Origin of the sequence: Niastella soli, assembly GCF_017742245.1 — a bacterium.
GTDB lineage: Bacteria > Bacteroidota > Bacteroidia > Chitinophagales > Chitinophagaceae > Niastella > Niastella soli.
This window is the reverse complement of the sequence record NZ_JAGHKO010000001.1, coordinates 924,432-1,039,774: the sequence shown is the minus strand read 5'-3', so window position 1 is coordinate 1,039,774 and position 115,343 is coordinate 924,432. Positions and strand designations below refer to the sequence as shown.

General features: G+C 43.1%; 104 protein-coding genes and 1 tRNA gene (2 of these 105 cut by a window edge). 70 read left to right on the top strand and 35 right to left on the bottom strand.

The window, feature by feature from the left end; translation table 11 throughout:
- Positions 1-2,709 carry the 5' portion of an ATP-dependent helicase gene (locus tag J7I42_RS04085; protein ID WP_209137497.1) on the bottom strand. 483 nt of this gene lie to the left of the window's left edge, so 2,709 of the gene's 3,192 nt are visible here — the first part of the coding sequence; it begins with the start codon at positions 2,707-2,709; its stop codon lies off the left edge, out of view.
- A gap of 309 nt (positions 2,710-3,018) precedes the next feature.
- On the opposite strand from J7I42_RS04085, the gene J7I42_RS04080 reads away from it, so the two are divergent.
- Positions 3,019-4,380 (top strand): sigma-54-dependent transcriptional regulator, encoded by a 1,362-nt coding sequence (locus tag J7I42_RS04080; protein WP_209137496.1) that lies wholly within the window; start codon positions 3,019-3,021, stop codon positions 4,378-4,380.
- A gap of 151 nt (positions 4,381-4,531) precedes the next feature.
- Positions 4,532-5,338 carry a response regulator gene (locus J7I42_RS04075; RefSeq protein ID WP_209137495.1) on the top strand — a complete coding sequence of 269 codons (807 nt, stop codon included), beginning with the start codon at positions 4,532-4,534 and terminating at the stop codon, positions 5,336-5,338.
- 245 nt (positions 5,339-5,583) lie between these two features.
- Here the strand turns inward: J7I42_RS04075 and J7I42_RS04070 are convergent, their stop codons facing one another.
- From J7I42_RS04070 to J7I42_RS04060, 3 genes are all read right to left on the bottom strand, one after another.
- Positions 5,584-6,234 (bottom strand): tetratricopeptide repeat protein, encoded by a 651-nt coding sequence (locus J7I42_RS04070; protein ID WP_209137494.1) that lies wholly within the window; start codon positions 6,232-6,234, stop codon positions 5,584-5,586.
- Positions 6,235-6,546: 312 nt separating this feature from the next.
- Positions 6,547-7,002 (bottom strand): VOC family protein, encoded by a 456-nt coding sequence (locus tag J7I42_RS04065; RefSeq protein ID WP_209137493.1) that lies wholly within the window; start codon positions 7,000-7,002, stop codon positions 6,547-6,549.
- 84 nt (positions 7,003-7,086) lie between these two features.
- A complete protein-coding gene (locus tag J7I42_RS04060; protein WP_209137492.1) occupies positions 7,087-7,575 on the bottom strand; it encodes a DinB family protein in 489 nt (162 codons plus the stop codon).
- A gap of 200 nt (positions 7,576-7,775) precedes the next feature.
- Here J7I42_RS04060 and J7I42_RS04055 point away from each other — a divergent pair.
- The 3 genes from J7I42_RS04055 to J7I42_RS04045 all read left to right on the top strand — a co-directional run bounded on the left by J7I42_RS04055 (position 7,776) and on the right by J7I42_RS04045 (position 11,353).
- Positions 7,776-7,847 (top strand) — tRNA-Arg (locus J7I42_RS04055).
- Positions 7,848-8,318: 471 nt separating this feature from the next.
- A complete protein-coding gene (locus tag J7I42_RS04050) occupies positions 8,319-9,194 on the top strand; it encodes a site-specific integrase (RefSeq protein WP_317196237.1) in 876 nt (291 codons plus the stop codon).
- A gap of 227 nt (positions 9,195-9,421) precedes the next feature.
- The gene (locus J7I42_RS04045; RefSeq protein WP_209137490.1) at positions 9,422-11,353 is read left to right on the top strand and encodes a hypothetical protein; all 1,932 of its coding nucleotides are present in this window, start codon (positions 9,422-9,424) and stop codon (positions 11,351-11,353) included.
- Positions 11,354-12,076: 723 nt separating this feature from the next.
- On the opposite strand, the gene J7I42_RS04040 is transcribed toward J7I42_RS04045, so the two are convergent.
- The 3 genes from J7I42_RS04040 to J7I42_RS04030 form a co-directional block, all read right to left on the bottom strand.
- Positions 12,077-12,535 (bottom strand): hypothetical protein, encoded by a 459-nt coding sequence (locus J7I42_RS04040; protein WP_209137489.1) that lies wholly within the window; start codon positions 12,533-12,535, stop codon positions 12,077-12,079.
- Between the two features lie 490 nt (positions 12,536-13,025).
- On the bottom strand, positions 13,026-14,342 hold the full coding sequence (locus J7I42_RS04035) for an amidohydrolase family protein (protein ID WP_209137488.1): 1,317 nt from the start codon (positions 14,340-14,342) through the stop codon (positions 13,026-13,028).
- Positions 14,343-14,396: 54 nt separating this feature from the next.
- On the bottom strand, positions 14,397-15,188 hold the full coding sequence (locus J7I42_RS04030) for a hypothetical protein (RefSeq protein WP_209137487.1): 792 nt from the start codon (positions 15,186-15,188) through the stop codon (positions 14,397-14,399).
- A 159-nt stretch (positions 15,189-15,347) separates the two neighbouring features.
- On the opposite strand from J7I42_RS04030, the gene J7I42_RS04025 reads away from it, so the two are divergent.
- The 7 genes from J7I42_RS04025 (at position 15,348) to J7I42_RS03995 (ending at position 22,674) form a co-directional block, all read left to right on the top strand.
- Complete coding sequence (locus J7I42_RS04025; RefSeq protein ID WP_209137486.1) at positions 15,348-16,622, top strand: hypothetical protein; 1,275 nt, start codon at positions 15,348-15,350, stop codon at positions 16,620-16,622.
- Between the two features lie 213 nt (positions 16,623-16,835).
- On the top strand, positions 16,836-17,231 hold the full coding sequence (locus J7I42_RS04020; RefSeq protein WP_209137485.1) for a hypothetical protein: 396 nt from the start codon (positions 16,836-16,838) through the stop codon (positions 17,229-17,231).
- A gap of 637 nt (positions 17,232-17,868) precedes the next feature.
- Positions 17,869-19,143, top strand: coding sequence for a hypothetical protein (locus J7I42_RS04015; RefSeq protein WP_209137484.1), 1,275 nt, complete (start codon positions 17,869-17,871; stop codon positions 19,141-19,143).
- A 264-nt stretch (positions 19,144-19,407) separates the two neighbouring features.
- Positions 19,408-20,235 (top strand): AraC family transcriptional regulator, encoded by an 828-nt coding sequence (locus J7I42_RS04010; protein WP_209137483.1) that lies wholly within the window; start codon positions 19,408-19,410, stop codon positions 20,233-20,235.
- Between the two features lie 148 nt (positions 20,236-20,383).
- Complete coding sequence (locus J7I42_RS04005) at positions 20,384-20,893, top strand: hypothetical protein (protein WP_209137482.1); 510 nt, start codon at positions 20,384-20,386, stop codon at positions 20,891-20,893.
- 49 nt (positions 20,894-20,942) lie between these two features.
- The gene (locus tag J7I42_RS04000; protein WP_209137481.1) at positions 20,943-21,653 is read left to right on the top strand and encodes a dihydrofolate reductase family protein; all 711 of its coding nucleotides are present in this window, start codon (positions 20,943-20,945) and stop codon (positions 21,651-21,653) included.
- 214 nt (positions 21,654-21,867) lie between these two features.
- Positions 21,868-22,674, top strand: coding sequence for a hypothetical protein (locus tag J7I42_RS03995; RefSeq protein ID WP_209137480.1), 807 nt, complete (start codon positions 21,868-21,870; stop codon positions 22,672-22,674).
- Between the two features lie 47 nt (positions 22,675-22,721).
- Here J7I42_RS03995 and J7I42_RS03990 read toward each other — a convergent pair whose 3' ends face one another.
- The gene (locus J7I42_RS03990; RefSeq protein WP_209137479.1) at positions 22,722-23,681 is read right to left on the bottom strand and encodes a sensor histidine kinase; all 960 of its coding nucleotides are present in this window, start codon (positions 23,679-23,681) and stop codon (positions 22,722-22,724) included.
- A gap of 588 nt (positions 23,682-24,269) precedes the next feature.
- On the opposite strand from J7I42_RS03990, the gene J7I42_RS35670 reads away from it, so the two are divergent.
- Complete coding sequence (locus tag J7I42_RS35670; RefSeq protein ID WP_378571164.1) at positions 24,270-24,536, top strand: AAA family ATPase; 267 nt, start codon at positions 24,270-24,272, stop codon at positions 24,534-24,536.
- A complete protein-coding gene (locus J7I42_RS03980; protein WP_209137477.1) occupies positions 24,457-24,942 on the top strand; it encodes a hypothetical protein in 486 nt (161 codons plus the stop codon). Before J7I42_RS35670 ends, J7I42_RS03980 begins: the two co-directional genes overlap by 80 nt.
- A 26-nt stretch (positions 24,943-24,968) precedes the next feature.
- Here the strand turns inward: J7I42_RS03980 and J7I42_RS03975 are convergent, their stop codons facing one another.
- The 4 genes from J7I42_RS03975 to J7I42_RS03960 all read right to left on the bottom strand — a co-directional run bounded on the left by J7I42_RS03975 (position 24,969) and on the right by J7I42_RS03960 (position 33,678).
- Positions 24,969-25,406, bottom strand: a complete 438-nt coding sequence (locus J7I42_RS03975; protein WP_209137476.1) for a hypothetical protein — start codon at positions 25,404-25,406, stop codon at positions 24,969-24,971.
- Between the two features lie 117 nt (positions 25,407-25,523).
- On the bottom strand, positions 25,524-27,809 hold the full coding sequence (gene tamL, locus J7I42_RS03970; protein WP_209137475.1) for a translocation and assembly module lipoprotein TamL: 2,286 nt from the start codon (positions 27,807-27,809) through the stop codon (positions 25,524-25,526).
- Complete coding sequence (locus J7I42_RS03965) at positions 27,806-32,776, bottom strand: translocation/assembly module TamB domain-containing protein (RefSeq protein WP_209137474.1); 4,971 nt, start codon at positions 32,774-32,776, stop codon at positions 27,806-27,808. Before J7I42_RS03965 ends, tamL begins: the two co-directional genes overlap by 4 nt.
- Before the next feature lie 308 nt (positions 32,777-33,084).
- Positions 33,085-33,678, bottom strand: a complete 594-nt coding sequence (locus J7I42_RS03960) for a YceI family protein (RefSeq protein WP_209137473.1) — start codon at positions 33,676-33,678, stop codon at positions 33,085-33,087.
- Between the two features lie 152 nt (positions 33,679-33,830).
- On the opposite strand from J7I42_RS03960, the gene J7I42_RS03955 reads away from it, so the two are divergent.
- The gene (locus J7I42_RS03955) at positions 33,831-34,406 is read left to right on the top strand and encodes a Crp/Fnr family transcriptional regulator (protein ID WP_209137472.1); all 576 of its coding nucleotides are present in this window, start codon (positions 33,831-33,833) and stop codon (positions 34,404-34,406) included.
- Between the two features lie 74 nt (positions 34,407-34,480).
- Positions 34,481-35,128 carry an FMN-dependent NADH-azoreductase gene (locus J7I42_RS03950; protein ID WP_209137471.1) on the top strand — a complete coding sequence of 216 codons (648 nt, stop codon included), beginning with the start codon at positions 34,481-34,483 and terminating at the stop codon, positions 35,126-35,128.
- Here the strand turns inward: J7I42_RS03950 and J7I42_RS03945 are convergent.
- The gene (locus tag J7I42_RS03945) at positions 35,125-35,829 is read right to left on the bottom strand and encodes a hypothetical protein (protein WP_209137470.1); all 705 of its coding nucleotides are present in this window, start codon (positions 35,827-35,829) and stop codon (positions 35,125-35,127) included. The genes J7I42_RS03950 and J7I42_RS03945 overlap by 4 nt on opposite strands.
- Positions 35,830-36,348: 519 nt before the next feature.
- On the bottom strand, positions 36,349-37,614 hold the full coding sequence (locus tag J7I42_RS03940) for an erythromycin esterase family protein (protein WP_209137469.1): 1,266 nt from the start codon (positions 37,612-37,614) through the stop codon (positions 36,349-36,351).
- Between the two features lie 161 nt (positions 37,615-37,775).
- On the opposite strand from J7I42_RS03940, the gene J7I42_RS03935 reads away from it, so the two are divergent.
- The 4 genes from J7I42_RS03935 (at position 37,776) to J7I42_RS03920 (ending at position 40,417) form a co-directional block, all read left to right on the top strand.
- The gene (locus J7I42_RS03935) at positions 37,776-38,189 is read left to right on the top strand and encodes an SRPBCC domain-containing protein (RefSeq protein WP_209137468.1); all 414 of its coding nucleotides are present in this window, start codon (positions 37,776-37,778) and stop codon (positions 38,187-38,189) included.
- Between the two features lie 204 nt (positions 38,190-38,393).
- The gene (locus tag J7I42_RS03930) at positions 38,394-38,996 is read left to right on the top strand and encodes an outer membrane beta-barrel protein (RefSeq protein ID WP_209137467.1); all 603 of its coding nucleotides are present in this window, start codon (positions 38,394-38,396) and stop codon (positions 38,994-38,996) included.
- Between the two features lie 100 nt (positions 38,997-39,096).
- A complete protein-coding gene (locus J7I42_RS03925; RefSeq protein WP_209137466.1) occupies positions 39,097-39,681 on the top strand; it encodes a hypothetical protein in 585 nt (194 codons plus the stop codon).
- Between the two features lie 181 nt (positions 39,682-39,862).
- Positions 39,863-40,417, top strand: a complete 555-nt coding sequence (locus J7I42_RS03920) for a hypothetical protein (protein ID WP_209137465.1) — start codon at positions 39,863-39,865, stop codon at positions 40,415-40,417.
- A 62-nt stretch (positions 40,418-40,479) separates the two neighbouring features.
- Here the strand turns inward: J7I42_RS03920 and J7I42_RS03915 are convergent, their stop codons facing one another.
- Positions 40,480-40,962, bottom strand: coding sequence for a hypothetical protein (locus J7I42_RS03915; protein WP_209137464.1), 483 nt, complete (start codon positions 40,960-40,962; stop codon positions 40,480-40,482).
- Positions 40,963-41,279: 317 nt separating this feature from the next.
- Between J7I42_RS03915 and J7I42_RS03910 the strand changes: the two genes are divergently transcribed.
- Both J7I42_RS03910 and J7I42_RS03905 read left to right on the top strand, forming a co-directional pair.
- Complete coding sequence (locus J7I42_RS03910; RefSeq protein ID WP_209137463.1) at positions 41,280-41,933, top strand: VIT1/CCC1 transporter family protein; 654 nt, start codon at positions 41,280-41,282, stop codon at positions 41,931-41,933.
- 22 nt (positions 41,934-41,955) lie between these two features.
- Entirely contained in the window at positions 41,956-42,555 is a 600-nt protein-coding gene (locus J7I42_RS03905) for a hypothetical protein (protein ID WP_209137462.1), read from the top strand.
- A 134-nt stretch (positions 42,556-42,689) separates the two neighbouring features.
- Here J7I42_RS03905 and J7I42_RS03900 read toward each other — a convergent pair whose 3' ends face one another.
- Positions 42,690-42,971 (bottom strand): response regulator, encoded by a 282-nt coding sequence (locus tag J7I42_RS03900; RefSeq protein ID WP_209137461.1) that lies wholly within the window; start codon positions 42,969-42,971, stop codon positions 42,690-42,692.
- Between the two features lie 247 nt (positions 42,972-43,218).
- Between J7I42_RS03900 and J7I42_RS03895 the strand changes: the two genes are divergently transcribed.
- The 3 genes from J7I42_RS03895 (at position 43,219) to J7I42_RS03885 (ending at position 46,622) form a co-directional block, all read left to right on the top strand.
- A complete protein-coding gene (locus tag J7I42_RS03895; RefSeq protein ID WP_209137460.1) occupies positions 43,219-44,100 on the top strand; it encodes a hypothetical protein in 882 nt (293 codons plus the stop codon).
- Between the two features lie 334 nt (positions 44,101-44,434).
- Positions 44,435-44,812, top strand: coding sequence for a nuclear transport factor 2 family protein (locus tag J7I42_RS03890; RefSeq protein WP_209137459.1), 378 nt, complete (start codon positions 44,435-44,437; stop codon positions 44,810-44,812).
- 109 nt (positions 44,813-44,921) lie between these two features.
- Positions 44,922-46,622, top strand: coding sequence for a glycoside hydrolase family 28 protein (locus tag J7I42_RS03885; protein ID WP_209137458.1), 1,701 nt, complete (start codon positions 44,922-44,924; stop codon positions 46,620-46,622).
- 90 nt (positions 46,623-46,712) lie between these two features.
- Here the strand turns inward: J7I42_RS03885 and J7I42_RS03880 are convergent, their stop codons facing one another.
- Together J7I42_RS03880 and J7I42_RS03875 are read right to left on the bottom strand one after the other, a co-directional pair.
- Complete coding sequence (locus tag J7I42_RS03880; protein ID WP_209137457.1) at positions 46,713-48,614, bottom strand: chloride channel protein; 1,902 nt, start codon at positions 48,612-48,614, stop codon at positions 46,713-46,715.
- The gene (locus J7I42_RS03875; protein WP_209137456.1) at positions 48,615-49,307 is read right to left on the bottom strand and encodes a Crp/Fnr family transcriptional regulator; all 693 of its coding nucleotides are present in this window, start codon (positions 49,305-49,307) and stop codon (positions 48,615-48,617) included.
- A 184-nt stretch (positions 49,308-49,491) separates the two neighbouring features.
- Here J7I42_RS03875 and J7I42_RS03870 point away from each other — a divergent pair, with 184 nt between their 5' ends.
- The 6 genes from J7I42_RS03870 to J7I42_RS03845 all read left to right on the top strand — a co-directional run bounded on the left by J7I42_RS03870 (position 49,492) and on the right by J7I42_RS03845 (position 55,064).
- On the top strand, positions 49,492-49,923 hold the full coding sequence (locus tag J7I42_RS03870) for a hypothetical protein (RefSeq protein WP_209137455.1): 432 nt from the start codon (positions 49,492-49,494) through the stop codon (positions 49,921-49,923).
- 84 nt (positions 49,924-50,007) lie between these two features.
- Positions 50,008-50,592: a Crp/Fnr family transcriptional regulator gene (locus J7I42_RS03865; RefSeq protein WP_209137454.1), complete on the top strand. Its 585-nt coding sequence runs from the start codon at positions 50,008-50,010 to the stop codon at positions 50,590-50,592.
- 115 nt (positions 50,593-50,707) lie between these two features.
- Complete coding sequence (locus J7I42_RS03860) at positions 50,708-51,562, top strand: SDR family oxidoreductase (RefSeq protein ID WP_209137453.1); 855 nt, start codon at positions 50,708-50,710, stop codon at positions 51,560-51,562.
- 355 nt (positions 51,563-51,917) lie between these two features.
- On the top strand, positions 51,918-52,706 hold the full coding sequence (locus tag J7I42_RS03855; protein WP_209137452.1) for a hypothetical protein: 789 nt from the start codon (positions 51,918-51,920) through the stop codon (positions 52,704-52,706).
- Between the two features lie 98 nt (positions 52,707-52,804).
- The gene (locus J7I42_RS03850) at positions 52,805-53,740 is read left to right on the top strand and encodes a helix-turn-helix domain-containing protein (RefSeq protein ID WP_209137451.1); all 936 of its coding nucleotides are present in this window, start codon (positions 52,805-52,807) and stop codon (positions 53,738-53,740) included.
- A gap of 127 nt (positions 53,741-53,867) precedes the next feature.
- Positions 53,868-55,064 carry an MFS transporter gene (locus J7I42_RS03845; RefSeq protein ID WP_209137450.1) on the top strand — a complete coding sequence of 399 codons (1,197 nt, stop codon included), beginning with the start codon at positions 53,868-53,870 and terminating at the stop codon, positions 55,062-55,064.
- A 99-nt stretch (positions 55,065-55,163) separates the two neighbouring features.
- Here the strand turns inward: J7I42_RS03845 and J7I42_RS03840 are convergent, their stop codons facing one another.
- Positions 55,164-56,108 (bottom strand): hypothetical protein, encoded by a 945-nt coding sequence (locus tag J7I42_RS03840; protein WP_209137449.1) that lies wholly within the window; start codon positions 56,106-56,108, stop codon positions 55,164-55,166.
- A 161-nt stretch (positions 56,109-56,269) separates the two neighbouring features.
- On the opposite strand from J7I42_RS03840, the gene J7I42_RS03835 reads away from it, so the two are divergent.
- From J7I42_RS03835 to J7I42_RS03795, 9 genes are all read left to right on the top strand, one after another.
- A complete protein-coding gene (locus J7I42_RS03835) occupies positions 56,270-56,809 on the top strand; it encodes a CAP domain-containing protein (RefSeq protein WP_209137448.1) in 540 nt (179 codons plus the stop codon).
- A gap of 214 nt (positions 56,810-57,023) precedes the next feature.
- Positions 57,024-57,599 (top strand): RNA polymerase sigma factor, encoded by a 576-nt coding sequence (locus J7I42_RS03830; RefSeq protein ID WP_209137447.1) that lies wholly within the window; start codon positions 57,024-57,026, stop codon positions 57,597-57,599.
- Between the two features lie 119 nt (positions 57,600-57,718).
- Positions 57,719-58,966, top strand: a complete 1,248-nt coding sequence (locus tag J7I42_RS03825; protein WP_209137446.1) for a FecR family protein — start codon at positions 57,719-57,721, stop codon at positions 58,964-58,966.
- A 120-nt stretch (positions 58,967-59,086) separates the two neighbouring features.
- Entirely contained in the window at positions 59,087-62,599 is a 3,513-nt protein-coding gene (locus J7I42_RS03820; protein ID WP_209137445.1) for a TonB-dependent receptor, read from the top strand.
- Positions 62,600-62,623: 24 nt separating this feature from the next.
- A complete protein-coding gene (locus J7I42_RS03815) occupies positions 62,624-64,372 on the top strand; it encodes a RagB/SusD family nutrient uptake outer membrane protein (RefSeq protein WP_209137444.1) in 1,749 nt (582 codons plus the stop codon).
- Positions 64,373-64,408: 36 nt separating this feature from the next.
- The gene (locus J7I42_RS03810) at positions 64,409-66,427 is read left to right on the top strand and encodes a phosphodiester glycosidase family protein (protein ID WP_209137443.1); all 2,019 of its coding nucleotides are present in this window, start codon (positions 64,409-64,411) and stop codon (positions 66,425-66,427) included.
- Positions 66,428-66,431: 4 nt separating this feature from the next.
- Positions 66,432-67,301 (top strand): exodeoxyribonuclease III, encoded by an 870-nt coding sequence (locus J7I42_RS03805; protein ID WP_209137442.1) that lies wholly within the window; start codon positions 66,432-66,434, stop codon positions 67,299-67,301.
- A 5-nt stretch (positions 67,302-67,306) separates the two neighbouring features.
- Positions 67,307-68,659, top strand: coding sequence for a YdcF family protein (locus J7I42_RS03800; RefSeq protein WP_209137441.1), 1,353 nt, complete (start codon positions 67,307-67,309; stop codon positions 68,657-68,659).
- A gap of 21 nt (positions 68,660-68,680) precedes the next feature.
- Entirely contained in the window at positions 68,681-69,757 is a 1,077-nt protein-coding gene (locus tag J7I42_RS03795) for an SGNH/GDSL hydrolase family protein (RefSeq protein ID WP_209137440.1), read from the top strand.
- Between the two features lie 5 nt (positions 69,758-69,762).
- Here J7I42_RS03795 and J7I42_RS03790 read toward each other — a convergent pair whose 3' ends face one another.
- The 4 genes from J7I42_RS03790 to J7I42_RS03775 form a co-directional block, all read right to left on the bottom strand.
- Complete coding sequence (locus tag J7I42_RS03790; protein ID WP_209137439.1) at positions 69,763-70,440, bottom strand: TIGR02117 family protein; 678 nt, start codon at positions 70,438-70,440, stop codon at positions 69,763-69,765.
- A 144-nt stretch (positions 70,441-70,584) separates the two neighbouring features.
- Positions 70,585-71,643, bottom strand: coding sequence for a DNA polymerase beta superfamily protein (locus tag J7I42_RS03785; RefSeq protein WP_209137438.1), 1,059 nt, complete (start codon positions 71,641-71,643; stop codon positions 70,585-70,587).
- Complete coding sequence (locus tag J7I42_RS03780; protein WP_209137437.1) at positions 71,630-72,394, bottom strand: nucleotidyltransferase domain-containing protein; 765 nt, start codon at positions 72,392-72,394, stop codon at positions 71,630-71,632. Before J7I42_RS03780 ends, J7I42_RS03785 begins: the two co-directional genes overlap by 14 nt.
- A 1-nt stretch (position 72,395) precedes the next feature.
- On the bottom strand, positions 72,396-72,719 hold the full coding sequence (locus J7I42_RS03775; RefSeq protein ID WP_209137436.1) for a S24 family peptidase: 324 nt from the start codon (positions 72,717-72,719) through the stop codon (positions 72,396-72,398).
- 434 nt (positions 72,720-73,153) lie between these two features.
- Between J7I42_RS03775 and J7I42_RS03770 the strand changes: the two genes are divergently transcribed.
- From J7I42_RS03770 to J7I42_RS03750, 5 genes are all read left to right on the top strand, one after another.
- Complete coding sequence (locus J7I42_RS03770) at positions 73,154-74,191, top strand: helix-turn-helix transcriptional regulator (protein WP_209137435.1); 1,038 nt, start codon at positions 73,154-73,156, stop codon at positions 74,189-74,191.
- 229 nt (positions 74,192-74,420) lie between these two features.
- Complete coding sequence (locus J7I42_RS03765) at positions 74,421-74,813, top strand: hypothetical protein (protein WP_209137434.1); 393 nt, start codon at positions 74,421-74,423, stop codon at positions 74,811-74,813.
- 13 nt (positions 74,814-74,826) lie between these two features.
- Positions 74,827-76,011, top strand: a complete 1,185-nt coding sequence (locus tag J7I42_RS03760; RefSeq protein WP_209137433.1) for a hypothetical protein — start codon at positions 74,827-74,829, stop codon at positions 76,009-76,011.
- Between the two features lie 93 nt (positions 76,012-76,104).
- Positions 76,105-78,666, top strand: coding sequence for a BamA/TamA family outer membrane protein (locus tag J7I42_RS03755; RefSeq protein ID WP_209137432.1), 2,562 nt, complete (start codon positions 76,105-76,107; stop codon positions 78,664-78,666).
- 79 nt (positions 78,667-78,745) lie between these two features.
- Complete coding sequence (locus tag J7I42_RS03750) at positions 78,746-79,609, top strand: ester cyclase (RefSeq protein ID WP_209137431.1); 864 nt, start codon at positions 78,746-78,748, stop codon at positions 79,607-79,609.
- A gap of 579 nt (positions 79,610-80,188) precedes the next feature.
- On the opposite strand, the gene J7I42_RS03745 is transcribed toward J7I42_RS03750, so the two are convergent.
- The 3 genes from J7I42_RS03745 to J7I42_RS03735 all read right to left on the bottom strand — a co-directional run bounded on the left by J7I42_RS03745 (position 80,189) and on the right by J7I42_RS03735 (position 83,797).
- Entirely contained in the window at positions 80,189-81,736 is a 1,548-nt protein-coding gene (locus tag J7I42_RS03745; RefSeq protein ID WP_209137430.1) for an acyl-CoA carboxylase subunit beta, read from the bottom strand.
- Positions 81,737-81,814: 78 nt separating this feature from the next.
- Positions 81,815-83,284 (bottom strand): acetyl-CoA carboxylase biotin carboxylase subunit, encoded by a 1,470-nt coding sequence (gene accC, locus J7I42_RS03740; protein WP_209137429.1) that lies wholly within the window; start codon positions 83,282-83,284, stop codon positions 81,815-81,817.
- Between the two features lie 24 nt (positions 83,285-83,308).
- Complete coding sequence (locus tag J7I42_RS03735) at positions 83,309-83,797, bottom strand: acetyl-CoA carboxylase biotin carboxyl carrier protein subunit (protein ID WP_209137428.1); 489 nt, start codon at positions 83,795-83,797, stop codon at positions 83,309-83,311.
- A 102-nt stretch (positions 83,798-83,899) separates the two neighbouring features.
- Here J7I42_RS03735 and J7I42_RS03730 point away from each other — a divergent pair, with 102 nt between their 5' ends.
- A complete protein-coding gene (locus J7I42_RS03730) occupies positions 83,900-84,409 on the top strand; it encodes a GNAT family N-acetyltransferase (RefSeq protein ID WP_209137427.1) in 510 nt (169 codons plus the stop codon).
- A gap of 172 nt (positions 84,410-84,581) precedes the next feature.
- Here the strand turns inward: J7I42_RS03730 and J7I42_RS03725 are convergent, their stop codons facing one another.
- Complete coding sequence (locus J7I42_RS03725) at positions 84,582-84,971, bottom strand: response regulator (RefSeq protein WP_209137426.1); 390 nt, start codon at positions 84,969-84,971, stop codon at positions 84,582-84,584.
- A 121-nt stretch (positions 84,972-85,092) separates the two neighbouring features.
- On the bottom strand, positions 85,093-85,275 hold the full coding sequence (locus J7I42_RS03720) for a hypothetical protein (RefSeq protein WP_209137425.1): 183 nt from the start codon (positions 85,273-85,275) through the stop codon (positions 85,093-85,095).
- Positions 85,276-85,584: 309 nt separating this feature from the next.
- Between J7I42_RS03720 and tsaA the strand changes: the two genes are divergently transcribed.
- The 4 genes from tsaA (at position 85,585) to J7I42_RS03700 (ending at position 88,805) form a co-directional block, all read left to right on the top strand.
- Positions 85,585-86,001: a tRNA (N6-threonylcarbamoyladenosine(37)-N6)-methyltransferase TrmO gene (gene tsaA / locus J7I42_RS03715; RefSeq protein WP_209137424.1), complete on the top strand. Its 417-nt coding sequence runs from the start codon at positions 85,585-85,587 to the stop codon at positions 85,999-86,001.
- A gap of 105 nt (positions 86,002-86,106) precedes the next feature.
- Positions 86,107-86,928, top strand: a complete 822-nt coding sequence (locus J7I42_RS03710) for a hypothetical protein (RefSeq protein WP_209137423.1) — start codon at positions 86,107-86,109, stop codon at positions 86,926-86,928.
- A 14-nt stretch (positions 86,929-86,942) separates the two neighbouring features.
- Positions 86,943-88,013, top strand: a complete 1,071-nt coding sequence (locus J7I42_RS03705; RefSeq protein WP_209137422.1) for a sensor histidine kinase — start codon at positions 86,943-86,945, stop codon at positions 88,011-88,013.
- Positions 88,014-88,046: 33 nt separating this feature from the next.
- Positions 88,047-88,805 carry a LytR/AlgR family response regulator transcription factor gene (locus J7I42_RS03700; protein ID WP_209137421.1) on the top strand — a complete coding sequence of 253 codons (759 nt, stop codon included), beginning with the start codon at positions 88,047-88,049 and terminating at the stop codon, positions 88,803-88,805.
- Between the two features lie 26 nt (positions 88,806-88,831).
- Here J7I42_RS03700 and J7I42_RS03695 read toward each other — a convergent pair whose 3' ends face one another.
- Together J7I42_RS03695 and J7I42_RS03690 are read right to left on the bottom strand one after the other, a co-directional pair.
- Positions 88,832-89,851 carry a pectinesterase family protein gene (locus J7I42_RS03695; protein ID WP_236065389.1) on the bottom strand — a complete coding sequence of 340 codons (1,020 nt, stop codon included), beginning with the start codon at positions 89,849-89,851 and terminating at the stop codon, positions 88,832-88,834.
- Between the two features lies 1 nt (position 89,852).
- A complete protein-coding gene (locus J7I42_RS03690) occupies positions 89,853-90,869 on the bottom strand; it encodes an alpha/beta hydrolase (RefSeq protein ID WP_209137420.1) in 1,017 nt (338 codons plus the stop codon).
- 172 nt (positions 90,870-91,041) lie between these two features.
- Between J7I42_RS03690 and J7I42_RS03685 the strand changes: the two genes are divergently transcribed.
- The 4 genes from J7I42_RS03685 (at position 91,042) to J7I42_RS03670 (ending at position 94,257) form a co-directional block, all read left to right on the top strand.
- Positions 91,042-91,506 (top strand): hypothetical protein, encoded by a 465-nt coding sequence (locus J7I42_RS03685; protein ID WP_209137419.1) that lies wholly within the window; start codon positions 91,042-91,044, stop codon positions 91,504-91,506.
- 190 nt (positions 91,507-91,696) lie between these two features.
- On the top strand, positions 91,697-92,758 hold the full coding sequence (locus tag J7I42_RS03680; RefSeq protein ID WP_209137418.1) for a WG repeat-containing protein: 1,062 nt from the start codon (positions 91,697-91,699) through the stop codon (positions 92,756-92,758).
- A gap of 62 nt (positions 92,759-92,820) precedes the next feature.
- Entirely contained in the window at positions 92,821-93,789 is a 969-nt protein-coding gene (locus J7I42_RS03675; RefSeq protein WP_209137417.1) for a ligand-gated ion channel, read from the top strand.
- A 6-nt stretch (positions 93,790-93,795) separates the two neighbouring features.
- Entirely contained in the window at positions 93,796-94,257 is a 462-nt protein-coding gene (locus J7I42_RS03670; RefSeq protein ID WP_209137416.1) for an SRPBCC family protein, read from the top strand.
- A gap of 55 nt (positions 94,258-94,312) precedes the next feature.
- On the opposite strand, the gene J7I42_RS03665 is transcribed toward J7I42_RS03670, so the two are convergent.
- Positions 94,313-95,920, bottom strand: coding sequence for a L,D-transpeptidase family protein (locus J7I42_RS03665; RefSeq protein WP_209137415.1), 1,608 nt, complete (start codon positions 95,918-95,920; stop codon positions 94,313-94,315).
- Positions 95,921-96,331: 411 nt separating this feature from the next.
- The gene (locus J7I42_RS03660; protein WP_209137414.1) at positions 96,332-96,724 is read right to left on the bottom strand and encodes an SWIB/MDM2 domain-containing protein; all 393 of its coding nucleotides are present in this window, start codon (positions 96,722-96,724) and stop codon (positions 96,332-96,334) included.
- A gap of 301 nt (positions 96,725-97,025) precedes the next feature.
- Here J7I42_RS03660 and J7I42_RS03655 point away from each other — a divergent pair, with 301 nt between their 5' ends.
- Complete coding sequence (locus J7I42_RS03655; RefSeq protein WP_209137413.1) at positions 97,026-97,364, top strand: ArsR/SmtB family transcription factor; 339 nt, start codon at positions 97,026-97,028, stop codon at positions 97,362-97,364.
- Positions 97,365-98,109: 745 nt separating this feature from the next.
- Here the strand turns inward: J7I42_RS03655 and J7I42_RS03650 are convergent.
- Positions 98,110-99,096 carry a GlxA family transcriptional regulator gene (locus J7I42_RS03650; RefSeq protein ID WP_209137412.1) on the bottom strand — a complete coding sequence of 329 codons (987 nt, stop codon included), beginning with the start codon at positions 99,094-99,096 and terminating at the stop codon, positions 98,110-98,112.
- 255 nt (positions 99,097-99,351) lie between these two features.
- On the opposite strand from J7I42_RS03650, the gene J7I42_RS03645 reads away from it, so the two are divergent.
- The 5 genes from J7I42_RS03645 to J7I42_RS03625 all read left to right on the top strand — a co-directional run bounded on the left by J7I42_RS03645 (position 99,352) and on the right by J7I42_RS03625 (position 102,210).
- Complete coding sequence (locus J7I42_RS03645; RefSeq protein ID WP_209137411.1) at positions 99,352-99,561, top strand: hypothetical protein; 210 nt, start codon at positions 99,352-99,354, stop codon at positions 99,559-99,561.
- Positions 99,562-99,658: 97 nt separating this feature from the next.
- Complete coding sequence (locus tag J7I42_RS03640; RefSeq protein ID WP_209137410.1) at positions 99,659-100,084, top strand: VOC family protein; 426 nt, start codon at positions 99,659-99,661, stop codon at positions 100,082-100,084.
- A 33-nt stretch (positions 100,085-100,117) separates the two neighbouring features.
- A complete protein-coding gene (locus tag J7I42_RS03635) occupies positions 100,118-100,624 on the top strand; it encodes a DinB family protein (protein WP_209137409.1) in 507 nt (168 codons plus the stop codon).
- Positions 100,625-100,664: 40 nt separating this feature from the next.
- Positions 100,665-101,774 carry an aminotransferase class I/II-fold pyridoxal phosphate-dependent enzyme gene (locus J7I42_RS03630; protein WP_209137408.1) on the top strand — a complete coding sequence of 370 codons (1,110 nt, stop codon included), beginning with the start codon at positions 100,665-100,667 and terminating at the stop codon, positions 101,772-101,774.
- Positions 101,775-101,904: 130 nt separating this feature from the next.
- Positions 101,905-102,210, top strand: a complete 306-nt coding sequence (locus tag J7I42_RS03625) for a hypothetical protein (protein WP_209137407.1) — start codon at positions 101,905-101,907, stop codon at positions 102,208-102,210.
- Between the two features lie 4 nt (positions 102,211-102,214).
- On the opposite strand, the gene J7I42_RS03620 is transcribed toward J7I42_RS03625, so the two are convergent.
- The gene (locus J7I42_RS03620; RefSeq protein WP_209137406.1) at positions 102,215-102,913 is read right to left on the bottom strand and encodes a carbohydrate-binding family 9-like protein; all 699 of its coding nucleotides are present in this window, start codon (positions 102,911-102,913) and stop codon (positions 102,215-102,217) included.
- A 520-nt stretch (positions 102,914-103,433) separates the two neighbouring features.
- On the opposite strand from J7I42_RS03620, the gene J7I42_RS03615 reads away from it, so the two are divergent.
- From J7I42_RS03615 to J7I42_RS03600, 4 genes are all read left to right on the top strand, one after another.
- A complete protein-coding gene (locus J7I42_RS03615) occupies positions 103,434-104,135 on the top strand; it encodes an acyl carrier protein (RefSeq protein WP_209137405.1) in 702 nt (233 codons plus the stop codon).
- A 95-nt stretch (positions 104,136-104,230) separates the two neighbouring features.
- Positions 104,231-104,743: a DinB family protein gene (locus J7I42_RS03610; protein WP_209137404.1), complete on the top strand. Its 513-nt coding sequence runs from the start codon at positions 104,231-104,233 to the stop codon at positions 104,741-104,743.
- A 72-nt stretch (positions 104,744-104,815) separates the two neighbouring features.
- The gene (locus J7I42_RS03605; protein ID WP_209137403.1) at positions 104,816-105,670 is read left to right on the top strand and encodes a pirin family protein; all 855 of its coding nucleotides are present in this window, start codon (positions 104,816-104,818) and stop codon (positions 105,668-105,670) included.
- Positions 105,671-105,682: 12 nt separating this feature from the next.
- Positions 105,683-106,156 (top strand): Dps family protein, encoded by a 474-nt coding sequence (locus J7I42_RS03600; protein ID WP_209137402.1) that lies wholly within the window; start codon positions 105,683-105,685, stop codon positions 106,154-106,156.
- Positions 106,157-106,220: 64 nt separating this feature from the next.
- Here the strand turns inward: J7I42_RS03600 and J7I42_RS03595 are convergent, their stop codons facing one another.
- Positions 106,221-107,495 carry a hypothetical protein gene (locus J7I42_RS03595; protein ID WP_209137401.1) on the bottom strand — a complete coding sequence of 425 codons (1,275 nt, stop codon included), beginning with the start codon at positions 107,493-107,495 and terminating at the stop codon, positions 106,221-106,223.
- Positions 107,496-107,746: 251 nt separating this feature from the next.
- On the opposite strand from J7I42_RS03595, the gene J7I42_RS03590 reads away from it, so the two are divergent.
- The 6 genes from J7I42_RS03590 to J7I42_RS03565 form a co-directional block, all read left to right on the top strand.
- On the top strand, positions 107,747-108,562 hold the full coding sequence (locus tag J7I42_RS03590; RefSeq protein ID WP_317196225.1) for a PLDc N-terminal domain-containing protein: 816 nt from the start codon (positions 107,747-107,749) through the stop codon (positions 108,560-108,562).
- 150 nt (positions 108,563-108,712) lie between these two features.
- Positions 108,713-108,931 carry a hypothetical protein gene (locus J7I42_RS03585; RefSeq protein WP_209137399.1) on the top strand — a complete coding sequence of 73 codons (219 nt, stop codon included), beginning with the start codon at positions 108,713-108,715 and terminating at the stop codon, positions 108,929-108,931.
- A gap of 15 nt (positions 108,932-108,946) precedes the next feature.
- A complete protein-coding gene (locus J7I42_RS03580; RefSeq protein WP_209137398.1) occupies positions 108,947-112,408 on the top strand; it encodes a hypothetical protein in 3,462 nt (1,153 codons plus the stop codon).
- A gap of 48 nt (positions 112,409-112,456) precedes the next feature.
- Positions 112,457-113,758, top strand: coding sequence for an SWIM zinc finger family protein (locus J7I42_RS03575; protein WP_209137397.1), 1,302 nt, complete (start codon positions 112,457-112,459; stop codon positions 113,756-113,758).
- 24 nt (positions 113,759-113,782) lie between these two features.
- Complete coding sequence (locus tag J7I42_RS03570) at positions 113,783-115,237, top strand: DUF5691 domain-containing protein (RefSeq protein ID WP_209137396.1); 1,455 nt, start codon at positions 113,783-113,785, stop codon at positions 115,235-115,237.
- 19 nt (positions 115,238-115,256) lie between these two features.
- A protein-coding gene (locus J7I42_RS03565; RefSeq protein WP_209137395.1) for an ATP-binding protein crosses the window boundary here: on the top strand, positions 115,257-115,343 show its 5' portion. Its footprint extends 993 nt past the window's final position; the window shows 87 of its 1,080 coding nt (coding positions 1-87); it begins with the start codon at positions 115,257-115,259; the stop codon falls past the right edge of the window.

Genomic DNA, 115,343 nt, shown 5'->3' with positions numbered 1-115,343 from the left:
TTCCACCGTAACGATCCGGTTCCAGGTAAAGATGTATTTATCGTAATAGTTGCTAAGTACTTCCTGGCCATATTCAAGCCGGCGTTCAAACTGTTCGCGGGTAAAGTTTTCGCGATGGCGGTGCATATACCAGTTAAAATCAGCTACAAATTCAGCCTTGCCCGGGAAAACATTGTGGTTTTCTTTCATTTTTTCAAAGAACCGTTGCAGCGCGTGGTGAATGGCCGAACCAAATTCGGTTGCTTCATTCTTGGGTGATGGTATGCGCAACAGGTTCTTGAAATAAAACTCAAGCGGGCATTTCAAATAATTGTTCAGAGCCGTTACATTCATCACAAATCTGTCGAGCAGGGCAGTGATGAAATCTTCTTCTATGCGGCCAATTTCGGGCGCTTCGGTTTCCCCCAATTGAACTATCTGAAATTCTGTTAACTCTTCATCACTAATAAATACCTTTTCAACCGGCAGTTGGTGCTGTTCCTGTATTTCTGCCAGGAACATGGACGGTTCCAGTTCCTTACCATCATTTTTATAGCGGCAGTAGGAAATGAACAGGTGTTGTTCGGCACGGGTAAGCGCTACGTAAAACAGCCGGCGCAATTCCTCAATATCTTTATCGCTTTTGCCTGCTTCGTTTACCGCAGGGTCATTGGCCTGACTTAAAAATACGTTCTCGGGAATTTTGTAGCCGCCACCAGGTTTACGTTTCTTTTCCCAGAAGGAAGCATTACATCCTGCAATGAACACATATTCAAACTCCAGTCCTTTTGAGCCGTGGGCGGTCAACAGGTTTACCCCTTTATCGTTCCCGCTTACCTGCACCAGCGGCAGAGACAATCCTTCTTTCTCCATGAGGTCGAAGATCTCAACCAGATCGGTCAGTTGCAGTAAAGGATTGCGATGGGTCTCATCTTTTATAAAATCGAACAGGGCGGTCAACACCTGCATCATCCACCCTTTTTCGGGACTTTGCATAATGATGTTCAGTAATCCTGTTCGGCGAATGATATTTTCAAGCAGTACCAGCAGGGTAACATTGGGTACAGATGAAATAAGCCGTTCCATTGCTTTGGTGGCCTGTAACAAGCCAGGGTGCAGACCTCTGCTGAACAGATCGGCAGGCGGTGTATTTCCCTTGTCGTATAACAGGCGGCGCAACGAGGTTTTGTTATTTCCAAATGCCCGGTCGGCCACTTCAATACTTAGCTTGGCAATTTCAACCGGTGGAATATTAAACCAGTCGAAATGTAATATTTCGAATAACATTTCATCACCGCCATAGGGAATATCATGTTCGGCGGCAATGTATTTTATGAGAAGAATGATCTTTTTAGCGAATGGTTCCGTCAATAAATTTAAATGACGCTTGCTGTAAACCGGTATGTTCAGGGTTTTGAAATACTGGCTTAATTCTTCGCCATATTTATTTTCTCGGTAAATGATGCTGATCTTGCCTGGTGGTATGCCTTCGTTCAGTAATTCCTGTACCTGCAGGGTTATATCCACCATTTCATGCCGCTGCGTTTCGTACTCTTTTATTTGCGGAATGGCATCAGTGGGCTCCAGGGCAAAGAAGCGCGGATGCGACGATTTAAGGTTTTTGCTAAGGCCTTCTATCTGTTTCACAAGCCGCTCCTGGTTGTTGTTGATGAGCGTCATAGAAATATCAAGAATAGGCTGTGCCGACCGGTAGTTATTGGTCAGCACAACGGTGAGCAGGCTTTCGCGGTAAGAGTTGGCAAACTGCAACATGTTCTCCACGTTGGCTCCCTGAAAGCGGTAGATACTTTGGTCATCGTCGCCCACCACAAAAACGTTGGGTGTTTCCCAAAAGCTGATCAACAGTTTTACCAGTTGGTTTTGGGTACCGCTGGTATCCTGAAATTCATCAACCAGAATATACAGGAACTGTTCCTGGTAGCGGTTCAACAGGGCCGGGTTTTCTTCAAAAGCTTTGATCACCCAGTTGATCATGTCATCAAAATCGTACCGGTTGCGGTTCCGCATTAGTTGTTGAAAACGGTCGAACTCGTTTACCGCAGCCCGCAACTTTTCCATTTTCTCTTTCTCTTCCTCAAACTTATCTTTCTTCAGATCACCGGCTTTAAAGCCTTTGTATGCCCGTTTGTACACGAATTCATCGCGGGTGGGCAGGTCGGCCAGCCAGGCGTCGATGCGTTCATTGATAAAAGCGGGCGTCCAGCCTTCGCGTTTCATGGTACTGAAAAGCGATTGCAGGTTATGTATTTCGTAGTACACATCGCCCCGGTAGCGTTTGAGCGCATGGTTCTTGGGAAAACTATCTATCAGGTTTTTGAACAATTCAATCCTTTCCAGGTCAGAAATGGGGTCCAGCGCTGTTTTTTCAAAAAGCGACAGATTTTCCTGGATGATATCGTTGCAAAAAGCGTGAAAAGTGTAGATGTTAACGCGGTAGGCGTCGGGACCAATAAATTGTGACAAACGCTTGCGCATAGCCACCACGCCTGCATCGGTATACGTTAAACACAGAATGTTCTGGGGTTGAGAGTCAGTATCCAGGAGTATTTTGCCAATTCGGCTGGCAAGGATCTGGGTTTTACCGGTACCAGGCCCGGCAATAACCATAACGGGGCCTTCAATAGTATCGACGGCAAGCCTTTGCTGAGGGTTCAGCTTTTGGTATTCTTCAACAAATCTCTGATTAAGGCGCTCCCGGTTCACGCTCATTAAACAAAGATAACGAACGGTCAACAGATACTACAGCGGCCTAATATGTAAACGCCCTTATGTTCAAAAACAGCTGCTAAATGTGCACAAAAATTTAGCGTTAGCGTGACAAAATGAGCTGTATTTCCCCGATTTTATCTCACTTTCGTGTATCAAATACGTCTTATTCCACTAAGGAGAAACAATTAGACCTTGATAATAAATAGCTTATGCGAAAAAAAGATATAGGGGTATCTTAGGGGGAATTGTTCTTTTTTTGGGAATAAAATCAACTTTCCTGCGTTTCTAACATTACAGATTTTCACTATAATGAAAAACCAGCACCCATTAAAAATATTTATCCTCGAGGATGATGTGTGGTATGGCTCTATGCTACAGCACTACCTCGCGCTTAATCCTGACTATGAGGTAAAACGATACCATAACTGTAAAGACTTCTTTAACCACCTGCACGAACGGCCGGAAGTAGTTACACTCGACTATTCCATGCCCGATATGGATGGCAGTGAAGTGTTAAAGAAGATCAAGGAAGTTGACCCCGGGATTCAGGTGATCATTATTTCAGGGCAGGAGGATATTAAGACTGCCATTAATCTTATTAAAAATGGTGCTTTCGACTACATTGTAAAAGACGATGATGCCAAGGACAGGTTGTGGAACAGCCTGTTGCATTTGAAGGAAATTGATGGACTGCGAAAAGAAGTGGAGCATTTAAAAGAACAGGTCGGAAAAAAGTACGACTACTCCAAATACCTGATAGGTAAAAGCCCGGTATTTGAGAAAGTGTTCAGTTTAATAGAAAAGTCCTGCAAGACCAATATAACAGTTTCCATTACAGGTGAAACCGGTACTGGTAAGGAGATGGTGGCTCGCGCCATTCATTATAATTCCGACAAAAGCAAAAAGCCATTTGTTGCAGTGAATGTGGCGGCTATTCCCCGTGAGCTGATAGAAAGCGAATTATTTGGACATGAAAAGGGGGCATTTACCGGCGCCATTACACGCCGTATAGGCAAGTTTGAAGAGGCGCATAATGGTACGCTTTTTTTAGATGAAATTGGTGAATTGGATATTAATCTGCAGGCTAAATTGTTGCGTGTTTTGCAGGAGCGGGAAATAACCCGGGTTGGGGGAAATGAAGTAGTGCCAATAAATGTACGCATCATAGTTGCTACCCATAAAAATCTGTTGGAAGAAGTGCAGGCCCGACGATTCAGAGAAGATCTGTATTATCGTTTAATTGGTTTGCCCATACAAATACCACCATTGCGGGAACGTGGAAACGATATTGTTATACTGGCCAAACATTTTATGGACCAGTTCTGCAAAGAGAACAATACCGATAAAAAATTGCTGTCTCCCGAAGCGCAACAAAGATTATTGCACCATGCATTCCCCGGTAACGTGCGCGAATTGCGGTCGGTAATTGAGTTGTCGGTAGTAATGGCCGATGGCGATACTATATTACCCGAGCACATCACGCTTAATTCCAATTCTTCTGTTAATGACCTGATGAATAAAGACAGAACGCTAAAAGAATTTGAATTACAGATCATACAACACTACCTGGACAAATACGACAAAGACGTATTGCTGGTAGCAAAAAAGCTTGACATAGGTAAATCAACCATTTACCGGATGATACAGGCTGGTGAGCTAAACGCCCGGTAAAATGGGTGTGTACTTGAAATAGTTTAAGACCATACCCGAACAAGAAAAAGTTGCACTGTCTTCATTTTTATGAAGGAGTGCTGAAAAGGTTCCTGCTTTTAGCTTTGAATTACCCTTAGCAATTAGTTCATCTAAACTCAATCAATCAACCGTGGCACAAGCCCTGAATTATAAAAGCCTGGGCAACAGGTATGTTTTGGTGGCCGAGGATGTGGAATTGAATCAATACCTGGTCAGGCATATTCTGGAGTCGTGGGGATTTACCGTAGATGTTGTAACCGACGGCCGTATGGCTGTTGACATGGTACAAAAGCACAATTATGACCTGGTGCTGATGGATATACAAATGCCTGAAATGGATGGCATAGAAGCTACAAAAGCCATCAGACAAATGAGCGATCCTGTTAAAGCAAACATTCCCATTGTAGCACTTACTGCCAATGCATTAAAGGGAGATTGTGAAAAATACCAGGCGGCAGGTATGAACGATTTTCTACCAAAGCCATTCAATGAGCAAAAACTGTTCATTGTGATATCCAATAATTTAAACACCGGTGCAAGTGCATCCGCAACAACGCCTATGAACGAATCAAACATGCCTGTTATAGGGACCGAAGAAAAATTGTACGATTTGAATATGGTACAAACTATTTCGGGCGGCGATGAGGGGTTTGTTAAACGGATGGTGCAATTGTTTATAGAAACGGTTCCGCCATCGATGGCAGATCTGCAAAAAGAAACAGCGGAACAGAATTGGGTGAATGCAAGCAAACTGGCGCATAAGTTAAAAGCAACTATTGACAGCATGGGCATTATCCGCATAAAAGAGGTGGTGCGAACAATTGAAGCGAACGGAAAGAAAGGAGAAGAACTGGAAAAATTACCCGGTCACGTGCAGGAAGTTATTACTGTGCTGGAGGCCTGTATGATGCAGTTAAAACGAGATTTTGAATTATAAATGCGTTGGGGCTTGGGTGAAAGATATTGAGAGGAAGAAGTAAGCCATAGGAAGTAGGAAGTTGACCCGTTGACAGCCTGCCCCGACATATCGGGGAGTTGACAAGTTGACGAGAGAAAAATACAGGAAGCAGGAAATAAGAAGTAGGAATTACGAAAAACGATATTTAATAAAGAAGTCGGAGGTTTGAAGCTTTTTGAGCTTCTTTCCTCCGACTTCTTATTTCATCCCGACCGAGGTCAGGATTATCCCGGCAGGCGGGGAATATGTTTTTCCAGTTCTTTTATCTGTTTAACAATTTCTGCGGTAGTAGGTTTCAGGGCCTTGGCTTTGCGGAAGAACTCTTTGGCTGCGCGAAACTCCCGTTTGTTCATCATAATATTACACATTTGCAGGTAGGCGGCTGCTTCATTTTCTTTATCGGGCAACCCTTCGCGAATAGCCTGGCGAATGTATTTTTCCGCTTGTTTGAAATCGTTCTTTTGTAAGGAGATCATTCCCATTTGCAGCATGCTGGCTCCTTTAACCTCTTTCATGGGCGTACCCAGATCGAGCCCCTTTTTCATATTCCTTTCAGCAGTATCAAAATCCTGTTCCATCATAGCCAGCTGACCTTTAAAGGTAAAGAAGGCAGAACGGATGGGTTTATACAGCAGGTTGGGATATTTAATAGAATTGAGCACCCTTTTGGCGCCTTCCAGATCGCCGGCTTCCATATGTTCCTGAATAAGGCGCATGGGGCCAATAAAGAAGTGACCGGCAATAAGGATAGCACCGATCAAATAGGCCGGAAATGCGGGCCAGAAACCACTGTAGACATTGGCCAGTACGCCCACAGCTATCAGCGCCAGACCCAGGTATAGGCGGTAACGTATGAGCCATGAATAAAACTTCATAAACCTTTATTTTTTAAGGATGGCAAAGATAGGTTAAATCGCTTTGTGGTTCATGGTTTGTTGTGCGTGGCTTCCATTGCTCTCCAGGGATAGTACCATAGTACTGTAATGGTAACTGAATAGCCTTGGTATTGCACCGGACTGCTCTGGCGGTTGCCTTAGAGTGCTCTAAGGGTGCTCTGGGGACTCTAGTCCGTATGACCATTGCCTGACCACTGCCTGAACACTACCCTAGAGTTCGGGTAGCATTCGCACTGTGTCTTAGCGGTTTAGGGAGGCGCCTGGGGCTTGCGGTTTGACGCGGTTTTCCGTCTATTTATTATCATCATTGATCTCGATCCAGTAGCCATCGGGGTCGCGGAAATAGAGCTGCTGAACGCCATCGACCCGTTTGGTGACGGTGTTCTTTTCGCCGGCCCAGTTTTCATAGGCTACCCCATATTTTTTTAGGTTGGTTATGAAATCGTTAATCGAGGGAACGCTAAAGCAGAGATGGGCGTTTTTATCGTGCGCGGTTTTGGAAGTGGCGCCAGAAATAATATGGAGGTGGCCATGGGTGCCAATGCTGAACCAGGTATGGCGGCCATCATGAAAAGGCTCGGGAATGGTATCGAGGCCAATCACCTGCTGGTAGAACTGGGTGCTTGTTTTCAGGTCAACCACGTATAAGGCAATGTGGTTAAGCACCGGCTTGTTTTGTGCGGCGGCCATCATGGTAATGAAAGACAGCGCCAGGCTCAATGAAAATATATAACATGCTTTTTTCATACGGGAATCAATTATGCTGGAAGTTAGTAAAACCAGCACAATAAAATTGCACGGCCAGCATTGGCCGTGCAACTCACTTTATTTTTAGTGACGATCCCAGAAGGCTGGCGGCTCAATGCCCAGGCTTCTTAAATATACGTAAGACTGTCCGCGGTGGTGGATCTCGTTATCAATAAAGTAAAGGATGAAAGAGATACAAGTGCCGGGCCACATGCCAAAAGCCACGTCCTGTTCTTCAAAACGCTGCGGAGGGATAGTGGCCCAGATCTCGTTGATTTCGGCCGTGGCCTGGTCCCACAGGGCCAGTAATTCGGCTTTGGTATTCACTTTTTCAGCGTCGGCCCATTTTTGCCAGGTGCCGGTAGCAATGCCTTTCAGTCCGGGAACTGCCATGCCAAGAAATTCATATACCAGCACGGAAAAAGGGCGCATACCGCCAAGAGAATAGGAAAAGAGTTTATCTTCAGGAAAGGCTTCAATGGTTCTACGGGTAAGGCCGCGATGACCTTGCCAGTGTTTCAGTAATTCCTGGGAGTTGATAACAGCTGCGGAGGTTAGACTTTGCGTAGACATGGTTATTATTTTTTGTGTATTGTTAATAAGTACAATGCAAACCTATTTATGGGTAGTGACAACAGTATGTCAGTAGCGGATCGGGAAAAAAGAAAAAATTGCTAAGGGCAGGATTTTCAGGGAATTAATCGGTTGGGCCCCGGTGTTTATTATTTTTCTTCTTATTTTTGTCCTCCACCGAGCGATAATTGGTGGTTTTTGGTCTCGTAGTTCAATGGATAGAATAGAAGTTTCCTAAACTTTTGATACAGGTTCGATTCCTGTCGAGACTACATCGACCGCCGAAGCCTTGGCGAAGGCGGTCAATTACAAAGTTACAAACCCGCATAGAATATTGATTTTATGCGGGTTTTTTGTTTTTGGTTGGCATAACCTGACAAAGAGTTAAGAAAGAAGGTGTTAAATAGCAAGCAGTATTATACGTATGCTATTCTAAATATCATTGTGTTGCCGGCCACTGCTTTATCAGTATTTCCCCAATTGTACCATAGCTGAGATTGTATTTAGGTGAGCTACCTGATAGTTCCGAGCTTATTCTATAGGTAATTAGTGGTTGATCCGTACATATCCCGTACCTATAAAGGAACGGCATATATACGGGATATGTACGGGATATGTACGGGATATATACGGAATAATCAGGAATCCGGAATTAATCCGGCCTAAATCCAACGCCTATCTCACTTCAGACAGACATGAATGTAAGTACTATGTTGCAGGGATGATTTTCATTTGGGAAGGGTATCAACGGGCAGAAATCGAAACACAATCTGAAATGTGTACACACCACCAGGGAGAAGTTGAAGGCGTTTACCAAGCATCAGTACAAAGTAACAGACCTGCCACTGAAGGAAATAAAAGCAGCCTTTGCCGGAGACTTTGAGCACTTTTTAGTTACCCTTGAAAAAGGCTGTAACAATACCGCCATGAAGTACATCCGCATCCTAAAGCGGGTACTAAAGTTTGCAGTTGACCAGGGCTGGCTGGAAACTAACCCGGTGGGCCGGTTCAAATGCACATATATAGAACCATCTCGCGAACGGCTGACGATGGAAGAAGTAATGACCCTGTACCATAAGGAGTTTGCGGTTGAACGGTTAGCCGAGGTAAGGGATGTATTTCTTTTCAGTTGCTACACCGGCTTTGCCTATCAGGATGTTTACAACCTGACACCCGATAATATTGTAACGGGCATCGATGGTGAAAAGTGGATCGCCACCGACCGCCGAAAGACCGGAACACCCGAACGGGTGCCGCTGCTCCCCATTGCCTTAGAGATCGTCGAAAAATACAAAAACCATCTTTGGTGCCGCAGCAAGAACCGCTTACTCCCGGTAAACACCAACCAGTGTTACAATGGCTACCTGAAAGAAATAGCCGAGCTATGCGGCATCAAAAAGTACCTCACCACCCACATGGCGCGCCACACGTTTGCTACCACTATTCTGCTGGAGCAGGATGTGCCGATTGAAACGGTTAGCCAGTTATTAGGGCATAGAAGCATACGTACTACACAGATATATGCTAAGGTTAGTCAGAAGAAGGTGAGCCAGAATATGAAGGTGTTGAAGGAGAAGTTGGCGGGGATGAAGGGTGAGGTGAAGGAAGGGATGGGGTAATTCAGTTATTAAATTGTGTTTGCATTACAGGCTCCCTTTCAGGAATGAAGGGAACCTCTTTATTGTACCAGGGAATGTTTACTCACTGCGTTTATGCTTTATCTGCAGATATTGTTTGCAGTAAGTCAATAAAATTAACAGAATTCCCTAAGTTATGAAAATGATACCCTTTTTGTATATTACAAATTATTAATCTAACGACCTTCATTTTTTAACCCCCTAACGACATGCAACCAGGAATTGATCTTTCACCAATTTACACACTAAGGAGCAATTTTACTATTATCGGATTGACGGGAAGAACCGGCTCAGGATATGTAGATATTGCTATGCAACTAACCAAAGGGTTCAATAAAAAAGACTATCCGAATCCGGACTCATTTGACCTAAGTCATAATTCGTACAAAAAGTATAAGATTGCTTACAATTATGCAACCGAAAATTTTAAAAAATTTACATTAATAAGGTATCGAGATGTAATAGCTCTCTATTTAACAAAGTATTCTTACGGTTGTTTTATTTCATTTTTAAAAAGCGATGACCTTAAAAATTTTTTCTTGAAGTCAAAAGCAAAGGTAGAATACGATTTCACAGAAGAAATTAAGATTTTGGCTACCCTTGAATCAACCTTCAATGACATACATGCAAGATTTAGTGAAATTAATTACGAAGATGAACTTAGAAAGGCAGAATGGGCTCCGAAATTAAATGAGTTATTTTTAGATTCAACTTTCCAAACATTTTGCACAGATTTTCATCGATCGCTCCAAAAGTCATCCTTCGTCAAACATAATATTTTGATGGAGATTCTGACTACCAACATGAGGAAAAGTGGGAACCCTTATAGATCTGACGGAAAAGACTCAAATAATTTATTTTCAATAGCTAAATTAATTAACTCCATTATCAAGGCAATTAGAAAATCCAATCAAGATTCTACAAAAATTGTAATCGAATCTTTTAGGAATTCTTTAGAAATAATGTACTTCAAACAGCGATATTCTGCATTTTATGTAATTGCTGTAAATAGGGAAAATCCCATCAGGGAAAGCGAATTAAAAAAAGCATATGGGCCAGAGTACGATAATGTTAAAAAGATTCTAGAAAACGAATATACTGGAGGTAAAGGGAAAGGATTTTATAGGCAATATGTACGTGATTGTATTGAAAAAGCAGATATTCATATATCATTTCGTGATATAAACGAAACTCAAGAATTAAACGATGCCTTATCTGAAAAACGAAAAGCGGGCCAAGATACTACCTCTCCATACTATTCCTGGCCGATGCAATTGATAAAGTACATTGCATTAATTGAACATCCTGGGCTTGTTACCCCATCTCCTGAAGAAAGATGCATGCAATTAGCTTATACTGCAAAATACAATTCTGGATGTATTTCAAGACAAGTCGGGGCGGCAATATGTGATGAGTATTATTCAATTAAGGCAATAGGTTGGAATAATACGCCTTCAGGCCAGGTTCCATGTGTAATTAGAGACGCGCGAGTTTTATTGGGATCAATTGAAGGTAGCCCCAATAATAGCAACTCTAAAAATTTTGATCTAGAATTACAAGCCTTTACTCCTTATGAAAGAAATAATGCCGAATTTAAAGAAGCCTTAAAATATCATTACAAAAATGCTATAGATTCGAATGAACACTTGTTGAAAGGGCGAAACGTTTGTATGTGCTTCAAGTCATTGCAAAATTCTTGCTCGGAAGGAAAAAATCAAGTTCACACGAGGGCCTTACATGCGGAAGAAAGTGCTTTCCTCCAAATTACAAAATATGGAGGTACTGCAATTAAAAATGGAAAGCTTTTTACAACAGCTAGCCCTTGTGAGTTATGTGCTAAAAAAGCCTATCAACTGGGAATTAAGGTGATTTATTACGTAGATCCATATCCTGGAATTTCAACTGAACAAATTCTTTCAGCAGGGACAACTCCACCGGAGCTCCGACTTTTCAATGGGGCAATTGGAAATGCTTATCACTGGTTATATGAGCCTTTTATGGCCTATAAGGATGAGTTGTCATTAATATTAGGATTGGAGATAAAGGATAAATTATCGAAGTTGGAAGAGGAAAATTCAAAAATGCATTTAGAAAATGAAGAATTAAAAAAGCAGTTGTCGGAATTGAAGGGAAATAAGTAAGCTAACCAGTTAAAACTTTTGTTGTATTGACGAAAACCGGAAAATCATTATAGGCGGCAGTTGATATTTATTATTAAGGATATGCTGAAATGTAGCCAGCGTCAAATGAAGCGGGAATTGAAGTTTGCGGTTGATCAGGCTGAAGAAACGAACGCGGTGGGCAGGTTCAAATGTTTATATGTGGAATCATCTCTGAAACGGTAACGATGGAAGAAGTAATAACCTTGTACCATAAGGATTTTTCGGTTGAACAATTAGCTGAGTTAAGGGTGTAATCCTTTATAGTTGTTCACTGGCTTTGCCTACCAGGATCTGTACAACTCTAACCCCCGATAACATTGTAACCGGCATCGACGGTGAGAAATGCCAATTTGGTCGATTTCGCTTATGCGTGGTCAAATTGAGTTAGGAGCGGATTCCTGGCAGGCAATCTAATTGTTCCTGTCGAGCGTTGGATTTATTCATCCCGCATTAAAAATTGATAATCAAAGCTTGTAGGAATACTAATTCAAATAGACTTAAATGAATAGCAAAGCAGAAAAGTTTAATTCCTACCTGTTAATGTTATTGGGATGTTCGATGGATAAAGGACAATGTTTTATCTGAATTGAAGAATATGTGTCGTCGGTTCGATCCTGGCCAACACCACGAAAAAAAAGGAGCGATTATAACAAAGGTTGTAATCGCTTCTTTCTTATTGATACAACATCTTGCCCGACCAACTCAACTCGCCTGTTTATGTAAACGGTAATCCGGAAAAGTGCTTACATGACCCTCAACGTTTGCAAAAACCTGCTTGAAAATTTCCAATCGGGTATCAGGGTCAAAGGTTGTGTTGTTATCACGTTCAGCGCCTAGTATATACATTTCCCAATCTTCGGCGGAAATTTTATCCTGATTGTCAAATAGCAACTTTGCAAGTTCTTGTTCCACTTCGGAAGCATTCAACAAATCCGTCCATTTTCTAAACCCAATTATCTTCGCAATGATGTGTTGGGCTTTCATCAGACTGAAATCTTCTTCGTCAATATCAAAGTACAATACGATACTAGCTATATTAAAGTATTTTGGGCTATACTCATATAGAAAGTCGCCAATGACTTGATCGAAAACTTTCGTTTTCGATTGATAATCCCTGAAAAGATTTTTTGCCTGGAGTTTGAAAAATTCAGTGTGGGTCATAATATAATCTTTATTGTTGCCCAAGACCATTACCTACAATATCTAGCGTTCGTAATCTTGGGGTAGATAATACTCTTGGAATAAATTTTATATTATCAATTGGCTGATGAAATCTTTGTACGAACGAACAGGCTTGCCAAAAAGCACATTGGTATAAAGGTATAGGATTTCCCGAATTAAGCAATAGGAGGATATAATGTTTTCTTGAACTTTTACGGAATGAAAATGGCATAATTTTTCTCTAAAAATAGCCTTTCATCTTTATTAGTTGAGAGTACAATTAGTCCACTTTTCTATATATGAGACAGTATAAATTTAATGATCAGAAAACCCCGCATAATACGAAGCAGGCAGTATGTTCCAGGTAAGCGATACCATACTGCGATGTTAGGTGCAGGGAGTTTCTTTTTGTCCAGCCGGGGAAAACGCAAACGATGACATATATAGTAAACAAAAAATGTCCTGTCTTTTTCTGTTCATTTTTCTCTACCTACTTGTTTTTTATTCGTTTACCTTTCACAAATACCGATTCAATTTCCAACGTGTTGGAAATATTCTCAAGTGGGTTTTTATTCAGCATTAATAACGAAGCTTCTTTTCCAACCTCAATTGTGCCAAAATCCGAATGAATCTTCAGAAAATGGGCCGGGTTAATAGTAGCCGCTTTTAACGCTTCATAATTTGAAAGCCCGGCCTCATGCAGCAGCTGCATTTCCTGGTGCAAAGAAAGACCCGGTACTAATCCGGGAATAGTAGGTGCATCCGTACCAGCCAGCAATAAAACACCAGCCCTGTTGAATGCACTGACCAGTTTTAGTTGATACTCGTATCCAAACTGCAAACGGGAAATAGATAATGGACTGCTGAATTTTTTGGGAATAAAACTAGTTTCCTTCGACCACTGCCAGGCTATCGCTATTGGATGGGACAACACCAAAGGAACTGTTTTTACATACGCTTCCAGGTTGATTGCTGATTGAAGAATAGACTTAAAGGCAATTAACGTTGGACTGACAGCTTTTTGATAGAACCTAACTGAATCAGCTAAAGCCGGAATGTAAATTGGATTCGGTTTCTCCGGAATCTCAATATTGCCCATTAAATAATTGACAGGAGGGTTATATAGAAATTCCTCGGCATGTGCAATCAATTCCTGGTTGCTATGTAAGACGCCTGAAGTAGTTACTCTTTGCGGAATGTGACCAGCGATCCGTAATCTATATTTAAATGCTTCCCTGCTGATTTCGTAAAAGCCCTCTTTGGATAAGTCAGAATAGATCTTTACAAAATCGTAACCAGCATCCCTCAAGCTTTGTAATAATTTCTTTGCTTGAAGGGCAGTCATGCTTGGGTCGTTAACCTTGGGTCCGGAACACTGAAACTCAGGCCCATACACTAAACCTTTTCTTATACTGTCGCGGTGCTGCAAAAGTTGGGGTGTCCCATTCAATGCGAGACCCTTCACGATGCCATACTGGAAGTAAAGGCTGTCGTAGGTTTGAAATAAAGCTGCGTTGGATCCATAATGTACATGGCAATCAATCAATGCAGGCATTAGATACTTTCCTTTTCCATCAATAAACAATCCTTTTCGCAACTTAGACTTTCCTCTTTCTGCATGCTGCTTCAGGTCCTGGATCTTGCCGTTTTCAATGAAAACATCCATTCCTCTTAAGAGGGTATCTTTATAAAGTGGAATAACATTCACGTTCGCAATTATCAACCTATTACTTCTTTGGTTTTGGCAATATAAATTAAAGCAGTGCTGAAAAAGAAACGCTAATAGTAGAATAGAACGATAACGCATGAAGTATGTATTGTAAATTAAATGATCCGCCATCAATCGCAATTCCGCGTTAGTTCAGGATGGAATGTTAACCGGAGTATTGTCTGGCCATCTTTGAGAAATGATCAAAGCAATCCCACAAAATGCCATGCAGGTAATCACGCCAACAAAATTTTCTGCTTCTTTCCATTGTGGGAATCGAACAGCATAATACAGATGTAGTGATAGTAGCCAGATAAGTAATACTGCAGCCAGTAAAAGCATTATTTTTTCAGTTTTATATCCGGTAAAAATGGAAATAGCTGACCCCATCAACGCAATACCTCCCATAAATGTCCAGAATTTGGGAAACGGGATATATTTCGGTACCAGGGTGCTTACTCCATTCATACTCACAATGTGTGCCACCGAAAAATTATACAACATGATTGCGTATAAGTATATACCTACCGGAGCCAGCTTATAAAGAGAGATCAAAATCCTGTTTTCAGGCCTGGGAGCATTGATTGTCGAGATCAGAAAAAAGCCTCCGCTTAATGCCAGCACCTTATTCAAATTTACCCAAAGATCGCTGTTCTGAGGGCCTGCGGATAAAAATACAGGTAAGTGCCCAAACAGCAGTAATGCTAAAAAGACCACTCCCATTATTAAGGAAAGGGTGTGAAACTTTTTACCGATAACAATCAGCAGACCTGTAATGATTAATAATAAAGCTGTCAGGTACACGAGCCAGTATAATCGGGAAGGTATATTCGTTAAATCAGGTATAATGATCGGTCGGATGCCAGGATATATGAAATGAAGGACGCCGATACCTGCTATACAAATGCCGAAAAATATGCGGCCGATAACTAACAGATGATTCATGATTTAAATGTTTCAATTTAAAAATGGTTTTCGGAAACTGAGTGTAAATGCATGGCAAGTAAGCATTTATGATGGTGCGGTGCAAAATATAACCCCGACAAAAGCCTGCAAAAGCAAACAAATTGAATAAAAGCTAACTTTATCATCTATCTAATTATCATGAATGAACGTGACCTGGTAAAGGATGTTATTTTGGAGGTTTTTAATAAAAGCGGCTATTCCGATACCGTCCAAATGACCCAACGTGACTTTGATTATATCTCATCCGAGATCGAAAAAAAATCGGGCATAGTGATAAGCGGTACCACTATAAAAAGACTGTCGTTTGGAGATTTTAGCCGGCTTCCTCAGGTTGCTACCCTCAATGCGATTGCCAATTACTTCGATTACAAAACGTGGCAGGATTTTAAAACTTCCAGGTCTAAAATCACAAAGCCGGAGAAAGAAATTTCTTCTTCCATTATCAGGAAGCGGGAATTCAGATTCTTAAAAAGGAAGCTGGTTTATATTTCTGCTTCTATACTTGTAATAATTGTGATTTTTGGTTTTTTTTTATTTAAATCAAGCCCGGGTATTTCTAATGTGGAAAATGCAAAATTTTTCTGCCAAAGAAGCACCCGTAACGAAGTGCCCAATACGGTAATATTTAATTATGATATAGACCACGTACACGCAGATAGTTTTTTTATACAGCAGTCATGGGATAAAAACAGAAGGAAAAGGATTTACAAGAATACGCATACCATAACTGATATATACTACGAACCTGGCTACCATATCGCCAAGCTGATAGCCAACGATTCAATTATCAAAACAATTGATGTGCACATACCAACAGACAGGTGGTTTTTCTATGCTATAGATAATATTGCTAATTACATACCTGAGTATATAAAAACAGACAAGTATTTAAATAATGGCATTTTAGGATTATCTGCACAACAAGTAAAGGAAAATAATATAGATATCACCAAAGACAAATTATACCATTACACGTATTTCCCCAGTGAAATGACGGTAAAATCAAATAATTTCAGGTTAAAGACAAAGATTCGAATGAATGAAGTAACGAATAGTTTATGTCCATATATTACTATTGAACTATTTTGCCAGGGCTATTTCATTCTGATGAAAACGACTAATAAAGGTTGCGCCAACAAGGCGTCCCTATTATTGGGGAAGGAAATAAAGGGAAATGAAGCAGATCTGACAGCATTGACATTTGATGTAAGTAAATGGACTGATGTGGAAATTGCTTCAACTAACAATATTGTCAGTATATATATAAATAATAAAAAAGTTTTTTTTGCGCCCAGCTTCGATCGTATAAAATACATTTCAGGCTTCGCCTTTATTTCAAATGGATTGTGTGAAATGGATAAAGTGGAATTAACCGGTTTGGATGGAAAAATTGTATATAAAAATGAATTTTAGTAATTATGCATGGTCTTTTGTGTAGGATGTGGAATACCGATCAAAATTAAAAATATCACTGGTGGAATTATCATTGAAAGGAGCCAAGATCATTGCACGGAAAGACGAACATAATTTCAATTTTTTACTTTTATCAACAATAGGAATAAGGTGAAGCTGTAGACTTTCAAAGTTGCGTACTGACAGTAACGCCCTTTCCGTTAGCACCATTCGATGAAATTACTTGCAAAAATTACTCAGATATTTAGAAAGCCCATACAAAATCCAGAACCGGACGTCCTTTTCCCTGGATTAGTAACGGCAAAGCAATACGCTGCATTCAAACCAGCACAGCGCATGCAGGCTGTTATGATCGTTGGCGCCGCCGCCGATGTAAAACACTACAGTTTTTTGAAATGGTGTGTAGAAAATGATCTGGACTTGAACGTAAGATTTGCAGCATTAAAGCGACTACCCAATTTTCATGAACAAAAGGATTTACAGCAGTTCTTAACGCAGTTGGATCTCTCTTCAAACCGCTCAATTTTGGAGCCGTACCTGTCGATGGCCTTACACCGAACAGGTCTTATAAAAGAGAACGAGCTGAAGTCTCGGCTTAACGATGGCTAACAAGGTATTCATGCAATGGTGGATGACGTGCATTATCAGCCTCAGATTTTCAAATCAGCTTTTTTATATTTAAGTAAAACTAACGAAAATAGCAACAGTATAAAGAAATGAGTTCTAACATCCAAATAAAAGAACAAAGTCAAACTAACCTGGGTAGATTTCTAGACAAGACTATTATTTTAAATGATTCGATTTATTCGATCTCAAACATACCCCTCTTTTGATTTGATCAGCCAGCAGATATTAACGGCCCTTTTTACAACACATTTATTGTCAATTCTGCACGTCTATCGGCCAAATCTGCACGATTATCAAAAAAACATTTTTTGTCTTGCTGACAGGGATTAAAGTGTCTACTTTGCAGGTTAAATTAATAAAATAACCACAAACAGATGAAACCTATCCATTACAAAGCTGGTTGTAGTTTATAAATAACTTTTAATACTGGTTCAAATAAATAGCCCCGGCCAAACTATACCGGGGCTTTACATAACCTTATTAAATATGAGCTATTAAATAAGAATCCTGGGAAATTACAATGTCCCGTTTTATTTTACCAATACGGTACATCTTGCAAGCTTACCTCAAAGCATTTATTTTAAGTCCGGAATTATCAAACCCTAAAAACACCTTTATCTTGAAACGTATTGCACTGATTTGCCTCCTGGGGCTTTGCCTGCAGGTAACCGCTCAGAAAAACTATCAAAGAGGCCAGGTTGTTGTTACAAACGGCGATACCTTAAAAGGCTGGATCGACTACCGCAACTGGAACGTTAACCCCACTTCAATCAGGTTCAAACTGGATTCTTTAGCCGACAACGCCCGCCAGTTTACAACCACTGATATCAGCTTTTTTCAGGTAGCTGGCGACAAATACCTGAAAGCTATTATAACAAAAGACATGCTGCCCGTTGATATAAATCACCTGGTACCTGACTCCACAGTAAATCAACAAACAGATACCGCTTTTTTAAGGGTGCTGGTAGAAGGACCCGTATTGAATCTATACGAGGTGTATGATTTTAAACCACATTATTACATACAAGACAGCACTAAAAGTTATCGCGAACTTACCTATAAATGTACTCTGGACGAAGTAACTAATCGGATGAAAATAAGTAACTATTTCCGCGGCGACCTAATTGCTTATTTGATCCTTCGACCACAGTATGATAAAAAACTCGCTCGCCGGATAGAAAATATAAGTTACACTAATAAAGAGATAGGAAAAGTGGTAGCTACCATGAATGGTTTAACGGGTCAAAGCGTTCCCTATGTTTCTAACGACAGCAAGAAATCAATTTCTTTTTATGCAGGCGCTGGAGCAATATATAGTACCATGACGTTTAGTGGTGATGCTAATTTAATTGGTGATAATGTTTATTTAAAAGGAATTGATTTTGGCTGGAAGACCGGTCCGGCTATATTGGCTGGGCTAGAACTTTCTTCGGAAAGGAACTTCAAAGAACTTTCATTCAGATTAGAGGTCGCGTACAGTTCAATAGGCTATAAAGCTAATAACCTTGTTATAAGGAGCAACTCAAGTTTCGATACTGTAAATTACGAAATTAAACAGCGGAATATTACTCCTTCGGTTACTGGTTTATATCATATTATAAGAAAAGAAAAGTTCCGGTATTATATAGGCGCCCAGTTCGCTGTCAACCTATCCAGTTACCCTGCCAATGCATATACAGCGAAGCACCCATGGTCAGCAAATCCTACTCATTCCAATGATTTTATTTCATTTAATAAAACCTGGCCTGTTATTAATATTAAAACAGGAGCCATTATTAATCAAAGATGGGATATAGGTATAACCGGAAGTGTATGGTGTAGCAATGTTAATACTCCTGTAATGCATAATAAGGTTAAACAATATGTATTATGGCTGGTTTATCACTTTAAATAAACAAATGAAAATTGCTTCAATAGAAGCCCCCGGTGCATTCCGGGGGCTTTTTATGTTCCGGAAGTTTGATAAAACTCTTGTGTATCGCCTCCTGAAAACTGTTACTATTAATTGACCGAGGTCTTTGCCCTATCTCCCGAATCTTTCGGTCAATCAATCACTCGAAGCCAATATAGGTGAGCCGCAGTAGCGTATGCGTTCCGTTTTCATTATTTTTGTCCCCGAAAGGTTTCAACAATGATAATAGACCATAAAAAATATGACTTGTTTGGAAAGACAGTGGTCCAAAAAGTGGTCATAACGCCCCCTTTTCAATTTACTTTCCCCATTGCCGACAATGCATGTTTTTTATATATGCTGGAAGGCGAGACCCAATACCAGTTAGATGAGGAACAAATAAATATTCCTTGCAAACATTCGTTATTTCTAAATTGTATTAACTCTCGCAAGCAACTAAGTAATTCAAATTCCAGCGTTACGAATGAGATAGTCATTGTAAATTTCCATCCGGATATATTAAAGAGGATCTATGATAGAGAATTGCCGTTATTACTTCAGGCGCCTCAAAAATTAATTTCAAATAAGTCGACTGAAATAATAAATAATGACTATTTAATTCAAAAATACATTGAAGGATTATTGTTTTATTTTAAAAATCCATCTCTGATCAATGAAGAGATCCTAATTCTGAAATTGAAGGAAATTATACTCCTGCTGTCGCAAACACGGAATGCAGAATCGATCCAGGTGATATTGTCTCAGCTTTTCTCACCGGCTACTTATACTTTTAAGCAAATAATTGAAGCACATCTTTTTTCTCAGTTAACCATTGAAGAATTAGCCCAGCAAACCAATCTAAGTCTCTCTTCTTTTAAACGGGAATTCGCAAAATTATACCATGACACTCCTGCTAATTACATTAAAACCAAAAGACTTGAAAAAGCAGCCGAATTACTTTTAGTATCTAGTGAACGAATAACAGATATTGCTTTTGAATGTGGATTTAATGATCTGGCAAGTTTCACTAAAAGTTTTCATGATAAATACAACGTTACACCTACCGGCTATCGTTTGAATCAAACTGCAAAATAACTGAACCAATCTGCAGAACGAATGATAGGCTCAATAGATCCGCAAGATTTAAGAGAGGCATTTTGAACTGGAATGCCAAATAATTGAACTTATCTCCAAAGCCACTCCTCTCTTCACAGGCCAATTTTGCGGAATAAAAAATAAAATTATGGGACTATCCAATTTGGGGATCTTTCACACCGTCATTGGCCTCATGGCCATCGTAGCTGCACTCATATCATTTTTTAGATTTGGTAAAATTAATTTGACCCACCTAACCGGGAAAATATATTTCTACGGTACCGTCATTACTGCATTAACAGCACTAGGTATTTCCAAGCATGGCGGCTTTAATCCAGGGCATATCTTTTCAATACTTATTTTTATTTTAGTCGTAATTGCCTTCTTTATTTCCTCTAAAAAGAAAGGGTATAACAGAGCCCGTTATTTTGAAAACTTTTTTCTATCCTTCAGCTTTTTTTTGTCTCTGCTTCCTACAGTCAATGAGACATTTACCCGAATTCCTGTTGGACATCCATTAGCTAAAGATATCGCTGATCCACTAATTGCTAAAACTCTGCTTGTACTTTTAGTATTATTTGTTGCAGGTTCAATTTATCAATTTATAAGGCAACGAGTAGTCAATAAAATGTATAGAGAGGAATTGAAACCGCATTAATTCTCTACCTTCGATTCATTTAAGAACGCTCAAGAAAAATCGTAATAACATGATCAAGCGGCCGCGTGTTATCTGTTTAATGATGACTTCTGTTGACGGAAAGATACTGGGGGAAAAATGGGGTGATGACAAACTGGTGAAAATCCTTAAAGAAAGCTTTGAGAAAGTGCATGAACTTATTGGTAACAAGAGCTGGATCGTAGGTAGAACCACCATGGAAAAGGACTTTACCCATTACGCAAAGCCGGTGCATAAAGAGGTGGATCAGGTTATTAGACGGGAAGATTTTGTAGCAAACCGGCATGCAGATTCTTTCGCAGTAGTAATAGACGGGCATGCCAAACTGGGCTGGAACAGCAGCGATATGCTGGGGCAGCATGTGATCACCGTATTAACAGAACCGGTAAAAGACAGCTACCTGGCGCACCTACAGGAGATTGGCGTGTCGTATATTTTTGCCGGTAAAGATTCAGTTGATCTGAAAGTGGTACTGGAAAAGCTAACCGCCTTATTTGGTATTGAAACGCTGATGCTGGAAGGTGGCGGGCACCTGAATGGTAGTTTCCTTAACGAAGGTTTGATAGATGAATATAACCAATTATTGTTGCCGCTTGCCGATGGTCGTATGGAAACCACTTCTGTTTTTGAGATTGAAGAGAAAAACAGGAAGTTTGATGCTACCCTGCTGCAATTACAGGAAGTAAAGCAGATCGAGCATGAGGTTGTTTGGTTACGATATAAAGTGTTGGGGCAGGTATAGAAAAATCAATAAATTAAAAAGGTCCGCGTTCACTTTCAGGAGAGAGTCCAGTCAGCCCTAACGCCTCTGCGCTCTATAAGAAGCTATTCTGGCGTTTATTTTATCTTAGACAACATCTATAGTCAGCCGGTGGAACAAAGGTGCTTTTCACCTGATTCTTAAAAGATAACTCTATAATTTACGTAACTTTAATTGCCTCAGCAAACCCTGTCCCATGAACGATGCTATTCGTCATCTTTTCCTGTTATGCCTGACTTGCGTTGCCTGGCAACCAGGGAATGCGCAGGTCTCTCGGCGATTATCAGAAGAAACCGTCAGCTATTTTTTAGCTAACCAGTTCCGGATAAGTGTTAGACCTGCACTGGCACGTAAAGCCAGTGTAACTCCCAACGCTACTTATGATCCGGGAGCCTCCAATTTTATCAGTCTTGGAGCGGGCATTGATTATTATTGTCACTTTAGTGAATCCTTCTCTTTGATCACCGGGTTGCATGGTCTTTGGCATGGCTCTAATTTTACTTTTTTAGTTCCGAAAACCGTCTTTCAACCTGAACTTGACTATGATCTTGATCAAAGTGGATCTATTTCCGGGGGGCTTAACCATGGCTTGTTATCGCTTCAATCAACCCTTGAGAAAAGATGGTTCAGCAAAAAGGAAACAATCTGGAGCGCGGGATTAGGACTGGCCCTTAATTACTCCCTTACTACCAATTACGAATTTGATTACAATGTATATCATAATGGGCAATTAGTGAATTATGCCTGGTTGGGGTATAATGCCAATAATCAATCAAAGCCGTTTTTATCAGCTCATGCCATGGCAGGACGTTATTGGAAAATAGGAAAGGACCGTTTCATAATCACCAATTTCGTTATAGATTACTCCTTCACTAATTTTGCAAAAGGGTATTATTCATTTAATGTTCCGGGAAAGCCCGTGGTAACCGGCGATTATAAAATTGATGGGTCCTATGCTGCTATCGACGTGAGCTATCCCTTATCAAGAAAGAAAAGAAGATAGTGCCTTGGCGTTAGCTGTAAAGTTTTCTTTAACCGTGATCAACCTGTTCATACAGGTAATTGCAGGTTTACTTTATATACATCCTCGTTTTTGGTTTCAATGAAAGTAAAACGGTTACCGTAAATAAGCTCCAGGCGTTTTTTTACATTCTGAACACCAATGCCGCCCATTTTATCTTTCACATTTTTGTTTTTATGATTTTCCAAAGAAAAATAAAGTTGCTGGTCAGTTATATGTAACCGTAAAATTACCGGTTTGTCCGGCATAGTAAGCTCGCCATGCTTAAAAGCGTTTTCCACCAGTGGGAAAAGTAGCAGAGGAGCTACCCGTTTGTTTCGTATATCACCCTCAATGGAGAAGTCGAAATAGATCATTTCAAAATGACGCATTTTTTCCAGGTCAATATAGCTATTTATGTAGCGGATCTCTTTTTCAAGTAACACCATATTATTCGCATCCGATTTTTCATACAACATATACCGCAGCAACTCGGATAACTTAAGAATGCTATTTCCTGTTAGCTTGCTGTTTTCCAGCACGGATAAAGAATAGGTATTGTTCAATGCATTAAAAAGAAAATGGGGATTCACCTGCATTTCCAGAAATGACAGTTCTGCGCGTAATTTCTGGTTCTCAAGTTCTCGGGTGTTCTTTTCCTGCAGGTACCAGGCAACAGCCGACCGGTATGCAATAGCTAAGACAACAATGGAGAACGTAAAATAGATATTAGTTTGAAAGTAGGTCTTGAACTGGTGGCTGAGCAATCCCAGCGGGTCATTAGCCGTTTTTTGCCAACGCTCTCCCGAAAAGGCATTCGTTTTTATACTATTATCATGGAAAATCTGCTCGATGAAATAGGTTGAGATCCTGAATTTCAGGTATGTAAATAACACCGGTAGCACAATACAGCTGATACTCAGCCATACCCACCTGGTTTTTTGGATCACGATCTTGCGCATCAGGTAAAAGGCCGTCAGGTAAAACAGGAAGAAGTTAGTCGTGGCCATTACCACAAAGCTCTGGCTGAAAAAGCTCCAACTAATCCACGGCGCATTAAGGGCCATTGGAAGAAAGGCGATCGCATATACGAGCAACCAGCATGCCCAATGGGCAAAAAATAAAAGCAATGGCCTTCTGCTAAAAATCGAGAAGGACAGATGGGTATTATTAGAATATAAACTCACCAAATTGTGGGATGAAATTGATCGCATCAATCTATTGAAATAGTTCTTGCGGTAGATTTTCAAAGGACATATTGGTGTTTTTGATGGACGAATTTTGGAAATTGGCTGATGAAAGCTGCCGTTGCCGGGACGTGTGATATTTTGTTTTTGGGTGGCGTAAAATGGGTTCGCTATACTGGAAGAAGTCCTTGATTTAAAGCGTTGTAGAAGAGATTGACCTTAAGGCAACAACCCTTATTTTATGTCATATTTTTTCTATTTTTACCCTTATTTTATTACAAATAAATGCATAAATTACCCTAATTTTATTACATAACGCTGATTTATGTTTGATAGGGTATTCAAGGTGAATTAATAAAATGGCATCAAAAGAAGAATCGTAAGCCATTGATTGTCAGAGGCGCCAGGCAGGTGGGGAAAACTACAGCCATTCGACAAATCGGAAAAGATTTTTCCCAATTTATATATTTGAATCTTGAGCTGCCTGAAGATAAAAAGCCCTTTCTCGAATTTGTTAATTTTGATACGCTACTCCAAACATTATTCTTTCTAAAAGATAAAAGCCTTTCAATACGCTCAGAGACTTTAATCTTCATAGATGAAATCCAGATTAGGAGTGTGGGACAGCCACCAGACCTTCGGGGCTTGTTTCTCAACATCCATGGGGAAAATTTATAAACCTAATGAGATAGATGGAATTACCGGTCCTAAAATAGATATTACATTAGTGGGTGCCAGTAGCGCACGTTACTTCTGTAGCCCGCTTCAGATGAATACCCAATGGAGCAGTCTCTATGAAAATATTCCAGGGGCTACCATTTCCAAATTTGTTAATTACTATACAGATAATATTCCTATAACTGTCGTGGATTTTGACCAGATGAAGACAGATTCCTTGTTGCAGAAATTAACGATTGTTGATGACCAGGCTATGTATTCGGGGCGCAAGACCCCCTTTCTAATCTTTTTTCAAAATGCTAAAGGGCAAAAAGGTATCCTCAAAATAAAAGAAGATAAAAGGGACGGACAGGCGTCGGACTATTACGTGTTGTTTGACCTTAAAATGCAAGCAAACCCCCAATAAGGTGCAGCTCTCTTGGCGATGGCTGCCTAAAATGTATCCGTCGTCAATACCACCTGTGTACCCGGGGACTCAATTGCGGGATTATCTTCTGCTGTGATAAAGACCCTTGAGGGCTTATAGGTGCTTACTGATGATATGTCGGCTTTCTTTGCTTTGGATAACATACTACTTCCGGTATGCAACTGGCCAATGTTTTTAGGGCCGCTTTCTTTTGTTTCTATCCAGACTACATAGGTCTTTTTAGAAGGGGTAAGTTTTTTGGGATCTGCCAGGTGGTCTACGTGTATATCAATTTCATAGTTTTTGTTCTTGTCCTTTCTAACTTTCACGCTGCCTTCCGCTTCCGGCACAACGGTTGAAGTAACAAATCGAACTGTTTTTTTTTGGCTATATGACGTAAGATAAAAAAAGGTAACTAGTGACAGCAGGCACAATCTTAAAGTCATTGATAGTGTAGGTCTCATGGCGCTATTTTTTTCAAAAATAGCAAATGGTATATGGCTGGTGAGATTTAACGGTAAACTGGAATTTAACCCAACTGTTTAAGGGCAGGAAAATAGCTGCCTATTTACATGCACCTGCTAAAACGGATAGCCCAATGCAAAATTCCAGATCAGGTTTTGTTTTCGCCAATCCCGGTTACCCAATTGAATATCCTTGAACGTCCATCGCTCTCCTTCTTCCAACCAGGGTTTATAGAAAGGCATAGCCAGGTCTAAGCGAATGATCAAAATACTTACATCAATTCGCAATCCCAAACCTGCATCCATCGCAATCTGTTTGTAAAAATCTTTTGTCAGTTGACCTGCCTTCTCATAAAGTACACTATCCTTCATCCAGATGTTGCCGGCATCAACAAAAAAGGCACTTTTTAACCGGCCAGCCAGCGGGAAGCGGATCTCAGTACTTGTTTCCAGTTTGTAGTCGCCCCCGATTTGGGGAAAGGCGCTTTGCTGAATATCTGTCGCCTGCGCACTTCCAGGCCCTAAGTGACGGGGAAGAAAACCACGCAGGCTGTTAGCACCACCTATCAGGTATTGTCGTGAAAAGGGCAGAAATGGAGAATTACCATAGGGATAACTGGTACCAATAATAATGCGGTTGGCCCAGGTAACTTGTGGGTTGAGTTTCAGAAAATAGCGACAATCAACACCAGCTTTTACGAATTGCATAAAATAGGCATTGGCAACTTTGGTAGAAAAATAACCATGATTGCCTTTGATCAAACCCAGCGTTGTACCGGCAAATTCAACTCCTGCATGTAGATAGGTCGAATGCTTCTTTGTACCCCCATTGCTGATGATGAACTGAAAACCAAATGAAGGTATAACGATGGTAGGAAGGACGTATTTATAGGCTGAATCAAGTGGCGGGCCACTTAAAGTATTATGTGTAAAGTTCGCCGTGTTCGTGATGGTCAGGCTAAGAGGCGTAAGCCTGTACTGTCTTGTAAGTGTGTCATTCCATACCAGTTCAAAACGGCCATGCAGGTATTTTTCTGTGTAAAGGTCCTGATGCCTGATCCAATCAAAACTAACTGGAAAATAGGTCCTGGGAATGAGGGGCAGATCATGGCCTGTCCAAAAAGGTATCAGCAATTTTGGAATACTGTAAGTGGTTTCAAGCCCTATGCGCCAGTTGTTGTTATACTGCAGTGAGTCGTTTGGCGTTATTTCAAACGAACCCGTAGCCTTGATCGTTAAGTTGTGTGCTTTCTTTAAAAAGTTTTTGTCTGCCCACTGTATGTTCAACTCGCCACCGCTGTAGGAATTGCTCCGGGTAAAACCACCGATATCTGTTTGGAATTTCTTTTTGCGGTATGGCGAGAGGTAATAGGTTACATCCAATGAATCAACACTGCCGGCTGTTTGTGTAAACTGTGGCCTTACGTATTGGAACGTGCCAACACTGTTGAGCCTCACCTGTGATCTTTTTTGCTCAGCCTGCGAATACACCTGTCCTGTTCGAAAGGTGATGGTTTGAGGAAAAAGTGCAGGGTCGAATTTTTTGGCGGGGTCAGCTATATAGATGCCTTCCTGTTGAGGAAGGCTTTGAATAGCACTGTCGGGCAGTGGATCAAAGGAACTGAAGGGGGTACGTACAATGACCCGGTTAATGATATATGGGGTTTTGGCGGCAGTCGGGATGGGCTCTTTGACGGCCATGTAAATATTTGCTGTATAGCTCTTAAGGTTTGTATCGATATAACTCAATAACTGATCTGGAGTAAAATAATAATAACCTTTGTCTTTCATTAGCTGGGTAAGGCGATCTTTTTCTGCTTTTATGTTTTTTGTGCTGTACTGGTTGCCTTCTTTTAAAAGAGTGGCTACCTGTGGCAGGGCTGCCAGGTCTTTAGCCACATCACTGCTGTCGGGGATCCAGGAAACTTTTCCCACCAGATAAGGGCGTTTTACGGTTGCATCATACACAATCTTCCATTTGTTCTTTTTTATGGAGGTATCAAACATCACCTGGCTGTTGAAGTAGCCATCGTTCTCCAATTGTGTCTGCATCGACTGGACATTGATCTCCGGTGTCAGCTCGCTGAAGAAGACAGGTGGTTCGCCAATTGTATTCCGAAGCCAGTTCTTGAAACCCTTTTCTTTCTTCGGTTGTCCAATCTTGTACCATAACCACAGTTTAAACGGTTGCCTCAACACGAACTTGTTTCGTTTTGGAGTCGCATATTTCGCGAGGCTATTTCTGATCTCAATCGTCTTTGTCTTTACATTCGGCGCTTTACTGATGTTAATATCGGCACCATAATACAAATGTTCGCCTTTGGGTATATAGCGTTTTACGCTACAGGATAAGCCTGTGATCAGCAGTAAGAACAAAGCAGGTATTTTGATGGCTGAATTCATTCTTTTTCATTGGCGGATTTTTTATTTCGCTTTATCAGTTCTTTAAATTTGTCGTAGGCCAGTTCAATGGTGAAGTTGATGCCATACTGCGTAAAATAGCCCTGCAATACTGCATCATATTCATTTTCCTGATAGGCCCTGAGCTGCAGCCGGCCATCTTTCGAAAGCTTGTACGTAGTGGTAATATCGGGCACATATTGCGAGCCGCTTTTGGCAGCTGAAGCAGTGTTGTTACCTACCGGAATGTTTTCTTCAATCCGGATCACCAGGCGGTTTTCGAACAGGTCTTTCGACATGGAAACTCCAAGGTCTGTTTTAGAAACCGGGTCGTCAGCTGTTTTGTACGTATTTACATTGACATCGACATCCACTCCTTTGATCAATTGATCGGCCATCTGGTTCATGGCGGCCGACAAAAAACTGCTGACCCCTTCTTTCAGTGCATTGCTGGCATTGAGGTTACTGCTTTCCAGGTTTGTCTGTTCGCCAGTAGCAACAAACTGTTTGGTCAGCAAAAGCGAAAACACTTGTTTGTTCATTTCGGCTACGTCGCTTCGCAACCGGTTGAGCGCATGCTCAATGTCCGACTTGACCGTGCTTTGCAGCACCGCCTTTCCAGGTTTCAGTTGTATGTCAAAAGAAAGTTCCGGTTTGGAAAGCGAACCCTTGATAAAAAAAACAACTGCAAAGGTTACTCTTGGTGGGTAAGAGGTATTGTCGTCTTTGTAATTCAGCAGGCCTTTCGGACTGGCATCAATTTCATACTCAGTTGTAATGTCAGCTTCGGCCGATGCGGGATCGCCATTGAATGTAACGGTGCTTCCTTTTGTCACCAGGAACTTCCCGCGCAGCAACAGGTTGTTCATTTGGTAATAACCCGATTGCAGGCGATAAACACCTGTAAGACCACTACCCTTGCCAATGGCTGCATTCAACTGCGCTTCGCCTTTCAACAACAATTCATCCTTGTGCGAAGGATCAATGATGATCGTAATGGCAGCCTCCTTATCCACTTTCAGGTTCAGGTTACCTGTGATTGATTTTACATTAGCGATTGTATCAGTCGGCACTTGTGTAACCACGCCGGTCAGCCGGTTCAGGGTATCGATGTCCACGAAAATGATCCCCTCCTTTTTGTTTCGGCTTGCTGTGGATTGCGAGGCCAGTATAACATGAAAGTTACTTTTACCCTGCAGGTACGCACTGCCTTCAATAATGGGTGACCGGCTGGATCCTTTCAAGCTAACGTTTACATCAATGATCCCCATTCCATACAACAGATTCCCTGGGCGGCGCGGCGCATTCAGGGCTACAAAATTGTTGGTGACCAGGTTGATGTCAAGCTTTTGCTCAGCACTTATTAGATCAGCTATTTTTCCTGAGATGGTAAATGGGTGCCCGGCGGAATCCGTCAATGAAAACTGCCCAAACTGAAGGTCCGAGTTTTCTAAAATCAGGATTTGTTTGTTGATCCCGTAGGTTGTGTTCAATGCCTTGATGGCAAATTGTATTGAATCCAGATTGATCTTGCCATTTATCGTGGGGGTATTGGTCGTGCCTGCAATGTGAACGTCGGCGGTTACCTTACCCGACAATTGACTAAGAAAGTCTTTGGTAAATTCATATATCATGTTCATATCAAGTCGTTGTAATTCTGCCTGAACGGCAAACGCTTTTTCTCTCAGGCCAATTCCACCATGAATGTCGAGTTGGTTAGCACCTGACAACGCTCCCTGCATAAGAATGCTGTCACCAATCGTTTTTGATTTCAATGTAAAATCGCCAATTGGAATATTGTCATAGGCAATACCCCTGGCGTCAATCGTACCGGTGACAATCGGAATTTTTGTAATGGGTTGCTGCATCACGATGTCTGCATTCAACAGTCCCTTTACACCCGAACTATCAAGTGGCGAAAGCAGGTTGTACAGCTTGCCCATGTCGAAGTTTTCGATCCTGATGGCCAACGGCGACAATCCTTGTTGGTCCTGACTACTGATGAAAATGGATTGCTCCCTGTTCTTCAGCAACAGGTTGTTGAAGTTGTATCCTTCTTTCAGAATACGAATAGAATTGTCGGCAGACACTGTCCATTTATTATAATTGAGGATAAGCGTATCAAGAATATTTAAGACGGTTGCTGAGTTTTCTTTTTTTATCTGCACACCGGCGGTAAAAAATTTCCTCCCTGTGCTGTCGTCGACGCCTGCTTTTACAAGTGCAGAATTTTGAGCAGCAAAACCCGTTACTTGAGCATTCGTCAACCGGTTTTTGCCGGTGAGGATCTCCCGGCCAGACAATGAGAATAGCAGTGTAGAGTCGGCAATTTTTGTGTCGATGTGCAGGTCATGACATTCAAATCGTTTATACCGGAAGCCGGGCGCAAGGACCTGCAACGATAAAAGAGAATCCTGCCCAGCGTCTATTTTGCCAGCTATGGTTATAGGTTGTAGCAGTCTGAGATCGGGCGCCAACGCGTCAAGCAATGAATCTTCCATCAGTGTTATTCTCAGGGAGGTGTGATGAGGATTAGCACTTACAGTTGTTTTTTGGGAAGCGGAGTCCTGCGGGTAAACTGTTTTCCGGAGAGCGCTGATCTCCGTGCTCAATTGGTTAATGGGATAGTTGCTCTCTACTTGCGCATTTAAAAAAGGCGCTTTCGCCAATATATTGGTACTGTCAGCATCGGCCCTGCACAAAAAAGAAAAAGCGCTCGTTTGAAAATTCCTGCTGTTAATAGTAATGTTATTGCTGTCGGTCTCAATCTCCGCAACGATCGAGGATGGTTGTTTGTAGACTGCATGCAAACGGAGATCTCCGCTGTAAAGCAGACTGTCATTTGTTAGTCGTAACTGTTTCAGATCTGCATGGGCAACATGAATGGTGCCATCGGCAAGATAATCAGGATTAAGATGCCCCTGCAGGCCGACCGTTGTTTGCAGGTTCGGGTCCCGGGTTTGTAATAGGAAGCTGAACTTCGATCGGTTTAGTCCTGCTTTCAGGTCAATGTCGGAAAAAGTGTAGCGATTGATTTCTGCCGATGACAGCTTTATCGCCGTCGTGGCGATCATGGTTTTGGGATCAATGCCAATACCTTGTATCGTTATCACGCCGGTGATCTTTCCAACCATCGAATCACGGCCAATCCATTTTCCTATGTCAAACCCCTTCGGTTGCAATTGAACTTCATACGCCAGCTGTTGAGGTCGGGAAATGTTTTCAGCCGTTCCCCTGATAGTAATTTGTCCGAATACGCTGTTAACATTCAGATCTGCGATCAGTTTTTTATTACTGCTTTCCAAACTGCCGGTTAGTGTAATGACTTCTGGCAGGGTTAACCCGGATTTTTGTAACTGCTGTAAGAACTCTTTTGAAAGCAATCCCCGTTTCATCTGAAGCTGATGGAAATCAGCCCGAAGGACCTGGTCCAGTCTATTGCGCTGTAAAGCAAGACGTCCGTTTAGTGAAAACAAATTGCGGGACATGGATAAGCGCATATCATTAGTGGCGATCTGCTGGCCGGTTATTGAGAACCTGCCGGTGAACGAAAATTGATCGGAAGGCAGGAATGAGAAGGGCAATTGCTTTGTTAAGGCCGGAGCCGCTAATAAAACATCGCCGTAGTTAACGGACAAGGTTTCGAGGAGAAATTGTGATGCGGCAACGGGATAAGTGCCCGGCGCCAAAGGCAATGAAATGGTACCTCGGGATCGCAACTCGGAACGGTTGATGGTAAATGCCGCATCGTTTAACTGAAGCAGGCTATCGGTAAAGCGAAAAGCCACCTGCAGCTGTTTTACATGTAGCTGTTTGTTGAACAAAAAGCTACATTCATTTAATGAAGTAGAAAGGCCGTCAGCATCGTAGCGGCTTTTACTTAGTTGCAGGTTTAAGTCTTGCACCTCCAGGTGATTGCCGTCAATGCCCTTTCGTTTAGGCAAAGATGAATTGTGATAGCTGAACGAATTATTGACGATGCCAATGGTATCTACACGGATTTTCCATCCTTTATTGCTTGAGGGCTGCGACAAGGCAGGCTTCTCTTTTTGGATGCGACTGGCGGCCATTTTTGCTTCCAGCAAACGAACATCTGTGTTGCTGATGTGAACAGATTGGGCGCTTACCATTTGATGGAGAAGGTCGAGAAATGGGTGCAGTAGTAAAAGGCTATCTACCTGAAGGGTATAGTTAATGTTATCAAGAGGCTTTTGGTAAGATGCATAAACATGGTGCAGATCCAATTGATCCAGCGATACCCGCACAGCAGCATTGCTTTTCTGTGGGTTGGGTTTTTCAGGTACATTTATTCTTCTCGATGAGTCGATCAGAATTACCTGACAGTTGCTGATTCCAAGGGTTTTTATATCGTAAGTTGCTTTTTCAGGATACAAAGAGTTCGGCAAACATGAAAGCTCATTAATATTGACGAAAAGAAAGATCTGTGTCTTTTTATCGCTCAGACTGAATTGCACATGATGAAGTGAAAGCTGTTTAACAGAAAGGAGAATGGGTTTGCTGTCTGAGGCTCGGCTTTTCTTTTTAGGTGTGGTGGCAAATGAATCAAAAATGAATTGAAGGTTCAGTGCAGCATCATTAGGCCCCCGGCGAAGATGGAAACTGGTGTTTTTCAGATCAATCGTCGTTACGTCAACAGTATTCGAAAGAAGTTTCAGCGGTTTTATGCGAACATATAGATCACCGGCATAAAGCAGGGTGTCGTTTTGCCGGTCCAAAATGAGCACCTTCTCCAGTCTGATCCAGTTCGGTAATACATAGTCAATATTGCCAATCGCAACTTCGGTTTTCCATTTTTTCTGAAGGAAGTCTTCCACCTTTCCCCTTAACAGCTCTTTTCCGGTGGAAGTGTGTAGAAAGATGAGCAGGCCGGCCAATAAAATAACAAGTAATGCAAGAAGAAGAGCTACTCTTCTGGTCCATTTCAGAACAATGTTCCTATACGACGTCATAAAGTATCCGCTTGCGGCTGTTTTTTCCGGGCATACACACGATTATTCTTTCTTTTTAACAGCCAGTTTTACATCCCGTACCACTTGATACGTTCTTTTGCTATGGCCGTATTTTTAATAAAACAAGTTAGCCCTTCTGCTATGCATTCATAAGTATTTTACCGTTATATAAAGGTAAAATGCGCCATCCGGAATTGCCAGGCCAAATCGGCGCGTTTTCTTTAAAATGCCAATAGAAATAAATATAAAAACCCGCATAGGATCAATCTTCTATGCGGGTTTGGGGCTCACAGGGTGAGCTCAGTTTTTTAAATGGATCTTAAAAGCAGGTCGAATTTTACGGTTATAAAATCATCGGATTTAACAGCACCCTCCATAATTCCAGGTGGTTGCACGTTATAGTCGGTCATTTTTAATTTATAGGCGCCGGTATATCTGATGCTTTTATCAGCATGCATATTCCCGGTGGCTGTGATCACCACATCTTTTGTAACGCTCGAAATGGTAAGCTTTCCCTTAGCAGTTAGCAAATATCCGGTTCCACCATTCGGCTTTACATTTATAGAAGAAGCAGTAAAACTGATATTGTTGTATTTGTCGGTATTGAGTGCTTCGTAAGCATGTTTATCCATATACGTGCTGAAGCTTTTCAGGCTTTCGGCAGGCACCGTAAAATTAATATAGGATACCCCGTTCAGCGTACCAGCTTTGGTAATATCGAACACGCTGGAACAAGACCCCTGATCGGATTTCATATCCCAGTCATGAACATTGGATGTTCCTTTAATAACCAGCTTTACACTGCCAGCGGATTCATGCTTGGTTTGCGCGTGGGCGATTGATAAGGTGAATGTTAAAAACAAAGCGAGAAACAAGATCGTTGTACGTGCTAAGGTCTTCATTAGAGTAAATTTTGATGATGATGATTTCCACTACAAAAATATTTTACCGCATCTGGCAGGAGCATGATGTTGGTTGGTAGACAGTTGATAAATGTCAGCGTTAGGGGTGATTATTGTTTTTTGAAATCAATTCTGACTTAACTTTCACCTTCATGGAGCTATTATTTAAAAATATTAGTCGGTATATTTCACTCTTAGAGAAAGAAAGGGATCTAATAAGTTCATATTGGATTGTTAAACATCTGGAACGAGGCGAACATTTATTGGAAGAGGGGTCAATATGCAGATATGATGCTTTTGTTCTGGAAGGAAGCCTTAAAGGCTACATTATAGATCCGGTTTCCGGTAAAGAAGAAATTATTTTCCTCGCTATTTCAGATTGGTGGGCTTCTGATCTGGAAAGTTTTCATAATCAAACTGGCAGTAAAATGAATATTACCGCCATCTCTCCTACAACGGTGGCACTTATAAGCCGTTCCTCATTTAATGAACTACTTGAAAAGTTACCCAAACTTGAACGGTACTTTAGGATAATACTTCAGAATTATGCAACTGCCTTGCTAATGCGAATGTATTTTAGAAATGCGCAGGATGCAAAAAGCCGATACAAAGCTTTTTTGATGAAATATCCTGCACTAAACGCCCAAATCCCCCAGTATCTTATTGCTTCCTATCTGGGCATTTCTGCCGAAATGCTGAGTAAGATCAGAGCCCAAAAAGATCTGTGATTATTTCTTGAACCAGTTCAATTTATTTAATGTCTTATTTGAAGACTTTTACTGGCAATTAAACAAATGCAGTAATGAAAATACTAAACGTGCAATCCAGTGCCAGTATGGAATGCTCTCTCACCCGGAAGTTGTCAGCCAGTTTTCTGCATATTCTTAAAACGCGTTTCGAAAGAGTAGAGATCATGGAATTGGACCTTGTTAAATGCCCACCGCCATTTATTACTCCCGACTGGATTGCAGGCGCCTTTTCCAAAGCTGAGTTAACTGAACAACAACAGATGGCTTTGAATAGATCAGACGAATATATCAGACAAATTGAAGCGGCCGATCTTATTATTATCGGTACTCCAATGTATAATTATGGAATGCCTGCAGTCTTGAAGGCGTGGTTTGATCAAATTGCACGGATAAATAAAACTTTCTCATTCGATCTTTCACGTGGGGATTTTCCCATTGAGCCAGTTTTACACGGAAAGAAATTGGTATTGTTTACGTCTTCTGGTGAATTTGATTTTCAAAAGGGCGGCGAAAGAGAAGCATTTGATCACCTGGTCCCACATATAAAGAGCTGTGCGCATTATCTTGGCGTTATAAATGAAAATGACCTATATCATATCGGGATCGAATATCAGGAGTTTAAAGATAAAAGACACGAAAGTTCAAAGAACGAGGCCTTTGCCCGTATAACCACCCTGGTTGATGAAATTTGTCTTTATTAATTAAAAGTGCCCGCATGTAACGAAGTAGGCAGCAGGTTCCAGTTGAGTGATACCATGCTTCGGTGGTTATCTTCAGGTGTATGGTGTTTTTTGCGGCCACAGTAAGGGAACTCTTCGCTTATGGCCCCGCATTTAATGTTATAGTGAATCCAATTAGGTTTTGGAATGAACTCCTCATTTGATCTGATAAGTTCAACCAACAGGTTAGTGACAGACCGGGCCCTCCCTTGACACAACTTAAAATTCAACTCCTGATCAACAAGCGTGCTTGAACAGGTGATCACTGCCACAAACCGTTGACGTGGGTGATCGCCCAGGAACCTGACAATGCGCTGTGCAACCGGTTCAATTGCTTTTCTGGCTTCGGCTATTTTTTCCGGAGGAATATTAGAACTGTCTGCAGAGAAGAAGGTGGCGGTTTCAAACTGAGAGTAGGTTGAGATATCGTACAGGTCGCACAAAGATTTAAGGATTCTCATTGCACTTATAACGACCACGCTGACATGTTCGGCGAAAATAATGACCTCTTCGCGGGTGCCTTTCTTTTCAAGTCGAGCGGAAGTAGCCATCAGCGTGTCCATGTGTTTTATGGTTGCTGTCAGGCTGTCGATGATCTCATTAGCAACCTGAAAATCCACTTCATTACACTTCACTTTTTCAGTGGTCTGCTTAATAGTGTAACGGATTTCCTTTTTCATCATAGTCAGTGTTTCCTTAACCGTTTTGGTTAAAGGTTGTGAACATTTTGAGGCGGAGCAGGATGATAGTAACATACCCACAGCCGTTACGACCATGATAGAAAAGGGACGGATCATGGTCGTAAAGTTAATATATTAATTATTTCCCTCAAAGGATCGGCGCCCTTATAGCGATCAATATCTATAAAGACAAAAAAAACGGCGGGTTTGCCAGGGCATATTGTTATCGTGTTATCATCAGTAATTGGTCCGACTGTCCTGCTCCTGCTTTTAAACGCAACCAGTAAACCCCTGGCGCCTCATGGGTTCTTACCTATCATTCTGAAGAACCTGAGAGATTGACCCAACCTTTCACCTAAAACTCAATTCAGTTTTTGCAGATTCCAATACAGATAGTTGGTTTGGGTTTTTAAAAAAAAGCCCCAACGTTGGGGCTTTCGTTATGATACTTCTTATTATTATTAAACTTCTTATTGATAATTAGTGCTGAACTTACTGTCTAAAGGCGCAAGATAACCAGCGCTATTTTTTTTCTTTACAGGGGTACATATCCTTTATATAAAATACGCCATCATAAATGTTTGACCATTCGGCCAGTTGGCTTTTATGATAGGCGCTTCCTTTAGTTGCTCCCGACATATAAAAAGTTTCCGGTTTCTGATTGGTGATCCTATTGTAATCACTGAAGTTGAGAAAAGCAAATTGATAGTCTTTATTGATCCAGTTCTCTACGCTATTGGGTTTGGGCTTATCTAACTTGTAATGCTTTTCAGAAAGTCGGCCTGCTGTGCCCGAATAGGAGGTGAAACCAATGATATAAGTGCGGTTGCAGATGGCATCATTGCTGGTATACCAGGTGCCCATGGTTTTGCCTGGATTGATAAAGGTATCTGGATAGTGCCCCGAATATTTGGAGACATGATAATTGTGGGCCCAGACAATTATTTTTTTTCCGGCATATTTTACCTCCGTGAGCCAGTTCAGGTTAACAGCCATCATGCTATCTCGTAAATTCATGGCTTCCCAGTAGTGGTCCTTTAGTAACCTGAGGTCATTGATTAAAGTCAGTTGATTGTCAATTTGCAGGGTCCAGAATTCATTACTGCCGGCGTTGATCAACTGCTGCTTTATTTCTTTGAAATAATTTATACATTTTCCGAACTTCACGCTATCGGTTAAATATTTGAGCGAATTGGAAATGAGTGGATAGATGTCTGTTGCATATTCCTTTTGCGCTGTGATGGGCGCCTGTAACGTTTTTAACATACTGTCTATGGCAGTCCAAAGCGGGGCCTGCCACGCCATGTTATCAAAGCCAGACATTTCCAGGGGATGAGCTGTTTTCATCGTACTGGGAATATATTGGTATATTAAAGGAACACAGGCATCACAGTATGACCAAAGGGAATTAATGTTTTTCGTTAAAAACGAATCCAGATTACCGTTTTCTTTTCGCAGCTTGTCCCAGCCGTAATTCAAGCCAAAGAAATCGCTCTCCCAGGCGAGTACATCGAACCCTTTTTGTTCATGCAGGTATTTTATGAGCCTGCTCTTTGCCTGAAAGGTGGGGGCATCGCCATGGTCCTGCTCGCCCAGCATCACTACCCGTGCATCGCCGATGGCTTTACCTATAACCTCCAGGTCGGAATAATCAGTTGAATCGGGGTGTATACTGGCAATTGGCTGCGCATGTTCCTGTACATATTGTTTTATAATATCCTGGGAATAGGCAGTTTGCAATAAACTTAACAATACCGTAATAACAGTGATAATTCTTGGTTTTTTCATATTTGATCAATTTGTAATAAATCCTTTCTGGCAGACACTAAATTAACAATTGCAATTGGAGTGTCGCAACCAACCCCTCAAATTGTCGCATTCGAACCGCTTGCGACGACGCTAAAGTATATACGTTTGCTATCTAATTAATAAACTCAATTAAAAGGGGTATGAATAAAAGACCGATGATAACTGTTACTGTCGAGATATATGCACCGATGGAAAATATCTGGAAGAACTGGAATACGCCTAAGGACATTCAGAAATGGAATAACATAAATAATGACTGGCATACCCCAGTGGTTGAAAATGATTGCCGGGCTGGTGGGAAATTTTTATATCGCATGGGGACGAAAGATGGAAGCCTCCATTTCGATTTTACCGGTCAGTATGATATAGTAACAGAACATGAGTTGATCGCTTATACGCTTGATAGCGGTCGTACGGCCACTATTACTTTCAGTCAGGGTTACCCTGTTATAATTACAGAAACGTTTGAACCTGGTGAGGAACCTTCCATAGAAGAGCAGCGGAATTTTTGCCAGGCTATACTCAACTCTTTCAAAAATTATGTAGAGCAATAAAAAAAACTAACTCTAACACACAATAAATTTATTGTGTTAATAGCAATTTATCAGAGAATTATAATTGTATATAATTTAGATAAGTAAAATACGCAAGTAATATTACTAGTTGTCACGTGTATTAACCCCCGATCTTTATTTTAACATCTGTTTTGCTTGCATTAGAAAAAATTGCCTTCTATTTTGTGTGCAAACAATTAAATGATGAAAAAGTTTACTCTCAGTATCCTATTGTTATCAGCCATTATCGGTGCTAAAGCACAAACCGAATCCCCCTTTAAACCTTTTAAAGTAGACGTTAGTTTGGGTTATGCAATCCCTGGTGGCGAAGGCGCTAAAGGCGGCGTTTTATTTGTAGTTGAGCCTAAATATGAAGTAATTCCCAACCTGTCTGTTGGTCTTCGCATGGAAGCTGCAGTTATGGCCCGCGGAATAGTTGATGCAAATGGAAATGCAGCAGAGGCTTCTGTAAAAGCTGCAGGATCTTATTTACTGACCGGCGATTATTATTTCACTCAAACCACTGTTCGTCCGTTTGCAGGTGCTGGTTTAGGTATATTTTCCCTGGCTTCTGCTGATGTTACCAGTAACGGTAGCACTGCTTCTGTTGGCGGCGGTTCTAAATTTGGCGAAATGGTTAGAGCGGGTGTTGAGCTCAGTCACTTCCGTGTAGGTTTGGAATATAATATCATTCCTTCTACCAAGATCGAATCAGTTAATGGTTCAGGCGTTAAAACTACTTACTCTTCCAAGAACGGTTACATGGGTATCAAACTTGGATTTGTTATCGGTGGTGGAAAGAAATAATAAGCAAGTATAATCTTTTCAATATAAGTCCCCGACGTTATCGTCGGGGATTTTTTTTGCCCGCAAAACATTATTATTGCCGAATAAATCCAAACCTAAAATGCAAGAAGTAGAATTTAACGAAAACGTAGTGCATACCTTAAGAATAGAATTATTGAATGGCAAAGTGTTGAAATATCCTATTGACGTTGAGAATAAGCAATACCTGATTGATAGTCTTAGATTGAATGCTGATGGATCGTATGAGGAAGACCGGATTTCATTTTTGTGGTTTGAGACCACGTATAGTCGTCAGGTGGTTATCAACGAAAAATCAATTGCAAGAGTGATCTTTTGTATTGACCCGGCTGCAGGGGTAGAACACCAGGGAAGTTATACTGATAATTTTGGCATAATAGATAAAGGGACCGCAGAGGGGGCTTTGCCCTCGGCAATTGTTCTTCACAAAGGGAATGCGCCCGAAGACCATAGCCAGAGAAATCCATTGCTTTATCCTTCATTAGTGGATGGTTGTTTGGCCTCTTTTGATCTTGAGCTGGAGGGTAAACAGCGCTTACGACAGTTCATAAATCTTATTGATGAGGAGGGGGAGGAATCTTTTATACCTATGGAACAGATAATGGTAATGGAATTTGACCAGAGCCTGTTTTATGCGGAAGAAGAGGGATATGATGAAGAAGATTAATCCGCCCCGGCATGTCCTGAACCCCGGTGAAATTACAAAACGGTAATCGTAGTCTTTTACCCGCGATATCAAAATGGCTTCATCCTGCGTGAGGCCATTTTACATATCAGGGCACCACCTGTAAGCCATATTGTGCAAATAAACAAAAGGTGGTACTTTAGGTCAACAAATCTTTCGCCAATTGAAACTTACAACAACAGTATATAAATACAGGCGCTCTGCACCCTGGATGTTAGCGCTTATGGTTGTGGCAACCGTATTGTTTTTTTACTTCTCTTCCTCCTTACATCCGCTATTTAATCTATTGGGAATTGCATTATTAATATTTTTTGCCGTATATGGCGTACTGCGGCCAAAGTCGATCTTTTCAATCCGGTCTGTCGATGATCGAAAGCTGGTGCTTACGCCCGATGAATTGATCTGGGGGACATTGCACATACCGATCCAGGAAGTGGAAAAGCTTAAAGTATATATTCATGCATTTGACACATTTAAACATCAAAATGCGGGACCAGTAGGACGAAAATTGTTAACCACAGAATACGGTGATAGAAATAATATCTCATTCGCTTATCGAGGTGTAGGGTACGATCTGATCTTTTACCTGGGCACTTTTAATCACTATGATATATTGGTAAAGATCATGGGTCGTTGGCGCGAAAAAAGGATTGATTTTTCAGCCCGATCGGCCTTTGAAGACAGCTTTATTCGGGAACAGGTAAAGAAGTTCGACTAATATAAAATAAAAAACTGCCTGGCTGGTGCTAAACCGGACAGGCAGTTTTTCATTATAAGGCCTTAAACTATTTTATACCGCATAGCTTTTTCGCCAGGTTCAATGCTCCAGAAACTTTTTCCTAAAACAACGCCCAATTGGTTCCAGATCACGGCTGAACCATCTGTTTGGTTTTCCTCAGCAGGCAGTTTTTCTCCCTCTTCTAATTTCCGCTCTCCATTAAAATCAAAAAAAGCACGCTTACAATCTCCGTTTTCGTAATAATGAAGACTAAAGGCCATGGAAATTTCATGCAGCACAAAGATCAGGGTATTACCTTCATCAATGCCCACCCTTTCCAGACATTGTTCCGCACCAATAAAAAGTAAGGTGCCCTTTTCGCTATAATAGATATCACAAATAGTCTCATCTTTAAAATTGGAAGAGGCTTCTTCAAAGATGATGTCTTTTTCATAATTAAGTTCTAATCCAAGCTGCTCTTGTAACTCTTCAAAATTATTTTCAAAATTTTTGTTTATAACAATCCCTGATACATTGAATCCCATGCTGTGTTTTTTAATTGAAGGAACAGGATACAACAATTAGCTGGAATCTCAAAGGCTGGTAGCCATATCAATCAAGGCTCTGTAACGGTTATTATAGGTGAAAGTTCTCCATATTAATAAATCATGAATTACGAATAAATAATATACAGGTCTATCTATTTTATAAAACTTGCCAGGCCGCTTTATTAATTGTGGCAACCTTTTAGCAACGGCATAAGATCAAATTTTATGCGGGTTTTTCATTTAACGGTTTAACACCTGAACGCAGGGTTGTTCATTGTCTTAGCTTTGGCGAAGCGGGATGAGTACGCTGCAACATGGCACCACTTAACAAATCAAAAAGGTTATTAACGCCGACAGAAAGAGCTGCTGAGATCCTGTTCGGCTTAATAATGACGCTCACATTTACCTGTTCAATCAGTGTTGCCAATGCCGGACAAGTGGACATCAGGCAATTATTGATTGGCGCGGTGGGTTGTAATCTTGCATGGGGCATTGTTGATGCCATCATGTTTCTTATTGGTGTGCTGGCCCAAAAAAGTCGGAATAAGAACATCTTTAATGCGGTTAAAAATTTAGAGACCGACAAAGCAAGAAAGTACCTTGCTGATGCTTTACCGCCTATTGTAGCCTCAGTTATTCCAGCGGAAGAACTGGATCAAATCAGGATAAAACTAACTAACCTGCCAAATTCAAGCGGGCATATTCAGTTGACCCCTCGTGACTTATTGAAATCAATAGCCGTTTTTCTCCTGATTTTCTTTTCAACTTTTACCGTTGCAGTACCATTTGTATTAATACATGATTCCATACTTGCATTACGTGTTTCAAACCTGGTTGCCATTATAATGATGTTCTTATGCGGGTGGTCTGTAGCCAGATACGTGGGATTTAATAAATGGCTGATGGGAACCATTATGGTAATCATAGGCGTACTGCTGGTTTTTATAACCATTGCACTGGGAGGGTAGTATGATAAAATATTTATTGCTTTTGTTAGGCATTGCTCCATTAAAATTGCTGGCACAGGAAAATAAAGTTGATTCAGGTGCTACATGGAATTTTTCTGCCTGGGCAGAAATGTTCATTCTACCCGGCGAAGAAGATTTTTTTAACCCAACCCTGTATGTTCGTCATAAAAACCTTCACCTGGAAGGCCGGTATAATTATGAAGACAGGAACACTGCTTCGTTTTGGGCGGGTAGAAGATGTAAGTTTGGTGAAGGGGTGAAATTTGTATTGGTGCCCATGGCTGCTGTGGTGGTTGGTAATACAAATGGACTGGCACCGGGTGTTGAAATGGAGATCATGTATCGAAAGTTGGATTTCTATGCGGAAAGTGAATACGTATTTGATTTTGAATCGAAGGAAGGTAATTTCTTTTATATGTATTCAGAACTGGCTGTACGTCCCATTAAACCAATACGCACTGGCCTTATTGCCCAACGAACAAAATTGTTTGAAACAAAATTTGAAATACAGCGCGGTTTTTTTGCGGAATATTATTTTGGCCGGTTCAGGGCTGGCGTTTTTTATTTTGATCCTTTTACTTCTGATAACTACTGGATAGCCTCTTTTAGCGTTGATTTTTAGCAATGCAAATAATAAAAGGTCCCGATGATTACATCGGAGCCTTCCACTGAACAATGCTGGCAAACAGAAATTCGTTATTGAAAGGTTTGTGATGTAATGATCTGCCCAGTATTTCAAGCCCTTCTATCTGGCTTTCAATGGAGTGTTTGGCTGAAAGTAATAACCGGGATATGACTGGTATTAATGTCGTTCTTCACTTTGTCCAGCAGTTGTATGCCATCCATTACCTGCATTATAATATCGCTTATGATCAGATCGGGAATAAGGCTTACGGCTTTTTGCCAGCCCTCTTCGCCATCTCTGGCAAACTCTATCGGGTAAATTTTTTTTAATTGTAAGTTCAGGAACTGGCGCATGTCGTGGTTGTCATCAACCAATAGTAGTAATGGCGCTTCGGGTTTTAAATCGGTTCTCATTGCAGCAGTGGTCGTTAGTGTAAACGGTTAGTTTGGGATCTTCAAATTAAAAAAAGATCTATGAGTAAGCAATGATACAGTTCATTAATGTGATGTATTATTTTACGGGAAAGCCTTATGGAGCGCCATATATGTTGAATACTTGTAATCTTCCCGGGTGGCAGGTACTAAATAATTTCAATCGGAAGCTTGCATATTCGCATACTCACTATGTATTTTAGCGATCTAATTAATCTAAACACTTCCCATGAAAATCAAAAGGATTATGCCCGTATCTGTGGCATTATGCATTATTATCTCCTGTTCCAAAAAAGATTCGTCCGGTGGTGATCCCACACCCCCAGGCCCTAAAATCGATTCATCAAAATGCCTGCTTACAGAGGTGAATTATGAGACTTTGAAGAACGCGCCTTATTACAATGATAATTTCACTATAACGTACGACAGTCTGAAAAGGGTTATACGCAAAGAAGCCATGTACTCATTCATTTTGTACTCTTATGAACCTGGTAAAGTTACCCTGCGTAGTTATATAAACAAGGTTGCCGATTCAAATTTAGCGAGCCGGGCCATTTATACACTTGACAATAATGGCCGTATTACTGACCACGAAAATTTTCTTTATAAGCCACCTACTAAATCAGAAAATGACTTTTGGCGTCAGGATAAAACCCTGTACGAATACAATGGTGATGGGTATCTTACTGGTTTGAAGACCTATGCTTTTGGAAAGACGCTTTCGGAAGAAACTAAATTGACTTATCAGAATGGCAACCTGACACAACGGGAAAATATCCATTATGAATATTCTATACCCCCGTACGCCAAGCTGAGTGCAGACACGATCAATTTCACATACGATAATACCCCGTGGTATCCGGAGGCTAGCTACCTGTATGAGATCAACGATTACAGACCCTTTAAAACCGACAAACCCAATAAGAACAATGTGACCGGCGTACAGTCAAAAGTGTATGGCTATTATGGCACTAATTTAAACTGGTATAAGTCTATCCAGTATGTGTATTCAGCAAAAGGTCCCAGGTTGGAAAAAGCAACTATGACGGCCACCACTACCAATGGCCAATCTATTATTACGAGCATTAGTTTTGGATTTAAGTGCGATTAAGACATAGGTTAAAGGTTTTCAAGCTAAAAGAGGGTGTCAAAGTTACTTTTGACACCCTTTATTCATTTACACCCCAATTGCCCCCAGCATTTGATGACCTCACAGGGACATAACAAGGACCTCACAGGGACCTAACAAGGACCTAACAGGGACCTAACAAGGACCTAACAGGGACCTGGAAGGGACAAAATCCCTGTTAAGTCCGGGTAAACTCCCCTGAAGCCACTCTCTGGTCCGTTTATTGTCCAAATCGACCCTATACAATGTCCAATCCGGGCCCTGTTGAAGCCATATATGGACAATACCTTTGTTGTACATACCAAATATTAAAACAATGACAACGCAACAAGCCATACTGACTACACAGGAAGTAGCCGCCCGTTTCAATGAACTGGCTCAACAGGAAAAGTGGTTCCAGATACAGGAAGAATTTTTTGCGGAGGATGTGAAAAGTATCGATCCTGCTCATTCGCCCTATATGGGTTATGCGGAAGGTAAGACCGATGTTCGCAGGAAAGGAGAGGAGTTTGTAAGCCGCATTACGGAATTGCACCGGGCTTACACCAGCGAACCGATTGTAACAGGTAATCATTTTGCGGTGACCAGGGAATTGGAGATTACGGTACAACCACATGGCAGGATCCAACTTCATGAGATCATGTTATATGAAGTGAAGGATGGTCAGATAGTGTCGGAGCAATTTTTTTATTAAGAAAACCGTTTTGCGCAAAACACAGCCAATATAGGTTAGTCAAAAGCCATTCTACAGTTCCTGCTACCTGTTCCTGCATTGTACATTTGGCTATATAAGCCAAACTACAATGAAACGTAACGATTCGCTGCAGCCCAATATTTTTTCGCGCCGCCAATGGCTGGGAAACCTGGCGCTTCCGGCAATTGCCGTTGCCGGTGCAGCTTTACCCAGCCTGGCTGTACAGGCAGCACCTGCTTCTACAAGCCAGTCGGATAACAACCTGCAAGGCGCCCGAATCTTTAATGTGCGTGATTTTGGGGCTAAAGGCGATGGGAAGACCCTTAACACCAAAGCCATACAGGCAGCAATTGATGCCTGTTATAATGAGCTGGGCGGAACTGTATTGATACCAGCGGGTGATTTTATTTGCGGAACAATAGAGTTAAAGTCGAATGTAACCTTGCACCTGTTATCCCAGGGCAGGTTACTGGGCAGCACCCGCCGCGAAGACTATGCGGCAGGCAAAGGAGTACCGCCAGGGAATGGGAATATTGTTTACGTTTATGCGGTAAACGCAGAAAATATTACTATTGAAGGACGAGGCACAATCGACGGAAACGGCCAGGCATTCTACAATGGTAAAGGTGATAATACTGGGCCGGGCCAGCATGGAGCAGGTGGTAATTTCGACCGGCCGCATTTGATCATATTCTATCAGTGTACCAATTTCCTGGTTCGGGATGTTTTTTTAACACGCAGTGCGTACCATTGCTTCCGCATATTGCATTGTAAACAGGTGCAGCTACAAGGAATTAGAATATATAACCGGGTAAATAAGAACAACGATGGATTTCACTTTAACGACAGCCAGTATGTGCACATCACAAACTGCGATATACAATGCCAGGACGATGCCTGTGCCCTTTTTGGCAGCAACCAGTTTGTTACTGTCACCAATTGCAGCTTTAGTACACGGTGGTCGATCTTTCGATTTGGCAGCGGCGAAGCGCAAAATATTGTAGTAAGCAATTGTTTGATCTATGAAACATATGGCTGCCCCATAAAGATCAGTTCGGGGAAGGCCCGGGTAGAAAATCTTAGCTTCTCGAATATTATTATGCGGAACGTGACCGGGCCCATCGGCATTGGTTTTACCGGTAAGAGCAACACGGACAGTGAAAGCAGTGAACCACTTTCCTATGTGCGTAATATCTCATTTAATGGCATTCGGGCAACCGTAGTGGAAAAACCGGTTAATCACCCGGATATCCCGTTTGATGTAAAAGTGTTCGATGGAGAGATCAGCTCCTGCATAACCTTGAACGGCGTGGGAAAGGCCTTTCTTGAAAACATCAGTTTTACTGATGTGCATGTTACCTATGCAGGCGGAGGCACAAAAGAACAGGCGTTAAAGAGGGAGGTGCCTCAAGTGGCAGCTGAATATTTTAGTGTATGGGGAACAACGCCTTTTGGCGCGCCCGCCTATGGGATGTATGCCCGTAATGTAAAAAATTTAACGCTGCATAATGTACGTTTTGAATATGAAAACCCCGATGCCCGCCCAGCCGTAATATTTGATAATGTGCAGGATGCGTCTATAACAGGCTTAAGCGCCCGAGGGAGCGCCGGTTCTGAGCTGATCAGGCTCATTAACTCAAAAGATGTATTGATCGCCGCCGCCCGTGTATTAAGCAGTGCCGCTGCATTTTTACAGGTAGAGGGCGAAGGAAGCGACGGTATTGTTGTAAATGGCGGAGATCTTCGCAAAGCGCTAAAGCCCCTTGTACTTGAAAAAGGAGCGGGGCAGCATTCAGTAGAAATGGGATAGAGGGAAACGAAATTTGACTAAAGGAATTATAAAAAAGAGCCCCGACGGTGCCGTCGGGGCTTTTTCGTGGCTAATGAGGAGTGAAAGTTCTTATACATCCGCTTCTTTTTTAGGTGTCGGCTTCAGCACCGCCATACCTTTCTTGCCATGTACCAACATTTTTAATGTTCTTCTTTTTAAAGAGATGGTAATGGTGCCCTGGCCTTCTTCTGCCATTTGACGGTAACCCGACAGGATATCAGAATACGACAACACACCCAGCACATTGTTGTTGGTGCGGTCAACCACAGGCAGCACATCTACATTTTCTGAGGCCATCAACTGCACTGCCGTTTTTAAGGTATTGCGGGGTGAGATCACCGTAGCCTTTCTCTTAATGAGCGTTTCAATGGGTTGCGAAATTTCGTGGTGCATACTGAACAGATTGGAGGCGCTGACGATGCCCTTGAAGATGCCTTCATTGTTCACCACAATATAATAATTGCGTTGTTGATCTTTTTGCTGTGCCAGCCAGCTTCTTACTTCATTGATAGTGGTATTGCCATTGATGACAGTAGCATCGGATAATACCTGTTCAACCATGATCTTTTCCAATACATCGGGTTGATAAATATCAGGTGTTTTAACGCCACGACGTGCGATCTTTTCCGTCATGATGGTATGTTCCATTAAGAAGTAAGAAACAATATAGGCGGCAATACAACCCGCCAGCAGAGGCAATAAAGCGTTTTCCTGACCTGTGGTTTCAATGGCGAATATGATAGAGGTAAGTAATGCCCGGGAGGCGCCTGCAAACATGGCTGACATGCCAATTAAAGCGGCCATTGAAACGCTGATGCCTGCTTGTGGGAAGATGGCCATAGCGCCAATTCCCAATGCAGCACCTGTTGCGCCACCAATGGTTAACAGGGGCGCCAGGGTACCGCCTGAAGTTCCACTGCCCAGCGCAATGGCCCATGAAATAAATTTCATCACAGCCAGCGATACGATCAGTTGTAAAGTCATTTGGCCCGATAAAACGTGGGTGATATTCTCATATCCAACGCCCAGTGTATAGGGGGCAAAATAACCTACTATCCCTACGGCCAAACCGCCGATGGCGGGCCACCATGCCCAATGGATAGGCAGCTTTTCAAAGGCGTCTTCAATAAGGTATACTAATTTGGTAACGCCGGCAGCCAGCAGTCCGATAAGTACGCCGATCATACTGTAGGTGATCAGCGCCATATTCGAAGGTGCTTCTAAAACAGGTGATGGAAATACCGGTCCTGATTCAAATAACAAATGGTGGCCGGCAGCTCCGGTAATACAAGCCAGTGCCACAGGGATAATAGAGCGGGGGGAAAATTCAAACAACAACAGTTCAATAGCCAGGAAAATAGCGGCTACCGGACTTCCAAAAATGGCCGACATCCCGGCTGTTGCCCCGGCCGTAAGCAGGATCTTTCTTTCGTAAGCACTTATGCGGAAGAGTTGTCCAATAGTGGACCCCAATGCACCACCTGTTGCAATGATCGGCCCTTCTGCACCAAAAGGTCCACCGGTACCAATGGAAATGGCCGATGAAAGGGGCTTTAAATAAGTAATACTGGGTCTTATTTTGCTATTGTTAGTCAGGATCTGTTCCATGGCTTCGGGAATACCGTGCCCCCGGATAGCTTTTGAGCCATACAAAGCCATTAACCCTACGATCAATCCACCAATGGCAGGAATGATGATCACAAACAAACCATAATGGTGGCTGCCGGGATTGCCGGGTTCAACAGACCATTGATGATGAAAGGCCAGATTGGTGAAGATGTTAATGAGGTATACCAGTCCTTTTGCAATAAAGCTGATACAAACGGCTACTGCTACGGCGAACCCCGACATTACGGCAAGTCTTTTTTTATTACCTGCCTGCGCCTGGTTCATGTCATTAAGGCTCATTGTTTCGTCGAGCGATACAGAGATAGGGATACGATTGTGTGAATGTTTAGCTGAGTGGTCCATTTATTCGATGTTAGGTTCGTTTACCAATTTTTGCAAGGCAATCGAATTATTTATTTTTATCCGCTTACCAGTTGAAGTAATGATGTCTTCGGCCACGAGATTGGTAAATAATTTAAAAACAGTCTCATAGGTGGTGCCTGCGTAGGAGGCAATATCCTGCCGGCTAATTGGTATGCTTATGTATTGTTCGGTGTCGGTCCCAAACAGGGTTGCTATTTCAAGTAAAGCCTGCGCCACTCTGCTTTTTACTTCCATTAATGCCAGGTCGCGCATGCGCTTCTCCGCATTTTGCAGTTCGGTGGCATACACTTGTAATAAGCGGTAGGTAAATGCCGGATTGGTTTTAAGTGTGGCTTCCAGAAAACTATTGGGGATATAACAAACTTTTGAATCTTCGAGGCAGGTAGCTGAAACAGGAAATACGTGGGTGGCGCCAAAACCGCGATGCCCCAATACATCTCCTGCTTTGGCAAAGCGAACGATCAGTTCCCGCTGTTCCCCCCATTGTTTGTGCACTTTTATGGTGCCTGAGGTAATAAAGAAAATGCCTTCCACCGGGTTGCCTTCTTTAAAGATCAGGGTGCCTTTCTTTAACTGTAATGTCTTCTTTTTGATTGCAATAAGCTCTTTCCACTCTGAGATACAATACTTACATAGAAAGCAACTAGTGAGGTCGCATGAATTATAAGGCATGATGCAAAATTAATCATTTTTTGCATAGGTTCTTCTGTTAAAATATTGCGATGGCAATATTGTGTAGGAAAAATATATAATTTTACGGTTCAAAATATTAAGACGGCAATATTTTATCTCTCCCTTCAGAACGACCTGTTTTTTGGGAACCACCCTTCTTTTTTACATTTTAAACCATAAGGTTATGAATTCTTATTTGACCACTTTCTCCAAAGCCTTGTTAACCGGAGTTTTTGCAGGCATTTCAGCTACTTTTATCTGTATCATTTACAATGTTATTTTCAGGGATGAAACCGGCTACCAGTTGTTCAATTTGATCAATGTATCGTCGCTCATCTTCGGAGTTAATATTCTGTTTATGTTAATTGGGATCATTTATTACTGGTTCATAAAATATATGAAGCGTGGTGGCGAAATACTTTACATAGGAGTGTTTATCCTCATCACCGTGTTTTGTATCCTGAAAACCTATGGCATTCATCGTACTGATGACCAGGCTGCGAATATTGAGTTCCATCACCTGTTGATAGCCATGATAGTTATTTTAAGTATTGCCGCATCTATAGGTATTCCGGTGATGTTTCACAGCAAGCGTTTTGAGGAACATGTGTTGTAAGATAAGTCCCCAGCGGTAATATGCGTAGACGGTATTTTTGAAACATTATGTATCTTCGGTTCTGGAAATCAATATATCAGGCGAATGGTAGAAGTGTTTCAAAAATACCTTGCTGATAAAATGCCCCTTTCTGATGCAGATTGGGCGGTTATAGAACGGGTTTGTATCATTAAAAAATTAAGAAAGAATCAGTACCTGTTACAGGAAGGCGATGTGTGGCGATACCATGCTTTTGTTTGTAAAGGATGCTTGCGCAGGTATAGCATTGATGCGAAAGGAATAGAACATATTCTTCAATTCTCCTGTGAAAATTGGTGGACTGGCGACAGGGACAGTCTGATGAATAAAACGCCTTCAAAATATAATATTGACGCAATTGAAGATTCTTCTGTATTGGTGATAAGAAATGAAGATTTCGAAATGTTATGCCAGCAGTTGCCTGCTTTTAACAACCTGATAAATCAGATTTTGTTCAGGAGCCTGAATGCTTCCCAGGAAAGAATTAATTCCACCATTAGCCTTACTGCAGAAGAAAAATACCTGCATTTTATAAATACCTTTCCCTTGCTTGCCAACAGAGTTCCACGTCATATGATAGCTTCTTACCTGGGTATTACGCCAGAAACGCTTAGCAGAATAAAAGGCAATCTTTCAAAAAACAAACAGTAAGGGACGAATTCCCTTGATATTTGTCAAGGATCTTTGTAGCATTTGTCAATGGTGACAACCTCCTGACAGCGGTAGTTTTGTGTTGTAAATGATTTAAAACTTACAAACACAAACTATGTCAAAGACGATATTAATTACAGGAACAAGTACTGGTTTTGGTAAACTGATGACCCAAACACTGGCCGGTGAAGGCCATACTGTTATTGCAACCATGCGTGGTGTTGATGGAAAAAACGCTGCTGCTGCAAAAGAACTGGCGGCTTTACCCAACGTTGAGGTGGTTGAGATGGACGTAACAAGTGATGAGTCGGTTAATAATGCGATAGGCAAAGTGCTAGCCAGGCATGGTCAAATTGACGTGCTGGTGAATAATGCTGCTGTGACGGGGTTTGGACTGCTGGAAGCTTATTCGCTTGATCAGATCAGAAATATGTTTGAGGTAAACTTTTATGGCGTGTTGCGCACTTATCAGGCTGTTCTTCCTTCCATGCGTAAACATAAAAAGGGATTGATCATCAACATTACTTCTGGCGCCAGCGGCCACACCCTGCCCTTTATGGTGCCTTACATGGCATCCAAGTTTGGAGTGGAAAGCATTACCGAAGGCTTACAGGATGAACTAAGTGATTATGGTATTGAAAATGTGAGCGTTCAACCAGGTGTTTACCCCACAGAAATGAATAATGGCAGCAAGACAGGTCTTCATGCCAACAAACCGGCCATTGCTGCTGAATATGGGGACGCAGCGGCTAATAAATTGAATGCCCTTGGCGCCGGTTTATTTGGCAAAATGACTGAGTTTAAGATGGACCCGCAAACGATCGCTGACGGAATTGTCGCATTGGTGAATATGAAAAATGGCACGCGCCCATTACGGTATCCCCTCGATGCTATTGCCCAGGGTACCGATGTAGAATTCATTGAGGCAAGGGCCGAGATCAAAAAGAGATGGGTTGCTAAATATAGTTGAGTAATATCCGCCCGCATTGTTTAAAAAACTTGCGGGCGGGTACCCCTCCCAGGCTGGCACCCATATTCAGCATTGTCTCTTGATAATGCTTTTACAGTTTCCAGCCCAATACCGGCATAACCGCTGCGGAATTTGATTCCATGATGGAAACCTGGTATCGTTCCCTTCCTGCCGCAAAAATATCCCCTACACCGGTTAACTGGTCTGCAAGCCAATGAAGAGGACCTTTGGCAGGGAAGGGATGCCATTCAGGAAAAGGCGCTTTCGTATGCAAGAAAGTATAAATAAAGAACTTTGGTATGCCGATAGAAAAATTACCTGTATTTTAAGCGTCCGAATATTCCCTTAAACTTCTATGAAACAAATTTTCCTATACCTGTTGTTGTTGGCTACCGTGACAGTCTTTGCCCAAAAGAATACACAGCTTAAAATAAATATAAAAGCAGATAGTAGCCGGCTCGACAAGCTTTACAGACTGATGCCCGATACAATAAGCTTTTATACGTTACCGGAGAATAAACTGGCTTTAGAAGTTCCCGAGGAATTGATCAAGCGGTCTTTTGAAATAAGCAATATAGCGGTTGGTACCTATCTGGTAAAATATAGGAATATGTTCCGCCAACCAATGACGCGCCAGGTCACTTTGACTGAAAAGAATACAAACGAAATTTTTCTCTGTGTAGATTCACTTGACAATTACCCTCAGAATACGCTTTCCAGGTTGAAGGATAAAGAGTCTGTTGTATTAAATGTCTGTGCTACTTATTGCGGAGGTTTCGATTCTTCTCATCTTGTTATAACCAGGAAACGGGATCATTTTTCGGCGGAGGAGTATAGGGTTTATAGAGAGTTCATCTATGATAAAGGGATGGTTGAAGACGAGCCAGGTACTCGCGCTGTTGTTTTGAATGAGCAGCAAATAGAGGAGTTTGTAAGATTTGAAAATGAACTGCCTCAGTTAAATAATACGAAATCCGAAAAGTTTGGGGATGATGGGCGGGTTATGGTTGTAACATATACTTGCACTACTACGGAACGATATTCGATAAAAAGTAAATATTTTAATTTTGAAAAGACTGATGATGACTGTAGATGGAAAGGGTTTAGCCATTTGTTGATTTCCTTTTTTGGCAGCCTGAGGTAAGCACGGGTTGACCCATCCCTTAACAATTCCGTCTAATCATTTGTTATTACCTTTGATTTATATAAGCGCATAGTTGGTTATAATTCAATTGTAATACAATGGATAAGAAGATTCCCACTGAAAGTCTGCTGGATTATTATGCAAGAACGGGCCATGCCATTACAAAAGACCATTTACCCATAACGAGTGAAGTGGGGCATTTCAATGTGCGAATGACCACCGTATGTACCCGTAAAACGCCTTTTAACCGGCGGGATTATTTCAAGATCTGCATATGTACAGGTTCGGAGCGGGGTTTTGGCACCCTGATCTATGATGACCGGGAAATACAGTTGAATCAGCCCAGTATCATTTTTACCAATCCATCGGTTCCCGCTTCTATTGAGATCTCGAAAATGAGCCGCTACGGCTGCATATTTAATAAGCAGTTCATTGAAGGGCAAATGTCACCCGATGTGCAATATGCCAGCCCCTTGTTCAATCCAACCCTGTTTCCTGTTATTGCGATCCCTGAAGAAGAAATTGACCGGGTAAACGGTTACTTTGCTGAAATGCAACGCTTGCAGGAGTCAGATTACCCTTTCAGATGGGATATGATCCGGAATATATTGCAGTTATTGATCCATGAAGGGATCCGGTTACAGCAACAACAGGTTGTACAGGCCGGGGTTGTTCGTGACCGGCTGGCAAATACCTTCTTTTCTTTATTAAACCAGCAATTCCCCGTTGACTCACCGGAAAATTCGTTAAAACTGTTAACACCGGCTCATTTTGCCGACCAGTTGCACGTGCATGTGAACCATTTGAATAGTGTTATTAAAAAAAGCACCGGCAAATCTACCCGCGTAATTATTCATGAACGCATCGTTACGGAAGCCAAGGCCTTATTGCGTAATACCAGCTGGAATGTGGCTGAAATTGGCTATGCTCTTGGTTTTGAATACCCTTCCCACTTTAATAAGTACTTTAAACAGTTTACTGCGGTAACGCCTATGGAGTTCAGGTCGAACAGCGCGGCGGTACCCGTCCTTTGATTTGTATAATCATCCCTTTGAATGGTATAATTTAGGTAGCGCCCTGGTTGATTAATTTTACAGCGTCAATTAAACGAAATCAACCATGAGGAACATTACACAATCGAGGATCCGTTCAAACACGTACATGGCACTAGGCTTAATTCCGCTTTCCGGCTTTGCTATGGATGTTTATATCCCATCGCTGCCAGACATGGCTTTGCAGCTACACACAACACCCGCAGCTATTCAATTAACGCTTTCTTTATTTATTATAAGTTATGGTATATCCCAGCTGATAGTAGGTGGTTTGCTTGACAGCTACGGACGCTACTGGCCCACCATGATCTCAATGCTGGCTTTCAGCGCTGCCAGCTTTGCTATAGCTTTTGCACAAAATATTAATGTGATATATGCCATGCGTATCGTACAGGGTTTTACGGTGGCGGTGATTGTGGTGGCGAAACGATCGTTTTTTGTGGATGTATATAAAGGCGAAGAGTTGAAGAAATACACCAGTTTGTTTTCTGTTATCTGGGCAATAGGCCCTATCGTGGCGCCTTTTCTCGGTGGCTTTTTTCAAACAAGCTGGGGCTGGACTTCCAACTTTATCTTCCTGGGTCTTTTCAGTTTAGCTTTCTTTTTAATTGAAATATCAATAGGTGGTGAATCACAAAAGACCGCCCAGCCATTCAGTGTTCGTACTATTCTTAGTACTTATGGCAAAATGGTAAAAACGCCTGACTTTACAGCTGGGATGATCATTCTGGGACTTGCTTATGCAATGATATTGCTATATGGTATGGCCAGTCCGTTCCTGATTGAGCAACGGCTACATTTTAATCCACACGTAACCGGCTATTGTGCGCTGTTCTCGGGTGTATCGGTAATGGTGGGTGGTACTTTATCGAGGATGCTGATCTCAAAACCATTTGTAAAGAAACTCTTGTTCGCTTCCGTGCTGCAACTGGTAGCAGTAGCATTGTTGATCACATTGACCTCCTTTTACCAAAGCTTACCTACCCTGTTGTTGTACGTGTTCCTGGTGCATAGCACCGGTGGATTTATCTTCAACAACCTGATGTCATACTGTTTGATCCGCTTTCCGCAATATGCAGGCAAAGCAGCCGGGTTGGTAGGCGGTGGTTTTTCTGTAGTGACTTCCATCTTAAGTTCATTGCTGGTAAATTTCTTAAGTATAACCAATCAAACAGTACTGGGTATTGGTTATGGGGTATTAGTAGTGGGCGTTTTGTTCACCATCATAAAAACGAAATGGATAGTAAACGAAAGACCGGCAATAAGTGAAAGCGCAGAACGCAGTCCGGCAACTGCTGCAGCGTAGGATGAAATTTGGGATTCAGGAATGTATATATAATGTTTGTTTAGGACAACAAGCCCTGGAGGTACCGCCAGGGCTTTGTTGTTTTTGATCTTTGAATAATTACTTCGCTTCTTTTCGCTTAAAATAGTTTTGCCACAGGAAAAAGACGACAAAGGCCCAGAAGAACAGGGCTACCCAAATATTCAAATTGTCGCCGGTATAATTCACCGGCATCATATCATTTAGTTCGCTGTTATATATTACGGGCAGTTGATCATTGGCTTTTAGTTTATCATAATCTGCTTCTTCGAGGGGGATCATTCTTTTTTCATTGTCACATTGAACCCAGGCCTCATAGGTCATCCACCAGGAATCTCCTCTTTTTGAATTGCGTTGGTATTCGGTGCTGATTACGGTAACTGTTTTTGGTGCACCTTCATTTTTGATCTTATTAAAATACTGGTTGTATTGCCAGCCGTTATAAGTGAAATACAACGCAACGCCAATTATCCCGGCGGTTACAATAAGCCGTCCTGCATGGGCTAGTAAAGGTATATGCACAAAGCTGCTGATAAGGCCCATAGCCAGCAATGTACAGGCAGTAGCAAGCAGCAGGGTAAGTAACAGCCATTTTCGTTCATCGTTCCACATGCTTACAAATGAAAAATCAAGCAGGCGGGAGCGATTGGTCCTTTCATTAAAATGTAGTTGTTTACTGGCCTGCCGGAAGGCATTATACTGTGGGTGGTACAGTAAGGTCAATTTGTCGCCCTCATTCACCCAGCCTGAATCCTGGATATAGCGGGCGTTATAGGTTTGACCATTGTAATTAAATGTGATGTAAACGTTATTGGAGAACTGATCGTACCACACGCGGTTTTGCCGGTCGGTGGCAGTTACCTCCACCTTTACAGGGTGGCCCTCCTTGATAAATTGTTGCAACTCTTTTTCGTTGTCGTATAACCGCCAGCTGCCCCAGGTGAGGTAGCCCAATAACACGACAAGGATCACTGACCAAACCCAACTGTAGAAATTCCTGGCTAAAGTAATTAGTCCTTTTAGCATTGCTTTTATTTTGTAAAGATTGCCAAATTAAGGATTAAGGCATTTCACTCAAATGGGTCAGGTGGCATATGTTGCGGTCTGTTAAGAACATTTTAACTACAGTTTAGAAATCATTGATTACCCGGGTTTGAAATATTTAATTTTTTTTATCTTTTTGTGGTATGAAATTAGCAGATGAGCGAACCATCAACCCCATTAGTATGAAGAATGTATTTTTCCTGTCCCTTGCGTTTATGTCCAGTGTTGCGATGGAAGCCAGTCCGGTTACCCACCCTCGTCCTGATAAAGTGTCGCCTGTGGTAACAAAAGCTCCGAATGAATATGCGAGTATGGCAGATGATGTGCTTAAATATGTGAACGAATACCGCCGCAAAAAAAGATTGCCGGCCCTTGCGATGAATAGTGCAATGATTGCAGAAGCTATAAAGCACAGTGAAAATATGGCGGCGCGGCGTACGTCCTTTGGTCACAACGGATTTCAGGGCCGCTGGAACAGAATTTCATCAGCCCTTAACGGCGTTTCAGAAATAGCAGAGAACGTGGCAATGGGCAGCACTACGGCCAGACAAGTGGTTGATAGATGGTTAAAAAGCCCCGTGCATAAAGAGAACATTGAAGGCAATTACAACATAACCGGAATTGGTATTGCCGCCGATAAAAAAGGTGTTTTATATTTCACGCAAATATTTGCTACTAACTAGGATTTGTTTTGCGAAGGTGGTTGATAGCAGGGCGCATCGGTTGAGCATCTTGCCATCATCCACTTTTTTTATTGTTCATATTTAGTAGAGGCCGGCTTCATTATCAAATTATTATCTTCATGGCCTGGAGTTATTGATCGCTCGCAGCTGTGTTAAAAATTCTCAAATTTGCCAAATAATCATAAATTCGAATTCGACCAACTAATTGTATCCGGTGTTACATCCCTTAAAAGATACTGGTATTTTACAGGCGATTGCGCAGGATGATGAACGCGCATTCAATAACTTGTTCGTTGAGTATCATCAACAACTGGGTTATTTTGTATTCTCTGTTACCCGCTCAAAAGAACTTACCGAAGAGATCATTCAGGATGTTTTTGTAAAGTTGTGGGAGAACAGACAACAGTTGCCCGCCGTAAAAAACTTCCCCGCTTACTTATTTATTATTACCCGCAATCATACCCTCAACGCCATTAGAAAGCAGGCCCAGGCAACAAAAAAACAGGAAGCCATCGCTGAACATTACGAACTCTCGGCAGCTAATGAACCAGTTGTCGAAGACAATCTATACGCGTTGCTGGATAGTGCCGTAGACAAGTTACCGGTGCAACAGAAAAAAGTATATCTACTAAGGCAACAGGGACTTAAAAACGCTGACGTGGCCTATCTACTGGATATATCCGTCAATTCAGTAAAAAAATACCAGCAGTGGGCTACCCAAACGATTGTAAAACTGATAAAAGCCGGGCCATTTACCGGGATCATTTTCCTTACTTCAACTTTTTTTTAATTTTTTTCATTTTCCATATCTCCCTTTTTCACCTTTCTGTGTCTTTAATAATAAATGCGTAGTTATGCTATGCCCATATTGAAGCCGGTAAGGATAACTACAAGAATCAACATATGGCTATGTCAAGGCTCGATACGCTAATTGAACGCTTCCGCAATAAAACGATCAGTGATGAGGAGCACGCAGAATTATTAAGTCTGCTGTCGCGGGAGGAACATGCACGTACGGCCCGGAAATTCTTTAGGGAAATAATGGATAGCCAAAGTGGCACGGAGCCAATTTTTAGCGCCAGAGAAAGCCAGCAGCTATATACATCTATACAGCAAACCATTCAGTCAAAAGAAGAAACGCAGCCGGTACGGATGTTCCCAATTTGGAAATGGGCGGGTGTTGCAGCAGCAGCTTGCGTTTTATTTGTCACCAGTTACTGGTTAATGCAACCACGCGAACCTAAAGCCATAACAACGGTTGCGGAAACAAAGCAGGTTCTGCCTGACCTGCAACCTGGTAATAAAAATAAAGCCATTCTGGTACTGGCAGATAATAAGCAGATCGTACTTGATTCCACAAATGCCGGCCTGTTGAGTTTACAGGGAAATTCCCGGGTACGGAAAGAAGAGAATGGTCAGATCATTTATGAAAGTGGCGATCTGTCAGGCAAACCAGTTGCACATGTGTACAATGAATTGTATATTCCCAATGGGGGCGAGTATTCGCTGGTACTGGCTGATGGAAGTAAGGTATGGCTTAACTCCGCTTCCCGCATAAAATTCCCCGTGACCTTTACCGGTAATACCAGAGAGGTGGAGATAAATGGGGAGGCATATTTTGAAATAGCCAAAGACAAAACAAAGCCTTTTAAAGTGCATTTCAATTCATCCACGGTAGAGGTACTGGGCACCCATTTCAATATAAATTCCTACGATGATGAAAATAGGCAGGCAGTTACTTTGTTGGAAGGGTCGGTGAAAGTGGCGAATGGTGAATCTGTTTACGCCAGGACTTCGGAGGACAAGACAGTAATTTTAAAACCAGGCGAACAGGCGACCTTATTCCGAAAATCCCAAACAGCTCACCCCATCTCAGTTCAGCCAGTTGATGTAGAACAGGCCGTGGCCTGGAAGAATGGGTATTTTATGTTTGTTGATGAGGATATAAAAAGCATTATGCGGAAACTGGCCCGTTGGTACGATTTCACTCCAGTGTACCAGGGGAATGTTGATGAAGAACAATTTGGGGGGATGATCTCCAGATTCAGAAATATTTCAGATGTGCTTATGATGTTCGAGTCTACCGGTACCATTCATTTCAAAATAATTCCGGGAGATAACTCAGGTAAAGGCAGAAAGATCATTATCACGAAGTAACACTATTATTAAACCATCCTGTAGTGCAGGCACCGGCGGTTGCAAAACACCGCCCGGAAGGCTATTCACTTTTCTTAAATGAAGCAACGTCCATTTAAAAATATATAACTAACTGAACGTATGAAATCTGGTATGTTTCTCAAACAGGTCATATTGGTAGTGCTCCTGTTTCCATGTAGTGCCGGTTTGTTTGCCCAGCGTGTAACACTCAATGAGCGCAATAAGCCATTGACAGATATCTTCAGGGAGATCAGGAAGCAGAGTGGGTTCGATTTTATTTACAATGTAAAAGCGATAAAAAAGCTCCCCAATGTTTCCGTTAATGTAGTGAATACGGACGTGTCGGATGTATTGAGCAAGTGTTTATCGGGCACCGCTCTTGGTTTTGAAGTAAGCAACAAAAGTATCATTATAAAGGAAACGGCTGTTAAACCGGTTGAACAACCAAAAACAACCCCACCGGTAAACATCCATGGCAAGGTCACCGATAGCAAAGGAGCGCCATTGGCGGGTGCTACGGTAAGAACAAAACAGTCGAACCGGTCAACCGTCACCAACGACAATGGGGAGTTTGACCTGGCAAATGTGGATGAAAAGGACATTGTTGTTATTTCCTATACAGGGTTTGTTACAAAAGAGTTTCCGGCCACCAGCAGTGCGTTGCGTTCAATAGTGCTTACCGAGTTTATGCAGAACATGGGTGAAGTAGTGGTAGTAGGTTATGGTACTACTAAGAAAATAAATCTAACTGGTGCCGTATCACAGGTAAGTGGAGAGGCCATCAATCAACGACCAACCGCTAATATCATTACATCCCTGCAGGGTTTGTTGCCTGGTTTGAATATTCAATCTGAACATGGAGACCCTACCAGGAACCCTGAGATCAATATCAGGGGATTCAATTCCCTTAACGGCGGATCACCGCTGGTATTGGTAGACGGCATAGAAGGAAGTATCGATCGCATCAATCCCATGGATGTGGAAAGTGTTTCCGTATTGAAAGATGCGGCTTCTGCAGCGATCTATGGGGCCCGCGGCGCTTTTGGCGTAATATTGATCACCACTAAAAAAGGGAAAGAGGGTAAGGTCCAGATCAATTACAGCAACAACTTTGGTCAAACAAGACCCACTACCCGCACTGATTATGTATCGAACCCTTATGAGTATGGTAAAATAGTGGATGCTGCCTTGTCCGGTTATAATGGTACTACATATACCGGTTATACCGATGCCGATTATGAGAAATTACAACAGGTAGTTGCAGGGGAGCGCGAGCCATTCCATGAAATACAACCCAATGGCAGCTATAAATTCTTTTATAACACCAACTGGTACGATTACCTTTTCAGACAATGGCAGGCATCAAGCAGTCATAACCTGTCCATCTCAGGCGGTAGCGATAAATTACAGGGGTATTTAAGTGCCCGGATCTACAATACGCAAAGCATACAGAACATCAACGATGCTGATTTTAAAAAATACAACCTCAGGGGTAATTTAAAGGTAAAGGCCAACAGTTGGCTGGAGATTGGGTATAATACCCAGTTAAACACCGACAATAATCTGGAGTATGCCGGCGCCAAAGCGGGGTATGGTGGTTTGTGGAGTAATACAACCTGGTATTTCCTTTTCCCATTTTACCCAACCGAAATTGATGGGGTTCCGTTTGACTTTTTTGCCAGTGGCGCACAGGGCGCCCTGCACGATAGATCGAACTACATAAAAACCCGGCGTGACCAACTGGTAAATACCTTAAGTGGAAAGATCACACCTTTTAAAGACCTGCAACTTAACATCGATTACAGCAATACTATTTATCAGGTGGCCCAAACCACCCGATTGAACCAGTTCAACTATTTAAGCGGCGATAAAATCTTACCAACAACAGGCGGGGTGAACCGGTTGATTGAAGACCGCAACCGTGTTTATTATAATGTGTTGAATATATATGGCACGTATGCAAAAAGCATTCGGGAAAAGCATAACCTGAAATTGTTATTGGGTTATAACCAGGAAGAAAGGAATTCAGATAATGTAACGGCCGGAGAAAATGGTTTATTAGCCAATAACCTCGCCAGTTTGAATTTGGGAACGGAAATGTATTCGGCTACTGGTAGTGGTTCCACCTCAGGTATCCAGGGGTATTTTGGCCGGTTCAACTATGATTTCAAAAATAAATACCTGCTCGAAGTAAATGCCCGCTACGATGGTTCGTCCAAGTTCCCGAAAGAAAGCCGCTGGGGTTTTTTCCCATCTATATCTGCAGGCTGGTATGTAAGCCGCGAGCATTTTTTTGAACCTTTAAAAGGAGTAGTGAGCTCATTAAAGTTGAGAACATCCTATGGAAAGCTGGGTAATCAGAGTATTAATGACAATACTTTCAGAGAATTGCTTTTAGCCAAAAAGACCAGCTGGGTCGTCAATAACTTACAACAAAACTATTTGACGGCGCCAGCGCCCCTGCCTAAAGTAGTAGGTTGGGAAAATTCCCGCACGATCGATTTCGGCGCAGACCTCGGATTTCTCAATGATCGCCTGACAGCTTCTTTCGATTGGTATGAAAAGAATGTGGAAGGTATGTACCTGCCTGGCCAGCCGCTGCCTTCGGTATTTGGCGCTGAAGAGCCCAAAGAAAATATTGCCAGTTTGCGTAATCGTGGTTTTGAGCTCAGTGTAACCTACAATAATACGTTCAATGTATTGGGCAGTCCATTACATGTAAGGGCCACCGCCAGCACGTACAATTTTAAGGGAGTTATCACCAAATATCCCAATCCCAATGGTTTAATGAATACGTACTGGGAAGGGCAAAAGCTGGGCACCATTTATGGGTACAAAATTGATGGGCAATTCCAAAGCGATAAAGAGGCGAGGGAATATGAGAACAGTTATAAAAACCCCAGCGCCAACCTGGGCCAGGTGTATAACTACGAGTTGAATGTTGTGCAGAATACTGAATGGAAACACCTGCGAGCCGGCGATCTCAAATACGTAAACCTCAATGGCGACTCCGCCATTAATAAAGGCAAAAATACACTGGCCGATCATGGTGATATTACTGCTATCGGAAATGCCATGCCTACCTGTCCCTTTGGGTTTAACATCAGTGCCGACTGGAAAAATTTTGACCTGTCAATATCCGGGGCCGGTGTAGCCAAACAGGATTGGTATCCCTCCGGTGATATTTACTGGGGCACTTATGAACGGCCTTATTTATCGTTCATTCGCAAAGACCTGGCAAGCAATGCCTGGACGGCAGATCATCCCAACAACCGCTATCCGCAAATAAACCGCGGCTACGCCGCTCTGAATACAAGTGGGATGCGTTCACTGGGTGAAACCAATAGTTATTACCTCACCAATGTCGGCTATTTACGGGTGAAGAACCTGACCATAGGGTATACGATGCCGGAAAAACTGATGAAGCGTGCACAAATACAAAGATTGCGGGTATACATCAGTGCTGAGAATATGTTTACCTGGCGATTTGGTAACCTTACCAGGTACCTCGATCCGGAAATGGCCGGAGCCGGAGTTAGTTATTCAGATCCCAAAGATGCGGCCACCCGCGGAAGGGCTGAAGACTACCCTATTGGCAAAGTATTCTCTGCAGGCATCAACCTTACACTCTAAATCATGATCTTAAAAGTAATTGGAATGAAACGAATATATAGTATACCGGTTGCTATTGCTGTATTGGTGATCGGCTGCACAAAAAGTGATTTTCTGGACAGGGATACAAAAGACAGTATCGATGGGAAAAATTTCTTTAACACCGCTACCGATCTGCAGGTATATACCAATGGCTTTTATGAAATGCTTCCTAATTATACCTTATACACTGATGAAGATTCAAAGAGCGATAATTTGATTCCATTGTCTGTGGATGCGCGGGTGAAAGGCACCCGTCTTATTCCCCCCACCAACGCCAATACCAAGTGGCAGTGGGAAGACCTTCGCAGTATCAATTTCTTTCTGCAAAATTATCAAAAGTGTCCTGATGAGGCGGCCAAACTGAAATATGGCGGAGTTGCCCGGTTCTTCAGGGCTTACTTCTATTATGAGAAAGTAAAAACCTATGGTGATGTGCCCTGGTACGGGAAAGTGCTGGTTGCAAATGACCCTGATCTGTACAAAGGCCGTGACTCCCGTAAACTGGTAATGGATTCGGTATTGGCCGATATTAATTTTGCGGTGGCCAATATACCCAAAGAAGTAAAGCTGAATGAGATCACCGCTTACACTGCTTTATTGTTAAAGGCCCGCATCTGTTTGTTTGAAGGTACATTCAGAAAGTACCATGAATTGGGCGACTATGAGAAGTTTTTAACAGAAGCTGCTTCCGCCGCCAGCGAATTAATAAAATCACCCTATAAATTGTTTTCAACAGGTGGCGCTGCTACCGCCTATCGCGAGCTGTTTGCCCGCAACGACCAGGACGCCACAGAGACCATCCTGGCGCGGGATTATAACACTACCTATGGCCGTCAAAGCGTTGGCTATTTGATGACGTCGCCTACTGCCGGCGTATATGGCATTCCGAAAGATATGATCGATAGCTATCTCATGAAAGATGGGACCCGATTTACCGATCAACCCAATTACCAGACCAAAGGGTTTTATGAAGAAATGCAAAACCGGGATCCCCGTCTTACCCAAACTACGCCGGGTCCTGATTTTGCGGTGTATAAAGAAACGACCCGGGAGCCGGTTAATCTCAGCATAACCACTACTGGTTACCGGGTAATAAAAGGGCTTCCCACCCGCGACCAATGGGGCTCGCTCAATTCTTACAACGACATTATCATTTTCCGGTTTGCAGAAGCATTATTGGTGTTGGCTGAAGCAAAAGCCGAGCTGGGTGCGTTGGACCAGGCTGACCTGGATAATTCCATCAATAAACTCAGAGCGCGTGCAGGCATGCCCAATTTGAGCCTGGCGGCTGCCAATGCAAACCCCGACCCTTTCCTCAAATCCTGGTACCCGAATATTGAAAAAGCGGTTGTCAATAAAGGCGTGATACTTGAAATAAGAAGAGAACGCCGGATCGAGCTTTTTAATGAAGGGTTGCGCTGGGACGATCTGATGCGCTGGAAAGAAGGATTGAAACTGATGAAGCCAATGGTGGGCATGTACTTCCCGGGTTTGGGTGCCTTTGATTTTAACAATGATGGAAAGACAGATGTGTTCTTACGCACTGACAATACAACCGCTGCCCCTGCCGGTACTACCAGTATAATTAATGTGAATCAAAAAAAGTTAACTAATAACACTTCCGGCAACTTCAACCCCATGTCCGGTACGCCCTGTACGTTTAGTGAAGATGAAGACAGAGACTATTACTATCCGATACCTACTGAAGACCTTACCCTGAACCCTAATCTGAAGCAAAGTCTAAAGTGGTGATCTGACATTTTATTCCTGACTCATTAACCTTATAAAATGAAGAAAAACTTCGTAATGGGCATGCTATGTCTTGCCATTTGCTCCACAACCTGGGCGCAATACACACTTGATTCCACGCGACGGATGTCACCCGGCGTTTTCTACAAACATTATCACACGAATTCGCCGATAAGGCAAATACATGTAATGGAAATTGACCTGAACGAATCGACCATTAATTTGCAGGCGGTGAAATCGGGTGGCGTTATCAACGGCCCCAAAGAGACTGTTCAGACCATGTTTGCCGATCATGATATTTTCCGCGGGCATGATGTAACCGCCGGCATCAATTGCGATTTCTTTACCAGTCAGGGACCGGCCCCGTTATACAATCCGCGCCACATGATGATCGGCGATGGCGAAATATTATGGGACACCACGCTTAACCGAACCGTATTCGGCATTACGGAGAACAGGGTGCCATTTATCACAAAGCTTGAGGGGGCATATAGTGTAACAGCAGGCAGTACCAACCGGGTCATCAATCACATTAACAGGTATGGTGGAACCGATCAGTTGATTATGTACAACCGGTTTAAGGGCACCACAACGGGTACTGCTGCGGGCGGTACCGAAGTACGTATTGTGCCGGTAAATGGTAATGGCGACTGGAAGGCCAATGCCACCATCTCCTGTAAAGTGCTGGCCAAATCAAGTTCAGGTAATATGGCGCTCGATTCGGGTGAGGCGGTATTGTATGGGCTGGGAACAGCCAAAACTTTTCTCGACGGTATTAATGTGAATGATATAATTACGCTGAACCTGAAAGTGATCGCAGACTCAATGGGCCTTACGAATATTAAACAGTTAACCGGTGGTTGGACGAGGCTGATTAAAAATGGCGCCAATTTCGCTGATAGCAGTGTGAAGGATGAGGGTGGTGCGTCGTGGGATCTTCCGGAACCCAGAACTGCTATCGGTCACAACCAGACAAAGGATAAAATATATTTTGTAGTAGTGGATGGAAGGGAAGAAGGGGTGAGTGAAGGTATGACCCTGGTAGAAATGGCCTCGTTAATGATGTATCTCGGCTGTTTCCAGGCACTAAACCTCGATGGCGGTGGTTCCTCTACGATGGTGGGCAATCTGGCGGAATTGAGAAATGATCCATCCGATAATCCGCCAAGGGCCATTCCCAGCGCGCTGTTAGCCTATCTTTCCAGCATTACCCTGGATGATTTTGAGAACGGTGTAGGCCATTTTAACCGCAATCCAACCTATAGCCCTACCACTGTTGGCGTATCAACATTCTCTGTGGTAACTAATGCCATCACCTGTCACAGCGGCTTTCATTCCCTGATAGTAAAACTATATGACGATTCAACAGTGACCACCGCCTGGAAGGCAAGGGTGTTATCGGGCAGCGGCCAGATCCAGAACAACCGCTATTTCGCCAATACCGGCACCTTTAGTTTTTATTTGAAAACTTCTACTGCCAACACTGGCGCCAAAGTAAGGCTTTGGCTCGATGATAATGATGGAACAGAATTATCGCCCCAGCTCACGATCAATAATGATGGCAACTGGCATAAATACACCTGGAACCTGGCCAACCTGAATGGTACTACGGCCGATACAGGCAATGGCCAGCTTGAAAGCGCAGGAGTGCGGTTAGATGCCATTGAGTTTACGCAACCCAATACGGCCACCACCTGGTTTATTTTTGTTGATGATATTATGGTTGACCCAAATGGCACCGCCGGAACGGGCGTGCGCCTGGTTGCTGACACTGCAAAAGAAATAGTTGAAGTAAAGCCAGCCACCCGGCCAGCTATAAATGACCATGTAACAGTATATCCCAATCCGGGCAATGGTATTTTTAATATCGACTTTAAACAGTATGCTGTCACCTCTTTTGACTTGCAGGTGTTAGACCGTTTTGGTAGAAAGCTGCTGGATAAAAAATACACCGGTGGTTCACAACCCATCAATCTGTCGCATTTGCCTGCAGGCTTGTACTTTATGTATGTTACCTCCGGACAGATCAATGAAGCATTTAAAATAGTAATAAAATAGTTGTATGCGCATTGCGATTTCCAATATCCTTGTTGTTATTCTTTTGTTTGCCGGGTATCCTAATTTTGCCCAAAACAGTCGATTGCGGTTTATAACCTACAATATACTGGAAGGAATGAAACTGGATACTTCGGCCGACAAACCCAATTTTGTTAACTGGTTGAAGCGCATGGACCCCGATATACTGGCCTTGCAGGAAGTAACGGGGTTTACCCAGGCCTCCCTGGAAAAACTGGCGCAATCATATGGGCACCCCTATGCTGTATTGTTGATTGAAGGAGAGAAATATCCTGTAGCCCTCACCTCGAAATACCCCATCGTAAACGTGCAAAAGGTTTGTGAAAATATGGACCGGGGATTTATTGCAGCCCGCATAAAAGACTTTAATATAGTATCATTGCACTTCACCCCTTTTGATTACCGGAAGCGTGCGGAGGAAGTTGATCTGCTGCTTGCTCACATTTATGCCCAGCCGGCCAAACAGCAATGGGTTATCATGGGCGATTTCAATACCGTATCGCCGGCCGATTCTGCTAACTATAGGGATGGGCGTATGGTAGAAAATTATAAAGCATATGAAAGGAAGTATGCGCCCATTCAAAAACTGGCCAATGACCAGTTAGATTATACGGTGATTGAGAAGGTAGTGGCAAACGGGTTCACCGATGCGTTGAAAGTAACAACGAAGGCATTTGTAAAAACGGTACATCCCAAACGATTTGAACCAAAGACGGGTACCGACGTGACATCGAGAATTGATTTTGTTTTTGTTAGCAAGGGTCTGGTGAAAAAAATTGCAGCCGCAAAGGTGTTGGTAGATGATTTTACCGATATTTACTCAGACCACTACCCGGTATTACTTGATTTGAAATAAATACGATGAAATACCTTGCCGTTACCCTTTTTTGTTTCTGTCTTATTCTTTGCATCAATACCATACATGGGCAGAATAATCCCAACCAGGATGCTGCCAGTATTAATGAACAGTTATTGAAGCAAGGCACTACTGATGCACAAAGTTTTTCAAGGGAAAAAGGGATGGTATTTTATAATAGTGGCCAGGATGAACCGGAATTCTCCAACCAGGAGATGCAACTATTATTAAATGATTTTTCCTTGCTTGGCATGCTGGGGTCGTCTCTGAACAATTTACAATATGAACCGCGGCTCTTTAGAGAAACAAAGGCCCGGTTAAAACAGGATGCTAAAGAAAGTGTAAAAGGATGCCGTACGGCCGCCTGTTATAGCAACTCGTTAAAATTTACCAGTTTTGAGATCATGGCCATCGGAGATGAGCTGGTGAATTTGACAACAAAACATCCCCAGTTTAAATCAATGGTTCAGGGGCTTAAAAAAATAGGGAAATACCACCTTTTTAATAATGAAGCCGATTCCGGTTTTATTCGCAAAGCCTGGGAGGCCGATGCGCTTGGGATAAATTATATCCTGCAAACATATATTGAAGGGAACGAACCCCTTTATCCAAAGATAGATGCGATCAGCTTTGTAAAGGATGACCCTGTATTTGCTGACAGTGTTAAGGCTATTGTAACGAAGATCAGCAGCTTTAAATACAGGACCCTTCTTTTTTACCGAATACCTGTAAAGCTGGCAATTGAAATCCTGCGACTGAATGGACGCGATGAAGCCATGCGGTATAATGGGCTAATGGGAAGATCATACAATACTATTGTTCAAAGTGTGCGTAATATAAATTGGGATTTATTTCCCAATAGTGTGATCCTGGTACCGGGGCTTGGTCCTGAAAGACCAGATATCAGCCTGGACTCAGGGAGCGCCAGAAGATGCGATAGCGCGGCGGTACGTTACTACACCAGACGCGCCCCTTTTATTGTTGTATCGGGCGGCCATGTACATCCAAACAAAACACCCTATTGTGAAGCCATTGAAATGAAGAAATACCTGATCAATAAATGGCATATTCCGGAGCCTGCTATTATTATTGAACCAAATGCCCGTCATACAACTACCAATCTGCGTAATACCAATCGGCTGCTTTATAAATACAATTTCCCGACCCAAAAGCCAGTGCTGATCGTGAGCGATCCCGCGCAAACAGCCTATATAAATGGGGCCATGAAAGACAAAGCCATAAAGGAGCTGGGGTATGCACCGTTCAGTACAATAAGGAAGATTAGCCCCACTGAAACAGAATACCTACCTTCCCAGGACTCAAGACACATTAATTCAATGGACCCATTGGACCCATAAATAAAAGTTCAGATGTACAGAATGATCATAGTAACAATACTGCTACTGACAGCCCGTGTATCGTATTCGCAGGACAGTATTCAGTATGTAGATGCAGCTACGTTGATGATGGTTGGTAAAGCCAAAACAACCGATTCTATTTATCAACGCATTGATAGTACAGAGGCGAAAGACATGCCACAAGCCGTGAAGGGCCTGGCGAAGCAAAGTGCGGGCATTGCCATTTTGTTTGAGACCAATAGCCGCATTATACGTGCTAAATGGAGCCTGCCGAAAGAAGTATATCTCCACAACATGACACCCGATGCGCACAGCGGTCTCGATCTGTATTGTTTTAAAGCCGGTAAATGGCAGTTTGTAAGTATAGGACGGGTAGTGCCAGGCATTAATCAAACCCAGGTGGTTGTACAGAATATGGACAGCACTATGAAACAGTTTATGCTGTACCTGCCCTTGTACAATGGGGTGAGCGAATTGCAGATCGGTGTTCAAAAAAATGCAACGATCAACAAACCCGTCCGCCCTGCCATCAACACTGCAAAACGAATTGTAGTGTATGGATCAAGTGTGGTGCAGGGTGCCTCAGCCAGCAGGGCAGGCATGGCCTACCCCGCCATATTGCAACGACAAACGGGATACGATTTTATTAACCTGGGTTTTAGCGGCAGCGCCAAGATGGAAATAGAACTGGCCAAATACCTGGCTACCGTACCTGCAGATTGTTATGTGCTGGATTGTATTCCCAATCCTTCTCCAGAACAGATCACGGAAAGGTCATATCCCTTTATTAAATACCTGCACGAAAAGCAGCCCTCCATTCCCATTGTATTGGTTGAAACGATCTTCAGGCAAAATGGGTTATGGGACCAGCAGGTGGGCAGCACAGTGAAAAGACAAAACGAGGAGATCAGGAAAACCTATGAGCGATTGAAAAAAGAAGGTGTTAAGAACCTCTATTACCTGGAATCGGATAAGCTCATAGGCGATGACCATGAAGCCACCATCGATGGCATACACTTAACTGACCTGGGATTTACGCGGATAGCCAATGCAGTATGGCCGGTGATAAAGAAGGCGTTAGCTGAAAAGAAACAATAGAATAACTATTTTTCATATTGGTATTCAATCCCGTTTGAGAAGGGCGTCCACCAGCAGGCCTTTTGGCCACAGGATTTTAATGCATTGTTAGCCCAGGTATTACAGGTGTGAAATAAACTGTATTTGCCAGTTGCTTCGTAAAAAGCATCATGATCGCCATAAGATTTGGCGCTTGATATAGCAATGGGTTGACCGGTAACAGTTGTTTGCAGGCTTTTTTGAATGAAGGTTATTAGTCGTTGGTATTGTTCATTGGAGAGTTCCACTTTTACACAGGTCTTGCTTTCCTTTACTTTTCTAAGATAGTTGGTATGTACGGCAGAACTGCTAAGCCAAAAGGCTGCTTTAAAGGCAGTACTTGCTTTCAGATCGGACCAGGTAGGCGTTTCCAGGTAAAAGCCTTTATCGCCCCAGCCAAAAGCAATAAAATTGAATGCGGTATCACCAGTGCGGGTATTCGTATACAGAATGCTTTGACTCCAGTCTTTCAGTTCTGTTTTAACAGGAAGGATGAGATCAGTATGAACAGCGCTTGTTTTAACGTAGATAGGGACCTGGTAGGCAGTATTGGCCTCCGCTTTTACCGTTAAATGCGATAGCACCCAGGCGCTACCCAAATACAGGAGAAGGAGCAGGATAAGGGATAAAAGTGTATACCCTGTGTATTTTAAAAACTTTCTCATGCGGTTATTGATCTTACTTAATTCCAGGAACCGCATGAAAGTAACCTATTTTTTGTAGAAATAACTCTTATGTGTAGTAGAAATGCGGATAGTTTTAATAGATAGTTATCAAGTATAAAGATCCCTTGGATGATTGCTACATGATTACCCGTATAATTCCTCCCGCATTTGTACTAATATGCTTTCAATTTTTTCTTTATCAGGCATGGCTGGTAACGGGCTATTTTCATAAGCCGTTTCAATGCGTTGCATCAGCGAATCGGCCATTACCAGCAGGTCATCGTATTGAAACTGACCTGTTTTTATGGATAACAGTTCCTCCCGGTTAGCTCGTTTTACGTTCAGTTTTCCTTCTCTTAATATTTCTTCCGCCACCTGTAGCAGCCTGATGGTGTGCATCATATTTTTGGCGTCGTATCCCTTACCGTGTTCTGAATTATCCTGGTACCGGGTCTCATTGCGCTTTTCTACCCATTCCCAGTACTCGCGGTATTCCTTACAGTAAGAAGAATAGCTTTCCAGGTTGAAAAACAGATAAGCACTTTCTTTTTCGCCTTTAGGGATAGAAGACAGGGAAACCTCATTAGCGAGGTCTGTGCTCATAACGCCTCTGTACCGATGCTGGTTGGTGGCGTCATAAAACAGGGCGTACAGTCCTTTTGTGTGGGTGATGCTGGTGAGCCCGCAATGTTCCTGTATATAATTGTTCTTCGTCAGCCATTCCTGTAAGGGGATGGATTGATACCCCTGCATGATGAAACAAAAATCAAGTACCGTCTTACGTACCGGGGCAACCGGGTTTACGATCTTCTTTTTGTAACCCCTTGCTTTTTTTATTTGAGTAAGGGCATAACCCGCAAAGGTTTCCTTGCACAGTTTTGACATGAACAGTTCCATAGACAGCCTGTTCATGATCGGATGATTAAACAGGATACAGTCTTCAGGCGATGCCAGTACTTCCAGGATGTTGGGGTTGTTACGGATCAGTAATTCAACAAAACGCCCCAGCTCGTAATATACCTCATCGCTGGTCTCATTACTTATTTGAGGAATGTATTCCAGTCCATAAAACTGTGCTTTGGGCAAATAGTAAACACCCCTCAGGTCTGTGTCGGACTGAGCGGTGTTTAATCCATATGCTTTGCTGCCACTGATGCATTCAAAAAGCAGCAGTCCTTTCTCTTTTATCTCATTGATGGTCATACCTGGTGATCGTGTTTACAAAAAACGCATCCAGTTCATCGGCGGTAAACTGATTTCGTTTTAAATGAGTACTTGCTTCGCTGATGCGGGCATATTCAGTGTCGATATATGACTTCAGTTCATTGCTGATGGGTATTACAAAACCTTCCGGCGCATTGGCTTTAAGCGAGATCAGCTCACTCACCTGCTTTTTTATAGCGTCGGGAAGCAATGTCATCAACGGCCCGATTGTCATAGGTGCAATGGTTTGTTTTTCAAGGCACCATTTGGCGGCCAACAGCGGACGAAGCACATAGAACAGTTTTTTGATCTTTATTTCGTTGCCATTATCAATCGTATCCATGGCGCCTCTGGCAATACCAAGGTAATGATGAATGTTGGAAACCTGGCCAAAAAAGGCTTGGCTGAGCGTCCACAGGTCAGTCCTGAAACCCGGTTCCTGCCGGTATATGATGGGTGATTGTAACCATTCAAAAGGCGTGGTGTTCGACTTTCGCATCAATTGCAATACCTTTCGAACGTCCCATCCATACATATCCAGGTCGCCGGTAATATCAAAGTTGAGATCGTAATCTCTATCCATTACCGACAGATAATATTTATAGGGTCGCACGTATATGAACCGCACATCGTAATCGCTGTCCGGCGAAGGGAATTCCCAGCCCCGGCTGCCTGATTCACAGGCATACAGGATCCGGATCCCGTTTTCTTTTTCTACTGTTGCCAGTTTGTCGAGTATCAATTGTTGCATATTATTCAATTTTATATATGGTCCTGCCCTGGTATTCCGCTACTGTTACTTTGCCATAAATGGTTTTAGTCCAGCCATTTTCAAAGCCATGATTATTGGCGATCAAAAAGCCTTTATTGGTATCTTTCTTCACCACTTTATGCGCATCGATGTATCTGCCTTTTACCTTACAAAATACAATATCGCCAATGTTGTAATCAGGCGCTTTTACAAAAGTCAACAGACTCCCATTTTTCAATATAGGCAACATGGAGTTGCCAAACGCTTTTAATTTTCCGGTTCCGGCTACCTCCAGATCTGTTTTAAGCCGTTCATATTTATTCATCTTTTAAAATAATTACCTATGTTCCCCCGGTGAGATTCGAACTCACATACTCATTGCTGAGCTGCATGGCTGTAAATACGCTTCCCTACTGGGCAACAGGGCTTTTCGGTGCACTGTAAATTCTACCCATAATTTCGCGCAGATATTACGGGAGTATCCATACACGCTGCGGATCCAATTTTTCCGCAGGCTTTTCCTTTTAAGCTACAGAGGCGTTTGGAATGCGTCAATAATTTGATAAAGCAAATATGCATACCACCCTGCGCAGCGTAGGTGCGTAGGAATAAAATATTTTATCAGGCAGGATTTAAATGTGTGATTAACATGGAATTAACGGGGAAAATAATTCCTATGGCTGAAAAATTTGGCTGAACTACGCAGTTGTATTGCGTATAAGGATCCTGCTTATTATTTTTACCGTCCCAACCAATGCTATGTCTGTAAATAAACTGGCCCTTATTCGTTACAAGACCATTGATGACTGCCTGCGTAACAGGTATCGTAAATGGACCCTGGAAGACCTGATCGTAAAAGTAGCCGATGTGCTGTATGAGCTGGAGGGTATTACCACCGGCGTTAGCAAACGCACCATTCAGGCCGATATTCAAATAATGCGCAGCGACAAACTGGGTTACAATGCCCCCATTATTGTTGTTGATAGAAAGTTTTATTCTTATAGCGACCCCGAATATAGCATCACCAATGCCCCGGTGAACCAGGCCGATGTAGAAAAAATGAAAGAGATCGTAGGGGTGTTGAAACAATTCAACGGCTTTACCTATTTCGATGAAATGAGCGATATGATCGCCCGCCTGGAGAATAACCTATACCGTACCACGCACCAGGGACGCAACTATATTCAATTTGAAAACAACCACTTGCTCAAGGGGCTGGAACATATCAATCCGCTGTACCAGGCTATCCTGAATAAAAGATCGTTACTGGTAGAATACAAATCATTTAAAGCGGCCGCTTCTCAACATATTATTTGTTATCCTTATTTGCTGAAAGAATACCGTAATCGCTGGTTCCTGATTGGCCGGGCTAAAAAGCGGAAGGTGTTACTTACCATGGCGCTCGACCGGATCATTGAGTTCCAGGAGCTCTCTAAAGAGACATTTTATGAGGAAGAGGGAATAGATTTCGACCATTATTTTGATAACCTGATAGGGGTTACCAAAAACGAGAACGACAAGACCAACAAGGTGGTGTTGTTTGTAAATAATTATAATGCCCCCTATGTATTGACCAAGCCATTGCACCACTCTCAGCAATTGCTGAAAAAAGATGAAAATGGTATTGTCATTCGCATTGATGTGGTGATGAATTTTGAGTTGGAGCGCGAGATCCTGGGCTTTGGGGAATGTATGAAGGTGCTGGCACCACGCATCTTGAAATCGAAGATCAAAAAGCGGTTGCAAAATGCAATGGGCGCTTATGAGGAAGAAAAGGAGGAAGACACTAAAGAATAGAAAGTACTTCGTAAAAAATACCACTAATAGGGTATTCTTTATTTCAAAAGGAGCTGCATGGAATGGTTGTGTTAACAACAACTCCCCGGCAGCTCTTTTTATTTAATGATCTCTTCATATACTAACGGTGAGAAGGTGGTTATGTGAAGAAAACTTTCAAAAATAAGCTGATTTAGGAGCGCTCACAAGGCCACTGTTTTGTAGCTTTAATGCAACCAAAAAGCATCCCATGGCTAAAAGTGCAAAAAAGGCAAAAAGCAAGCCTGAGCCCCAGCCAGAAGCTACCACCAAAACTACTACTATGAACACGCCAATTCTTACAACAGCCTCACTGGTTGCAGAAGGTGTTGATGGATCCCTTACAGTAGATGTTACATTTATGTTTAGCGCAGGTATAGGTCAGGCCACTGCCCTGCTTTTCAGAAAGGGAGTATTGATCAATATGCAAAGCATAAGCAGCAGCGGTAAAATTCATTTTTCAGAAGTGCAAAGCCGGGACTCCATTGCAGTAAATGGCGTTTGTACCGGAACCGCCGATATTACTGTTAATACACCTACCATCCCAGAGAGCCCACTGCATTTTGATGAAGGACTTATCATTTCAGGATTCTTAATAAAATAATCAAAAAGATAATATGACTGGAAAAATTGTGGGTATTGTAGTGGTAGTATTTTTTTGTATTACCACTCGGGTACTTGCGCAGCAAACTCCAACTCCCAATCCTATACTAAGAGCGGATTCATTAGCTACAGGGAATTATAAAGACGTACTCAACAGCTTTTTTCAACTGGCATTCGACCGGTTGTCAAACCCGGATAAATCTATCAGATTTACGGGCACACCTTTCGCCGTAATGGCAAAACTCGATACTACTTTATTGGTTGATACCTCTTATAAGAAGTATACTGCGCTTAGAAACCTGAATTACATGTTCGCATTGAGACTAGATACCTCTTTTAAGTTCAACGGATTTTCATCCGGGATCAAGTATGCTATTATTAATAAGCGGGATGTGACTGTTAGTAAAGCATTTTTGAATACCGTGATCCGTGATACGGTGGTAAAGCAACTGTATTCTCTTAACGCCAATATCATCGCAAAGATCCAGACCATGGCCAATAGCGATAGTTTGCAGCGGGAGTATATCAATTTTACTTTTGGGAAAATAAATTTCGGTGCATTGAGCCTGCCATTGCATGATGCGCTGCTGGCTGCCGCCAATAATGATAGCACCAGATTATTGTTTGATGTGCTGAAGGAAAATAAGAATTTTAATATGAAGAAATTTGCCGACAATCTGTATAAGGATATGGTGGAAAATTTCAATAATAATGCTTTGTGGACGGTGGGTGTTACAGATACCACCTTGAAAAACCAGTTTGTATTTTCCAACGTGGTGTTTCATACTGAATTTTTAAAAGGCATCAATAAGTTTAATAAAACAAAGAATGACCTGGAATTGGATATTAAATCGCAAATACAGCTGGTTGATGATACCTTAAAAGCCGGACAGGACCTGAAACGGGCAATATTTAATTTTGAACCTGGTATAAACTGGGTGCTCAAAACACGGACCACCAAAAAGAGTTATCTCGAATTAAAATTCAGCGGCGGTTACTATAGAAATTTAAGTACTTTATATGCGAGTGATGATCGCGACCGGATATTTGTAAATGGTACTGTCAGGGTCAGGATCTTTAGTGACATCTGGGTGCCATTTGAGGTGAAGTACGATCCCCGTAATGGGAATTTGCTCGGCTTTATAAATGTAAGGGCCAACTTCAGGGCACTGGCAGGTGCTGCCAAACAGCTATTGTAAATTGTACTAATTATATTCGAAAGAGGCTCCCCGATCTGTCAGGGAGTCTCTTTTTATTATACCCCGTGGCACAATTTTATATTAAAGTTAAATATGCGCAACCCTGTCATACCATATTTGTGGCTGTGGCTTTTATTTATATCCCTTAATTCAACAGCTCAAACGCCCGTTGCAGATACGGCTACTTATAAATGCGTTGCTGCGGGACCTGCCTATAAACGGCCTTCATTTTACCAATGGTTATGGGGGCGAAATCATCGTGTTGAATGGATCACTCCCATCCGCGTTCCTGTTTTAAAATTAGATACGGCTTTTGGCGGTTTAATTCCTTATAAAACCGGTGGTGGCAATGAATCGAAATCATTGCGCCTGCGAACAAAAGAGGGAAAGGAATATGTATTGCGTTCTATTAACAAGTCACGCGAAGAGGTAATACCACCACAGGTTGAAGGGACCTTTCTGGATGATATTGTCAGAGATGGTGTCTCTATGTCTCACCCATACGGTGCATTTGCCGTAAGTAATATGATGCAGTATGCGGGTATTTATCACACCCTGCCCGTTCTTGTATTTCTTCCCCAGCAAAAAGCATTGGACACATTTGTAACCAAATATGGAGATGATCTGTATTTGCTGGAACAAAAACCGGAAGGTGATTGGCGGGAGGCGGATAACCTGGGTAACTTTAGGGCTTTTAGTAGTACCGATGAAGTATTAATAAAATTACAACTGAATAGTACTTATACAGTAGATCAGCACGCTTTTGTAAGGGCCCGGCTTTTTGATATGCTGATCGGCGACTGGGATCGCCATGAAGGCAATTGGAGCTGGGGAGAGGCTGCTACAACAACCGGAGTACAATTTAAACCGGTGCCCCGCGACAGGGACCAGGCGTTCTTTTATCACAATGGAGTGTTTATAAACTTTGTGATAAAAGCATCAAGCCTAAGCTTTATGCAGCATTTCGATTACAAGGAAGAGAAGGTTGAAAAATTGAACACGTCAGCCAGGTACCTGGACCGCTTTTTTTCCAATGGGCTCACCCTTACCGATTGGGTATATGAGGCAGAGGTATTGCAAAAGGCGTTAACTGATTCTGTGATTGAACAATCTGTAAAGCAATTGCCGCCTGAAATATTTGCGACAAGGGGACAGGAGCTGATTGATAAATTAAAAACACGTCGCGGCCAGTTACCCACCCTGGCAAAACAGAATTACCTGTTTATTGCAAAAGAAGTAGAAATAACCGGCACCCAACAGCGGGAGTATTTTGAAGTATCGGGTGCTGGTGATAATGAAACGTCGGTAGCCGTGTTCCGAATAAATGAAAAAGGACAAAAAGAAGCAACCCCATATTATAATAGAATATTTAATCCTGCTGAAACAAAGGAGATCCGGTTGTTTGGAATAAAGGGCGAAGATGTGTATATGGTTAAAAACGACCGCAATAATATAAGCATCCGAATTATTGGCGGCGAGGGAAAGGATTCTATTGTTCAATCGAGTCATAAAATTCATGTATACGATGATACCGGCAATGTATTTCAAACAAGTTCAGCGCGGATGCATTTGTCATCAGATACAGCTGTAAATAATTGGAATTACAGATGGTTCAGATATGATAAAGCAGGCATAAGACCAGAGGCTTTTTATAATAATGCCGATCGTTTCTTCGTAGGCTTGAATTACCGGTACAGAAAATATAAATGGCGTCAGGACCCATACGCCTGGGAACACTCGGTAGGGGTACGGTATTCCATTTCCCAGGGGGCACTCAGTGCATACTGGTCGGCTTTTTATCCGCAGGTAATGGGTAAGTGGAACCTGGCTTTACGGGCAGATTATGATGCTATACGCTGGACGAATTTTTATGGCACAGGCAATGAGACCAAACAGACTACCAGTAACATCAACTATTACCGCCTGCGAAGTGAAGAATGGTATGCCGGCGTTGGATTGAACCGGGGTATTGGAAGAAGAAGTACCGTATCTGTAACCGGTTATTTTCTGCAAACTACAGGCAAGAACGATCCTGAGCGCTATCCGGCCAAAGTGTTTTCAAGTAGTCATGAACTGTTTTCGGCAAATCCTTATGCCGGGTTGCAATTATCCTATGCGTATGTTCACCTGAGGGATTCTGTGGCGCCGGAGACGGGATATACATTCCTTGCTAATGCAGTATATGCTAAAAACTTCAAACAACAGGAGTTTTATCAACAATACAACGCGCATGCCCAGTTATATGTTCCTTTACTGAACCATGTGTCTCTGGCAATACGGGCAGGCGCTGAGACCATTGTAAACAATGATGTGCTAAATACCGGTCAGGCCTATGAACATGCGATCATAGGTGGCCCGCGTATAATGCGTGGTTACCGGCGGGAACGGTTCTGGGGTAAAACTTCGTTTTATAACAGCAATGAATTGCGGTACATCACAAACTTCCGTTCCTATTTTATGAATGGCAAGATCGGGTTCTTTGCCTTCTTTGACCAGGGCCGCGTATGGATGCCTGGTGAGCACTCGAATAAAATGCACATCTCCTATGGCCCCGGTATTATACTGGTGCCTTTCTATAAGTATAATTTCTCCGCTACTTACGGTATTACAGAAGAGATCAGGCTCGTTCAGATACGGTGGAACCGGACCCTGTAAATCTCCTTTTTCAAAAATCAATGATTTTTTACAATTCTCCGCCTTTGGGTGTTGGTAGTTTTGTGCGAAACAAATACCAATGAGATCGCTACATCCCAAAGTATACCTGCTAAGCGTGCTGCTGGTCCCCGGGATCATCAACGCACAGGCAATATCTAATATAAAAAATAATAAAAAGGAGATAGTTATGAATACGACGCAACAAAACAAAGAAGTAGTAAGGCAGTTATTTGAGGAAGGTTTAAATAAAAGGAATTATGAGCTGGCAAAAGTCCTGGTATCAGACGAGTTTACGGGGCTGCAAGGTAAAAAGGGCGGCGCAGCTTTTATTGATCCGGTACTACCCCTTATAAAGTCATTCCCCGATATTCAATGGCACATTGTGGAGCTTATTGCCGAAGGTGATAAAGTGGTACTACGATGGAAATGGCAGGGGACACAACGTGCGCCATTTTTAGCACTGCCTGCTTCCGGAAAAGCGATCACCAATGAGGGGCAGGGTGTATTGGAATTAAAGAATGGCAAGGTAATAAATGCTCAGGTACTGACAGACCGCTTAGGCTTTTTACAGTCATTAGAGGTATTACCTACCGATGTAAATGTGTTGTATAATAAAAAAGCGCATAATGGCCAGGTTAACTTTATTGACAAATTTGTTGTGCCGGCAGCTGCGATAAAAGAATTTAAGGAGCGGGTGGCAATAAACAGAAGCTTTATAGAAAAGCTGCCAGGCTTTATTGAAGATGCCGCTTATGAATACACAGATAATGAGGGTAATTTAATGTATGTAACAGTAGCCTTGTGGCAAAGCAGCGAGGCATTGAACAATGCCAAAGAAGCGGTGCAGGCAGAATATAAAAAGCAGGGGTTTGATGCGCCTGCTATGTTCAAAAGATTGAATATTACAATGGACCGCGGTATTTATACGCAGCAGCAGAATTAGTGAGTAGTTTTTAAATCTTTTAAAGGGGAACGAATGTCCTGAGAAAAGAATTTAAAAATAAAGCTGTCCGCCGTTAGGCGGACAGCTTTTACATATGAGGAGTCATCAGGATTGTAATGAGCCTCATGCTTTAATCACGCTTTCCATAATTGCAGAATGGAGGAGCAAAGAGTATTCTTTCTTTAGTTGAATTAGCAATAGTTGTAAGAAAGGCGGTCATAAGGCAACTGTTCACTGCAGCTACCAGCAAATGCTCGGGCGGATCAGAGACCTGGTACGCCGTGGGGAAATTCGGGTGGAGTTGCTACATCAAAGGCTGCATACTATCCAGGCGCGATTATCACCCCCTTTCTATTTTGATTGCAGTTCAGGTTTACTTCATAGTGATATATTGGATCTTCGGTACAAATTAATTTTTGTGATTAGCATTTGTTGCGGGGTTATTGTATTTCCCGCTTCAATTACTAATGCAAACTTAGTAACCAACGCACAGTGGAACCTTGATGTTGGTTAGTACCGGAACTGATAATAATCATGCAGACAAATGCACCTTTGATAATGGATAATATTTCCTAACGGCTACAATGGGATATTCCCATGTTTTTTTTTAGGCAGGGTAGCCACCTTGTTCTCTAACATTGCAAATGCTTTGATGAGTTTTGTACGGGTATATCTCGGTTCAATCACTTCATCCACAAAACCTCTTTCGGCTGCCAGATAAGGTGTGGCGAATTTTTCCGCATACTCCGCTTCCTTCTCGGCCAGTTTTTTGGCAGGGTCGGGGGCTTCTGAGATCTCTTTCTTAAAAATGATCTCACTGGCGCCTTTGGCGCCCATTACAGCGATCTCAGCTGTAGGCCAGGCATAGTTGATATCGGCGCCAATATGTTTTGAATTCATTACATCATACGCCCCACCATACGCTTTGCGGGTGATCACCGTTACCCGTGGCACCGTTGCCTCGCTGAATGCATACAACAGTTTGGCGCCATTGGTAATAATGCCATGCCATTCCTGGTCGGTGCCCGGTAAAAAGCCCGGCACATCAACCAACACCAGTAAGGGAATATTAAAGCAGTCGCAAAAGCGGGTGAACCGCGCTGCTTTTTTAGAACTGTCTATATCAAGTACACCAGCCAGACTGATAGGTTGATTGGCCACAATGCCAATACTTCTGCCAGCCAGTCGCGCAAACCCGATCACGATATTGGTAGCATAGTCAGGGTGTACCTCAAAAAAGGAAGCTTCATCGCAAATACCTGCTATTACCTCCCGCATATCGTATGGTTGATTATTACTTTCGGGAATGATAGTTTCCAATGCTGGCCGGGTTTCATCGCCCAATGTATAAGACACCTTCGGCGTGGTGTCTTCACAGTTTTGCGGAAGGTAGCTCAACAGTTTCTTTACCTCCGCAATACATTCCATATCGTTGGCCGCAGTAAAATGGGTAACACCCGATTTGGTGCTATGGGCTGAAGCGCCGCCTAATTCTTCCGGGCTCACTTCTTCATTGGTCACTGTTTTTACTACGTTGGGACCCGTTACAAACATATAACTGGTATTCTCTACCATCAGGGTAAAATCGGTCATGGCAGGTGAATATACCGCCCCGCCGGCACAAGGGCCCATAATGGCTGATATTTGTGGTATTACCCCTGAGGCTAATACATTTCGGTAAAAGATATCGGCATAACCACCTAGTGACCGAACGCCCTCCTGTATACGAGCACCGCCAGAGTCATTCAGCCCAATCATGGGCGCACCGGTCTTCATGGCCAGGTCCATCACCTTGCAAATTTTCTCGGCATGGGTTTCAGATAACGCGCCGCCAAAGACAGTAAAGTCCTGCGCAAACACATAGGCCAACCGGCCATTAATAGTCCCATAACCGGTGATCACTCCATCGCCATAATACTGCTGGCTATCCATACCAAAGTCTTTGGTGCGGTGTAATACCAGGGCGCCTATTTCTTCAAATGAGCCAGGGTCCATTAACAACAGGATCCGTTCACGCGCTGTGAGTTTTCCTTTTTTATGTTGTGCCTCATTTCTATTTGTACCACCACCGAGCTTTCCTTTCTCTATCTTTTGTTTTAATACGTCTGATTTATTTTTTTTCATCATTAGGTCTTTTTAAATGCCGTGAGCGGAGTCGAAGGGCCTATTCATTAAGCGTTCCGCCTTTGGCGGATTTAAATTTTATCAGGTCCGTTTGGTCCAATTGGTAGGAGTTGATTCAACGGCCTTCACCTCTTTTTGTTTTTGAAGCCAGTAATGCAGGGCTATCAGCGCGGCCAGTTCTGCTTTGTCTTTTTGTTGGGCCAGCAGTTTTTCGGGGGTGTAATATTTTTGAACGAATTGCGTGTCGAACCGGCCACTTAAAAAGGCCTCATGTTCCAAAACAAAATATCCAAAGGGCAAGGTAGTTTGTACCCCCTCGATCGTATAATTAGAAATGGCCGCTTTCATTTTTTGAATGGCTTCGGTACGATTGCGCCCATGCGTGATCAATTTGGCTATCATGGGATCATAATAAACGGGTATGGCCATTCCTTCGGTATACCCGTCATCAACGCGAATGCCTTCGCCTTGTGGCGGTTTGTATTTGGTAAGCGTACCGGTAGAAGGTAGAAATTCATGTAAAGGGTCTTCTGCATATACCCGTAACTCCAGGGCATGTCCGTTAATGGTAATGTCTTCTTGTTTGAACCGGAGTTTTTCTCCCCGGGCAATATTTATTTGTTCTTCAACCAGATCAATACCGGTGATCATTTCGGTGACCGGGTGCTCCACCTGCAACCGGGTATTCATTTCCAGAAAATAAAAATTCAGCTGTTCATCCAGTAAGAACTCAACGGTACCCGTGCTGCGATAATTGCACGATTTGGCAACCATCACTGCTGCCGCGCCCATCTTTTGTCGTATTTCCGGAATTAATATGGAGGAGGGCGATTCCTCCACCACTTTCTGGTGCCGCCGTTGAATGCTGCATTCACGTTCAAACAAATGGACCGTATTACCATAATTATCGGCCAGTACCTGTATTTCGATATGTCGGGGCGAGGCGACGTATTTTTCAATAAAGACCGATCCATCACCAAAGGAAGACAAGGCTTCGCTGGTGGCCCTTTCCATTTGTTCTGCCAGTTCGCTTTCCCTGGCGGCTATGCGCATACCCTTACCACCCCCACCAGCGGATGCTTTAATAAGAATGGGATAACCGATCTCTGCAGCGATCTTTTTGGCAACCGCGATATCATCTATGGCTTTGTCAATACCCGGCACCATGGGAATATTATATTGCTTTACACATTCTTTGGCCGCCAGTTTGGAGCCCATAATGCGCATGGCTTCATGACCAGGACCTATGAATGTGATGCCTGCTTCTTCTACTTTTTTGGCAAAGGCGGCATTTTCGCTCAAAAAACCATAGCCGGGGTGAATGCCATCTACGCCCAATTGTTTGGCAAAAGCAATGATCGTATCGCCATTCAGGTAAGACTGGCTCGAAGGTGCCGGGCCCAGACATACGGCTTCATCGGCATATAATACATGCGGCGCATTTCTGTCGGCGTCTGAATAAACGGCTACCGATTTAATACCCATTCTGTTCAGCGTACGCATAATGCGTAAGGCAATTTCTCCGCGATTGGCCACTAATATTTTTTGCATTGTTCCTTGTTCTGTTAATGAATGTTATTCCAGTTCAATGAGTACCTGTCCTTTTTCAACTGCCTGTCCGGCCGTTACTATCACTTTTTTGATGATGGCATCGGCATGGATCAAAATGCTGTTTTCCATTTTCATGGCTTCCAGTATCAGTAATCGATCACCCTCTTTCACTGATTGCCCATCGGCTACATCAATATTTAGTACCAGTCCGGGCATGGGCGCTTTTATCTGTTTTATTTGCTTGCTGATTGAGGTGCCAAATCCCATTTGTTCCAGTTTCTGATCGAGCTGGTTCCTGATCTGTACCTCAAAGGTCTCACCGCCTGTTTCAATGGTAAAGGTTTTATTAAGCAGATCGTGAGCCAGCAGCCGGGCATTTACTGACTGGTGGTTTTTGATCCCATTAAATTCAGTGGGCGAAGTGGCTACCAGGTCAAGGGTTTCCAGATCGGCAGGCGTAAAGTAGAAGGTAAATCCATTGACCAGTATTTTATATGAATCGTTAGGAGACATTGGCAGGATTTTATTGTAATTTAAGTAATTGAATAATTCCATAAAAACAAAAGCCGCAATGTGTTACAGGATCAATCCCGGCAGATTGCGTATTTTTAACAGGTGAATATAAACGTATCGATAGCGCTGGCCACACCAGAGGATGCAGCGGGCATTGCAGATGTAATTAGCGAGGCTGCTTACGACCTCACGGCGAAACATGGCCATGGGCACTGGAGTGCAGTAGCAAGCGCAAAAGGCGTGTTGAATGGGATGCATAAAGCGAGGGTATTGGTGGCAAAAAACGGCCATCTGGTGATAGGCACCTTGCGGTTAACCGCATCGCGGCCATGGGTGATTGACCCTGCTTATTTTACGCCGGTCCGTCATCCCGTTTATCTGGTTGATATGGCCGTACGGCCGGGTTATCAGCGAATTGGTGTAGGCCGGGCATTGATCGAAGAAGCAAAAAAAATGGCCGCTGCATTGTCGGGTGATTCTTTACGGCTTGATGCCTATGAAGGCGTGGCCGGTGCATGCGGGTTTTATGAAAAATGCGGCTTTACCGAAATGGGCCATATTGTATATAAAACAGTGCCTCATGTATACTTTGAGTGGCTTATTGAGAGGTAAAGAGACGTTATTTTTGATATGATGTTTTCAGATAATGAGACGCAAGTGGTAGACGTACGAGGTAAGAGTAATACGTAAGAGTAATAGGTAGGAAACAAGAGATAAGCAGAAAGAGAAAGAAGTATGAGGCATGATGTTCGCGTACCTCCTACTTCCTACTTCCTACCTCGTTTTACACCGCAGGTGGAAGTAACGCATATAATACGTTATTAAATTCTTCAGAAGAAGCATCCTTGCAAATATATCCATCGGCCCCTAACTCCTTCGCCTTTTTCTTAAATCCGGTTCCATCATTCATTGAAAAGAAAATGATCTTTATGGCGGGCCATTTTTTCTTTAATTGAGCGGCTGTTTCAAAGCCATTCATTATCGGCATATTGATATCAAGCAGGCAAAGATCAGGTGAGGATGATTTATCTTCTTCCAATTTATCGAGGAATTGTTGCCCATTTTCTGCTTCCATCACCACATTGTATCCCATACCAGTTAACCGGTAGTTCACTGCTTTGCGTAACAGGGCATGATCGTCTACTAAGGCTATTGTTGATTGATGATTTTTCATAGTTTTAACGTAATTAAGGTCAAGATCAAATTTATCAACCCTACTTATGAAAATCCTGGGCCAGACTGTAACACGTTGATTTTGTGGAAAATGAGTACGAAAATGGGGAATCTAATGGTAACTACTTATTTCCTGATAATGGATATCTTCTTATCTCGGCAAGCAATTTTTTAACTTGCATTCTAATAACGATAAGCTCATTACGCGGCGCATTCTCTTTTAATGCTTTGACAAACTTCCCAACTTCTGCCATATATAGTTTGTGCAGGTTCATTAAGTAGTCTGAAGTGGTGATTTCTTGCATACACACAAATTCTAGGATACACAATAGGTTTTGGTTATAGTACAAAGTTTGTACCTGCTAAAACCGTTTGATGAAAGCTGGTACAACCCGTTATAATTGTAGAATGAAATATAAACTGTGGAACCGGCTCCCCATCAGCATTCCACGCCTTTTGTAAAGTAGTCTTGTCCGTTTGAAGGCCTTTGACCATAACGGGCAAGCGTTTATATTCAAAATATATCACTCGTTAACGGTAGCAAATGGGTAAGGTCATGATAAAGCGAGGGGTAGTTGTGACATTGTATTATTTTTGAGAAGGAGGTAACCACTATGTCAAATACCAGTTATTTAATACAACCCATCGGCTTTGTCCGGTCACCAATTACCAACCGTTCCAAAGCCCCCAGACAAGGTTATGAAGGCGCGCCAGACGTATGGATTGAAATTGATCAGGCAGTACAAACGGCCCTGGAAGGTTTGGCGACTGGGGATGAGGTGATCCTTATTACTTGGTTTCACGAGTCAAAACGCAATGTATTACAGGTGCACCCTCGGGGTGAGATCACAAATCCTATAACCGGTGTTTTTGCCACCCGCTCGCCCGACAGGCCAAATCCATTGGGGTTGCACCGGGTAACTATCCGGCAATTACAGTCAAATAAATTACTGGTTGGCCCTTTGGAGGCCATCGATGGCACCCCAGTGGTTGATATAAAACCGGTGCTTGATCAATCGACCGATGCATAATGCGCTGCGGGGAACTGCATTTCAGTACGCTTATCCGGCATTTCGATCAACACGGCAGGCATTAACCTGCATTTTTTTGTAGCATTGGATGTTAAATCCAATCACATGAGTTTTTCGAGAACAAAAATTACCTGGTTACTGCTCTTCACTGGCTTTTACTTTCACGCAAAGGCACAAAGTGAAATAGCCATTGCTGAACAGGCATTTGCGCAAATGGCTAAGGACAGTGGAACTAAAAAAGCTTTCATTCAATTTTTAGACAGCAGCAGCCTGATCTTTTATAAAGGGCAAAGTCATAATGCCCTGTCTTTTTGGAAGAACCTTTCAGATAACGGCGGCTTATTGCTTTGGAAACCGGTTTATACGGGTATGGCCGCTTCAGGCGAAATGGGCTTCTCCACCGGCCCGTTTGAACAGCATGATGTTCCGGCAGGCCCGGTAAACCAAAGTGGTAACTACAGCAGCATTTGGGTAAAAAACAAACAAGGGCAATGGAAGGTATTAATAGACCTGGGCATGCCCTATAAACCATCCCTGTTTCAAAAGAATTGGGAGCAGACCGAACAAACGGGGTTATTGCCGGCCACCACGGCAACAGGCTGGCAACAGGTTGAACAGGAACTGATAACCCACTTTCAGCACAATGGCAGGCAGGCCTTTTTACCTTACCTTACCAACGGGTCGTGGTTTAACATACAGGACCAATCTCCGTTACATACGGCAAAAGACATTAAGGCCGGTTTGCAACAAATTCCGGCCGATCTTCAATTTCAATACATGGGGGGCGCCTTATCAGCTGCCGGTGATCTGTTTTACGCATATGGGATAGTAGACCGCCATGGCAATAAAGAAAATTACCTGCGCGTTTGGGGCCATAAGAAGGATGGATGGAAATTGCTGTTACAGGTGTTGCGATGGGTGCGTTAAATTTGTAAACCAATATGGGAAGCAGTATGACTGAAAAAAAGATAAGGCTGTATACGCCCATTGTTATCTATGTATTTGTGGTAATATTCTTTATGGGCATGTACATGCGCGATTTGCGTTCTGCCCTGATGGTACTATTGGTGTGTGCCTTCTATTCTTTGATCACTGCAGAAAGTGCCCGGCTAATTTTTGTGGGTAGCCGTAAAAAACATGCAGGACTTACCAATACCAGGCGCCGGCTGCTATATGCTTTGAGAATAGGTATTCCCTTTCTGATAATAGTGCCTGCGCTGCAGGAAGCATTTACCTTTGCCGTAGGCTATTTCCCAATGAAGAATATAAAATGGAACCTGCTTTTCTGGGACTATTTGTTTATGGTAGGTTTGAACGTATGGGGAACATTGATCGTAATGGGTTTGTACGAAGGCATCTATTATATTCAGAACTGGAAATTATTATATGCCGAATCAGAACGCCTGAAACGCATAAACCTGAATAGCCAGTACCAGTTTTTAAAAGACCAGGTAAAGCCTCATTTTCTTTTCAATAGTTTGAATACCCTGGCCTCGTTGATAGGAACGGATGCCGAACGGGCTGAAAAGTTTGTTATGGAAATGTCAGCTGTTTACCGGTACCTCCTCAGTAAAAAAGAGACCGAACTGGCCAGCTTGCGGGATGAGCTTCGGTTTTTGCATTCCTATGTGCTGATGTTAAAGACCCGTTTTGCCGAATCCCTGCAAATGCAGGTCAATATTGATGAAAAGGAATACGATTATCTGTTGCCGCCCTTTGTATTGCAATTGCTGGTGGAAAATGCGGTAAAGCACAATGTGGTGTCGCGCGAAAAACCGCTGTATGTTACCATTACAAACGATAGGAACCACAATTTGATCATCACCAACAACATTCAACGCAAGCGTACACCCGAGCCATCTGAAAAGACCGGGTTGACCAACCTGATAACCCGGTACCAGTTATTGAAGAAGGAAGAGCAGCTTTGCATTACCGATGATGGCCAGGTTTTCAGGATTGTGCTGCCATTGATTGAAAAGAGTGTGTACGAAGCAGTGGCTTTACCCAGCTAACATGCTTATCTTTGGTTATAAAGTGCAAGCTATATGACTGTTGTTATTATCGAAGATGAGGCCTTGGCCGCCGAACGCCTTACCCGCTTTGTAAAGGAATATGATGCCAGCATAGAAATAAAAGCCTACCTGGATACGGTAAAGGGTGCCGTTAAGTATTTCGAAGAAAATGGTTCACCCGATCTGGTGCTGCTCGATATTGAACTGGGCGATGGGAAGAGCTTTGAGATCTTCAAAGAGGTAGAGGTGACCAGTCATATCATTTTCGTAACGGCCTTTAACGAATATGCTATCCAGGCGTTCAAATACAACAGCATTGATTATTTGTTAAAACCGCTGGTAAAAGAAGAACTGTACTTTGCACTGGATAAATACAAAGCCCAGCAAAATACCATAAAACCTGTTGATCTTACTGCGCTTATTGAACAGCTACAGCCAAAGGTAGAAAAGGAATACAAGACGCGTTTCCTGGTTAAAAAGGGAAGCCGTTATTTCTCCATAGAAGCCAGCAATGTAGCGCATGCATACACCCGGGAACGGGTGCACTACATCAAAACTTTTGATGGCGCTGATTATATTATAGAGAACAACCTCGATGAACTGGAACAGCAATTATCGCCCGATACATTTTTCCGCGTAAACCGGCAGTTCATTGTAAACTATACCTCCGTTAAAGAAGTGATCACCTGGTTCGATGGGAAATTAAAACTCATCATTCAGCCCGAGTCTTACGAAGAGATCATCATCAGCCGCCTGAAGGCGGGTGATTTTAAGGGGTGGTTGAATAAGTAGTTGATAGAGGTGACAGGGTTCACAACTCACTTCACCGGCCATACAAACGCCCTTGTTCCCTGCTCCTGATACCATTTCACATTTACCGGCAACGCCGCTCCTTCATTATTAAAAATAGTGTTCAGGGTATAATTGGCGGCTTCTTTGTCTGTAAGTTGGTGGCTCCATTTGGCCCGGTTGGTGATGTCAGCGCCTGGACCGCTGCTCTTATATTCCGCATAAAAGGTAGTTTGTTCATTGGCAGTGTTACCCCAGTTATTCCAACCTTCCGGTACAATGTGTTTACCCATGGTACAGCGCAGGTAAACGGTTTTGGCATTCGCCCGCCAGGGCCGGCCCAGGAATACTTTGGTGGCGCTGCTGTCTGCGGTCAGTTTACAATCTAAGAACACATACCCGAATTTCTTACCCTGGGTTGTACTGGCGGCGGTAACAAAGGAGTTGGTTTTGCTGTGTATTTCACAATTCTGAAAAACAGCGGTGGCTGGCCCGAATATAAAATCAGTGGTTCCTTCGATGTAACAGTTTACAAAAAGTTGACGGGCTGTTTCTCCGCCGGTAAAAATGGTATCCTGATTGCCCAGGAAGCGACAGTTTACAAATAGGGCATTGTCGGCTTCCACATGCAGGGCCACTGCCTGGCCAACCGGACCTGCTGAGTTGGAAAAGGTAATGTTCTCTGCCCGGAAGCGATTACCGCAGATCTTGGCAGTATAGGAAGTGAAGGTGGTGAGTTTGCCGCGGCCTGAATAATCATTGAAGACGATGATGGTTTTATCAACACTTTCCCCAATAAATGTTACATCGGTGTTGGAGGCAGGCAGTTCAATTTTTTCATTGTATACGCCATTCTTTATATAAAGGGTAATGGGCGCCAGGGGATATACCCGCATGGCGTCGATGGCGTCCTGAATATATTTGTAATCGCCCGTACCATCTTTGGCAACGGTGAAAACATATTTATACTGTTGTGGATTGGCGGTCTGTGCCTGTAAGGTGGTAAAGCCCATGATGGTTAGGCAAAGCAGAAAGGCAAGCTGTTTCATCTTATTTAAATACGCGTTTTAAAAAATCATCAATATAGTTTACGGTTGGCTGAAACCAGGGATCAAACAAACAGAACGAATGCGGGGCATTTTCAAAGGTCTTTACTTCGGAATAGATCTTGTATTGGTCCAGCACTTTGATAAAATCGTCACGACCGGCATGCATTCTGGCTACGCCGCTGTTGATGAAGAGAGTTGGCGGTGTATGCGGGCCCACATGGGTAAGTGGCGAGGCTTCGTTCCATAATGCCAGACTGTCTTTTCTGGAATAGCCCAGCCAATAGGTAGCGGCTGAGGTCTTTTTACTATCGTCGCCTTCCCCGGTTTCGGGATGGGTGAAGGACAGGGTGCCGTCAATATCAATCAGGGCATGTATGGGTTCTACCTTTAGTATCTTCAACTTGTTTTGAGGTCGCACAAATCTGAGATTATCTACCGTGGTACCAAGAATGGCTGCCAGTTCACCGCCGGCCGAAAAACCCAATACAGTTATTTTGGAAGTGTCTACATGGTATTTATCGGCATGGCGCACCACCCAGCGTACAGCTTCTTTCAGGTCGTATATAGCTACGGGATATTGAGCATAGGTTGACAAAGCATAACTGGGGGTAAAACAAGCGTAGCCCCGGGCTGCCAGGTGTTGGGCAAGCGGATAGTGTTGGGTGCGGTTGCCCGAACGCCAGCCGCCGCCATGAATGATCACGATGGCAGGATGTCTTTCGTTTGACTTGCCGGCCGGGTAAAAAGCATCGATCCAGCGGACGTATTTGCCACCTGCGTGTATATACTGGATATTTCTTTTTTCGGCAATCGATTTTGATTTCAGCTCTGGCACGATCTGTATCTCCGGATGGGTTTTGCGCGTATTTACAAAAGCGCTCCAGGTGGTATACGAAGTATCGGGGGTGCTCGAAAACCCATCTACATGCTGCGCCTGCGAATAGGCCGCCAATGAGAAAATAGATAGTAGACAGGTACAAATGAAATATCCTATAGTAGCAAAGCAATTCCTGACCATTGAACAAAGTTTAGCTGATAGTAGTTGTACAAATTTATCGATTTGGGGTTTTGGCGGAGTTTGAAATATGGTCGTACTGGTTAAAAATTTCGTATTCCTTATTTTTAGGTTTTTATTACCCTGCCTCAAGACAACATATTAAGTAAAGTTTGGTATTGAAAACACCTGTATCATGTATTACGCATTATTGACCCTGCATTCCCTGGTTCGCTGGCTGGTTTTAATAAGTTTACTGATAGCTATTGTTCGGGCATACAGCGGCTGGTTTAAGAAAAAGCCATTTTTAAAAAGTGATAATACCAGCAGGATGGTAGCGGTTACCACCGCGCATCTGCAACTGGTACTTGGTCTTTGGCTGTATGTCATCAGCCCAACGGTACGGTATTTTATGAATAATTTTAAAATGGCAGTGCACCAGCGTGAGATCCGGTTCTTTGGAATGGAACATATTACCATGATGGTACTGGCTATTGTATTGCTGACCATTGGTTCTGCAAAAACCAAAAAGCAAACCACCGATCAGCAGCGGTTCAAAACAATGGCCATTTGGTTTACTATTGCATTGGCGGTAATTTTCTTTTCAATACCCTGGCATTTTTCACCATTTACCAGCAGGCCGTATTTTAGGTGGTTCTAGGAAGCGGCAGACGGCAAACGGCAAACGGAAGACAATGTAATACAGTAACATGCTTCACGCTACGCGTGTCGCCATCGAACGCAGTGAGATGCCCCGGTTTTATTTCACGTTTCACGAATTCGCGAGGCCAAAATTGCCGATTGCCGATTCAGGATTGCCGATTCACGGCTCACGCAACATAAAATAACGTATGCAACAAACAGACTATATCCAGTTTTACGAGCATAACAAAATGGGCATCAAAACGGTTGATGGGGAAATTATTATTCCTGCCATTTACGATTTTGTGGCCCACCCCTCAGATGGCCTGTTTACGGTAACGGAAGGAAATTATACCGCTTACTTTGATACAACCGGCAACCAGGTGCTGCCATTTAGCAATAAGTATGAGTCGTACGGCAATTTTACGGAAGGCCTGGCTCGGGTAATGACCAACGACAAGTGGGGGTTCATCAATTTGTTCGGGGAGGAAGTGATTGTGCCGAAATTCCACTATACCGATGAGTTCTCAAATGGCCGTGCCATTGTCAGGAACGAAAAAGACCTGCATGGCGCCATTGATGAACAGGGTAAGCTGGTGATCGATTACCAGTTCCCGGCGCTCACCAACTTTGAAAAAGGCTATGCCGCATTTGGTGACCTGAGCACCTGGGGGTTGATTGATAAAGCAGGTAACATTGTTGTTCCTCAAATATATATATCCATTGGGCGGGTATACCGGAATGCCGTAACGGTGCAGGTACTGGAGGGGGAAGAATACCGCGAAGGGGAGCTGACCATTGGCGGTGCGGTGAAATGGAATAATAACCTGGACCACCTGAATGAGACCAACCGGCAGAAGAAAAAATTTGTGGCAGCTTGCGAACAATTGATTGCCGATCTGTATGCAACTGGCTGCCCCTGCGAACATGAACGGTTCCGGAATTTTATTCAGTGGAACAACCCCGTTGGCTTTGTAGACCAGGAATTGCTTTTTTCGGTGTTTATAAAGCAGCTACACGATCAGGGCAATGATCTGTACCAATGTGCACATTGCGACACTGGCTATCAGCAAAAATGGGAGCAATACAGCGCCTTTTTGTGGGTGTTGAATGTGACCATTGCAAAAGCCGGTAATTTCATAAGTAAAGGCGCCCCGGTAACGCCAACCATACCCATTGCGCTTGGTTTTTACGGTTACGGAATAGAAAAGTACAACGATAAATATGTACAAAATGATATTCAAACGGTGATCGATTATTTGAAAGGATAACCCCCGGCACACCTTGTAATTTCCTGGCTGATTTTTTATCTTCGGCCTTGAAAAATTACCTGATGAAAAACCCATTTATTCCGTACTACCTGTTATTGATAGGTATATGTTTAGCCTCCGTTTCTTCCGTTGCCCAGGATAAAAAACCAGATACTGTTTCCGCGGGCATTTATATTACCAGCATTCATGATATCGACTTCAAGGACAAAGAGTTTTCTGTTAACTTATGGCTTTGGCTGAAGTACAGGAACCGCGATTTCAACTTCTACGACAACCTGGAAGTGCCAGGCGCTAAAGAAGTGACCAAGTCGTTTGTTACCATCGACAGCTCTGGCGATCAGATCTATATGCAAATGAAGCTGCAATGTGTAATGAAAGATTCCTGGAAGATCGCCAATTTCCCCTTTGATAAACAAAAGCTCAGGTTCTCCATCGAAAATTCGCAATACGATTCCCGCTCACTGATCTTTGTGGCCGATACTGTGGGCGATCATTTTGACAAGCGTTTTGCCATGAGCGGCTGGACGATCGATAGTTGCATTATTGCCACCGGTAAAAAAGTGTATGAGACTGCTTTTGGGGATGAGCGTTTGGCAACCCCCCGTACCGAATATAGCAACTTTAAAGTGCGCCTCAGCGTACACCGGGAAGCTATGGATATGTTCTGGAAGCTGTTCCTGGGTATGTACATCGCTTTTCTGATCGCGTATGTGTGTTTCTATATTCATTCCGATGGTATGGATTCGAGGTTTGGGTTAAGTGTGGGGGCGCTGTTTGCCGTAATTGGTAATAAGTATATCATCGACTCGTCTTTACCCGAATCAACCTCCTTTACCCTGGTTGATACCCTGCATGGCTTGACCTTGTTCTTTATTTTTTCAGTAGTTTCCTCAACGGCCTGGTCGTTGCGACTGGTTAAAAAGGGACAGGTAGAAAAAGCCAGCCGTTTTGATATGATCATGGCCCAGGTATTGTTGTTGATCTATGTAACACTGAATATTTATTTTATTCACGACGCTGCTAATAGCTAATAAACAATGGGTGTTTTTTATTTACATGCCGAACAGTTATTACCTGTTGACATACAAACCGCCTGGGCATTCTTTTCATCGCCCAATAATCTGGCATTGATCACCCCGCCGGAAATGGATTTCAAAACCCTTACTTCTATGGGGGAAGGACAGGAGATCTATACCGGTATGTTGATAGATTATAAAGTGAAGCCATTGTTTGGTATTCGACTGCACTGGCAAACCGAGATCGTTAAGGTGCAAAAACCGCATTCCTTTACCGATATCCAGGTAAGGGGGCCTTATAAGTTGTGGCAACATACCCACACTTTTACGCCAAACGGTAATGGCGTGCTGATGAAGGATGAAGTGAAGTACCAACTGCCGTTTGGGCCGATGGGCAATGTCGCCCATTTCTTGCTGGTGCGTAAAAAGCTGGCGGCGTTGTTCAGGTACCGTAAAGTCGCTATAGAACGCATATTTAAATAAAAAAGGCCCCGACGTGTTTATGCCGTCGGGGCCTTTTTATTCGCTTCCTGCCCTTTTAACGCTTCATCAGCAGGCTTGAAAGCTGTGCGTCTCTTTTATAAATATCTTCCCTGAAGTTAAGATCGCCCTGCCTGTCTACCCAGGCAGTGAAATAGGTAATATAAACCGGTATGGGGTCTTTAACCGCCACATATTGTTCCTTGCCACTGGCCATGGCCTTGTTGATCCGGTCTGTCGTCCAGGCAGCGTCATCACGTAAGATATACTGGGCGAGGAACTTTGGATTGGCCACTCTGATACAACCATGGCTAAAGGCCCGTTTGCTTTCCTGAAAAAGACTTTTGGAAGGCGTATCGTGCAGGTAAATGCTATGGCTGTTGGGGAACAGGAATTTTACCTGGCCCAGGGAATTCCACGGACCGGGTTTTTGGCGAACGTCAGGACCATTCCATTCCATGTGGTTTTTTTCTAGGTAGTTCGGGTTCTTTTGAATACCTGGTAAAATTTCTTTTTTCAAAATACTGGCGGGTACATTCCAGTAAGGACTAAAAACAACCTGGCTAATGGAACCGGCGAAGATCACCGTTTTGTTCACATCCTTGCCTACTACCACATTCATATTCCACAATAACGAATCATCATAATACGCGTGCAGCACAAACTCGGGAATATTTACTGCCAGGTACCGGCCACGTACATCGGTTGGTAACCAGCGATTGCGTTCCATGTTCACCATTATTTTTTCAATCAGTTGGGGGACAGGGATGTTCAGTTCCCTTATCAGGCCAGCGCCTGCAATACCATCTTCCGAGAGGCCATGTCTTCTTTGAAAGCGTTTAACAGCTGTCAATAACGTGGAATCATAGGTGTCGGAGCTGGTGTCGCCGGCGTTGGTAAGATCGCCGAGAAGAAAAAGCTTTTTGCGCAGTTTTACGATCTCCGGTGAGGTGTCACCGGGGCGAATGGGTTTGTTCCCGGGCAAGCTGATGGTGGTGGAAGAAGCAGGGATGGCCTTATATTTTTTGAGGTATTCTTTTAGCAGGTTGTATTGCCGGTAAACCGGTTCTTTAACATTGGCGGTATTGCCCTGTTTCAATACAGAATCGAGCAATGCGCTATAGGAAAGCTTTTTGCGGGGCATCAACCAGTCTATCTTTTGGGTGGCGCTTTCTTCCAACCCGGCCCAAACCCTTTGGGCAAAGAAAAAGTAAAGGGATGTCAACAACAGTTCCGTTTCGCTTTTTTGTTCAAGGGTTTGGGTATTGGCTGCGTTTATAAGGCTGTCGAGTGTATGCTTATAAGGCAAGACCAGGTTAAGCCCTTCTTCGGGCAGGTTTTCCAAACGCACATACAGGTGGCTGGCCTGTTCGGTTAAACCGCTGTCGCTATACCAGGCAAAGGCATAATTGCGTTCGGTGTAAAAGGTGGTGAGGTCTTTTTGAAAAGTGCGCAGGGAGTCGTACCTGGTAAAAAATGAATCGAGGCGATTGGCAGAAAATCGCAGGCTGCGTTGATCGCTGAAATTACCGGCGATCTCATGGGCGGCATCCTGCACAACTTTATTAATGGAATCTTTTTTATTGGCACCTGCTTTGGATGCAGATTCCCGGCAACCCCAGATACACAATAGGCAAAGGGCTATGAAATAAATGTTTTTTGGCATAAAGGCTATTCTAATGGGGTATAATACAATGAAAAAGGGGTTCAGGAATATGACTGGTGTGCGCTCCTAATAGCCTGCCTTTTAACTGCCAGTTATATCCGTAAACCCCGTATTGAAAGTTCTGAACGTCTATGGAAGGTAAATGTATACGTTGCAATGGTCATTGACAGCTAATGCAGTAACTATGGAGTTGCAATCGTATAGTTTCAATGTGACCAGATTTACCAATTTCCTATGAGGAATAATGTAAAGGCCCTGTTGATCCTTTGAAGGGCCATTTTTTGCGGCCAGAGAAATGAAGGAGAGATCATTTGAAAAAAGAAAAGTACTTACTAACCCGGTTCTTTTACAGGATTAAAACCCACCATCTTTCCTGTAAAAGTTCTAATTCCTTCAATTCGCATATACGAACTACTTCACGTGTTTGTTAACCACTTTAGCCAGTTCAAACATTGAAATTTGATCTTTACCGAAGAGTGGTTTCAGCTTAGTGTCAGCGTTGATCATTCTTCTGTTCTTGCTGTCCTGCAGCTTGTTCTTTCTGATATATTCCCAGATCTTTTTAACGATCTCAGTTCTTGGTAAAGGTTTGCTACCTATAACTTCAGCTAAAGCAGGGCTGGCATTGAGCGGAGCCATGAATGCAGCGTTTGGTTTTCTGGCAGTTTTCTTTTTAGCTGCCTTTGCTGCCTTTGGAGCTGCTTTCTTTGCTACTTTCTTTTTAGGAGCTGCTTTTTTAGTAGCGGCTTTTTTTACTGCTTTTTTTACTGCTTTTTTAGCAGCTTTCTTAGCTGTTTTTGCCATAGTGTTTTAAAATTTAAAAGTGAATAATGAAAGTTTTTGAATTATAGTTTGAAAGTAAATCAAAGTGAATATACTCAAATTTATAAATAACAAGAGAATTATCGCAATATTCAGCTGTTAAAATCCTTTTGTTCATCGCCTGTGCAGGGCCGTTTCCCTTGGTGAATTTAAGAAAGCTGCTGCAAACATAACACTCCTTTTTTAAGAATACCCCCATTTTCCCTGCTATTTATAAGAAAAATATTTATGAAACCCTAAGGTTGCATTATATTTGCAACCTAAAGGTTTCCTATTTAAAACTATGCGTAGAGACGTATTTCAGGCAATAGCCGACCCCACCCGGCGGGAGATAATTAACATGATAGCCCAGCAGCCACTGAACGTAAATGCGGTGGCTGAGAACTTTGAAGTGAGCCGTACGGCCATCTATAAACACATTAAAATGCTTACGGAGTGTGGGTTGGTAGTAATTACACAGTTTGGGCGTGAACGCTTCTGTGAGGCCCGTTTGGAGCGGCTTACAGAGGTTATTGACTGGGCAGAACAATACCGGAAAATATGGACAGAGCGCTTAGAGAGTCTGGAAAATTTCCTCGATACACCAGAGAGCCCCAGGAAAAAGCCGGCCCGAAAGAAGTAGTGGTTGTAGGTAAAATTGGTTGTGTGTTTGGGTGACGCATTTGAGTGAGGAACTAAATGTGAGTGGTGAGTTGTCAGTTGTGAGTGGGTTTCCGAATATCTGAGTTCACAACAATTGGTGGGCTTCTTCCCACTACTGCTCGCAATTCACAATTTACTCACATCCTCGACAAACGGCCCGCCTACGCTAAAGCTCCGGCGGGCGAGGCAATGGGCAATAGGGGAATACAAGTCGGCAGACGGCAAACGGCAGACGTGAAACGTGAAACGGCAAACGTGAAAGGATTTCCGAGGTTCGGGCCTCATGTCGAGAAACGGCAGACGGCAAACGGCAGACGTGAAATCCGGTCCTTCGCTGCGTGGACTGTGAATGGGCAATGGCAATCAATGTCGTTTAGTTAATGCTTATTTATTAAAATCCTCCCGCTTTGCGGGAGGGAAGGGGTGGGTTTTTGTGTTTCGTTCGGGGCGAGGCACAAGGGCAATAGGCAATAGGGAAATACAAGTCGGCAGACGGCAGACGGCAAACGGCAGACGGCAAACGTGAAAGGATTTCCGAAGTTCGGGCCTCATGTCGGCAAACGGCAGACGGCAAACGGCAGACGTGAAATCCGGTCCTTCGCTGCGTGGACTGTGAATGGGCAATGGGCAATCAATGTCGTTTAGTTAATGCTTGTTTATTAAGATCCCCTCCCGGGAGGGGAAGGGGTGGGTTTTTGTGTTTCATTCGGGGCGTCAACTAAACCCTAATCCATAACCAGCAACTCCTTGTTGTACTTATTGCGATACTCTATAGGCGAGAGCCCCGTTATCTTCCTGAAAATGCTCCGGAAAGCCTTTACATCACTATACCCTACATCATACATGACCTCATACACATTCTTCTGGCCCGTCTCCAGGTCCTTCTTGGCAGCCTCAATCTTAACCCGTTGAATGTATTCCGATACGGTATTACAGGTGGCCTTTTTGAACCGGCGTTCCAGGCTGCGACGCCCAAGCGCAAAGGTGCCGGCCAGTTGGTCAACCGTTATTTTCTCTTCGAAATTCTTTTCAATATACTCCTGCGCTTTTTTCACCGTTTCATCTTCATGGGCTTTTTGTCCCTGGAAAATGATGAATGGCGATTGCAGCGTGCGGTCAATATCAATCATAAACGCTTTGGCTATAAGAATGGCAAGATCCCGGCCAGCATATTTTTCAATCATATACACCAGCAGGTTCAAATAAGAATAAGCTCCGCCACTGGTATATATACCATCCCCATCGGTAATGATCTTGTCATCTACCAGTTCCACATCGGGATATAAGGCCCTGAACTCATTGGCGAAACGCCAATGAGTGGCGCACTGTTTGCCTTTTAACAAACCGGTTGCTGCCAGAAAGAAAGAACCAATACAAAGACTCGCCACCTCGGCCCCATTATTGAACTGATGCAAAATCCAGGGTATGAGCGCCTGATTGGCTTCTATTATTTTGTTGAACTGACCATGGATGGCGGGAATAATGATCAGATCGGTCTTTACAACATCTGTATACAAACAATCGGGCTTAATTGTGAATAACCCTTCCCGCTGACTGGTTTCTTTTGAGAGCCCAACCATTTGAATATCAAACAAGGGAGCTTTCCCCATACTGGTACGCAGGTTGTTTACCTCAGACAGTATCTGGTGTGTTCCCTCAATATTCACCAGGCTGGTATGCCCTTTCGGAATCAGGATTGACACATGTTTCATGCTGTAAATTTTTGTTTTTTTCTGACCTCATGAAGGGCAGTTCCGACGGACTAGGATTTTACTAAGACAAAGGGTGAAAAGTTAAGGACATAGTAACAGCGTTTTATGGTAGCTTTCCCCTTTATAAAGATAAAAAACAATTGTCGCATTCAACCCCTTAGTTGGTCGCTTTTACACCCTTTTGAAGTTAATGAGTGCATGTACTTTTGAATACGATTGCGGCAGGTGGTTAGTGTTAACAAAAAAGAATGCACTATGATTGAGGTTTTTAAAACGAATGTACAGGAGTTTTCAGAAGCTCAAAAGCTGGTGAATCTACTGCGAAGACACTTTCCCGGCAGCAAAATAAATTTCGACCTGGACGATTGTGACAAGGTCCTGCGGGTAGAAGGCAATAACCTTCGGATAGAAAAAGTGATGACCCTTGTTATGGAAAAAGGGTTCCTGTGCACAGTGCTTGACTAAGGCAGAATATGTAATAAATAGTTATCACACTTAAACGCCGGTTTACTTCCTGGAATAATAACTTTATAATATTTCTAAACAATTAAAATAAAAGAACATGCCAGCATTGAATCCTTATTTGAACTTCAACAACAACACCGAAGAAGCATTCAATTTTTACAAATCAGTTTTTGGTGGTGAGTTCGCAATGGTTATGCGTTTCAAAGACATTCCCAAAGAATATAAAGGACCCGACCATGAAGATAATAAGATCATGCACATTTCACTTCCAATTGCCGGCGGCAGCGTATTAATGGGTAGCGATGTGCCCGAACAAATGGGAAAAATTGTTCCGGGAAATAACATTCAATTGAGCCTGGCACCTGCCAGTAAAGAGGAAGCTGATAAATTGTTTAACGGGTTATCAGCCGGTGGTAAAGTTACCATGCCTATGGCCGACGCTTTCTGGGGCGCCTATTTTGGAATGTGTGAAGACAAATTCGGCATTCGCTGGATGATCAATTTCGATACAAACGCAAGATAATATCTCCTACACGTATTTATTAAACCTGGTATTATGAAAACAGCAACAGCTTTATTGCAGGAATTTGAATCGGCTACCAACGCCTATCTTGATATTGTTTCTGGTTTAAGCCAGGATGAAATAAATACCGTTCCGTTCCTGGGCAGCTGGACAGCTGCCCAGGTTACGGAGCATCTTTGCAAGTCAGATGAAGGCATGTTAATGGCATTGAATGGTCCTGTGTATCCCACCAACCGGCCAGTGGATGCAGGTGTAAATAACTTGCGTTCCATTTTTTTGGACTTCACCACCAAACTGCAATCACCCGATTTTATTATTCCGGGAGAAGAACCCCACGATAAAGACAGTTTGATCAATACGTTTAAAGCAGGCCGCGAACAAATTGGCAAAGCCATAGAAACGCTCGATCTTACTACTTCCTGTCATATGCCCATCTTTGGTGAACCCACCCGGTTGGAACTGATCTACTTTGTGATCTTTCATACCCAACGCCACACCAATCAGGTAAAGCATATAAACGAAAAACTGGTAGGCGTTTAAGAAACAGGTACTTTAGCAGAGAGGAATAAACCGCCTGTCTATGCTATACAAAAGAATGCCAATTGAGAAGGAATCGCCCGAAGAAAGAGGCTATGATAAGGTCCTGTTCAATATGGCCGAAAGCTCTGTGTCAGACCTTACATTCGGCGAACTGGGTCTTCAGCTCAATGAACTGAAGCTGGAATATATTCCCCACCGCGGGAACCCGCAGCTCAGGCAAATGCTGGCCTCGGAAGCAGGTGTTTTGCATCCCGATCAGGTCCTGCTCACCAATGGCGCCTGCGGCGCCCTATTCATCATCAATACGGCCCTGCTTACCCCAGCCGATCACCTGATAGTAGTACGGCCCAATTACGCACCGAACATTGAAGTGCCGGAAACCATTGGTTGTGCAATCAGTTACATTGATCTGCAACTGGAAGAAAACTGGCGCGTGAACCTGCAGGCTATTGAAGCAGCCATAACCCCCGCAACAAAACTCATCAGCATTACCACACCGCATAACCCAACCGGTATGGTTATGACGCAACCAGAGTTACAGGCATTGGTGACCCTGGTTGAAAACCGGAACATTTACCTGCTGGTTGATGAAACCTACCGTGATACCTGCTTTACCACCCCATACCCGGTAGTGGCTTCCCTAAGCGAGCGGGTGATCAGCGTATCTTCTTTATCAAAAGCATTTGGCTTACCCGGACTAAGAATTGGTTGGATAATAACCCGGAATGCTGATCTGATGGAACAGTTTCTTGGGGCAAAGGAAATGATCTATATCAGTAATGCGGCCCTGGACGAAGAGGTGGCCACCCAGTTTTACCGGCAAAAAGAAAAATTTGCGAAGACTATTAATCAAAGGGCCATGGAAAATTTTGAGGTATTATGTGCCTGGTTGCAACAGGAGCCCGCCCTGGAATATGTATTGCCACAAGGGGGCGTTGTCTGTTTCCCGCGTTTGGTGAGTCCGGAGACAATTGACATTGCCCGTTTTTACGAAACACTGGCACAAAAATACAAGACCATGGTAGGCGCTGGTCATTGGTTTTCCATGCCTGATTCCTATATGCGCATAGGTTTTGGCTGGTTGGACAAAGCGGCTTTTGAACAGGGATTGAAACATATTAGTCAGGCCATTGCAGAAAGTAAACGGTAGCTGCCCTCCTTGATGATTGATAATTTTAATAGTATACATTAGTGCTCGCTGTTATACCATCCGCACCCCCATTGTGCATTTATTTTTGTAAATTTAATGAGGTAGTGATTGCCCCAATTAAAAATGCTTTATGGGAAAATTCCTTTTGGCCATATTACTAAGTGGCCTGCTATTGACGGCCTGCAAAAAACACAAGGAGAACGAACCCACTGACAAGGATTCCATTGAATACTTTAACGCCAACCTGAAGGCCGATATGAAGTACGATGACATGGTAAGCCTGTTTGGTGAACCAGATGGAGACAGAGGCAGTGGCATCCACATCTATTTTTATACCCTGAGCGATGGCTCATCAGTATATATTGGGTATGTCGACAAGATCCTCTACGCCCGGCATATGAGCCAGGCTGGCCAGTTATTACATAATATTATTTGATCACTTACTCCAGGACCAATACGCCAAATGCCGAGGGAATATGAAAATCGGGTTGTGTGGCATTCGGCTTTACCCAGCTGATCCAGTGAAAAGCATTGTATCCGCCCGCTGCGGTCTTTCTTTCTGCTCTGAACAAACCGGCCAACAGTCGCTGGTTCGGTAAAAGTCCCAGGTCGTTGAGTGATTGTATACTGATGGCAATTTCAACAATATACCCATTTGTAGTAGTAGCTGTTTTAATTAAAAATTGTTTGCCTGGCCACGACCAGGTATAATCCATTTTACGGTAAAACGATGCGCGGTAATCAAGCGTTCTGCCGGCAGCATCCATTTCAAGACAGTAATAGAAAGGCAGTAAAGTAGTATCGCGGGCCATAAAGATCTCCACCCGGTCAGCGGCGCCGGCATCCATCTTATTGTTTTTGATCACCGGAGTAATAATGGAGTCATCTGTTGCCTGGTATAAACAGTACAACCATTTTCCATCCCAAAGGGCCGCAAATGACGTAGCAGGCGCGTTCTCCTGCTCCCAGGGATAAGAGAAGTCTGTCAGTCTGGTAGCTTTTTCCCATGCTTTGCTATCGCCCCTGCCCGTTATTTCCAATGTGTTTTCAGGAATCCTTTTTACGGTATATGTTTGAGCGCCTGCCCATTCATAAATAAGCAATGCTGTTATCAGTGAGAGGAAAGCGGGTGATCTCATGTTCTTGTTACCTTAAGACTAACAAGTTAAGGAAGCCAGCCCGATTCTGTATAAAGAGATTGTTTTACGGATGGTAGGGAGCAGGCGGCTGCTTGTGCCCTTGTTACCTATCCCGGTAGCACCCGATGCAGTGCTGGTACAGTAGTGTAATGGTAGCATAATGGCCTGCATATTGTCTCAGGGTGCTCTACGGGTGCTCAGGATATGCTCATGGAGCTGGTCCCAAGACAACTGCCAGACAATATCCAGACCACTTCCTGACCACTCCCCCACAGGATGCCACCCATTCCGGTAGCACCGCCGGCAGGGCACAAAACAATAAAAACACTTTAGCCCGTTTTCGCGTATTACGCAGGGTTGGAAACAGCATGCTACTCCCGTACTAACAAGTGGGTATTTATCGGTGGTTTGTAACTTAAATTTGTAAAATTTTTCTGCCTTGCCGGTACGAAAGTGCTTATTTTTTATCTTTAGTGCTTTGACCCTTTTCACAGTAGACCCTTAAACAACCAAACTAACTATGGGACTCGATTCCGTAGAGATACTCGTGAATGTAGAAAATGCATTCGGTATCACTATTTCCAATTATGAAGCGGAGAAAATAGCTACCGTGGGCGATATTCATAACGTTGTGTGGCGTACCCTTCAGGGGCGGCAAAGCATGAGATGCAGAACGCAGCAATTATTTTACAAACTCCGTTATACCCTCGCCACCAAATTCAATATACCCAAAGATGTGATTGAGCTCGATGCCTCACTGAATGATATTTTTCCAATAACAAACCGGCGATCGCTCTACCGTAAACTGGAAAAGGAAATGCAGGTAAAGCTGCCGCCGCTGGTATTGGTCCCTATATGGAGCACCGTGTTGAAAATCACAGGCGCCCTGTTAATTATTGGAACGCTGGTGATTTCCCTGGTAATGGTGAACGGGTTTAATTATACCCGCTGGCTGTATGTACTGCCGGTGCTGGGTATCCTATTGATAAATTTCTTTTCAAGCCTTCTCGATTCTGCAAGAACAGTATTCAGGCCTTCCTTTCTGGCCGACTTTGCCCGAATGATCTTAACACTCAATTACAGTACGATTATTCAGGAAAATGGAACAAGCCAGCAGGAAGTGGAACAGGTGATAGATCACATTATTGCCGATATAGCTGGTGTTGATATTAAGGAGGTGACCCCTGAAAAACATTTGGGCTACGACCTGGGTATTGATTAACCGTAAATCTGTATAATTTTTGAATTAATTAATTTAAACAAAACGGCAGCCCGGGTGGTTATTGTTATTTTTAATAACAATATAAAAGCTCAACAATGAATGATGTTGCCTTAACTCCCCAGGCTACCAAAGAACTATTTATAAAAATGGTGGTTGATGCCTGGAACGCCTCCACTAATCAGGTTACCAAAATATTTGATGACCTTACTGATGATCAATTAAAGGCCGAAGCCGCCCCCGGTAGAAACACCGGTGTTTATTTATTGGGTCATTTAACAGCCGTTACCGATAGAATGTTGCCTTTGTTAGGATTTGGCGAACGTTCCTATCCGCAGCTGGACAAACCTTTCCTGGCCACTCCCGACAAATCTGGTTTGGAAATTCCTTCTATACAGGAGTTGAAACAATACTGGAAAGAGGTGAATGCAAAGCTGTCGGCTGCCATTGCCGCCACTGAGCCTGACGAATGGTTCAATAAACATACTTCCGTTTCTGCAGAGGACTTTGCCAAAGAACCTAACCGTAATAAATTAAATGTGCTGATGAACAGGACCAATCACCAGAGCACACATTATGGTCAGCTTATTTATCTGAAACCTAAAAATTAGGAATACCTTTACCGGATTAACGGAATAAGGGCGTATTGTTTTACCGGCGGTATTATATAATGAATACGACAGATGAAAAAGAAGATTGATCATATACTATATGGCCGCGAAAAGAATATCACCGAAGAAGAGACCGTGCGGCAATCCCTTCCCCATAAAGACTTTCGATTTGCCAACCCATTTATTGTGATACATCATGCCGGACCGGTCACTTATCAGCCCGGACAGCATGCCAGGATCCATCCGCATCCACACCGGGGGTTTAGTCCGTATACATTTATGTTGCAGGGTGAAGGGTTTCACCGTGACAATGCCGGCAATGATGAAACAATAAAAGCAGGTGGCGTGCAATGGATGTTTGCCGGCAGCGGCATCCTGCACAGCGAAGGGCCCACTGATGAGTTATTGGAAAAAGGAGGCGTGCAGGAACTTATTCAACTTTGGATAAATGCACCCAAAGCCAATAAATGGGACAAGCCATTTTACCAGGCGGCTACTGCCGAACAATTGCCCCGGGTAATTGATCAGCCAGGCATTCAGTTCAGGCTGGCCAGTGGTGACTATAACGGTGAAACCGGGCCTATACAAAACTTTACGCCTATTATTTCCATGATCGGTGAAATAGAGGCTGGCAGGGAAATTGAATTGAATGCCACGCCCGATTACTGGACCTTGCTGTATGTGGTAAAAGGAAAGGTGGTGGTAAATGACCAGCCGGTTGAGATGCACAACCTCGTAGTATTTGATAGAACAGCCGGAGACATTCAGGTAGCTGCTACTGAAAACGCCCAGGTTTTATTTTTAAGTGCCGAACCGTTGGACGAGCCCGTAGCTGCCAAAGATAACTTTGTAATGAACACGACCGAAGAAATAGAACAGGCCCTGGATGATTATAAAAACGGACAATTTGGAAGTTTAAGCTATTAAATAACATTACATATGCAACCTAACATTGGGATCAAACCGGAAAATCTAACCGCTGTAGCGCACATTTTGAATGGTTTACTGGCAGATGAATTTTTGCTGTATACCAAAACCCGTAACGCACACTGGAATGTAGAAGGCCCCGATTTCCACGACAAACACAAATTCTTTGAAGGTCAGTACGAGGCGCTGGATGAGATCATGGATTCAGTAGCTGAACGCATTCGTAAACTGGGACATTACGCACCTGGTACGTTGAAAGATTTTTTACAGCTTACTCACCTCACAGAGCAAAGCCGGGAGAAGAATGACAGTCTCGGTTTTATTCGCGAATTACTGGAAGATCATGAGACCATCATCGTTTCCATGCGGGAAAACATTGACCGCTTTGCCAATGAATTTAAGGATGCTGGTACCAGCGACTTTATTACCGGGCTGATGGAAGAGCATGAGACCATGGCCTGGATGTTAAGAGCTCACTTTCGGTAACGGAACTAATAATGGTAGGAATAAACAGTGCCACGGCTCAAAGCCGTGGCACTGTTGTTTTTAATCAATCATAATCCGTTAACCGCACGGCAAACACACACCGGTTGTCTGTTCCATACTTCACGGTCTCATACTCGGTCAGGTTCCACAAGTAACCCGTGCTTTGTTCAAGGTATAGATCTTCGGCGCCATGGGGCCAGCGATAGCGAACACCAGCCGCAGCGCCATCGTTATACCGCGTAAGACGGGCAGTTGAACCTTCGTAGCTGCTGTTGCCGGTTGTAGACATAAAGGTTTTTGTGCCGGCCCTGTACACTCCCTGAATGCCATTTACATTGGTATTGTCATTGTCAATGGGGGTGATCACCTCCGGTGCCGGACTGGTAACAATTTGTCCGGATGAATTTAAATGAAAGCCATATACCTTAGGTACGGTTGTTTCACTGGCTTCAATATACTGACCAGTCCAAAGCATGATATCAGAAGCCGTAGTTCCGGTACCTGTTTCAATACAGGAGAAAGGCGATGCATTGGTGATCTTGTAATAACCGGTTTGTGGTAAAACATAAGCATAATTAAATGCTTTCAGCGTACCATCTGTTTCCTTGCCACAACGGGTTTCCGTATCATCACCCGCCGCGGATATAAATTTAGTAACATCAAAAACCCGAATGCCCAGTTTGGTATCAGCCACATACACCTTGCTGCCATAACAGGCAATGCCACCACCATGAATGGTTACTGGTGCATATGCATCGAGCTGGGTATAAGGGTTAGAAGCTTTATACAACGCACTGTTCGACATATTGGCTTTGTTCTGGACCAATAAAATATGGCGATAAGTGATGTTGCTCATACTGGTAATATCAACCAGGGAAACCCGCACCCCTTTGTGTTGATTGTTCACACCGGCAATTTCATCTGGTGAAATGCCATACCAGGTGATCAGCAAATAGTTCTTCGACCCCCAGGTAAAACCGGTTATGCCCTGAGGACGCCATTCAGTAGTGCCTTCATCACCATCGTTCCATTTAAACCCTTTTACCTGGTTGGCGGCGGGAATGTTAAACCCATATGCTGAAGTATAGCCGCTGCTGGTACCAACCCGGTTAAGGCTCAACTGGTCGGGTGTTTTGTAACCGTAGGAGGAAAGGCTGCTAACAAAGCTGCTTTCATCGGTATAGGTAACCGTAACATTGGCGGCTACAGCATTTTCTACCGGTAACCGGGTTGCCTTGTTTGTGGTGGCTTCGTCGGTGGGTGCTGGCTTCGATTGTTTTACGCAGGCATGCAATACAGTAGCTGCTATTGCAGCCATACAATAGATACGTACGTTCACAGGATTGTTTTTAGGTTAAATAAATATTGTTGATTAGTTTGACCAGGGATATAGACTCCTCAACTGTAAACCAGGTACTATCGCGTATGGGGCTTTATTTTTCAACAAAAAGCTGCGACTGTTGGCAGCTGCGCGGAATATTAAACAGGTATGAAGTTTATGTGATCAAACTGGTTGAGCGCATCCCCAAACCTATAAATTCAAAAAAAATATAACATATGCGAAGTATTAGGTCTATAGCTTAAAAAACTATGCATAGAAGCGAAAGAATTATATTTTTGAGATCAGAAAAAACGAACCCTATACTGCTTATGTATTTTGGAAACAGCTACTTGTATTACATTCCCGTTGCGTTGCAAGCCATTTGTGTTATTCATTGTATGCGAAAAGGGAATCAGAATAAATGGATCTGGATCATCGTGTGCGTGCCCGTGGTAGGAGCCCTGATCTATATTTTTACCGAAATGGTCAGTGGCCGCCAGCTTAATAATGTAACAACCGGCGTAAGCTCAATATTCAATCCGGGTGGAAGCATCAGGAAGCTGGAAGAACAATTGCGGTTTTCGGATACCTTTCATAATCGGGTAGCCCTGGCAGATGCCTATTTGGCAGCAGGCCAAACAAAGGAGGCCATTTCATTGTATGAGCAAAGCCTCACCGGTGTTTTTACAGAGAACGAACATGTGTTGAAGCAGCTGATCCTTGCTTATGCCAATGTTGGCCGTTTTGCAGAGATGCTGCCTCTTGCCAGGAAAATGTATAGCTCGCCCCAGTTTGCCCGGTCCAAAGCCCATCTGTTATATGCTATAGCACTGGAAGAAACCGGTAATAAAGAGCAGGCCGAAAAAGAATTTAAGACCATGAATGGCCGCTTTGCCTATTTTGAAGCAAGGTATCATTACGCCCTCTTTTTATTAAGGGGCGGTCGGGAAGAAGAGGCCAGACAGGTGTTGGATACCATGATATATGAGGGGCGGCATTTAAGCTCGCGTGAACGAAGGGGCAATCAATTATGGATCAATAAAGCGAAAGAGGAAGCCAGGAAAATGAATGTGGTAAGCAAATAAGATTTCACAGCGCTACCGGTGACAAATTATTATCCTGTTTACTTCCTGTCTTCATAATCACAGCGTATTTTGGCGGCGTGCAATTAGAACAATTTATACAGGACCTTATTCAGCAGGGAAAACCCGAACTAACCGGCCAGGTGCCGGCATTTGAACCAGATATGGGCAGCTATTTATTTATACCGGGCTGTTCAGCTGACAGTGCTGCGCGATCTGGACGAAGATGCCGTAACCGGGCTCCTCACTCCTTTTAACGGTGATGTGACACCGGAAACCATTTTGTCAGTTGATATAAGTTTTCGTCATTTACCCAATTTGCTGGAGCTGGGTCCGCTATTGCCGGACAGGGAACCCTACTGGTCGATATAAAAAAGAAATAGCAGCATGGAAAAAAAAGGGGTTATCGATTTTCAATTAGTAGAGCTGGATGTTTCGAAAACAACGACAGGCGATTTGCTGGAACAGCTGGATGAGAATGCAAAAACTACCGGCCTGGCGCAATTGACAAAACGCCTCCTTGCCGCGCTGGACATTCCCATGCATGCACATGGCAGCAGCGATCATCTGCGCAGGGAATTGCCATCCAACCCCGAAAAGCAACGGATCTTATTAGTTGATACAACCCTGAAGATGTGGGGGCTGCCGCGTGTATTTGCCATGTCTGCCGCACTGGCCTGTGCCCTTAACAATAAATCAGAAGCCCGCGTTGCGTCCTATACCCTGTCGGGGGCAGACTTTAAAGAAATTGATCTTACTACCAGGGAGGGAGTAGTACGTTCATTGGAGCAACTGGATGCTGTGCTGCATTGTGGCCGGGGGCTTTCCCGGTTTATGGATCAGCAGGCGATGCGGGACGAAGATGAAGTATTTTTAATTACAGAAGAAGAAATTACTCATGGTGAATTGTTTCAATCCATACTGGCTTCTTTAAAAAAGCCGGTAAATTTTTTGATTACAGTTAACAGGAACGGGGAGCTGCGATTTTATGAATACATCAAAGGCCATAAAAAACAATTGAGCGAAGCCCGCTTCGATCTGCAGGAACTGTTATTCCATATCACGTCGCCTAAAGAAGGAAAAAGCGACGGAAAGACCAGGAATGTATTGAGTGCGCCTGCTTTTATGCAATGCCTGCCCTCTCCGCTTTATTTGCCTGCTTCGAAGATAAAGTTCAATCCGGACTGTTTCTTTGAAATGAAAAATGAGCATTTGATCTGTGTTACCATGGACCAGCGGGTTTTATACTGGACCAGCAGAAAGAGAGGCGCCCGGGAGATCATAGAAAACCTGGAGTATGGCCAAATCTGTTTTGGTACAGCCGGCGATAGCACCTTATATATCCTTGTTTACACGGGCGGGCAAAAGAATATGCGGTTATACAAGGTTAACCTGGAAACGAATACGGTAGCAAACACTAAATTACAGCTACCTGTCTCCGGATTGGCAGAGATGGTGTTCGGCGATGGATACTTCTATATAAAAGCAGATAATGAATTGTTTGGCATAGACGCCGCCACCGGTAAAGCATACCAGGGGAAGGATCAGATGGGTGTTTTTGACCTTATGTTGCAACGAAAGGAAAAAGCGTTCACAAACGCGAGCCTGAATTACTACAAAAAAATTGTAAGCGATGGGTATACCACCATCAATACCGTGAAGAGTGTATATGTGAGTGCAGATGGGGAGTTAGGTCTTGACGACAGACTCATTAATTTAGAAATGTGGAGTCGAACGATCATCATTCATAAGGAGAAAAGTAAAACGAACTGTGAATTCAAAGCAGAGGAAAAGGAGGCGCCTGGTATTGGTTTACCCAATACAAGCCTGAAATTCTCCAGATTTGTTTGGGCCGATGGGAGCGAGGCGCTGGTCGATTCAAGAGGTTTTTTACATTTAAAAAGTAGTGATAGCAGCATTCCTGAAATTACCATCACCATGATCATTGGTAAACCAGTAGCTTTTTGGATTGAAAATGGCGAGGTTGGCGGACCCGCCTATTTTATCGGGGAAGCCAACAGGCACTGTCAGGACGTGCCATGGTTTTATGAAAACTACATTCAACGGTTCATAGACAGAATTATAACTCATGAAAATATCCCTAAGAGAACTACAGCCCAATCATCGGGGCAGTTGGGTAAACGTTCTACCGGATTTAATTTGGGTGAGTTAGCCCAAAAAGCAATTGAAGAAAAAGACTTTAAAAAAGCAGCCTACATCTATGCAAATTTATTAGGTGATTTTACCACTGCAGCTGACGTGCTGCGAGGAAAGGATTTTAGAGAAGCGGCTGTGTTGTATAACGAACATTTAAAGCGTCTTTCCATGGCGGCTATCAATTACGAAAAAGGTGGCTTGTTAAGGGAAGCCATTGAAATATATACGGAACTTAACCAACACGAAAAGGCAGGCGATCTGTATAGGGAGCTGGGCCAGGAGGAACCAGCCCTTAACTGCTATGAAAAATGTGTGGTAGCCGCAGCCGCCAAAAAGGATTACCTGGAAGAAGCCCGCATCATATTTGAAAAAATAGCGGATTTGCCAAGAGCAAAGAAAGTTTTGTTAAGTGGCTGGCAGGACATAAGACAACCCGAAGCCTGCCTGGAAAAATACTTTGACCTGGTAGCCGATGAAAATAAAGAGCAGTTACCTGCTGCTGTAAAAACCTTCTATGCCAATGACCAGGTGGCCAAAAAAGAAACGCTCTTTCTGATTGTATTAAATAGAATAAATCAGAAGCATAAGACAGCAGAACTGGAAAATGCCTGCCAGCACATTGCCTATGAAATAGTGAGTGCGAAGGTGAGCGCCATTATTCCCGACACGGTATTGGTACTCCGGAATTTTGTACCTGGCGATCAATTGTTAAGACCCGATCTATACCACTATTTCATGAATGCGTTTAAAAAGGCGCCCTCAAAAAAAACGGCTCCGGAGAAGTGGCAGTTAAAGACCGGTGTACGATGGTTTAAAACGCTGGTCTGGCATAATCAATTATTGGCTTGGGGGGAACATGCAAAAGGTCTTTTTCTGGCAAGGATCACCTGGGAGGGCCATGTGGAATATTTCACCTTTGATGCAAACGCTGAAATTAATACTTCCATGCTTGCGCTGACAGATGAAAATACAAACCAAATATTGTTATATGGTTTTGATGGATCGTTGAAGGGAAAGTGGTTGCCTAAGAATAATCATTTTCAGGAGGAGCTAATTGTCAGCAAGCCAGGCTTTATACCATCCGGTGCAATAGGTATTGGATTTCGCGACAAAGACATTGCTGTTTTATCCTTGGAAAATGAAGCATTTATACTTCGTTATTTTACAATGGAAGGGCACGTTAAAGCTTCCTATCCCTGTACATTCACTCATGGGCCTTTTGACCTGCGGCTTCTCCCGGCTAAACCTGTCCTAATGAAGTGGAGCGGTAATAGCTTTTATCTGGCTGGTGGGAATGTGGTGTTGCGTATTGCTGGAGATGGGCTCATTGATGTAATATGCCAAAGCCCGTTCCCTATTAAAAAATTTGCAGTCCATGAATCACAGGAGACGGCGATAGAAGTTGTATATGCATATGGCGATCAGGTTACAATCCACGTTGATGATACTGTTAATCCGTACTTGGTGGAGGGCATATTTGTGAACGATATGACTTTTTTACCCGACGATTTTTTAGTACTGGGCTGCCAATGGGAAGTTCACGTAATAAAGGGTACAAATACATCCTGGGACTTGTATTGGAAAATTGAGACCAAAAACAAGGTAATAGCCGTTTTTCCCGGCCCTACACGTGACCAACTAGGTATTTTGGAATTAAATGGAAAGATAACTTTGCATAAATTCAGGGAATAGAAGAGGGGATCCTACTAACCATTACCATTCACCTTAAAACTATACAGCTTGCAATTATCCGAAGAACAAGTACTTGCCCTGGCGCCCGATGAGTCTTCTAAGAAGTCAGGAAAAGAATTGAGCCGCCCGGACAAATGGGTAAGCAAAGGGGTGAACGAGCTGGCGCTTTGGGGCGAATGTCAGGGCAGCGGCAGTAAGCCCTACCAGGCCCAGGTTGACCTGGTGAATATTGCCTTTAAATGCAGTTGCCCCAGTCGAAAATTCCCCTGCAAACATGGCGTAGGATTATTGCTGCTGTACTCGCGCACAAAGAACGACTTCACTAACCACGAAATGCCCGCCTGGGTATCAGAATGGATCACCAAACGAGGTGAGAAACAGGAAAAGCAGGCCGAGAAAAAGGATAAACCGGTTGATGAAGCGGCTCAGGCAAAACGTCGGCAGGCGCGGGAGCAAAAAGTAAGTGATGGTATTGACGAATTACTACAATGGATAAAGGATATCATTCGTAATGGGATCATCAGCATCCCGGAAAAAGGGACTGCCTGGTTCGAGAATATGGGGCGCCGCATGGTAGATGCTCAGGCGCCCGGGCTGGCCGGTATGGTCAGGAACCTGTCGGAAATAAATTTCTATCGTGATGGCTGGCAAACGGAATTTATTGATCAGTTATTGCGATTGTACCTCATTGCTACCGGGTTTAAGAACAATGAAACCCTTCCCCCCTTATTGCAACAGGATCTTCGTACCTGGATCGGCTTCACGCAGAACCAGGAGGAATTAAAAGAACAAACCGGGGTTACCGATACCTGGCTGGTACTGGGTAAACAAGTTACCGAAGAAGAGAATTTAACCGTTGAAAGAAACTGGCTGTATGGGATCAACAGCAACCAATACGCATTGGTGCTGCAATTCCTGATCCGCGGTCAGGGGGCGCAGGTGGCCTTAACACCTGGCTTGTTTGTACAGGCCGAACTGGTTTTTTATCCATCAGTGTCTCCTTTACGGGCCATTGTAAAGAAACAACTCAACACAGAAAAAGTACAACAATATAAAGGCTTTACCAACTGGCAACAGGTGGTAGAAGCAGAAACGCAGCAGGCAGGTGCATTGCCTTTCCGCAGCGAAAGACCATTTATCATAGAACAGGTGCGGCCGGTTTTTTATAACCAACAATGGTGGCTGCAGGACAGCAACCAAACCATGATGCGGATCAAAGGCGGATTTAAAAACATCTGGAAGCTGCTGTCATTAAGCGGCGGGGACGCATTGAATATGGCCGTTGTGGGAAAAGAAACAGCATACGAACCATTCGGCGTATGGTATCAGCATGAGTACAGGATTTTATAAGAGGACATTAATCAAATTGAGGATATGCAAACCTGGGATCAGATCATTAATACAGCTTTGCTGGGCACAGATAAACGAACGCTTGCCATCAATGAATTACCGGCTGAGTTGGCAGAAGCGGCTGCGCTTATTCAAACCAACACAACCGATAAAGAAGAACAGTTTTTACAAATAGCCGCATTGGCATTTAACTATCGCCAGTGCGGGGTATTGCCATTGCAAAAAGAAGGCGTAACGGTTTCCAAAGCTGAGACCGAAGAAAAGCCCTACTGCTCGGCATTGGCAATTCAAACCCTGAAGGACATCCTGGATTCAGAAAGCAATTCCTTATTGCAATTCTGGTTGCAACTGTGCGAAGAAAAAAAACAGATCGTAACTCCGGAGCTGGTACCTGCCTTATTGACTATTGGTACGCAACAAAAGAAGATGCAAAATTTGTTGGTAGCCTGTTGTGGCAAACGGGGCGATTGGTTGTGCCAGTTTAATCCGGAATGGAATTTTTCCACTGCCACTACCCAGGAAGAGTTGTGGCAAACAGGTTCTGCTGAACAACGCAAAGCCGTACTGGAACAATTGCGCAAAGATGATCCGGCCATGGCCCGGACCTGGTTGCAGCAAACCTGGGCGCAGGAAGACGCGGGCACAAAAGTAGAGTGGCTGATGATCATGGGCGCAAATATTGGCGAAGCCGATATTGAGTTTTTAGAAAGCCTGGCAAAAGAGAAAAGTAAAAAGGTAAAAGAGGTGGCGCTTTGGTTGCTGAAACAAATACCAGATTCACCCATTGTTCAGCAATACCAACACGTGCTGCAAAAGACGGTCACCATAGGTAAGAAAGGGCTGCAAATAAAATTGCCTGCGGGGTTGGATGAGCATCTTTTCAAAACCACCGGTCTTGATAAATTAAGCAACAGTAAGGATTTCACCGACGAGGAATACATCATTTTTCAATTGGTTCAGGCGGTGCCACCTGCTTTTTGGGAATTCCGTTTGGATAGTGAACCGGATATTATCATCAGGTCCATGCAAAAAGACCCCGTGGGTAAAAAGTTAATGCCGGCGCTTGTACAGGCGGTAGTAGCATTTAAAGATCAACGCTGGGCCACCGCGCTGATGCAGAACAGCCAGGTTTTTTATATCGACATCATTCCCCTGTTGCCCGTTAAAGAGCAGGAGTTTTACAGCATCAAGTTTATAGACCAGTTCGCAGAGAATATAATAGAACATGCTATTAGACGGGAAGATACCTGGAGCATCGATCTTGCCCGGGCCATCTTTATAAAGACTGCCAAAAGCGTTTACCAGTATAACCGCTCCTTCTATAGCCGGTATATCCATTGTATACCCCTAGATATAGTTAACGAACTGGAGAAATGTGCGCCGGGTGAGGATCACCTGAAAAATACCTGGTACAATTCCAGCGAATACATAACCACGCTCATCAACCTGAAAAAGCAAACAATACAATCCTTTAACTGATTAAAATAATAATACCATTATGTCTTCCTTATTACGTCAACACGCCGAACAACTATATGCCCAGGAGCTGGAAGAACTGCAAAAACAGGAAACAGGCAAACGTCCG

Bases quoted from the DNA above. Each gene is read 5' to 3' on its own strand.
- J7I42_RS04080 (WP_209137496.1), top strand. From the start codon at position 3,019: ATGAAAAACCAGCACCCATTAAAAATATTTATCCTCGAGGATGATGTG.
- J7I42_RS04070 (WP_209137494.1), bottom strand. From the start codon at position 6,234: ATGAAGTTTTATTCATGGCTCATACGTTACCGCCTATACCTGGGTCTG.
- J7I42_RS04065 (WP_209137493.1), bottom strand. From the start codon at position 7,002: ATGAAAAAAGCATGTTATATATTTTCATTGAGCCTGGCGCTGTCTTTC.
- J7I42_RS04060 (WP_209137492.1), bottom strand. From the start codon at position 7,575: ATGTCTACGCAAAGTCTAACCTCCGCAGCTGTTATCAACTCCCAGGAA.
- J7I42_RS04045 (WP_209137490.1), top strand. From the start codon at position 9,422: ATGCAACCAGGAATTGATCTTTCACCAATTTACACACTAAGGAGCAAT.
- J7I42_RS04040 (WP_209137489.1), bottom strand. From the start codon at position 12,535: ATGACCCACACTGAATTTTTCAAACTCCAGGCAAAAAATCTTTTCAGG.
- J7I42_RS04035 (WP_209137488.1), bottom strand. From the start codon at position 14,342: ATGCGTTATCGTTCTATTCTACTATTAGCGTTTCTTTTTCAGCACTGC.
- J7I42_RS04030 (WP_209137487.1), bottom strand. From the start codon at position 15,188: ATGAATCATCTGTTAGTTATCGGCCGCATATTTTTCGGCATTTGTATA.
- J7I42_RS04025 (WP_209137486.1), top strand. From the start codon at position 15,348: ATGAATGAACGTGACCTGGTAAAGGATGTTATTTTGGAGGTTTTTAAT.
- J7I42_RS04020 (WP_209137485.1), top strand. From the start codon at position 16,836: ATGAAATTACTTGCAAAAATTACTCAGATATTTAGAAAGCCCATACAA.
- J7I42_RS04005 (WP_209137482.1), top strand. From the start codon at position 20,384: ATGGGACTATCCAATTTGGGGATCTTTCACACCGTCATTGGCCTCATG.
- J7I42_RS04000 (WP_209137481.1), top strand. From the start codon at position 20,943: ATGATCAAGCGGCCGCGTGTTATCTGTTTAATGATGACTTCTGTTGAC.
- J7I42_RS03995 (WP_209137480.1), top strand. From the start codon at position 21,868: ATGAACGATGCTATTCGTCATCTTTTCCTGTTATGCCTGACTTGCGTT.
- J7I42_RS03990 (WP_209137479.1), bottom strand. From the start codon at position 23,681: ATGGCCACGACTAACTTCTTCCTGTTTTACCTGACGGCCTTTTACCTG.
- J7I42_RS03980 (WP_209137477.1), top strand. From the start codon at position 24,457: ATGAAATCCAGATTAGGAGTGTGGGACAGCCACCAGACCTTCGGGGCT.
- J7I42_RS03975 (WP_209137476.1), bottom strand. From the start codon at position 25,406: ATGAGACCTACACTATCAATGACTTTAAGATTGTGCCTGCTGTCACTA.
- tamL (WP_209137475.1), bottom strand. From the start codon at position 27,809: ATGAATTCAGCCATCAAAATACCTGCTTTGTTCTTACTGCTGATCACA.
- J7I42_RS03965 (WP_209137474.1), bottom strand. From the start codon at position 32,776: ATGACGTCGTATAGGAACATTGTTCTGAAATGGACCAGAAGAGTAGCT.
- J7I42_RS03960 (WP_209137473.1), bottom strand. From the start codon at position 33,678: ATGAAGACCTTAGCACGTACAACGATCTTGTTTCTCGCTTTGTTTTTA.
- J7I42_RS03955 (WP_209137472.1), top strand. From the start codon at position 33,831: ATGGAGCTATTATTTAAAAATATTAGTCGGTATATTTCACTCTTAGAG.
- J7I42_RS03950 (WP_209137471.1), top strand. From the start codon at position 34,481: ATGAAAATACTAAACGTGCAATCCAGTGCCAGTATGGAATGCTCTCTC.
- J7I42_RS03945 (WP_209137470.1), bottom strand. From the start codon at position 35,829: ATGATGAAAAAGGAAATCCGTTACACTATTAAGCAGACCACTGAAAAA.
- J7I42_RS03940 (WP_209137469.1), bottom strand. From the start codon at position 37,614: ATGAAAAAACCAAGAATTATCACTGTTATTACGGTATTGTTAAGTTTA.
- J7I42_RS03935 (WP_209137468.1), top strand. From the start codon at position 37,776: ATGAATAAAAGACCGATGATAACTGTTACTGTCGAGATATATGCACCG.
- J7I42_RS03930 (WP_209137467.1), top strand. From the start codon at position 38,394: ATGAAAAAGTTTACTCTCAGTATCCTATTGTTATCAGCCATTATCGGT.
- J7I42_RS03925 (WP_209137466.1), top strand. From the start codon at position 39,097: ATGCAAGAAGTAGAATTTAACGAAAACGTAGTGCATACCTTAAGAATA.
- J7I42_RS03915 (WP_209137464.1), bottom strand. From the start codon at position 40,962: ATGGGATTCAATGTATCAGGGATTGTTATAAACAAAAATTTTGAAAAT.
- J7I42_RS03910 (WP_209137463.1), top strand. From the start codon at position 41,280: ATGGCACCACTTAACAAATCAAAAAGGTTATTAACGCCGACAGAAAGA.
- J7I42_RS03900 (WP_209137461.1), bottom strand. From the start codon at position 42,971: ATGAGAACCGATTTAAAACCCGAAGCGCCATTACTACTATTGGTTGAT.
- J7I42_RS03895 (WP_209137460.1), top strand. From the start codon at position 43,219: ATGAAAATCAAAAGGATTATGCCCGTATCTGTGGCATTATGCATTATT.
- J7I42_RS03890 (WP_209137459.1), top strand. From the start codon at position 44,435: ATGACAACGCAACAAGCCATACTGACTACACAGGAAGTAGCCGCCCGT.
- J7I42_RS03885 (WP_209137458.1), top strand. From the start codon at position 44,922: ATGAAACGTAACGATTCGCTGCAGCCCAATATTTTTTCGCGCCGCCAA.
- J7I42_RS03880 (WP_209137457.1), bottom strand. From the start codon at position 48,614: ATGGACCACTCAGCTAAACATTCACACAATCGTATCCCTATCTCTGTA.
- J7I42_RS03875 (WP_209137456.1), bottom strand. From the start codon at position 49,307: ATGCCTTATAATTCATGCGACCTCACTAGTTGCTTTCTATGTAAGTAT.
- J7I42_RS03870 (WP_209137455.1), top strand. From the start codon at position 49,492: ATGAATTCTTATTTGACCACTTTCTCCAAAGCCTTGTTAACCGGAGTT.
- J7I42_RS03865 (WP_209137454.1), top strand. From the start codon at position 50,008: ATGGTAGAAGTGTTTCAAAAATACCTTGCTGATAAAATGCCCCTTTCT.
- J7I42_RS03860 (WP_209137453.1), top strand. From the start codon at position 50,708: ATGTCAAAGACGATATTAATTACAGGAACAAGTACTGGTTTTGGTAAA.
- J7I42_RS03855 (WP_209137452.1), top strand. From the start codon at position 51,918: ATGAAACAAATTTTCCTATACCTGTTGTTGTTGGCTACCGTGACAGTC.
- J7I42_RS03850 (WP_209137451.1), top strand. From the start codon at position 52,805: ATGGATAAGAAGATTCCCACTGAAAGTCTGCTGGATTATTATGCAAGA.
- J7I42_RS03845 (WP_209137450.1), top strand. From the start codon at position 53,868: ATGGCACTAGGCTTAATTCCGCTTTCCGGCTTTGCTATGGATGTTTAT.
- J7I42_RS03840 (WP_209137449.1), bottom strand. From the start codon at position 56,108: ATGCTAAAAGGACTAATTACTTTAGCCAGGAATTTCTACAGTTGGGTT.
- J7I42_RS03835 (WP_209137448.1), top strand. From the start codon at position 56,270: ATGAAATTAGCAGATGAGCGAACCATCAACCCCATTAGTATGAAGAAT.
- J7I42_RS03825 (WP_209137446.1), top strand. From the start codon at position 57,719: ATGTCAAGGCTCGATACGCTAATTGAACGCTTCCGCAATAAAACGATC.
- J7I42_RS03820 (WP_209137445.1), top strand. From the start codon at position 59,087: ATGAAATCTGGTATGTTTCTCAAACAGGTCATATTGGTAGTGCTCCTG.
- J7I42_RS03815 (WP_209137444.1), top strand. From the start codon at position 62,624: ATGAAACGAATATATAGTATACCGGTTGCTATTGCTGTATTGGTGATC.
- J7I42_RS03810 (WP_209137443.1), top strand. From the start codon at position 64,409: ATGAAGAAAAACTTCGTAATGGGCATGCTATGTCTTGCCATTTGCTCC.
- J7I42_RS03805 (WP_209137442.1), top strand. From the start codon at position 66,432: ATGCGCATTGCGATTTCCAATATCCTTGTTGTTATTCTTTTGTTTGCC.
- J7I42_RS03800 (WP_209137441.1), top strand. From the start codon at position 67,307: ATGAAATACCTTGCCGTTACCCTTTTTTGTTTCTGTCTTATTCTTTGC.
- J7I42_RS03795 (WP_209137440.1), top strand. From the start codon at position 68,681: ATGATCATAGTAACAATACTGCTACTGACAGCCCGTGTATCGTATTCG.
- J7I42_RS03790 (WP_209137439.1), bottom strand. From the start codon at position 70,440: ATGAGAAAGTTTTTAAAATACACAGGGTATACACTTTTATCCCTTATC.
- J7I42_RS03785 (WP_209137438.1), bottom strand. From the start codon at position 71,643: ATGACCATCAATGAGATAAAAGAGAAAGGACTGCTGCTTTTTGAATGC.
- J7I42_RS03780 (WP_209137437.1), bottom strand. From the start codon at position 72,394: ATGCAACAATTGATACTCGACAAACTGGCAACAGTAGAAAAAGAAAAC.
- J7I42_RS03775 (WP_209137436.1), bottom strand. From the start codon at position 72,719: ATGAATAAATATGAACGGCTTAAAACAGATCTGGAGGTAGCCGGAACC.
- J7I42_RS03770 (WP_209137435.1), top strand. From the start codon at position 73,154: ATGTCTGTAAATAAACTGGCCCTTATTCGTTACAAGACCATTGATGAC.
- J7I42_RS03765 (WP_209137434.1), top strand. From the start codon at position 74,421: ATGGCTAAAAGTGCAAAAAAGGCAAAAAGCAAGCCTGAGCCCCAGCCA.
- J7I42_RS03760 (WP_209137433.1), top strand. From the start codon at position 74,827: ATGACTGGAAAAATTGTGGGTATTGTAGTGGTAGTATTTTTTTGTATT.
- J7I42_RS03755 (WP_209137432.1), top strand. From the start codon at position 76,105: ATGCGCAACCCTGTCATACCATATTTGTGGCTGTGGCTTTTATTTATA.
- J7I42_RS03750 (WP_209137431.1), top strand. From the start codon at position 78,746: ATGAGATCGCTACATCCCAAAGTATACCTGCTAAGCGTGCTGCTGGTC.
- J7I42_RS03745 (WP_209137430.1), bottom strand. From the start codon at position 81,736: ATGATGAAAAAAAATAAATCAGACGTATTAAAACAAAAGATAGAGAAA.
- accC (WP_209137429.1), bottom strand. From the start codon at position 83,284: ATGCAAAAAATATTAGTGGCCAATCGCGGAGAAATTGCCTTACGCATT.
- J7I42_RS03735 (WP_209137428.1), bottom strand. From the start codon at position 83,797: ATGTCTCCTAACGATTCATATAAAATACTGGTCAATGGATTTACCTTC.
- J7I42_RS03725 (WP_209137426.1), bottom strand. From the start codon at position 84,971: ATGAAAAATCATCAATCAACAATAGCCTTAGTAGACGATCATGCCCTG.
- J7I42_RS03720 (WP_209137425.1), bottom strand. From the start codon at position 85,275: ATGCAAGAAATCACCACTTCAGACTACTTAATGAACCTGCACAAACTA.
- tsaA (WP_209137424.1), top strand. From the start codon at position 85,585: ATGTCAAATACCAGTTATTTAATACAACCCATCGGCTTTGTCCGGTCA.
- J7I42_RS03710 (WP_209137423.1), top strand. From the start codon at position 86,107: ATGAGTTTTTCGAGAACAAAAATTACCTGGTTACTGCTCTTCACTGGC.
- J7I42_RS03705 (WP_209137422.1), top strand. From the start codon at position 86,943: ATGGGAAGCAGTATGACTGAAAAAAAGATAAGGCTGTATACGCCCATT.
- J7I42_RS03700 (WP_209137421.1), top strand. From the start codon at position 88,047: ATGACTGTTGTTATTATCGAAGATGAGGCCTTGGCCGCCGAACGCCTT.
- J7I42_RS03695 (WP_236065389.1), bottom strand. From the start codon at position 89,851: ATGAAACAGCTTGCCTTTCTGCTTTGCCTAACCATCATGGGCTTTACC.
- J7I42_RS03690 (WP_209137420.1), bottom strand. From the start codon at position 90,869: ATGGTCAGGAATTGCTTTGCTACTATAGGATATTTCATTTGTACCTGT.
- J7I42_RS03685 (WP_209137419.1), top strand. From the start codon at position 91,042: ATGTATTACGCATTATTGACCCTGCATTCCCTGGTTCGCTGGCTGGTT.
- J7I42_RS03680 (WP_209137418.1), top strand. From the start codon at position 91,697: ATGCAACAAACAGACTATATCCAGTTTTACGAGCATAACAAAATGGGC.
- J7I42_RS03675 (WP_209137417.1), top strand. From the start codon at position 92,821: ATGAAAAACCCATTTATTCCGTACTACCTGTTATTGATAGGTATATGT.
- J7I42_RS03670 (WP_209137416.1), top strand. From the start codon at position 93,796: ATGGGTGTTTTTTATTTACATGCCGAACAGTTATTACCTGTTGACATA.
- J7I42_RS03665 (WP_209137415.1), bottom strand. From the start codon at position 95,920: ATGCCAAAAAACATTTATTTCATAGCCCTTTGCCTATTGTGTATCTGG.
- J7I42_RS03660 (WP_209137414.1), bottom strand. From the start codon at position 96,724: ATGGCAAAAACAGCTAAGAAAGCTGCTAAAAAAGCAGTAAAAAAAGCA.
- J7I42_RS03655 (WP_209137413.1), top strand. From the start codon at position 97,026: ATGCGTAGAGACGTATTTCAGGCAATAGCCGACCCCACCCGGCGGGAG.
- J7I42_RS03650 (WP_209137412.1), bottom strand. From the start codon at position 99,096: ATGAAACATGTGTCAATCCTGATTCCGAAAGGGCATACCAGCCTGGTG.
- J7I42_RS03645 (WP_209137411.1), top strand. From the start codon at position 99,352: ATGATTGAGGTTTTTAAAACGAATGTACAGGAGTTTTCAGAAGCTCAA.
- J7I42_RS03640 (WP_209137410.1), top strand. From the start codon at position 99,659: ATGCCAGCATTGAATCCTTATTTGAACTTCAACAACAACACCGAAGAA.
- J7I42_RS03635 (WP_209137409.1), top strand. From the start codon at position 100,118: ATGAAAACAGCAACAGCTTTATTGCAGGAATTTGAATCGGCTACCAAC.
- J7I42_RS03630 (WP_209137408.1), top strand. From the start codon at position 100,665: ATGCTATACAAAAGAATGCCAATTGAGAAGGAATCGCCCGAAGAAAGA.
- J7I42_RS03625 (WP_209137407.1), top strand. From the start codon at position 101,905: ATGGGAAAATTCCTTTTGGCCATATTACTAAGTGGCCTGCTATTGACG.
- J7I42_RS03620 (WP_209137406.1), bottom strand. From the start codon at position 102,913: ATGAGATCACCCGCTTTCCTCTCACTGATAACAGCATTGCTTATTTAT.
- J7I42_RS03615 (WP_209137405.1), top strand. From the start codon at position 103,434: ATGGGACTCGATTCCGTAGAGATACTCGTGAATGTAGAAAATGCATTC.
- J7I42_RS03610 (WP_209137404.1), top strand. From the start codon at position 104,231: ATGAATGATGTTGCCTTAACTCCCCAGGCTACCAAAGAACTATTTATA.
- J7I42_RS03605 (WP_209137403.1), top strand. From the start codon at position 104,816: ATGAAAAAGAAGATTGATCATATACTATATGGCCGCGAAAAGAATATC.
- J7I42_RS03600 (WP_209137402.1), top strand. From the start codon at position 105,683: ATGCAACCTAACATTGGGATCAAACCGGAAAATCTAACCGCTGTAGCG.
- J7I42_RS03590 (WP_317196225.1), top strand. From the start codon at position 107,747: ATGCATAGAAGCGAAAGAATTATATTTTTGAGATCAGAAAAAACGAAC.
- J7I42_RS03580 (WP_209137398.1), top strand. From the start codon at position 108,947: ATGGAAAAAAAAGGGGTTATCGATTTTCAATTAGTAGAGCTGGATGTT.
- J7I42_RS03570 (WP_209137396.1), top strand. From the start codon at position 113,783: ATGCAAACCTGGGATCAGATCATTAATACAGCTTTGCTGGGCACAGAT.